Source organism: Pseudomonas sp. C2.3V, assembly GCF_058536325.1.
Map to the genome: position 1 here is coordinate 4,039,686 of NZ_JBZUBN010000001.1, position 115,343 is coordinate 4,155,028.

The window sequence follows — 115,343 nt, forward strand, 5'->3', positions numbered from 1 at the left end:
GCCGACTTTGATCGCATCCGCAGCTACGATACCCGCCAGCTGCTGCGTTACTTTGATATTCCACTGTGGAAAATCCCACGTGTCGCGCACCACTTTCAACGCCTGATGGCGCACGGCGGCCATACCATACACCCTTTCGAGGGCGTACCCGCCATGCTGGAGACCCTGCATCAGGCCGGAATACAGTTGGCGCTGGTCACGTCCAATTCACTTGAAAATGTCGAGTGCATTCTTGGCCAGTCGGCTCGCTATCTGGACCATGTCGAGTGTAACGCGCCCCTGCTCGGTAAAAGCTCACGCCTTAAACAGGTAGTCGCCCATTGTAATGTCTCGCCCGATGCCACGATCTGCATTGGCGATGAATTGCGGGATATTCAGGCGGCACGCAAGACAGGTATTGCCTGCGGTGCGGTCAGCTGGGGGTATGCCAGCCCAGAGGCATTACGCAGAGCCGGGCCCGACTATCTTTTCGAACGCCTCGACGCTATCACTTACACCCTTGTTTCTCACCCTACAACGGAGCTTGCATGAAGCGCTTGCCCCTCTGCGTTTTCGGCCTTATCTGGACACTGGGCCATGCCCATGCTGCTGATCTCAACGTGACCTTTACCGATATCGAGGAGGCCAAAGGTGAATTGCTGGTAGCCGTATTCGCTTCGGCCGACGCGTGGGATAACGACAAACCGTTGGAGGCATCCGCCCATATCCCAGTTACAGGGACCACGGTGCAGCATACCTTCAAGAACCTGAAGCCCGGCACCTATGCGGTATCGGTCATTCGAGATGCCAACGGCAATCAGAAGCTCGATACGAACTTTATCGGGATGCCAACTGAGCAGTATGGCTACAGCCAGAACCCTCCACTGAAGATGCGTAAGGCCACGTTTGAGGAAACACGCTTCGAGCTCAACGACTCTATTCAGGCCATTACCATCAAGCTTCGCTGACTAACAAAACTGCTCAAAAAACGATCAATCCTCTGGAGGCCTTGTATGTCGTGGCCTCCAGGCAATCATGAACACTGTATCCACAAGCGAAACCACAGTAATAGTGAGTAGAAAAATCGATCTTGAATTGATTGATCAATAAATGAGCAACTGTCTGGACCCTGCATGGCATAAGGCTTGGCGGCATTAACGAACATGCTGTCCACAGCCAGACGCACAGTAATTGTGGGAAAGCGGCTGGCATGGCTTGAACGAGCAAGTCCTTTGGATGGCTCTGCCTGAATAAAAGGCTAAACCGTCTCATAACTGGCCTGTAATGGCTTAATAATGGCCTTTGTGGATGACAGAGTTTTTTCATCCAAGTCATTGACAGATGAGTTAACCAACCCTCAGCAACAGCTTATCCACAGCTCTTCCCACGGTTCATTCACCTTTTCAGGGCATTTTTAGCTTTATATCGGGTGGATAACTCAATGAAGCGCATGCTCTTCATACAGTGCTGAAATAGAGGGCTCATTAGCTTTGTCAACACTGATCAACAATACAGTAGTTGCCTCTATCCCTTTAAAATCAAGGCTTACAGCCTCTTCCAAACATATTACTCACAAACTTATCCACAAGTTGTTGTGATTACAGGAAAAGCCGCACCTGTTGTTTTGATCAAAAAGTGATCACCTTAGCTAAAGCCGCATGGTTACTAGGGTCGAATAATTATCCAACAGATTATCCACAGGCTCGTGCACACAATTTGTGGGCTTGAAGGGATAAAAAGACAGGCACCCAAAAGCCTCCAGCAAGCCGGAAGCCGACATGAGATATGAAAGTCGTCCTACCGAACGACGCCTTCCTCACGCAGGACCTTGAAAATGGCTTCTGCGCCCGCCTGCGGGGTGACATCTCTCAGGATCTGACCGCCATCTCCTGTTGCCTTGGCCGTGGCGGCGCGAAAACGATCGGCAGCCGTCTTGGCCTTGATGACTTTCAGCCGCTTCGGCCGTGGACGAGCCGGCTGCAAGACAGCCTCTTGCCACAGGAGGTCATCGACGATATCCACGTCTTCAACCTTGATCTCTCCACGCCTTGCGGGCCCAAAGGCGCTTTGACGGGCGGCTGGCGCTGCGTTGTCCACACTGGCGACAAAAGGCAGGCGTACCCTTAGCCGTCGCCTTTGTCCGCGCGGCAGGGCTTGCAGTACCTGGGCATGTCCGGCGTCTACCGATTCAACGTCTGCCAGCCCAACTACCAGGGGCCAACCCAGCGATTCGGCCAGAAGATAGGGCAGCATGCCCGACCCTTCCCCGGTCTCGGCTTGAGTGCCGGTCAATACAACCTGGACCTGAGCCTCCCGAAGGTATTCCACCAGCACCGGTAGAGCATCGGCGCCCTTGGGCTGCTCCAGGACATGCAGGGCAGGCAATCCCATACCCAGGTAGGCGCGCAGCGACTCCTCGTAGGGATTACCGGCATGCAGTACCGTGAGTCGATCACCCGCCAGATGCAGTCCCAGCTCGACCGCTCGGGCATCCTGCTCTGCGCGGCGGGCGCGGGCCGACATGGGATGCGACCCCACCGATACCAGCGTAATCACATTCAATTGGCCGTCGGACATACCGTTTACCTCCATCAAGACTCACGTTGCGTTGCTGAAGCGGTAGTCCTGCGGACGACCGCTTCAGGCCGCTTCCTTCTGCTCACCGCGGCGGTAGGCCTCGACCAGATCGATCAAGGCTTCCAGCACGGCGTTCGAATCTGCAATGACCGACAGGTCTGCCCGCTTGATCATGTCGCACCCCGGATTGAGGTTGATGGCAATGACCTTGTCGCAGGCACCTATGCCCTGTAAGTGCTGTACCGCGCCGGAAATCCCGACGGCCAGGTAGACCCGTGCCGTTACCCAGGTCCCCGTAGCGCCTACCTGCCGGTGACGTGGCATATGCCCGTCGTCTACCGCCACCCGCGAAGCCCCTTCTGTTGCCCCAAGCGCCCGGGCTGCCCGATGAAAGAGATCCCAGTCCTGAACGCCATTGCCACCGGACAGGATGAATTCCGCTTCGGCCATGGGAACAAGCGCCGGATCGACGGCCACGGCCCCCATGTCCTCGATACGCACAAGCGCTCGCAACTGATTGCCGTCAGCCAGCGTGACCGTACGAGCCTCATGTCGTGTTTCACTGACCGGCTCCGCACACTCGGCGCAGGCCAACACTACCCTGGGGACAGGACGCGTCAGATCTTCGCTGCCTGCGCCGGCACGGCCGGTACATAGGCCATCCTTTATCTGCCAGACACATGTGGCAGGCCGCTCATGTAGCGTAGCAGCGAAACGACGACCCAACTCGCCACCACCGGTACGGCTGTCCGGCAACAACCAGTGACGTGGCAAGAACTGGCTCTCTACTGCACGCAGCGCCAGCACGCGCTGTTCAGGCGAGTATCCCGTGTATTCATGACCGCTCAATTGCAATAGCCGGTCAACGCCTGCCTTATCGAAGCCAGACCCCTTGTGCTCGCCAAAGACAATGGCCAACACTGCCCCTGTTGAGCCTGCCAGCTGTCGCGCCAGGCCGAGCAGATCGCGGTCGTGGCTGGAAAGCCGTCCCCCTACCAGATCGGGCACTACGGCAATGATGAAGGCGGGCTCTTCGACCCGATGCAACGGCAGTAGCACCTCCTGGGCCTCACCCAGCCGACGAACCCCGTTGCCCTGCTGAGCGCCACTGCGATCGATACGGCGCAAGCCGCTAGGCCCCTTGAAGCCCAGAGCTGCGTGGGGATTCTTGCGAATGATGCCGTTGGGGCCCATCCAGCGAGGCTGCTCATCGCACGTACTCGCCTGCATCAAGGCGTGCAGGGGATGAAGCCGGTTACGGGCGATCCATTCGGCATGCGGATCACGGCGGAGGATGTCAGTCATGCCCTGCTCCTTTGAAAAAGGTCCGTGCCTGAGTGGGTATCGCGGCGCTCAGGGCCAATCGGGTAATACGGGATGCGCTCATCAGGAGATCTCCACCGCTTCACGCCGGGGCGTGATTGGTTGCTTTACCGGCACGGCGGGTGCCTCGATTACAACTTCGGCGACCAGCTCGGCAATGTCCTTTACCTCCGGACGGGGCGCGACTACCCCCTCCAGCATGGCGGTACATTGAGGGCATCCCACAGCGACAACCTCCGCTCCAGTCGTCTTGATATCGGCCATGCGCATGTCGGGAATCCGCTGCGTACCGGGAATATCGGTAATCGGCGCGCCTCCTCCACCGCCACAGCAGCGAGCCCGGAAGCCGGAGCGCTCCATTTCCTTGACCTCAATCCCGATGGCCTTGAGTACCTTGCGAGGCGCCTCGTACTCTCCGTTGTATCGACCCAGATAGCAGGGGTCGTGGTAGGTCACGCTGCCCCCCTTGTGCTGCCCAAGATGAAGCGCCTGGGCATCCAGCAGCTCTGCCAGAAAGGTGCTGTGATGCAGGACCGTATAAGCCCCGCCCAGCGCGCCGTATTCGTTTCTCAGCACGTGAAAGCTATGCGGGTCGCATGTCACGATCCGGTTGAAGCGGTACCGCGACAGCGTGGCGATATTGCGCCTGGCCAATTGCTGAAAGGTCGCCTCGTCCCCCAGGCGTCGCGCCACGTCACCGCTGTCGCGCTCCTCCAGCCCCAGCACAGCGAAATCAACCTTGGCAGCCTTGAGAATCTTGACGAAAGCCCTGAGGGTCCGCTGGTTGCGCATGTCGAACGCACCATCACCCACCCAGAACAGCACATCGACGCGCTGCTGGTTGGCGATCAGCGGCAGATCAAGGTCCGCAGCCCAGTTCATCCGGTTGACCGGGTTGAAGCCGTTGGGGTTATCCGTGGCAATCAGATTATCGAGCACCTCAGCGCCCTTGTTGGGGGTCGCCCCTTTCTCCAGGGTCAGATGGCGACGCATGTCGACGATGGCATCGACGTGCTCGATCATCATCGGGCACTCTTCCACACAGGCCCGACAGGTGGTGCAGGACCATAGCGTCTCGGCATCGACCAGCGCCTTGCCTTCAAATGAAACAATGGGCGAATGGGCATTGCCACCATGCTCACCAATTGGCTTCCCGGGATAAGGCGAGCCGAAATAACGCGCGTCGGTGCCACCCGCCATGCCGATAACCATGTCCTGGATCAGCTTTTTCGGGTTGAGCGGCTGGCCGGCCGCATAGGCGGGGCACATGGCCTCGCAGCGCCCGCACTGCACACAGGCGTCAAAGCCCAGCAGCTGATTCCACGTAAAGTCCTTGGGTTTCTCCACACCCAGCGGTGCAGCAGGGTCATTCAGGTCCAGGGCCTTCAAGCCACTGGATCGCGCCGCGCTGGCATTGAACGGCGTACGAAAGCGCTCGGGACGGCGGTGAAAAGCCAGATGCAAGGCACCGGCAAAGGCGTGCTTCATTGGGCCACCCCAGGTCATGCCGAAGAATAGTTCCGACACGCCCCAAGCCACGCCTACGGCCAGCACGGCCGCCAGTATCCAGCCGCCAAAATTTTCCGAGAGTACGCCCGCTACGGGCAGCGTAGCAATGAAAAAGCTCGCGGAAAACATCAGTAGGCTTTTGGGCAAGCGCATCCATGGCCCTTTGGACAGGCGTGCCGGTGGGTTGCGGCGACGCTTGGCCACGAACAAGGCACCCGTGAACATGCAAGCGGTGGCCGCCAATAGCGCCCAACCCAGAACACGGTTATGCAGGCCAAATCCATGAACCAGTACAGCCAGCACGGCGGCCAGAACGAAGCCGCCTGCGGTGGCTACATGGGTTCGCGACATATAGCGATCCCGCTCGACCACATGGTGCAAGTCCACCAGATAACGCCGCGGCATGGCCAGCAGACCCCGAATCAGATCGACATGGGCGGGCCGGCCCTGCCGCCAGAGCCGTACGCGTCGAAAAGCACCGATCGCAGCCAGTGCCAGGGCCGTAAAGAGCAGAACGGGAATAAGGATATCTAACATACCGGAGCCTCGTAGGGTGGGTGAGCCAGAGGCATTACCCATCCTCAACATGTCAGGCGGTACCTAAACCGCGGGTAGCCCTCGTGGTGGGTCAGACTGCTCTGCAGCTAACCCACCCTGCGGTTCGCAAAGGCGCGTACTTAAAAGTCCTTGCACAGCCGCAATGCGTCGTAGATTGCGGCGTGGGTGTTGCGCTGCGCCACGCAGTCCCCGATGCGATACAGGAGATAACCGCTACCCTGCTCATTCAAGGCGGGTTGTGGCTCGATAGCGAACAAGGCCTCGATATCGATCTGGCCCTTGTTACGCGAACCGTCCTTCAGCGCGTAGTACAAGGTCTCGTCCGGTCGCACGCCGTTCTCGATGACGATCTGATCGACCACCCGCTCCTCCTTAGCGCCGGTGTATTCGTTTTCCAGTACGGCAATCTTCTTGTCGCCCTCGGGATATACCTTTTCCAGCATGAGATCGCCGGTCATGATCACCTCCTTCGGGTAGAGGCTGCGGTAGTAGGTCGGGAACGTGGTCCCGCCAATGGCTACGCCCGGTTTGATGTCATCGGTGACGATTTCCACCTGTGCGCCTTTATCGGCCAGATAATCAGCCGCCGACATCCCGGAAAATTCGCAAATGGTGTCGTAGACCAACACGTTCTTACCTGGCTCGACCTTGCCGGAAAGAATGTCCCAGCTGCTGACGACCAGGCCTTCGGCCGCGCCCCAATGCTCGTTCTGTTCCATGAATGGATGACCGCCATTGGCCAGCACGACGATGTCCGGACGTAGATCCATGATCGTGTCAGGATCAGCCGCCGTCCCCAGCCGCAGGTCAATATTCAGGCGGGCCAGCTCCAGTTGATACCACCGCGTGATACCCGCGATCTGGTCGCGCTGAGGTGCACGAGCCGCGAGAGTAATCTGCCCACCCAGCTGCTCCTGCTTTTCGAACAGGGTCACGTCATGCCCCCGCTCAGCCGAGACGCGGGCCGCTTCCATTCCCGCCGGGCCGCCGCCGACAACGACTACCTTGCGCTTGGGCCCGGTGGATTTCTCGATGATGTGCGGAACCCCCATATATTCACGGCTGGTTGCGGCGTTCTGAATGCACAGCACGTCCAACCCCTGGTATTGACGGTCGATGCAGTAGTTGGCGCCAACACACTGGCGAATCTGGTCCACCTGCCCCATCTTGATCTTGGCGATCAGATGCGGATCGGCGATGTGGGCACGGGTCATACCGACCATGTCCACGTAACCGCCCTCAAGGATGCGTGTCGCCTGGTTCGGATCCTTGATGTTCTGCGCATGCAGCACGGGCACGCTGACCACATCCTTGATACCGGCCGCCAGATGCAGGAACGGCTCCGGCGGGTAGGTCATGTTGGGAATCACGTTGGCCAAGGTATTGTGGGTGTCGCAGCCAGAGCCGATCACGCCAAAGAAATCCACCATGCCGGTGTCGTTGTAATACTTGGCGATCTGTTTCATATCGTCATGGGTCAGGCCGTCCGGGTGGAATTCATCACCACAGATCCGCATGCCGACACAGAAATCATCGCCGACCTCGGCCCGTACAGCCTTGAGCACTTCCAGGCCAAAGCGCATACGGTTCTCGAAGCTGCCGCCCCATTCATCGGTACGCTTGTTCACACGGGGCGACCAGAACTGATCGATCATGTGCTGGTGCACAGCAGACAGCTCTACACCATCCAAGCCACCCGCCTTCGCCCGGCGCGCGGCCTGGGCAAAATTATCAATTATCCGCCAGATTTCCTCCGGCTCGATGGTCTTACAGGTAGCGCGATGCACGGGCTCGCGGATACCGGACGGCGACATCAGGGTTGGCCAGTGACCACCGTCCCAACGGGAACGGCGACCCATGTGGGTAATCTGGATCATGATCTTGGCGCCGTGCTTGTGCATGGCATCGGCCAGGTTCTGAAAATGCGGAATGATGCGGTCGGTAGCAAGGTTTACCGAACTCCACCAGTGCTGTGGACTATCGATCGCCACGACTGAGGAACCGCCGCAAATGGCAAGGCCAATGCCGCCCTTGGCTTTTTCTTCGTAATATTTGACGTACCGTTCGGTCGTCATGCCGCCATCAGTGGCATACACCTCGGCGTGCGCCGTGCTGAGTACGCGGTTGCGAATCGTCAGCTTGCCGATCTGGATTGGTTGGAACATTGCTTCAAAGGCCATCACGGCACCTCATCTCAGCGAATTACGCACGGTCGGTCTTGTTATCGTTCATTGCGCCGTTACAGCGGCTTCACCACGAACAGGCCGTCGTCATGGCCTTCTTCCGCCCCGCTGTACACCTGCTCGGCCACGGTACGGACCGCGCTGCCTCTGGCGGCGAGGATCTGGTCCATGGCCCCGGCAAACCAGCCGGTAAACATGTAATCCACCTTGCGGTTGACCTTGCCGTACACGTAAACGAAGGCGGAGTGCCGCAGCCGAACCTGGGCCGTACCGGCATCCACGTCGATCTGCTCGATATCGAAGAGTCCCCAGCCGCGCTGGGAGAGGCGCTTCATGTAGTGCTCATACACCTCGACGCCAACCAGCCCATGGCACTCGGCCTCTTTCTCGCACCAGTGCCAGGCGGACTTGTAGCCAGCCTTGTAAAGAATCTCGGCATACTTCTCTGCACCGAGCACCTCTTCGATCCCCATATGGTTATTGACGAAGAAATGACGCGGTACATACAGCATGGGCAGTGCATCGGTGGTCCAGACGCCGGTTTCGTCGTCGACCTGGATTGGCATTTCGGGAGCATGTGTGGCCATGGTGAAACTCCAAACGAATGTGCTTGTGTAGGGTGGGCTACGCCGCGGTACGGTTGATCCACCCTACCGGTGATCGTCGAAGATCAGTGCAGGCTGAATCAGGTCATGGCGGGATCCAGCCGCGGATCTTCAAGAAATGAAATGACTTATTCGCCCCACACCTCGCTGAGTACCCTTACCCAGTTCTCGCCCATGACCTTGCGCACAGTGCGCTCGGACATGCCTCGCTTGAGCAGCGTCTCGGTCAGGTTGGGAAATTCGCCTACGGTGCGGATGCCCAAGGGGTTCACGATCTTGCCGAAGTTGGTTAATCGACGGGCATAACCCTTGTCATGGGTGAGGTATTCGAAGAAGTCCTGGCCGTGGCCTTGGGTAAAGTCGGTACCAATGCCGATGGCGTCTTCGCCAACGATATTCATCACGTACTCAATGGCTTCGGCATAATCATCGATAGTGGATTCGATGCCCTTGGCCAGGAACGGCGCAAACATCGTAACGCCCACGAAACCACCATGATCGGCAATGAACTTAAGCTCTTCGTCGGACTTGTTGCGTGGATGCTCCTTCAGGCCGGACGGTAGGCAGTGGGAATAACAGACCGGTTTTTGGGATTCGAGGATGACTTCTTCAGAGGTCTTGCTGCCGACATGGGACAGGTCGCACATGATGCCGACGCGGTTCATTTCGGCAACGACCTCTCGGCCAAAACCGGACAGACCGCCGTCGCGCTCATAGCAACCTGTGCCTACCAGGTTCTGGGTGTTGTAGCACATCTGCACGATGCCTACGCCCAGCTGCTTGAAGATCTCTACGTAGCCGAGCTGATCCTCAAAGGCATGGGCATTCTGAAAGCCGAAGATGATGCCGGTCTTGCCTTGAGACTTGGCCTTACGGATGTCAGCGGTGGTGTAGACCGGCATGACCAGGTCACTGTTTTCGCGCATCAGCTTCTTTTGCGCCGCGATGTTGTCCACGGTCGCCTTGAAGCCTTCCCAGACCGACACGGTGCAGTTGGCTGCCGTCAGCCCTCCCTTGCGCATGTCCTCAAAGAGCTCACGGTTCCATTTGGCGATGATCAGCCCGTCGATAACGATGCTGTCGGCGTGCAGTTCAGTGGCATTCATCAGGGCAGCTCCCAGGTTTCGCGACGCCGGATCATGTGCCGACGCTTTGAAAGGAGCATATCCCTCAGGTTTTCTGCGCTATCGCGTAAAAACGACAGGGGGATTACCAGAAGCGTCAATGCGCGTTCAACAGGCAGTAACGGCTGACCGCGCCCTGTCTCCAGCGCCAGCCAAAAGCCGGGCAGACGCCTGGAGCAGAACGTTCTAATGCAGACGAAGGACGGAAAAGCGAAAAAATGTCGAAAAAAAACCCCGCAATGCCTTAGCAAGCACGCGGGGTTAAAATGCCCTGTTGGGCCTCAGTGTGTTTCGTCCAGACCAAGCGTAAGGGCGCTTTTCCCGGAAATTCGAGGAGCTAAGCGGCTCAACTCGACAAGAAGCGCTACTTTAGCAGCACCTTCCCAAAATCACCCTGTGACATATTGCCCCTCCCTGACGCCATTAGACTTTCGTTTTATTACAGATAAATAACCATCAGGCGCTCTGCTTACTGGAAAGCGACCTGCATGTATCCAGTACCGTCTTGTGCACTTGCCTTGCCGTTGACCGCTGCCAAGAATCGGTACGGGACTTAACGGAGGATTCGTCATGATGCATGCAGACCTAATCGACCAGGACGACTTCAGGGACCGCCTGATTGCACTGGGTATCGCCGTACCGTCGGGTACTACTCCCGAGCAAGCCTGCCAGCAGGCGCTATGCGGGCTGAACCCTGAACGAGTCACAGCCCTGCGGCGTCTGGTCGAAGAACTCCTGTCAGGTCATGCGACACTATTACCGTCCGTTCGCGAAGCTATTGCTCGTCAGCTGCTACCTGCCCTGGCCCAGCATCGCTAGGCCAGAGCAGCACGTCTATCAGCCAAGCCTTACACTGGCAAACGTCGACTCTCCTTGCGCCTGACTGAGCGCGGCCAGGGCCGAGGATGTCGGGAGTAAGGCCAACTCCTGCGGAACCGGCACCAGCATCACAGGCTGCCCCATCGATACGCCCTGCCGCTCATCACGCGGGGGAATCCCAAAATACTCCCGGTAACACTTCGAGAAGTGCGGCGTGGAAACGAATCCGCATACCGATGCCACTTCGATGATGGACATGGTGGTCTGTTTGAGCAGCTGTCTGGCTCGAATCAGGCGCAGCTTCAGGTAATAGCGCGACGGCGAACAGTGCAGGTATTTCTGAAATAAGCGCTCCAGTTGGCGACGCGACACATTCACGTAGACGGCCAGCTCGTCGAGGTCAATGGGCTCCTCCAGGTTGGCCTCCATCAGCGCGACGATTTCCTGCAGCTTGGGTTGATTGGTGCCCAGCATATGTTTGAGCGGCACACGCTGATGATCCTGCTCGTTGCGGATACGTTCATAGATGAACATTTCAGAAATCGCGGCGCACAATTCGCGACCGTGCTCACGGCCGATCAGGTGCAGCATCATGTCCATGGGAGCCGTACCCCCCGATGACGTGAAGCGGTTACGGTCGATGGAGAATAGCCGCGTCGTCAGCGATACACGCGGGAAGGCTTCCTGCATGGAGGCCAGCATCTCCCAATGCACGCTGCACTCGTAACCATCGAGCAGTCCGGCCTTGGCCAGCGCCCAACTGCCCGTGCAGACAGCGCCCAGCTTGCGGCCCTGCCGTACCTGCGCCTGCAGCCAGCTCACATGTTCACGCATGACGCTTCGCTGAATGCCCACACCGCCACACACGATGACCATGTCCATGGCCGGTGCAGCCGCGACAGCACTGTCCGGAGTAATTTGCAGGCCGTCACTGGCCTGGACCGGACGGCCATCCAGGCTGAGCGTAGACCAGCGGAACAGCTCACGACCCGACAGCTGATTGGCCATCCGCAGTGGCTCTATCGCCGACGCCAGTGAGATTAGGGTGAAGTTGTCCAGCAGCAGGAACCCGATGGATTGCGGAACACGGTGTTGTGGCTGACTTTGATTTAATGACATTGGAACGCCCTCTTCACGCTAAGCCCGGTATGGCCTCATCGAGGCTCTTTTTATCGTCGTGAGTCGTGTCCAGCTGCTGACGGAATCACCCGTTGTCACGGGATGTAACACCGCCAGGCCGTATGACCTTGGATAGAGGCTTCGCAAATGTCATGCCTACCTTGAACAGCCATTCAATTAAAAAGAAAGAAGATGCTTGGCAAAGCGGTTCCGAGGCTGGTAGTGCCAAAGGCCATCAGTGACCGATGGGTCATGGCAGGCTGTGTCCGTGTGCAAATCCGTAGCAACTCGCAGAGCTGGCTTGTGTGGAAAAAGATTTCTACAGTAACAAAGGGCGGATCGAATTTTCGCTTTCTGCCAAGCAGTCCCCTGCACAAAGATGCGCCAAAAGGTGGCAAAGCTTTCCCGGCGTGTGCAAATTCAGTTCAGGCTCACTAATTACCCACGGATCGCATTGCGGTGCGCTCATCACTTAACGTGAAATCCCCCTCAAAAAGCATATCTATTCCTTTTAGGCCTCCCCGATAATCAATAAAAAGAACTATTAACTGTCCTATCGCCTACAGCCCCTATAGGCCATGGTCTGCATGTCTTTAGCCTGTACACGTAGAGGCAAAAACAGCGTTTGGGACATAACAGGCGCAGCAACAGGTTGCAACATTGTCGGCTGCCTGGATGTTGGGTAACCTGAATGACTGAGCATGGCGACCGGCCATCTCGCAAGACGCTATCTCTATTTCGAGCACGGCTTGCCGGCTCGATGAAACTGGATGAACCAGACAGCTTGGCTGCCATGGCTATTAAAACGATAAAACTACTCGGCACCGAACCGGGCACCTTCTCGCTTTACCTTTGCGCCAATTCCAGGGCAGAGGTCGCCGTCGCTTTCCCGTTAGAAACCGGAAATGTCCAGGCATGCTCCCTTGGTCACAGGGAAGCGCTCGCGCTTTGATGCGTGAAACCTGGGTTTATCAGGCAGGCCGCTCAGGTGCCCTGCCTCTTACCGGTAGACCCTCTCCCTCAATGAATGGATTCTCTCTCATTTGTGAGGTCACCCAGAAGGCAAAAGTCCCTACCTCTGGACCGCTTTCCGCCGTCTCAGGCACGGCTCTTTCCGGCCGCCCTGTTTCACCCGTTGTTTTAACGAACACTCCGATCATGAAATTGCCGCGGTCAGGGCCTGCCATACGGCACAACTGTGCTGGCTACGACGCCTCGACCTCTGGTTACGACGCCGCCTGCACTGGATGCGACGTGACTGGTAGGCGGTTGATGAACGATCGGTTACAGATAACCCATCACGCAGCGGAGTACATCGGCCTGACCCTTGCCGAACCACGCCCGTCTGCCACGATTTGTTGCCCTATGCCTTGTGCATGCGCGGCAGCATCAGGAAGGAGACATTCACCATGAAAGGTTGCAATGCGTTACTACTGGCCTTGAGCTTAGGCGCCCCGCTTCTGACCCAGGCGGCCGAGCCCGAATCCTGCGCCACCGTTCGCTTTGCCGATGTCGGCTGGACCGACATTACCGTCACTACCGCCGTAACGTCCGAAATCCTGCAGTCGCTGGGCTACAAGACCAAGACCAACATGATCTCCGTTCCTGTGACATACAAGTCGATGCAAAACAAGGATATCGATGTCTTTCTGGGTAACTGGATGCCGAGCATGGCGGCCGATATCAAGCCCTACAGCGACAACGGCAGTGTCGAAACCCTGCGCGCCAACCTCGAAGGGGCCAAATACACCCTGGCAGTCCCGGAATACGTGTACGACGCCGGCGTGAAGACCTTTGCCGATATCGTCAAGAATGCCGACAAATTCGGCGGCAAGATCTATGGCATCGAGCCGGGTAATGACGGCAATCGCCTGATTCAGAGCATGATCGACAAAAATGCGTTCGACCTGGGCAAGTTCAAGATGGTCGAGTCCAGCGAAGCGGGCATGCTCTCCCAGGTTCAGCGCGCCGAGCGTCGTAAGCAGTGGGTCGTCTTCCTGGGCTGGGAACCGCACCCCATGAATACCCGATTCAAGATGAAGTATCTGGAAGGCGGTGACGACTACTTCGGCCCCAACCTGGGCGGCGCCACGATTTACACCAATGTGCGTAAAGGCTACGTCCAGGAATGCCCGAATGTCGGCAAGCTGCTGACCAATCTGAACTTCTCGCTAGGCATGGAGAACCAGCTCATGGATGACGTACTCAATGGAGGTAAGACGCCGGAGGCCGCCGCAAAAGCGTGGCTGAAGGCAAATGCCCAGGTAGTGGACACCTGGCTGGCCGGGGTGACGACTCGAGACGGCAAGCCCGCCTCCGAAGTCATGGCCAAGCTCACGCAGTAACCACCCCAACGACCTGGACAGCCCGGCCGCTAAAGGCGGGCTATCCAGGTCGCTGGATTGTTGATACTCAACTCCAGGGATTTTATCTATGTTCCTTACCGACCATAAGCTCCCGCTGGGGCAAGCCATTTCCGATTTTGTCGACTGGCTGATCATGAACTTCTCGGGATTCTTTGACCTGATTTCCGATGCCCTTTCTACCGTCATCTCAAGCACCACGGGAGCCCTGCTCTGGTTCAACCCCCTGGCCCTGACCGCGATCCTTGTGGCGTTGGTCTACCTCATTCAACGCAGCCTTGCCCTCACGCTGTTTGCCGCCGCCTCGCTACTTCTGATCATTAACCTGGGATACTGGCAGGAGACCATTGAAACCCTGTCTCAAGTCATCTTCGCCACCCTTGTCTGTATCGCCATTGGCGTGCCGCTGGGTATCGTAGCGGCCCATAAACCCTGGTTCTTCGCCACATTGCGTCCGTTGCTGGACCTGATGCAGACCGTGCCGACGTTCGTATACCTGATCCCCACGCTGACCCTGTTCGGCTTGGGCGTCGTACCCGGCCTGATCTCTACCGTAATCTTTGCGATCGCCGCCCCGATCCGCCTGACGTGCCTGGGCATTCAGGACGTTCCGGAAGAACTCATGGATGCCGGTAAAGCCTTTGGCTGCTCCCGCTGGCAGCTCCTGACACGGATTGAGCTGCCCCATGCCATGCCCAGCATTGCCGCGGGTATCACGCAATGCATCATGCTGTCGCTCTCGATGGTGGTAATTGCCGCACTCGTAGGTGCCGACGGCCTCGGCAAGCCTGTGGTGAACGCTCTGAATACGGCGGATATCGCCCTAGGCTTTGAAGCGGGCCTGGCCATCGTACTGCTGGCCATTCTGCTCGACCGTGTCTGCAAGCAGCCCAATGCCAGAGGAGAACACTGATGAGCGCAATCCGTTTCGAGAATGTCGACGTCATCTTCGGCAAACAGACCAAACAGGCCGTCGAGCTGCTGGACAAAGGCCTTGGCCGATCCGAAATCTTCGAGCAGACCGGCCAGGTACTGGGCGTGGAAAATGCCTGCCTGGAAATCCAGAAAGGTGAAATCTGTGTCCTCATGGGGCTGTCCGGCTCAGGCAAGTCCAGCCTGCTGCGCTGCATCAACGGCCTTAACACAGTCAGCCGCGGTCGCCTGCTCATCGAGCACAATGGCAGCGAAGTGGACATCGCCAATTGCTCGCCCTCAACCCTGAAAGAAATGCGCACCTCCCGCATCGCCATGGTGTTCCAGAAATTTGCCCTTATGCCCTGGCTGACTGTTGCGGAGAATGTTGGGTTCGGCCTGGAAATGCAGGGCCGCTCCACGGCCGAGCGCAAGAAAATCATCGATGAAAAGCTGGAGCTGGTAGGTCTTACCCAGTGGCGCAACAGCAAGCCCTCTGCCCTTTCAGGCGGCATGCAGCAGCGCGTCGGTCTGGCCCGTGCCCTCGCCATGGACGCCGACATTCTCTTGATGGACGAACCTTTCTCCGCGCTCGATCCGCTAATACGCCAACAACTGCAGGACGAGCTGCTCGCCCTGCAGAGCAAGGTCAACAAGACCATCGTATTCGTCAGCCACGACCTAGATGAAGCGCTCAAGCTCGGCACCAATATCGCGATCATGAAAGACGGACGCATCATCCAGCATGGCAAGCCCGAAGACATCGTGCTCAATCCGGCAGACGACTACGTAAGAACCTTCGTAGCCCATACCAACCCGCTCAATGTGCTATGCGGTTACAGCCTCATGAAGCCAATCGAACAGTGCCGCCGCGAAGGCAATGAACTCTGCCTGGACAGCACCCGTGACTACTGGGCCAGCCTGAGCGATGCACGCAACGTCAAATCACTGCGGCGCAGCGGCGACAGTGTCAGCGTACAGCGCTGGGCGCCTGGCGAGCCGGTCGAAGCGCTCAAGCGTCAGCCTACCCTGGTCGACGCCAGTATCCGTATGCGCGATGCGCTGGAGATCCGTTACCACACCGGCAACAAGCTGATCCTTCAACAAAATGGCTGCGTGGTAGGTATTCTTGGAGATACCGAGCTGTATCATGCCCTCTTGGGTAAAAACCTGGAAAAAGGTCATGAGGAGTCCGAGGTGACTCCTCTACCCACCACCTTTTCCCAAGCAGGCTGACCCTTGATTTGCCGCTCGCCAGGGCGGCTTCAATCCTTCTGACATAAGCTTTTCGACTACTTTGGGCCTTGTACCTATAAGGCCCAAAGTCAGTCTACGCACGCCTTAAGGTTTTTATTGATTGATCGTTCAATTAAAAAACAGTAGACTGAAAATAACTCAGGTGATGCGTGAATGCGAGGAGATAACCGCAATGCCAAAAGTCGGCATGCAACCTATCCGTCGTTCCCAGCTGATTGCTGCCACGCTGGAAGCGGTTGACGAAGTCGGGATGAGCGAGGCGAGCATTGCCCTCATTGCCAAGAAGGCCGGTGTATCCAACGGGATCATCAGTCACTACTTCCAGGACAAGAACGGCCTGCTCGAAGCGACCATGCGCCATCTGATGTCAGCGTTGCGCACTGCGGTTCGCGAGCGTCGCGCCACGCTGACCGATAACAGCCCGCGCGCCCACCTGCGCGCCATTATCGAAGGCAACTTCGACGACAGTCAGGTTAACGGTCCGGCCATGAAGACCTGGCTGGCCTTCTGGGCCAGCAGCATGCATCAGCCGGCCCTGCACCGCCTGCAACGCATCAATGATGCACGGTTGTATTCGAACCTGTGCTGTGAATTCCACAAGGCGCTGCCTGCACAGGAAGCCCGCCGTGCCGCACGCGGCCTGGCCGCAATCATCGACGGCCTGTGGCTGCGCGGTGCCCTGGCAGGCGGTGAATTCGACATCGACGAAGCGCTGCGCATTGCCTTCGATTATCTAGACCAGCAGCTGGCCCGAGCGGCCGACTGAAAAGGGAGAGAATCATCATGACCCAGTTCGACACTCAAAAGCTCTACATCGGCGGCGGTTACGTCGATGCCACCAGCGGCAAAAACTTCCAGGCAATCAATCCGACCAATGGCGAGGTCATCGCCCACGTGCAGCAGGCCAGCCGGAAGGACGTTGATCGGGCCGTGGCCAGTGCTGCCGAGGGCCAAAAGGTCTGGGCCGCCATGACGGCCATGCAACGTTCCCGCATTCTGCGCAAGGCCGTGGATATCCTCCGTGAGCGTAACGATGAGCTCGCCGCCCTGGAGACCCTGGATACCGGCAAGCCGCTGACCGAAACCCAGGCCGTGGACATCGTGACCGGTGCCGACGTGCTTGAGTACTACGCTGGCCTGATCCCTGCACTGGAAGGCGAACAGATCCCGCTGCGCGATACCTCGTTTGTCTATACCCGCCGCGAGCCGCTGGGCGTGGTCGCAGGCATTGGCGCCTGGAACTATCCAATCCAGATTGCCCTGTGGAAATCCGCCCCAGCCCTGGCCGCCGGTAATGCCATGATTTTCAAGCCCAGCGAAGTCACTCCCCTGACGGCGCTCAAGCTGGCCGAGATCTATACCGAGGCAGGTGTGCCCGATGGCGTGTTCAATGTGCTAAACGGTGCTGGCGCCGAAGTAGGCGTAGCCCTGACCGAGCACCCGGGCATCGAGAAGATTTCCTTTACCGGCGGCGTGCCCACCGGTAAGAAGGTCATGGCCAGCGCTGCCGGCTCGACGCTCAAGGAAGTCACCATGGAGCTAGGCGGCAAGTCGCCGCTGATCATTTTCGATGACGCCGACCTCGACCGTGCGGCCGATATTGCCATGATGGCCAACTTTTTCAGTACCGGTCAGGTATGCACCAACGGCACCCGCGTCTTTGTGCCCAGCGCGCTCAAAGAACGTTTCGAGACCAAGATCCTGGAGCGTGTACAACGCGTTCGTCTGGGTGACCCGCAAGACCCAAAAACCAACTTCGGCCCGCTAGTCAGCACGGCACATATGGAAAACGTCCTGCGTTATATCGAGCATGGCCGCAGCGAAGGTGCGCGTTTGCTGTGTGGTGGTGAGCGTGTTACCACCGGCGAGTTCGCCAAAGGCTGCTACGTGGCCCCTACGGTCTTTACTGATTGCCGTGACGACATGACCATCGCCCGCGAAGAGATCTTTGGTCCGGTCATGAGCATTCTGGCGTACGACACCGAGGAGGAAGTAATCCGCCGCGCCAACGACACCGAATACGGTCTGGCGGCGGGTCTTGTGACCAAGGACCTCGCCCGTGCTCACCGTGTTATTCATCGCCTGGAAGCCGGTATCTGCTGGATCAATACCTGGGGCGAATCCCCGGCCGAGATGCCTGTCGGCGGTTACAAGCATTCCGGCGTAGGCCGCGAGAATGGCCTAGTCACCCTCGGCAACTACACCCGCATCAAGTCCGTACAAGTTGAGCTGGGCGACTACGCCTCGATCTTCTGAATCGCATCACCGTTACCCGTAGGGTGGGTCAGCCGACGCGCATGACCCACCGCTTTCGCGCGAGCCGCTGCGTCACGCAGCCAATCTCGACGCCCTTTACGGAGGAGTGCCACCATGGCTAAAGAATTCGATTACATCATCATCGGTGCCGGTTCTGCCGGTAACGTTCTGGCGACCCGTCTCACTGAAGACAAAGACGTCACCGTCCTGCTGCTGGAAGCCGGTGGCCCCGACTATCGCCTCGATTTTCGCACCCAAATGCCTGCCGCCCTGGCCTACCCGCTTCAGGGCACCCAGTACAACTGGGCTTACCAGACTGACCCCGAACCACACATGAACAACCGCCGGATGGAATGCGGCCGCGGCAAGGGCCTGGGTGGCTCTTCGCTGATCAACGGCATGTGCTACATCCGCGGTAACGCTATGGACTTCGATGGCTGGGCCAAGCTTGATGGTCTGGAGGACTGGGCATACCTCGATTGCCTGCCCTACTTCCGCAAAGCCGAGACACGTGACGTCGGCCCGAACGATTATCACGGCGGTGACGGTCCGGTATCCGTGACCACCTCCAAGCCCGGCGTGAATCCACTGTTTGAAGCCATGATCGAGGCAGGCGTACAGGCGGGTTACCCCCGTACGGAAGACCTCAATGGTTATCAACAGGAAGGCTTCGGTCCAATGGACCGTACCGTGACGCCCAATGGGCGACGTGCCAGCACCGCCCGTGGTTATCTGGATCAGGCAAAGGGTCGCCCCAACCTGACCATCATCACCCATGCCACCACGGACCGCATCCTATTCAGTGGCAAGCGCGCCATCGGTGTCGCTTTCCTGGAAGGCAACAGCAGCGATATCACCACCGTTCATGCCACCCGTGAAGTGCTTCTGTGTGCAGGCGCCATCGCTTCGCCACAAATTCTCCAGCGCTCCGGCGTAGGTGCAAGTGACCTGCTACGCCAGTTCGATATTCCCGTCGTGCACGATCTGCCCGGGGTTGGCCAAAACCTGCAGGACCACTTGGAGATGTACCTGCAGTACGAGTGCAAGCAGCCGGTCTCCCTGTATCCGGCGCTGAAATGGTACAACCAGCCCCAGATTGGTCTGGAATGGATGCTCAAGGGCACCGGCATCGGCGCCAGTAACCACTTCGAGGCAGGTGGCTTTATCCGCTCCAGCGATGAATTCGAGTGGCCGAATATCCAGTACCACTTCCTGCCGATCGCTATCAATTACAACGGCAGCAATGCCATCGAAGCCCACGGCTTCCAGGCTCATGTGGGCTCCATGCGCTCGCCGAGCCGGGGTCGCGTTCACCTGAAATCACGCGATCCGCGCCAGCATCCCAGCATCCTTTTCAACTATATGAGCACCGAGCAGGACTGGCAGGAATTCCGTGACAGCATTCGTCTCACCCGCGAGATCATGCACCAGCCAGCGCTCGATCCCTATCGCGGTCGCGAGCTGAATCCAGGCGCAGACTGCGTAACGGACGCCCAGCTGGATGAGTTCGTGCGCCAGCATGCCGAAACGGCCTACCACCCCTCCTGTACCAACAAGATGGGTACCGACGACATGGCTGTCGTCGACGGACAAGGCCGCGTACATGGCCTTGAAGGCCTGCGTGTGGTGGACGCATCGATCATGCCGCTGATCATTACTGGCAACCTCAACGCCACCACCATCATGATTGGCGAAAAGATTGCCGACCACATCCGCGGCCGTCAGCCCCTGGCCCGTAGCACCGCCTCCTATTACATGGCAAACGGCGCTCCGGTACGCCAAACACCGGCTCGAAGTGAAAAAAAAGAAAATAGAGCAAATTCACCGGTTTACAACTGATTTAGAATCGTTATAATGCGCCCATTGATGCCGGTATAGCTCAGCTGGTAGAGCAACTGACTTGTAATCAGTAGGTCCCGAGTTCGATTCTTGGTGCCGGCACCATCAAATTCAAAGGCTCGCAGAAATGCGGGCCTTTTTCTTTTGCGCTCAAAAAATTCTTACGCCAGAACGCTTGGTTTACCTCTTTGCAAACAGAGGCGAAACATTCTGTTGCATCTTAACAATGCTATACATCCATCTGTTGAAACCTCGACTCACTCCGGGACTCAGGACTATTGAGACAAGAGAAGAAGAGAGGTAAACGATGGCTAAGGCATTGATGAAGCTCCTGAAAGCACCTACCGACAGAGACGTATTCGACTGGTTAGGTGATATGGAAGGACGCTTCGAATAACAGCTCCTAGTCAGCGAGATGTTATTCAGCCCGCTGGGAGCAGGTCGCACGCAGGAATGGCCGCACCTCTCCCAATCAACCTCGCCTCCCCCTACTTCAGTCTCTTGATCAGCTTCACCGCCCGGCTCGCTTATACTGGCACCGCTTCGCTATCAAGCAGGCTCCAGAGCCGAACCTCGCCCGGTCGCGCGCTGGAAGGACATCTAACTTGAAAGGAAACCATTGTGGCAGCAGGTAGTTTTTTTGCACTTTTCGATGACATCGCCACGGTACTGGACGATGTCTCCGTCATGTCCAAGGTGGCTGCAAAAAAGACAGCCGGCGTATTGGGTGATGACCTTGCACTCAATGCGCAACAAGTAACTGGAATCAAGGCAGAGCGAGAGCTGCCTGTGGTCTGGGCCGTAGGAAAAGGCTCACTGATCAACAAGGCCATTCTGGTCCCCGCTGCGCTGCTCATCAGCGCCTTTGCACCGTGGCTGGTAACACCGCTCCTGATGCTAGGCGGTGCGTACCTCTGCTTCGAGGGTACAGAAAAGCTTGCGCATAAGTTTTTGCCTTCTCATGGTCACGATTCTTCAGAGCACGTAAAAGCTGTCGCTGATCCAAACATTGACCTTGTGGCCTATGAAAAGGAAAAGATCCGCGGAGCGGTTCGAACAGACTTCATTCTGAGCGCGGAAATCATTGCCATCACCCTGGGTATCGTGGCTGAAGCGTCACTCATGCAACAAGTCGTGGTCATGTCACTGATTGCCATAGCCATGACTATTGGCGTCTATGGATTGGTCGCCGGTATCGTAAAGCTGGATGATCTTGGGCTTTATCTATCCAAGCGCGGCGGCTCGGCTGTACAGGCAATCGGGCGAGGCCTTGTGAATGCGGCTCCGATGCTAATGAAGGGGCTATCCGTTGTCGGAACGATTGCCATGTTCATGGTAGGCGGTGGCATTCTGACCCATGGCATCCCGGCTCTTCATCATCTGATTGAAACCCTGGAACACGTGGCTGCAGGCGTACCGGCAATAGGCCCTGCTCTAGGAGTACTGACGCCTACGCTGTTCAATATTGTATTCGGCATCCTGGCCGGCGCAGTGGTCATGATAGTAGTCGGCATCGCCAGCAAGCTGCTTCGTCGTAAACCCTCCACCAGCCATTAAGCTCCGTCCTATCAAAAGGCAGGACAACGGTAAGCTCAGGTGACATAGCCACTTGAGCCTACCGTTAGCCTTCGCCATGAACTGCAAAGGCTGCGTTCATTTGTCGATGGCCGCCTAGCTTTATTGAAAGACTCAGCCCACGCCATTCCTCTTGATCTCGACTACGGCGGCTGCAAAGCCATGAAAAATGCCTGGATCCAGACTCAGCTACTGCCACAGCACAACGATATATAAACAACACTCGAAGCGTACGCCACCTCCATCATCACTCGCGCCCACAACGCATTAAGACCAGCCATAGTCATGACTCGGCGCCACACAGGCGTGGTGTCAGGAGCTGACAAGAGATACGGAGAGGAGGCCTTGGCAGGAATTGAAAAGACGGCTGGAAGGGGACAGCTGAAGTAATTTTCAATCCTATCCATACCTTATTTATGTCGCTTGCACAACGTTACTGTCCCCATCTCAAGAGGCTACTAGAGCTTATACTCAACCCTTGCGCAGCCTATCCAGAATCTTCTGAGTTTCCCGCTCTGCCTTGGCTTCGCTCGAAAGCTCTTTGGCCAGTATGCTCAATACCAGCATCAAATTGCCTCGCCCCTCCTCGCTCAACACGTCCCACTCCTCAATCAGGGTCTCGAAAAGCAAGGCGCCTGTCATCGAGGGGCTGAAATCAGGTAGATCACCTGAATCAATGGCTCGGGTAACAATAGCGATCAGCTCTTTTTCGTTCATCAACTGCTCTCATGATGTCTGAGTGAATCCGCTAGAGTCTAATAGACAGTTATCTAGACTCTAAAAAAGGCCGGCATAAGCAGGCCTTGATGTTGACACTAAGCTTACTCAGAAGCACTGGCCTCCACGGCGGAAGTCAACGCAAGCTTTTTGGCCGAGGCAATATCTGCCTTGCCGGAGCCTAGCTTGGGCAAGGTATCCACATGAATCCAGGTAGACGGCACCATGAGCGGATTATGACCTGCTTCAAGCATGCGCTTTTCCAGCGCACCAGTGTCCAGAGGCTGCTCGTGAAGAATCACAATACGTTCGCCTTTCTTGGCATCCGGCACATTGACAGCCATGACTTCGATTTCGGAGTTGTCGATCAGCTTGATGAGAGCCTGTTCAACAGAGCCCAGGCTGACCATCTCGCCCCCGATTTTCGCAAACCGTGAATACCGGTCCACGATGGTCAGGAAGCCATCCTCATCCAGTCTTCCCTTATCGCCCGTCACGTACCAACGTACACCATCAAGTTCATGAATGGCGCTGGCTGTCTTGGCAGGATTGTTCAGGTAGCCCTGCATGACCTGAGGGCCGCCGATAAGAATCATGCCTTCTTGGCCTGTAGGTAATTCTTCAAAGCTTTCTGGATCAACGATCTTGAGACTGGTACCAGGCAATGGCATCCCTACCGTGCCCTGTTTACCGCCGCACTGTACCTGCATATAAGCTACATCAATGGCGTCCGGCAGGTTGACCGAGGCGACAGGCGCCGTTTCAGTGGCACCGTAGCCCTCATAAATCTCCTTGTTGAATTTGAGTTTGAAGGACTCGCGGACATCATCACTGAGCTTTTCGGCCCCTGCGACGATGATGCGCAAGCTGTCCAGCATAAGCGGGTGCACCTTGCGGTTACGGGTAAAGAGCCGCAGGAAGGTGGATGTGCCGCACATGATAGTGGCACGATACGTCGTGACTGCCTTGGCAATGCCCATGACATCGGTCGGGTCCGCATGGCAGACCATTGGCAGTCCTTCGATCAATGGCAGGAACTGTGTAACCGTCAAACCAAACGCATGGAACAGCGGCAGCGAGGCCATGACAACGTCGTCATTCTCAGTATTGAGCACATCGGATGTCTGCTTCAGGTTCGCCATGATATTACGGTGACTGAGCATGACCCCCTTAGGCGCACCCTCACTGCCACTGGAGAACAGAATGGCCGCGGTTGCCTCAGGATTGTGCGCTCGACTGAGTAGCGGCCGCAGCATCCAGGCAGGCAACAGGCGGATCGCCAGCCAGGTTGCCGCAAGCTCGGTCTTGCTGAACTCCTGTCGCATATCTTCCAGATAGACAACACGGCGCCCTTCCAGTACAGCCTTGACCGGCAGCCCTCGCTGCTCGAGCTTTTCGACGAAACGTTTGGAGCTATAGACCGTTTGTATGCCGGCCTGCTCCAGTGCTGAGCGGAGGGCCTCCTGACTTGCCGTATAGTTGAGATTGACCAGCGTCTTGCCGGCCAGCAGGGTTGCCATATTAGCCAGCACACCACCGGCACTGGTCGGTAGCAACAGCCCCACGTTCTGCTCTGGGCTGAGTTTGGTGATACGACGCGCCATGGCACTGCTGGCGGCAAGCGCCTGAGCCGCCTTCATTGGCTTGCCGAGGCTGTCGGCAATCGCCAACTGCCCGCTGCGACGCTTAACGGTTTCGATCCAGGCATCGGCCAGGGTTGGCAGGTCTTCCATATAGATCTGCCAGGAGCGAATGGTCTGGTCGAATATCCGGCGCTTGAGAACATCGGCAGGCGTGTCTTTGGGCAAGGTCTTGCCAAAGGCGACGACTACAGAACGGTGCAACGGTGAGTCGCGCAGTTCCTTCAGCTTGCTGGATGAGCGCGAGAACTGACTACCCCACAACCCACGCAAATAGAACGGTACGATCAGTACATCTGCATTGGCCTTTTCACATGCGCGCTCATAGCCCTTCCGAAACTCACCCAGCTGACCGTTGCGGCTGATGGCTCCCTCGGGGAACAGGCAGACCACCTCGCCAGCATTGAGTAATTCTGCTACCTGATCCAACGCCTGGGCAGCACCGGCACCCGGCTGAATCGGAATACAGCCTAAAGACTTGAAGAACCACCGCATGAACCACAGGTTGTAGATGTCCTTGAGCATCACGAAGCGAACAGGCCGTGGGCAGGCAATCTGCACAATCGCCCAATCGACCCAACTGATGTGGTTACCCAGCAACAAGACGCCGCCCTGTGCGGGCAGATTTTGCAGGCCATGCACTTCCACCTTGTAATGACGGGTCATAAAAAAGCTGAGCAGAAAGCGGACCAGACTCTGCGGCAGCTTGCCTACGGTGTAAGCGCCACCTATCAACGCAACCAGAGCAATCAGGCCCAGCAGATAGCGACTATCGACGCCTACCAGTGCAAAAACTGCCGTCAGGATCAGAAAGCCCAGCATGGATAGATTCTGTATCCAGTTACTGGCGGCAAGTACTGTTCCCAATTCCTTTTCAGGTGCGTGGAATTGAATCAGCGCGTTGAGCGGTACGATGAACAGGCCGCCCATCACACCGATGAAAACAAAGTTGAGCGCATGAGAGAGCGGTGAATCCAACAACAGCAAACCGCCCAGCCCCACGGCGATACCCAACGCCCCCAGCGGAACAAGGCCAGTCTCGATGCGATTGCGCGACAGGCTGCTTGCCAACGCCGAACCCAGCGCAATGCCGATACCGCTGCAGGCCAGGATGCCCTGGACGACCAGAGTATTACTGACGCCCAGACTGTCCTTGGCGTAGGACGGAAAGGCTGCCAGCATGACCTGCCCAACTGACCAGAATGTTGCCAGCCCAACAATGGCTAGGCGAATAACCGATTGCGCCTTGACCGTTTGCAGGTTTGCTACAGCCGCACGACCATGGATGTAATCCTGCCAGTTAAAGGGTCGGCTGGAGGCGGGTACTTCCTTATCAGGCAAGCAGTACAACAGCGCCAGCTCAATCACGCTATTGATTACCAGCAGCCATCCGAGTGGGGCGATATCGCGCAGCATCTCGTCAGCGGTTTTCGACTCAGCAGAAAGGCTGCCTTCAAAAAGCGCGGTAAAGACAAACGTACCAGCCAATATCGCTACGATCGAAACAGCCTGAACCAGGCCATTGGCCTCAGCGAGCCGCGCCTTTCCAAACAAGGTCTTGATATAGCCGTACTTGGCTGGTGAGTAAAAAGTGGCCTGTACAGCAAGCAGCAGCGTCATGGCAAACGCTAGCCAGAACCAGCCGGCATAGTACGACCAGGTAATCAGTCCGGTAATCCCGACAGCCGCCCAGGCTGATAGCCGCATGACGGATAGCTTGCGAAAGGTATCCGCCACATAACCGGAAGGGCTGAATAAGAGAATGAAAGGCAGAAGCATCAGCCCATTGACCAAGGCAGTCAGCACAATCTGAGTAGAGCCGTCATAGATTTTAAAGACGGTATTTTGAATGATGATCTTATGGCCCAGATCGACGAATGCGTTCAGAAAGATCGCGATCAGATAAGGCCAGGCGCCCGATAGTCGGTGCAGTTTGTCCATAACAAGTCTCTGGAGCGGGATGGAAGTGCAGGCAGACTGCCGGGGCCCTTCAAAATCCACAACTAAAATGCAAAACGTAGCGTTAAGAAATGTCTTAGGTATTAATTTTCGATACTTTTGGCCGCTATTACCTTTTCCTTCGAGATTTTGAGATGGCCCAAGTTTCTTCCCTGATCGAAACCCTGAAAAAACAACTGAAAGCACACGGTAAGACGTATGCCGATGTAGCAGCGGCACTAGACCTAAGCGAAGCCTCGGTCAAGCGTCTGTTCGCGGAGGAGAGCTTTACCCTGCAGCGCTTGTCACTCGTATGCAATGTGATCGACATGGACATTACCGAACTTGTACAGGCCATGTCCGTGCAGCAGCGACAAACCGATGAACTGAGCGAGGCTCAGGAACAGGAGATTGCCAGCGACGGCTTGCTTCTGCTTGTAGCCGTATGCGTGATCAACGGCTACAGCTTTACCAACATTACTGAGCAATATCAGCTGACAGCCGCTGAATGCACCCGATTACTGGTACGGTTGGATCGTTTGAAGCTTATCGAATTGCTACCCAACAATCGCATCAAGTTGTTGATCAGCCGAAATTTCCGCTGGCGTTCAGGTGGTCCGATCCAGCAACTTTTTCAGGAGCAAGTCGCCAAGGACTTCTTTCATTCGCGCTTCGAAGGTGAGTCGGAGCAACTTCTGGTCTTCAACGGCCTGCTATCACGCGCGGGAAATGCACAGTGGCAACAAAAGCTTCAGCGCTTGGGGCGAGAATTTAACAACCTATGTGAGGAAGAAGCAGGACTGCCCATAACGCAGCGTTTTGGCACTACGACCGTCCTGGCAGTACGGCAATGGCGCTATGGGCTGTTCGAACGTTACAGCAAGCGCTCCGCCGAAAAGAAAAAATCAGGCAAATGAGAAGCTCCGGTAGTTTCTACCCTATTTCCCAAATTTGATGCATAAGTTTGGCTATTTTATGGTCAAGTTCAAATATCCAAAGCATAGAGATACCCCACCCTCGGCTATAACTTGACGCCCCTCCGCTACTTTCTAGACTTCGGGATGGCGCTCTGAAATCGTCTGTATTGTTTAGTGCCATCTGTACCAGGGTCACTGTTTCTAGGATCGACCCGCCACTTCGTCAGAGAAATTCTGATTTACAGCAGTGTGCGTAGCCATCGGAGCGCCCGCTCCAGACGCGTCTTCCGCCTGACGTTCATGGCCTGCTGATATTGCCGTCCTGACATACGCATGGAATGCCTGCCACCTGCCGGGCTGTCTCCGCTTGTTCATCTGCGCCCGGCTTTTGAAGACCTTTCAGCTATGCCAAAGGGGGTAAAGATGAAGAGTTTGGATTATTCGTTAGAAACGGCCACGTATTCGGAGCAAAAACCTTTCTATTTAGGAATAGTGGCCGTCTGTATCTTATTGGCCATCTCTCTTTTTTTCAGGCTACATGATTTTGAGAAGGTAACAGGCTCCCAGAACCTGGAAGCGAGTTACCACGTCCTGATTACTCTGAATGCGTTAAACGAGTCCGATGTCACGCACCATTGGTATCTACCCACCATTTCGCTAGGCGAAGAAAAGGACAAGCACATCGCCTGGGGCGCGACCATTCCTACACGAACAGGTGATTACGTCTATACCAGTTTTACGCCCTATGGCTTTCTGGCACCCTACTTTGCACTGAAGGTATCGGGCCAGAATATATCGTTGGAAAGCTTGGCCTTTTTCAATTTTGTCCTAGGCTCGGTCATCACGCTGCTGCTGTTTACCTTCTTGTTCAAGGTTCTTCGCTTCAATGGTCTGAACGCGTGGTCAGCAGTCTCCGGCGCACTCATGGGCTGCGTAATTGGTATTTTCAGCCGTGAGGCTTTGCTTTCCCATGGCGTTATCTACTGGGTACAAAGCTTCTATCAGCTGATCCTGCTGTCTTCGCTGTTTGTCTTGTTCAAGTACTGTTCAGTGACCGATATACAGAGTCGTCAGCGCTACGCCTGGGCGCTTTGTGCGCTGGCCTTCTTCGGCGCATTAACCGAATGGACAGGATACTTCTTCAATTTCGGGCTGTTCTGCATTCTTTGGGTAAACACCCTGAGAATCGAGGGCTCACGGTGGCTATCCAAGAAAATCTGTATAGCCACCATCCTGGCAGGCGTTATCACTATCCTGCATTACAGCCTTGCTGCCGGTTTGCTGCCCACACTCAAGGCCTTTGCCAGACGCTTCCTGGCCCGTAGCGCGGGTACGGGCAGCTTGTCCGATCTGCTGCATGCCTATGTGCTCTCCTATGGCTATTTCATCGCAGCCATGCTGATAACAGCGGCGGGACTCATCTGGCTGAAGAAAAGCCAGAATACGTCAAACAGAGCATTATCGATTACGCTGGTAGTTCTCATCGCAGCCAGCGTACCGCTACTGGAAAACCTGATCATGCTTCAGCATGCCACGCAGTTTTCATTTGACCGTTTGAAGTTCATCTTCCCGGCAGCACTGTTGATTGGGTTGTCCTTGCTTTACTTCAGGACCAAAGGCAGAACCGTATTGGCAGGGCTGATCACCCTGGCAGCAATACAAGGCTGCATGACGTATAAGAAGGACATTACCACTTACGCGGCCTGGCCCCAGATTGATGAGCAAAACAAGCAGCTGGCATCGCTGGTCGAGCAGGAGCTGAATGTTAAATGTGCAGTGCTATCTACTGACATGAGCGTTCGCGGCTATGCAAACCTGCTCTTTCATCGGGGTATTTATGAGTTGCGACCGCAGCCAGCAGACTTTGGCAATGACCCGAGCAATTGTGGTGGGGTTTATCTGGAAGGCAGAGATTTTCAGGTCGACTTGCCTGAGTACACCAAGGCAACCATTACCGAGAAGGATAATCGCGTTGTGACTTTTGTGAAGGATCAAGGGCAGTGGCGGCGATTGGAACGGTTACAGCGACAGAAAGGATAAAGCCAGGCAGTTCTTAACCTGAATTATCCATGAGCGGCGCGGCTATTCCGCGGCAGGCGCGCCGTACGATATAACTGAAGTCATAATCAATCATTCTCCCTATCTTCTATATTTGCTGATCGTTCGGCTGGCAGCGAAGTCCTGTATCGACACCATAGGCCAGCGCATAATAGGAGCCATTATTTCACCGTGAGTGTGAGCAATATTTATGCTTCCCAACCGCCCTCGTTGGCGTACCCTGGCTGTATTGGCCCTTCTTCTTGCGCCCTTGCTTTGGCCCTTGCATTACGCGGCTCACAGATACTACAGCCAGCAATTGGCTGAGCAGAACCGACAAACGCTGGATCTCTACGTAGAGAACCTATTGGGTACGCTTCGGCGCTATGAAGTCTTACCGGATCTGCTGGGCGATATGCCCGCGCTTCGCGCCTCGCTGCATGATCCGGTCGATGCAGATACGCAAAGATCAGCCAATCATTTGCTGGAGCGGATTCGGCAGCGTACCGGGGCAGATGTGATTTATCTGATGCGAGCCGACGGATACTGCCAAGCCACATCGAACTGGAATGAGCCGGACAGCTTTGTTGGGCGTGATTTTTCTTTCCGTCCGTATTATCAGGAAGCAATGCAGAACAAATCCGGTCGTTTCTTTGGACTTGGAACCACATCCGGTAAACGAGGCTACTATTTCGCAGCGCCCGTACATGATGGTGGAAACGTCATCGGAGTCGTGGTCGTCAAAGTAGACCTAGATGGTCCTGAAAAGCTCTGGGGACGAACGCCTGAACAACTCCTGGTCACCGACAGCTTTGGTGTAGTGATCCTGACCTCCCGCAATGAGTGGCGCTTTCGAGCCAGCCGCCCGTTGAACGATGAACAACGTGACGTTATCGCACGCAATCTGCCTTACCCCAGGGGCTCACTCGAACCTTTGGAAATTAGTGATAACCAGTGGCTGATCCAGCAGCGCTTTCTAGATGAAATTGGCTGGACAGCACGAATCCTGGCTCCCCGTGATTTGCTTGAACGTCAGGTACGTAGCGTTCTATACATCGGAGGGGCGACACTATTAGCCCTGCTGCTTCTGTTGGCCGTCATGACCTTAAGGCGTCGGCACTATCTCGAGCGAATCGCATTGGATGCCCGCGCTAAGCGCGATCTGGAGTTGAGCGTACAGGAGCGTACTCAGGACTTGCAGACGCTAAACCAACGCCTGCAACAGGAGGTACATGATCGCGAGCAGGCCCAGCGTGAACTTATGCGAGCACAGGACGAGGTCGTACAAGCGGGAAAGCTGTCTGCTCTGGGCACCATGTCAGCCAGCATCAGCCATGAGCTGAACCAGCCGCTGGCGGCCATTCGCAGCTATGCCGAAAACGCGGCGGTCTTGTTGAATCATGGTCGAGTGGATGATGCCCGTGGCAATCTAAAGCTGATTGGTGAATTGACGACGCGCATGGCCAATATCATCTCCCACCTCAAGGCATATGCTCGTGGTGCACGAAGAGCACCAGAAAGCGTTGCGCTACAAGCGGCGCTGGAAGACTCGTTAGCATTACTAGCAGCCCGTCGGCGGGCCATGAACGTCGAGCTGATTAGGGATTTGCCTGACGCTCCATTATGGGTGCAAGCGGGTGAAACACGGCTGCGCCAGATTATCAACAACCTGCTCACTAATGCTCTGGATGCGTTGATAGAAAAAGGGCCGCCTCGCCGACTTTGGTTGATTGCCAGTCAGGATGAGAAAGGCGTGACACTGGTTATCCGCGACAATGGCCCAGGCTTTTCTGCTGAAGCACTAGCTAGAGCACATGAGCCGTTTTTCACAACAAAGGCGACTACCCAAGGGCTTGGGCTGGGTCTTGCGATCTGCGATACATTACTTCGCGCATTAGGCGGACGTCTGCACCTGTCCAATCATATGGAAGGCGGTGCCGAGGTTCGCCTGTTCTTATTACACGGCAAGCCTGGCGTAGCATCAGTACCGCAAGAGGAAATGCGTGGCTGATCGCTCGGATCGCTCGGCTTATGCAAAACTTATGACGGCAACAATATTTCATTCGTGCTTAATGATGATCAGGTTTTAAATTACTCATGATGTCTCCTCTGCCTTTCGATACCAATAGCCAAGTGCTTTTGATCGACGACGACCCTCACCTTCGTCAGGCTTTAAGTCAGACACTAGACCTGGCAGGGCTTAACGTTGTAGCGCTTGCAGATGCGCGTACGCTGGACATGCAACTTGTACGTGAATGGCCAGGCGTTGTAGTCAGCGATATCCGCATGCCTGGTATCGACGGTATTGAGCTCCTAGGGCAATTGCATAACCAGGACGCTGATCTGCCTGTCGTATTGATTACGGGGCACGGCGATGTTCCATTGGCTGTTCAGGCCATGCGGGCAGGCGCCTATGATTTTCTAGAGAAGCCTTTTGCGAACGATGCCCTGCTTGATAGCGTGCGTCGTGCACTGGAAGTTCGTCGCCTTGTTCTTGAGAACCGCAGCCTTAGGCTGGCACTGGCTGAACGCAAGGAATTGCAGACCCGGCTGATTGGCCAAGCACCTAGCATGAGCCGCTTACGTGACCAAATCGGCGCGCTGGCATCTACTCATGCTGATGTACTCATTCTAGGAGAGACAGGAGCAGGCAAAGAGGTTGTTGCCCGGGCATTGCATGATCTTTCTACACGAAAAGGCGGGCCCTTTGTCGCTATTAATGCTGGTGCACTGGCCGAGTCGGTGGTCGAGAGCGAGCTTTTCGGCCATGAGCAAGGCGCATTTACAGGCGCCCAAAAACGACGCATCGGGAAGTTCGAGTACGCTAACGGCGGAACTGTCTTTCTAGATGAAATTGAAAGCATGAGCCTGGATGTTCAGGTCAAGCTATTGCGGTTGCTTCAAGAACGTGTTGTAGAAAGAGTTGGTTCCAATCAGCAGATACCGTTAGATATTCGAGTAATCGCTGCAACCAAAGAAGACCTGAGACAAGCGGCAGACCAAGGCCGCTTTCGAGCCGACCTTTATTATCGCTTAAACGTTGCCAGTCTGAAGATCCCGCCCCTCCGTGAGCGAAGCGAAGATATCCTGACACTCTTCCGTCACTTCACCGACGCAGCCGCAGCGCGGCATCATTTACCCTTACGGGAGCTGGATGGCTCACAGCGTGCTGCTCTTATGGGGCACCGCTGGCCTGGAAACGTCCGGGAACTACAAAATGCAGCAGAACGGTTTGCATTGGGACTAGAGCTCGCTTTGGACAACCATGATGCTCATAGCTCTGCAGCTCCGTCCGCTCATGTTATGGAAATGTCAGGCTTGACCGGCAACCTGAGCGAGCAGGTGGAGTCATTCGAACGGGCGCTACTTGTGCAGGAGTTAAACCAATCACATGGCTCATTGCGCAGCATGGCGGAAGCGCTGGGGCTGCCACGCAAAACGCTTTCAGACAAGTTGAAAAAGCATGGCCTACATTTCAACGGTGGAGCAAGCGAAGATATTGAGCAGGGTTCTTAGCCTATAGGCTTCAGGACTTTTTAAGTATCTAAGGGCAGGCATTGGTACAACCTGCCTCTTTTAAGGTCGGGAATAGCCCATCGTTTTTATTTCCTGCCGCAAAAGCAAAACCCCCGGGCCGTTAGGCCTGGGGGTTTTGGGTATAGGTGCTTGACGATGACCTACTCTCACATGGGGAAACCCCACACTACCATCGGCGATGCATCGTTTCACTTCTGAGTTCGGAAAGGGATCAGGTGGTTCCAACGCTCTATGGTCGTCAAGCAATTCGGGTGGGGAACCGGTGTCTAGTCGTTTCCCCGAATGGGTATGTGATCGGTATTTTGCGGTTCAACCAAGCTTTCGGCTGGTCTTTACCAAACAACAGATTGTTTGGGTGTTATATGGTCAAGCCTCACGGGCAATTAGTATCGGTTAGCTCAACGCCTCACAGCGCTTACACACCCGACCTATCAACGTTGTAGTCTTCAACGGCCCTTCAGGAAGCTCAAGGCTCCAGTGAGATCTCATCTTGAGGCAAGTTTCCCGCTTAGATGCTTTCAGCGGTTATCTTTTCCGAACATAGCTACCCGGCAATGCCACTGGCGTGACAACCGGAACACCAGAGGTTCGTCCACTCCGGTCCTCTCGTACTAGGAGCAGCCCCTCTCAAATCTCAAACGTCCACGGCAGATAGGGACCGAACTGTCTCACGACGTTCTAAACCCAGCTCGCGTACCACTTTAAATGGCGAACAGCCATACCCTTGGGACCGGCTTCAGCCCCAGGATGTGATGAGCCGACATCGAGGTGCCAAACACCGCCGTCGATATGAACTCTTGGGCGGTATCAGCCTGTTATCCCCGGAGTACCTTTTATCCGTTGAGCGATGGCCCTTCCATACAGAACCACCGGATCACTAAGACCTACTTTCGTACCTGCTCGACGTGTCTGTCTCGCAGTCAAGCGCGCTTTTGCCTTTATACTCTGCGACCGATTTCCGACCGGTCTGAGCGCACCTTCGTACTCCTCCGTTACTCTTTAGGAGGAGACCGCCCCAGTCAAACTGCCCACCATACACTGTCCTCGATCCGGATAACGGACCAGAGTTAGAACCTCAAGCATGCCAGGGTGGTATTTCAAGGATGGCTCCACGAGAACTGGCGTCCTCGCTTCAAAGCCTCCCACCTATCCTACACAAGCAGGCTCAAAGTCCAGTGCAAAGCTACAGTAAAGGTTCACGGGGTCTTTCCGTCTAGCCGCGGATACACTGCATCTTCACAGCGATTTCAATTTCACTGAGTCTCGGGTGGAGACAGCGCCGCCATCGTTACGCCATTCGTGCAGGTCGGAACTTACCCGACAAGGAATTTCGCTACCTTAGGACCGTTATAGTTACGGCCGCCGTTTACCGGGGCTTCGATCAAGAGCTTCGCTTGCGCTAACCCCATCAATTAACCTTCCGGCACCGGGCAGGCGTCACACCCTATACGTCCACTTTCGTGTTTGCAGAGTGCTGTGTTTTTAATAAACAGTCGCAGCGGCCTGGTATCTTCGACCGGCATGAGCTTACGGAGCAAGTCCTTCACCCTCACCGGCGCACCTTCTCCCGAAGTTACGGTGCCATTTTGCCTAGTTCCTTCACCCGAGTTCTCTCAAGCGCCTTGGTATTCTCTACCCGACCACCTGTGTCGGTTTGGGGTACGATTTCTAATTACCTGAAGCTTAGAGGCTTTTCCTGGAAGCATGGCATCAACCACTTCCTCTTCATAAGAAGAGTCGTCATCAGCTCTCGGCCTTAACTGTCCGGATTTACCTAAACAGTCAGCCTACCGCCTTAAACTTGGACAACCAACGCCAAGCTGGCCTAGCCTTCTCCGTCCCCCCATCGCAGTAATTAGAAGTACAGGAATATTAACCTGTTTCCCATCGACTACGCCTTTCAGCCTCGCCTTAGGGGTCGACTCACCCTGCGTCGATTAACGTTGCGCAGGAACCCTTGGTCTTTCGGCGTGCGAGTTTTTCACTCGCATTGTCGTTACTCATGTCAGCATTCGCACTTCTGATACCTCCAGCAAGCTTCTCAACTCACCTTCACAGGCTTACAGAACGCTCCTCTACCGCTCATCTTGCGATGAACCCGTAGCTTCGGTGTGTAGTTTGAGCCCCGTTACATCTTCCGCGCAGGCCGACTCGACTAGTGAGCTATTACGCTTTCTTTAAAGGGTGGCTGCTTCTAAGCCAACCTCCTAGCTGTCTAAGCCTTCCCACATCGTTTACCACTTAACTACAACTTTGGGACCTTAGCTGACGGTCTGGGTTGTTTCCCTTTTCACGACGGACGTTAGCACCCGCCGTGTGTCTCCCATGCTTGCACTTCTGGGTATTCGGAGTTTGCATCGGTTTGGTAAGTCGGGATGACCCCCTAGCCGAAACAGTGCTCTACCCCCCAGAGTGATACATGAGGCGCTACCTAAATAGCTTTCGAGGAGAACCAGCTATCTCCGAGCTTGATTAGCCTTTCACTCCGATCCACAAGTCATCCCCTGCCTTTTCAACGGAAGTGGGTTCGGTCCTCCAGTCAGTGTTACCTAACCTTCAACCTGCTCATGGATAGATCGCCCGGTTTCGGGTCTATACCCAGCGACTAAAACGCCCTATTAAGACTCGCTTTCGCTACGCCTTCCCTATACGGTTAAGCTTGCCACTGAATATAAGTCGCTGACCCATTATACAAAAGGTACGCAGTCACCCAACAAAGTGGGCTCCCACTGCTTGTACGCATACGGTTTCAGGTTCTATTTCACTCCCCTCTCCGGGGTTCTTTTCGCCTTTCCCTCACGGTACTGGTTCACTATCGGTCAGTCAGTAGTATTTAGCCTTGGAGGATGGTCCCCCCATATTCAGACAACGTTTCACGTGCGCCGTCCTACTCGATTTCACTCAAAAGATCCTTTCACCTACGGGGCTATCACCCACTATGGCCGCACTTTCCAGAGCGTTCGGTTAAAATCAATTGAGCTTAAGGGCTAGTCCCCGTTCGCTCGCCACTACTTAGGGAATCTCGGTTGATTTCTTTTCCTCAGGGTACTTAGATGTTTCAGTTCCCCTGGTTCGCCTCTCACACCTATGGATTCAGTGTGAGATACCTGACTTATGTCAGGTGGGTTCCCCCATTCAGAGATCTCCGGATCACAGTCTATTTGCCGACTCCCCGAAGCTTATCGCAGGCTATCACGTCTTTCATCGCCTCTGACTGCCAAGGCATCCACCGTATGCGCTTATTCACTTGACCATATAACCCCAAAGAATCTGAAGTTATGTTTGGTTTGGAACACGACATTCGCCGAAAACTTGCGCTTGAACTCGCAAATTTACCTTGACCACATAGTCTGCAGTGAAACAGCCTATGTGTTCGTACTTCTATCACATACCCAAATTTTTAAAGAACAGTCTGAAAACAAAGTTCAGAAGTCAATGCTCCAACCCAACCCTTAGGGGGGGGGTAAGCACTCAGTTCTGAGCTTTAACGCGGTGTTAGATGGTGGAGCCAAGGAGGATCGAACTCCTGACCTCCTGCGTGCAAAGCAGGCGCTCTCCCAGCTGAGCTATGGCCCCATCGATTGGTGGGTCTGGGCAGATTCGAACTGCCGACCTCACCCTTATCAGGGGTGCGCTCTAACCAACTGAGCTACAGACCCAATCGTCTAACGCTTGAGTCTTGACTCATCTCGCGTCTTTATTTCAGTGAATCAAGCAATTCGTGTGGGAGCTTATGCCAAAGCTGGGATCTATCGATTAAGGAGGTGATCCAGCCGCAGGTTCCCCTACGGCTACCTTGTTACGACTTCACCCCAGTCATGAATCACACCGTGGTAACCGTCCTCCCGAAGGTTAGACTAGCTACTTCTGGTGCAACCCACTCCCATGGTGTGACGGGCGGTGTGTACAAGGCCCGGGAACGTATTCACCGTGACGTTCTGATTCACGATTACTAGCGATTCCGACTTCACGCAGTCGAGTTGCAGACTGCGATCCGGACTACGATCGGTTTTATGGGATTAGCTCCACCTCGCGGCTTGGCAACCCTTTGTACCGACCATTGTAGCACGTGTGTAGCCCAGGCCGTAAGGGCCATGATGACTTGACGTCATCCCCACCTTCCTCCGGTTTGTCACCGGCAGTCTCCTTAGAGTGCCCACCATGATGTGCTGGTAACTAAGGACAAGGGTTGCGCTCGTTACGGGACTTAACCCAACATCTCACGACACGAGCTGACGACAGCCATGCAGCACCTGTGTCAGAGTTCCCGAAGGCACCAATCCATCTCTGGAAAGTTCTCTGCATGTCAAGGCCTGGTAAGGTTCTTCGCGTTGCTTCGAATTAAACCACATGCTCCACCGCTTGTGCGGGCCCCCGTCAATTCATTTGAGTTTTAACCTTGCGGCCGTACTCCCCAGGCGGTCAACTTATTGCGTTAGCTGCGCCACTAAAGTCTCAAGGACCCCAACGGCTAGTTGACATCGTTTACGGCGTGGACTACCAGGGTATCTAATCCTGTTTGCTCCCCACGCTTTCGCACCTCAGTGTCAGTATCAGTCCAGGTGGTCGCCTTCGCCACTGGTGTTCCTTCCTATATCTACGCATTTCACCGCTACACAGGAAATTCCACCACCCTCTACCGTACTCTAGCCAGGCAGTTTTGGATGCAGTTCCCAGGTTGAGCCCGGGGATTTCACATTCAACTTACCAAGCCACCTACGCGCGCTTTACGCCCAGTAATTCCGATTAACGCTTGCACCCTCTGTATTACCGCGGCTGCTGGCACAGAGTTAGCCGGTGCTTATTCTGCTGGTAACGTCAAAGCTGCAACGTATTAGGTTACAACCCTTCCTCCCAGCTTAAAGTGCTTTACGACCCGAGGGCCTTCTTCACACACGCGGCATGGCTGGATCAGGCTTTCGCCCATTGTCCAATATTCCCCACTGCTGCCTCCCGTAGGAGTCTGGACCGTGTCTCAGTTCCAGTGTGACTGATCATCCTCTCAGACCAGTTACGGATCGTCGCCTTGGTGAGCCGTTACCCCACCAACTAGCTAATCCGACCTAGGCTCATCTGATAGCGTGAGGTCCGAAGATCCCCCACTTTCTCCCGTAGGACGTATGCGGTATTAGCGTTCCTTTCGAAACGTTGTCCCCCACTACCAGGCAGATTCCTAGGCATTACTCACCCGTCCGCCGCTGAATCAGAGAGCAAGCTCTCTTCATCCGCTCGACTTGCATGTGTTAGGCCTGCCGCCAGCGTTCAATCTGAGCCATGATCAAACTCTTCAGTTCAAACATATTTGGGTTTTGAGAAAACCCTAAACTTGGCTCAGCAATCGCAAATAAACTCTCGAATTCACGAGTGTTACTTGTCTTGCTGATAATCTTGTCGATCCATCAGTCTTACAGCACAAGCACCCACACGAATTGCTTGATTCAACTTGTTAAAGAGCGGTTGGTTAAGACCTTGTCTCAACCGAGGCGCGCATTCTACGCTAACCTCTTGTCCTGTCAAGCATTTTGTTCAACCGGTCTAACCCGCTGAACCGCTTGCCGGACCTGCCGGATCAGGAAACCTGTTCTGGCAGCGGGAGGCGTATTCTACACAAGCCCAGGGGCTTGTCAACTACCGCTTCCCTCTTTCCGCTTCTGCCAGACCGGAGGTCTGACCCTGACTAAACAGCTAAGCCATTGATCTACAAGGCTTTTTGCCGTTCCGTTGCAGCGGAAGTGGGGCGCATTATAGGCCCCTCCGCTCACAGGTCAAGCTTTATTTGAATAGGCTTCGATAAAATCCTATATATAGCTTCTAGACTGCCTCAAGGTGTTACTACACGCGTTTCTTATGGATGTACCGAGCTTCTCTTTCAGGACGTCTGATTCATACCACTTTAATAGTAGCCCTATTGTCTATCACCAGATCCTTTGGAAAAGCAGCACGCCAACAAGCGAGGAATACATGAGGTTCTACCTATTTGCTTTTGGACTTACCGCTCTTGTTGCCTTTCAACCGGCATTTGCAATGGATGAGGAGGATTACTCGGCTACCTTTAATACGTGCCTTGATGAGTCCAAAGGCACTACCAGAGACATGCTGAGCTGTATATCTGCCGAAACAAAGCTTCAGGATACTCGGCTAAATGAAGCCTATCAGAACACGATGGCTACCTTTAGCGATCTACAGAAAGCCAAGCTCAAAGAGACTCAACGGTTGTGGATCAAATATCGAGACGCCAACTGTAGCCTTTATGCCAATGCAACAGGCGGTACGATTGATGCGCTGAATACGGCATCCTGCCTATTGGATATGACCAAAGCTCGTGCTGATGAGCTGAGCCGTTTTACAGAGCAGGACCCCTCTCTTTAAGTTGGCCGCACGTGGTCTCTTGTGTTTGCTTTTATAAAGAGTAAGCACGCTCCACTTTTACGATCTGCACACTGTACCCTTCATACCACTTGGTGCGACCCTGCCTGCGCGCCTGCTGGTGCTCAGGCTGATCTTTCCATGCCTTTATGGCCTTTTCATCGGTCCAATAAGAAATGGTGATTCCAGTACCGTTCTCGCCTCTTACGGAGAGGACGCCCAGGAACCCTGGCTGTCTTTTGGCCAATTCGAGCATGTGCTCGGCTGTTTCCTCATAGCCATCTTTTTGAGCACTTTGCTTGGAAACAAAGATGACTGCGTAGCATGGCGGAGAGGGAGGGCTCATTATTTGTTCCTCCCTGACGAAACGGCATGAGTGGCAGAGGCTTTTATAAAGGCTTTAACAAGGGGAGGCAGAAGTCCCTTCAAGGCCTGACGCTCGGATTGAAAGAGTGTTGCAATAAAGAAGGGATGATCATGCAGTTCGACCGCCCTCACCTCTCCAGCAGCATTGTGTCCGACAGCTTTAAGCTTGCCGGACAAGATCTCTAGCCCGACCGCTGTATTAAGACCATATGCACAGCGGTATTCCTCGTAGCTTTCTATAGCACCATACGCTTCGGCTATACGTGAGCTGGAAGTGAATCCTACCTGTTCGCCTCTTTCTATTAGCGCACAGGCTAGCGGAGAGACTATCGGGTTATCGCGTTCCGGTGCTGTTTCAGCATGCGCTGCGTTGGCCCGGTTCAGCTCATTGCGTGCATATTCGATCAATGCATACTGAAATCCTGCGCAGCTGCCTAAAAACGGGAGGGCGTGATTTCTGGCGTATCGAATAGCAGATAGCGCACCCTCTTCATTGTCATACGGGCTTCCAGGCGTGCACCAAACGCCATTAGCTTCTTCGAAAGTCGTTTCTTCTATATTAGCTGTAGCGATCCACTCGAATACCAGGGGAATATTCAGAGCGACTTGAGCCAAGTGCAACGCCTGGATGATGGCTTGGTGCGCCTTGATCTCAGGGTTGTAGTCACCTACCAGCGCAACCCGAACGCTTTGCCTACCTGATATAAGGTTTTTCACCGGTGCGCTCATAGACTTCTCCTCTATAGTTTTGCTTCTTGGGCAGGCACTATAAAAAGAGACCCTGTTGACCACTATTGGCGCCTCGGCAGACTGTCCTTGCACATATGCACAATCGACTCGACTATTCTGATCTTGCGCTGATTCTTGCCTTGGTAAGGGGGGGCTCGCTTTCACGTGCTGCCGAGCGGCTTCGCGTAGACGTGTCTACCGTATTTCGCTCTATCAGGCGTCTTGAGGCGTCATTAGGGCTTGAGTTATTTGAGAAGAAACGGACCGGCTACTTACCTACGCCTACCGCCTTGCTGTTGGCGGATCAAGCCGAACGGGCTGAGCATGCCCTGGACAATGCGCGGGCCAGTCTTTTGGAAGCCGACTCCATTGCGGGCACTGTGCAACTGACCTGTACCGAATCCGTACTGGCAAATCTTGTGGCCCCGGCGCTTGGAGATGTCTTACCAGACTATCCGCAGCTGATGCTGGAAATATCGACATCCGACGGTTTCGCTGACTTGAGCCGGCGGGATGCCGACATCGCTATACGGCTGACGAAAACACCGCCGGAACACCTTGTAGGTCGCTGCCTGGGAAAAGTGCCGTATGCCTTGTATGGACATACGTCTTATCTAAGTCAGATTCAGGATAAGCCGTGGGATGTGCTGACCTGGATATCACTCGATGACTCTTTCAGCGATCACCCCACCGTCACGTGGCGCACGCTTAACTATCCAACCCTCATCCCAAGGTATCGCTGCCAGAGCATACATGCCGTTACGCAGCTGGTGCGCTCAGGATTAGGCGTTGCCATCTTGCCGCGCTTTGTATTGCAAACAGCTCCCGAACTTTGCCCGTTAAGCGCTCCCTTGATCAATTGCGAAAGTGAGCTCTGGATTCTCATACGGGCAGGTGGTCGTGTATTGCAGCCAGTGCATACCCTTTACAGGGCCTTAAGCGAGACCATCTCTCTGAATCAGAACGGCAAGCGACCGACTCACTTATGAAGGCCCAGCATCCTTTAACCGGATCACTGTAGCCAAGGTTCCGCGACATAAATGTGAGGCGAAACGCTGCGCAAAAGAGGCCTTTAAATGCCATTGGTCGCCGAGGCACACCAAGAGTCAGTCTATATGCTCGCCGCATCAGATTTTATAGTTTGATTAATGTAGGCTGTGCGCCTCTTGGTTAATGGTGCGCTGTAACCCTGCTCGACACCAAGCCAACATACTTTGCTCATTTATGGAAAGCTTGCCGCTATGGCTCAATCAAATTCCTGCTTATCCGCACAGCAAGAAATTGACTCTCTGCTGGATCATTTACAGGCCGCTAATGATTTGATCGAGCACGCACTCGCCATGATTGCTCAGGTTCATCGTGGCGAAAAAAGCCCTGAAGAACTCAAGCCACTGCGCGATGCATTCAGCTCTGTGATCAGTCTGCAAACGCCTGAACGCTTCGCCATTCGGCATTAAAGAGTTGCGGTCAATCTGCTTTATTGAAAGGCGCCTCTGGCGCCTTTCTCTTGCCTGACCATTAAGGTTGCGCCATCAGCCAGGGCAGCACCTCCTGACAGGGTTGCTCAACCTTCAATGTGCATATCGTATCGGCGCGCGTCTTGCCGATATTGATCAGAATAAGAGGCCTGCCAAGCTCTACGATCAACTTGCATAGCCGAAAGCTCGAATAGGCCATCAGGGACGTACCTATTGCAACCAGCGCATCGGCATGCCGAACACCCTCCCATGCTGCCTCCGCCTCATGTGCAGGCACGCCTTCACCAAAGAATACGACATCCGGCTTGAGCCATTCACTGCCGCAACAGGGGCAACCCGCCAGGCGAAAGCCTTCAAGATAGGACGCTGCGAGATGGGCATCGCCATCAGGTGCCAGGACAGCATCGATACCCTGTACATTCGGATTAAGCGCTCTCAGCTCGTTCTGGACGTCCTCGCGCCACATGCGGTTGCCGCAATCCATGCACACGACTCGGTGCAGGTTGCCATGCAGCTCCGTAACATGGTGACTGCCAGCCTTCCCGTGCAGCGCATCTACATTCTGCGTAACGATGCCCGAAATTCGCCGCCCCGCCTCCAATTCAGCCAGTGCCTTGTGCGTGGCATTGGGCATGGCATCACGCACGGCGGGCCAACCTACCATGCTACGGGCCCAATATCGTTTTCGAGCCTCAGGGGAGTTCATGAACTCCTGAAACATCATGGGTGCCCTGCCCCGGCGCACGCCATTGACGTCGCGGTAATCTGGGATACCCGATGCGGTGCTGATACCCGCGCCTGTCAGTATCAGCGGTTGATAGCGATAGATAAGCGCTTTCAGATCAGACAGCTCGGTTTCAAAATCAGGCATGACGGCATCTATATCGTCTAGTAGTGGATTAGCTTAGGCGATAACTCTGAACGCCAGCCTTGATAGACAGGAGCCGGCCAGCTTCAGTGCGCCTTTAACAAGAATGCCGTTGTCTCGCTGTAAAAGATGACCATTGGTCGCCCTTTGGTTCAAAAAACGTCGATCTCGTATCGTTCAGCTCTTGTTCAGCACGGATTCAGAAAGTATTCAGCCACCCTGGCGTAGTCTGAAACTGTCAGAAGATGCTCCAGTGAGGAGGCCCGATCATGATGTATCCCCAGCTGGCTGTTGCGTTCCCCGCTCCGATCGACGCAGCCAGTTCACATGCATCGGTAACCTCCTCATGTTCTTCGGCGATGTTCCTTGCAGCTCCATTGTGCACAGGCCAGTTCATCCCTGGTGGTGCATAGCCACTTTCCCCAGTGGCAGTTTCTCGATCCCCATGAAGTGCTCCTGACCTCTCCCCATCGGAGAGGTTTTTTTTGTCTGATACAAATGACGCATATCCAGAAACCTTTCCTTTATCCTCCTTTATCGAGTACTTGCCCTGATAGAGGGGCACATCACTCACCGTATTGGTCAGAAGTCGAGGATAATGCCCTATCGATTCGAGTTGACCTTTGTTTGCCGAACATTCAGGAACACCCATGAAAATTCTCGTCGTCGAAGACGAAAACCTGCTCCGTCACCACCTCAAGGTGCGCCTTAGCGAAGCTGGGCATGTGGTCAATGCCGTAGGCAATGCCGAGGAAGCCCTTTATAACGCACGCGAATTCCACCATGACCTGGCGATTGTGGACCTGGGTCTGCCCGGCATGAGCGGTCTTGATCTGATCCGTCAGCTTCGCACTCAGGGCATGGCCCTGCCGATTCTGATCCTTACTGCTCGCGGTAGCTGGCAGGACAAGGTGGAAGGCTTGGGCGCTGGTGCCGACGACTATGTCGTCAAGCCGTTTCAGTTCGAAGAGCTGGAAGCGCGCCTGAATGTATTGCTGCGCCGCTCGGCCGGCTTCATCCAACCCAGCATCAAGGCCGGTAATCTGCGCCTGGACCTTGGTCGCCAGCAGGCCTTCAATGAAGAGCAGCCTTTGCAGCTGACGGCTTATGAATATCGCCTGCTTGAATACCTCATGCGCAACCATCAGCAGGTCATCACGAAAGAGCGCCTCATGGAGCAGCTCTACGACGATGACGGCGAGCATGACAGCAATGTCATCGAGGTACTGGTTGGCCGTCTGCGACGCAAGCTGGAAGCGTCATGCGGTATGCAGCCCATCGAGACCGTCCGCGGACGTGGATATCTGTTTACCGAGCGCTGCCAATGATTCGATCGTTCCGCCTGCGCCTACTATTGAGTGCGGCGCTTCTGGTCATCATTTGCCTGGGCTTGATGATCCCAGCCATTGGCAAGGCGTTTGACGGGACGGTAGAAAACTTTGTGGCAGCGCGCCTTGAGGCTAACGCCAACACGTTGATTGGTGCGGCCCGGGCTATCGATGGGCGTCTGGCGATGCCGGAGATGATTGCAGAGGAGGTCTTTGACCGTCCGCAGTCACCCATTCTGGGGTATGTATACGATCAGAATGGTCGCTTACTCTGGCGCTCCCGCTCTGCGGTACGTGAACGACCCAATTACCGACCAACATTTGATGGAACTGGCGTCAAGCTGGTCAAAACCACAGATGATGAGGGCCGCGGCTTTTTCGTCTTTGACCGAGAGGTCTTGCTGGGCAACCCGCCCGTAGCAGGCTTCAGTATCGTCACCATGCAGCCGGCCGAGGAATACGATCGCCTGCGCAGCGGCTTTATGCATCAGGTTACGCTCTGGTTAAGCGGCGTCTTGTTTGCCCTGCTGATTCTTCTGGCGGTAGGACTGCACTGGAGCCTGCGTCCGCTGCATCGCTTGAGCCGCCAGCTGGATGCCATCGAGACTGACCAGCGTGATCTGCTCGACGAGAAGAATGTACCTAGCGAGATTAGCCGCCTGATCCGCTCCCTCAATCGCCTTCTCGATTTCGAGCGACTGCAACGGGAGCGCTATCGCGATACGCTGGGTGATCTGGCCCATAGCCTAAAGACCCCGCTGGCCGTTCTGCAGGGCGTGACAGAAGACCTGCGCCGAAAACCCAGCCTGGAGCATGAGGTGTCTGCGCTTCAGGTTCAGATTGAGCGCATGAATCAACAGGTTGTTTTCCAGCTGCAACGTGCCACACGGCGCGGTGCGGTATTGAGCCGGCCACTGGAACTGCAGCCGCTCGTGGAGTCCTTGTTCAGTACGTTGGACAAGGTGTACGCCGAGAAGAAAGTCCAGGCGTCACTGCATTTCCCGCCGGGTATGAAAGTTCAGGCGGAGGAAGCCGCCATGCTGGAAGTCTTTGGCAACCTGCTGGAGAACGGTTATCGCCTGTGCCTGACTCAAGTACAGGTCAGCGCTGAGTTCATCGACGACAGCTGGATCATCGATATCGAGGATGATGGCCCCGGTATTCCAGCCGAGCGACGCGAGACCGTCCTGCGGCGAGGCGTACGCATCGACAGCCGTCACCCTGGTCAAGGCATCGGACTGGCCGTCGTGCAGGATATCCTTGAAGGCTACCGCAGCGCCCTGACGATTGACGATTCTTCGTTAGGTGGTGCTCGTTTTCGCTTCCGTCTGCCGAGTGTCTCCCCTGAACGTCCCCGATTAGGGCACAATGAAGTCCGGACGTGACTTGCAAGTCAATGTTTGCGTCTGCCCTGTTACCCCCGCCATTTGCTCTATAGGACCCCGGCATGGAACGCGATTGCCGCCACCTGGAATCACTGCTGTACCGCGATATCCCGATCACTCAGGCCCTTGGCCTACAGGTGAAGAGTTGGGAAGCGCATTCCCTGCGTCTGCATGCGCCGCTCGATGCTAACGTCAATCATGCCCACACGATGTTTGGTGGAAGCCTCTATTGCATCGCCGTACTGGCGGGCTGGGGCTGGCTTTACCTGCGCCTGCGCGAAGCAGGCCTGGAAGAAGAAGGCCATATCGTGATTCAGGAAGGTCAGATTGCCTATCCGCTGCCTGTAACCACAGACGCCATTGCGCTGTGCGATGCGCCGGACGAGCGTGACTGGCAGCGTTTCGAGACCATGTTCCGCCGTCGCGGTCGTGGCCGCTTGACGTTGCACTCACGTATTCTGGCCGCCAACGGTGAAGACGGAGTGCGCTTCACCGGGCAGTACGTGCTGCACAAGTAATATCAGGCCTGGCGGGATGCCAGCTCAACGAGCGTGTCCCGCCAATGTGCCTCGGCCGGCAAGGCCAGGAAGTAGGGATTGAGAAAATCCTCCCTCGCCTCGTATGTCAGTGGCTCACCGTTCAGGTTGAGTACGACGCCACCCGCCCCTTCCAGGACGCCCTGAGCCGCTGCCGTGTCCCATTGAGAAGTTGGCGCTAGTCGGGGATAGCAGTCCGCCGCACCTTCAGCCAGCAGGCAGAACTTCAGCGAGCTGCCGACATTGGCCAGCTTGATCTCGCCCATATGCTCACCCAGCCCAGCCAGAAGTCGCTCCTGAGTAGGGCTGCTGTGTCGGCGGCTGGCAACGACGGTGAAGCCCTGTACAGGTGTAGGCCGGACATTGATCTCTTCGCCGTCCTCTCCCCGTATACGCCAGGCGCCCATTTCTGTTCCGCCACAGTAATACAGGTCACGGGTGGGCACACCGACCACACCAAACACAACGCGTCCCTCTTCCACCAAGGCGATGTTGACGGTGAACTCCTCGCTGCCGGAGATGAACTCCTTAGTGCCATCCAGCGGATCGACGACCCACCAGCAGCGCCAGCGGGCACGCTCCTCCAGCGAGATATCACACGCTTCTTCCGAGAGTACCGGAATGTCCGGGGTCAGCGCGGCCAAGCCTTCGCTGATGATGCGGTGCGCAGCTAGATCAGCGGCGGTAACCGGCGAGGCGTCGGCCTTTTCCGTCACGGCCACGTCATTGCGCCAGAAAGGAAGGATTGCGGCACCGGCCTGGCGGACCAGGTCGACAACGTTGAGCACCAGCGGTGCGGTAATGGAGACGGGCACCATCATAAAAACCTCCACAGGCAGATGAGGCCGCCTCAATAACGACCGCACAGTAAATGTCAGGCGACGAACTCGCCACGCTGGATCAACAGATCCCGCACTAAATAGAGCGCAGCCAGTGCGCGTCCTTCGGTAAACCGGGGATTATCCATCAGACTGAATAGCTCGCGTAGGCTGATCTTGTCTACCTCGATCGGTTCGGGCTCATCGCCCTGCAAACGCTCGGGATAAAGATCGCGCGCCAACACGACATGAATTTTCTGATTCATGTAGCCGGGCGACAGAGAGAGCTGCGTCAGATATTCGAGCTGGCGGGCACCGTAACCGGCTTCTTCCTTGAGCTCACGGTTGGCGCCCTCCAGTACGGTCTCGTCCATCTCGACAAGCCCCTTGGGCAGGGACAGCTGATAATCTTCGGTGCCGCCACAGTATTCTTCAATCAACAGGGCATGCTCGTTGTCCAGCATGGCCACGACCATGACCGCGCCCGGGCCGGTCCCCTTGTTGGCCAGTCGTTCATAGGTTCGCTCTTCACCATTGGAAAAACGCAGCTCGACTTCTTCAACCGTGAAAAGACGACTCTTGGCAACGATCTGCCGGGCAAGCACAGCGGGTTTCTGGCGCATAAACGGCTCCTGAGCGAATCGGGTCGGCTATCATAACGCGCCTTGTTTAATAATCCGTGGCCGGGACGATCTGTCTTGGCGTAATCACGAAGAGATGGCTCACCGCGGTTACGGTGGAGTCCAAAAGAGGAAGCCATGCCTACCCTTGCCTGGAATCAGATCGACACCGTCTTGCTGGATATGGACGGCACGCTGCTCGATTTACACTTCGACAATCATTTCTGGCTGGAATATCTCCCGCAGTGCTATGCCAAGCATCATGGCCAGTCCTTTGAGTGGGCCATGGCCGAACTGGAGCCACTGTTCGAGGAGAATGCCGGCAAACTGACCTGGTATTGCCTGGACTACTGGAGCGCTCAACTGGGGCTTTCGATCGCCGCGCTAAAGCGGGATATTGCCCATCTCATTGCCTTGCGCCCCGATGCCGATACGTTTCTGTCTGCCATTCAGGCAGCAGGCAAGCGGGTCGCCCTGATCACTAATGCCCATCGGGACTCGCTCTCCCTGAAGCTTGAACGTATCGAGCTTGCGCCTTATTTTGACCGGATGATCAGTTCCCATGACTATGGTTTCCCCAAGGAAGACCAGCAGTTCTGGTTTGCACTGCAGCAGGACTTCGGCTTTGACCCGGCCCGTACACTGTTCATCGACGACAGCCTACCCGTTCTACGCAGCGCCCAGCGGTATGGCATCGCTCACCTTCTGGCGGTACGTAATCCCGATAGTCGCCAGGGCCCGCGGGACACCGCTGAATTCGAGGCGGTAGACGATTATCGAGAGCTGCTACCACCCCAGGAGACGGTGGCTACGTCACACTCCTGAGCGTGACCTGCGCACAGACGCCTCATGCCTGGGTTGACCCTGCCGGCGAAGCGGCGCAACGTTTCAGCGCGACCCAGTGTGAAGTGATGATGCACTGGGCCGGCGTTTAGTCCCCTGGTTAACCTTTTCAGGACTGCCTCTATGAACGCTTTTCGACGCACCCTGCCGCTTCGCGGCGCTGTCTGGTTGTCTGCCCTTACGCTTGTGTTCTGTGCTTCGGCCGATGCTGCCCAGAACACGAGTGGCTTTACGCCTTTGCTTGATAAGATCAACGCTCGCACCTCAACGGCCGATCAGGTTGCGCTGAGCAAATGGGACAGCGGCAAGCCGGTCCTCGACACCCAACGAGAGGCGGATGTCCTGGCCCGGGTTCGTAATGAAGCCGCCGCTCACGGTTTGCAGCCCGATGATGCGCAGCGCTTCTTTTCCGATCAGATCGAGGCTAACAAGTGGGTCCAGTATGGACTGCTGGATCGCTGGCATGCCATCGATAAGGCACCCAACAAGACGCGCCCGGACCTTGCCGTGGTTCGTAAGCAGCTCGATCAGCTGCAGAGCGAGCTGCTCGATGCACTCCAGGCTGCCGAGCCGCTACGCAAGGCGCCGGACTGCCCACATGTCGCAGCCCGTGCGGTGAGCACCTATGCCACGGCACATGCACTTGATTCTCTGCATCGGCTGGCGTTAGTCCGCGGTATGGCCAATGTCTGCCAGGGGTCGCAGCAGCAGGTGGCTGCCACTGATTAACGTACGGCCTGACGTGCCTGCCATGGGGAACCCGGCAGGCACCCTTCGTCATTCAATTCTGTTCCTTACTCTATCTACAGCGCTATGCTGATAGATTCTGCCTTCATGCTGCCGGAAGCCTGTCCGCCTGATCATGGACATCAAACAGCTTAAATTCCTGATTGCCCTGGATGAAACGCGCCACTTCGGCCAAGCGGCCGAACGGTGCTACGTCACTCAGCCAACCCTTTCCATGCGCCTGCGTAGCCTTGAAGAAGAGCTGGGACTTGAGCTGGTACGTCGGGGTCAGCGCTTCGAAGGCTTTACCGAGGCGGGCCAGCGTATTCTGGCCTGGGCCCGGACCCTTATGGCGGCACATGAGGGGCTCTATGCGGAAGCCGCCGCCTATAAAGGGCAGCTGGTTGGCACCCTGCGCCTGGGGATCGTCCCCCTGGCCAGCTATGACCCTATGCCTCTGCTGCATCACCTGCGCCAGTTGCACAGCAATCTGCGCTTTCAGTTATCAGTGTTGAGTACCGAGCATATTCTCGAACAGCTGGCGAGCAACCAGCTCGACCTGGGAATCTCCTATCTCAGCCATCTCAACGATCAGATGTTTGAAAGCCAGTCACTGACCGAAACCCGAATGGGCTTGTTGTTCGACCAGCGTCATTTTCAGTTCGACGAGCAGGAGCTGAGCTGGGAACGGGTAGCCGATTTGCCCCTGGGTCTGCTCACGGGAGGAATGCACTTTCGCCAATCGGTCGATCACGGTTTTCGCAGTCGTGGCCTCACGCCCCGGCCTGTACTGGAAAGCGATGCCGTGCATCTACTCCTGCAAGCAGTCAATGCGGGACTATGTTGCGCCGTGATGCCACTCAAAGGTGGGTTCGACGCGCTGACCGAGCACTCTTGCCTGCTTCCGATTCAGGGTGGGCGAGCCCTGGCACCGCTTGGGCTGATCATCCGGCGTACCGCGCCGCGCCTGCCAGTGGCCGAAGCCTGTTTTGCTGAAGCGCGCCTGCTGTACTCAGGTAAATGAAAACGGTCGCTTGATAAGCCCCATCTATCGCCATATCGGTACCAGCGATTAGACGTCGCACCTTAATAGGCTTAGGCTTTGATCTGTGTCAAACAGCCGCAGGCCAATTGCTGCTATGTCCCGCTCGAATCCGCATGCTGATACACCCTCGGAACAGCCCGCCAGTCAAGCGCTGCACGGGTATACCTATGCCGAGCTGAAGAACCCGGAAGTCACTGGCCAGACGCCATTGGCTGAAGAGTGTGCCGTTGCCATTTCCTACAATGGCATTAGCCACACCGTCATGATGGCTACACCTGCCGACATCGAGGATTTCGTTGCGGGCCTGAGTTTAAGCGCTGGAATCATTCATTCCATCGACGACATCTATGGCATGCAGGTACGCCGCGTCGGTGAAGCCCTGAATGTTGAGGTCGAAATTTCCAGCCGGACGTTCTGGGCCTTGAAAAGCCAGCGTCGCCAGATGGCCGGAACCAGCGGATGCGGCCTGTGTGGCGTCGAGGCGCTTGAGCAGGCACTGCCGCAACTGGATCGGCTGCGTAAGGTGCAGCTGCCACCTGCCGAGCATCTGACCAATCTGCGCCAGTGTATCAACGAGGCCCAGCAGTTGGGTCAGCGTAGTGGCGCCGTCCATGCGGCGCTGTTTGCCAATGCCGAAGGTGAACTGGCCCTTTGCCGTGAAGATATCGGCCGCCATAACGCGCTGGACAAGCTGATCGGCGCCTTGATGCGCCAGAAGATCAATACCCGTGCCGGCTTTGTCGTGGTGACCAGCCGCTGCAGCCTGGAGCTGATCCATAAAGCGGTTCGCGCCAACCTGGCAACGCTTGTCACTCTGTCCGCGCCCACTGGCCTCGCCGTGGAATGGGCCCGTCGGCATCGTCTCAACCTTATTCATTTACCTCATCAGTCTCCGCCTCGCGTGTACAGCCCGGCGCCGCTCATTCCAGAACATCGGGAGTAGTCATGAGCAAGCAAAAATCTTCTTACAAACCCTATCAAGGTCCTGCCGCGGGCTGGGGTGCGCTGAAAAGTGTCATGCACTTCTGGCTCGACAGCGGCAAGGCCGTCAAGAATATCCGGACCCTGCTCAAGACTAATCAGGACCACGGCTTCGACTGCCCTGGCTGCGCCTGGGGTGAAGCACCGGAAAACGGCCTGGTGAAGTTCTGCGAGAACGGCGCCAAGGCGGTGAACTGGGAAGCGACCAGCCGCCGTGTAGATGCTGCGTTCTTTGCCAAGCACAGCGTCAACAGCCTGAGCACGCAAAGCGATTACTGGCTCGAATACCAGGGCCGCTTGACCGAGCCGATGCGCTACAACCCGGCGACTGATCACTATGTGCCGATCAGCTGGGATGATGCCTTCCAGACCATCGCCAAACACCTGAAGGCGCTGGAAAACCCTAACCAGGCCGAGTTTTACACTTCCGGTCGCGCCAGCAACGAGGCTGCCTTCCTGTATCAGCTGTTCGTGCGGGCCTATGGCACCAACAATTTCCCGGACTGCTCCAACATGTGCCACGAGGCCAGTGGTGTAGGCCTGGGCCGCAGCATAGGCGTTGGCAAGGGTACAGTGACCTATGAGGACATGGAGCACGCCGATGCGATCTTCGTGGTGGGCCAGAACCCTGGCACCAACCATCCACGGATGATTGAGGTGTTGCGCAACGCTGTGAAGCGCGGTGCTCAGGTAGTCAGTTTCAATCCGCTCAAGGAGCGTGGTCTGGAGCGATTCCAGCATCCCCAGAGCCCGGTCGAGATGCTGACCAACAACTCGCGCCCAACCAATACGGCCTATTTCCGCCCAGCCCTGGGTGGCGACATGGCGGCCATACGTGGGATAGCCAAATTCCTGTTGCAATGGGAGCGTGAGGCGCAGCTGAACGGCACGTCACCGGTGTTCGACCATGACTTCATCCAGAACCATACCTTGGGTGTCGATAGTTACCTGGCCGTGTTGGATGCTACGTCCTGGGAACAGATTGTAGAGCAGTCAGGCTTGGCCCTGGTGGAGATCGAGCAGGCTGCGCGCATGTATGCCAGAGCTGAGCGAGTGATCATCTGCTGGGCCATGGGTGTGACCCAGCATCGCCACTCCGTGCCCACCGTTCAGGAAATCGCCAACCTGCAACTGCTGTGCGGCAATGTGGGCAAGCCGGGCGCTGGCCTGTGCCCGGTTCGCGGTCACAGCAATGTGCAGGGCGACCGTACCATGGGGATCGATGAGAAGGCTCCGGCCTGGCTTAGCGATGCCCTGGAAAAGCGCTTCGACTTCAAAGCGCCCCGTAATCGCGGCCATAACACGGTGGAGGCCATCGCTGCCATGTTGGCGGGCGATGCCAAGGTCTTTATCGGACTGGGCGGCAACTTTGCCCAGGCGACACCGGATACACCGCGGACTCATCAGGCACTGCGCAATTGCGACCTGACTGTACACATCGCGACCAAGCTCAACCGTAGCCATCTGGTGACAGGCAAGCAAGCGCTGATCCTGCCATGCCTTGGCCGTACCGAGCTGGATCTGCAAGCCAGCGGTAAGCAGGCCATTACGGTAGAAGACAGCTTCAGCATGGTCCATGCCTCGGCAGGGGTGCTCAAGCCACTGTCTCGCCAGATGCGCTCCGAGCCGGCCATTGTTGCAGGGATTGCCAAGGCAACACTGGGCAACCACCCTGTGGATTGGGAGTGGTTGATTGAAGACTACGACCGCATCCGCGATCTGATCGCCGATGTGATCCCGGGCTTCAAGAACTTCAACGTGCGCCTGGACAATCCTGGCGGCTTCTACCTGGGCAACAAGGCACGTGATCGCGTCTGGAATACGGCAACCGGCAAGGCTAACTTTGCGCCCAGCCAGCTGCCAGAGAATCTGATCCCGGAAGCGGCTCGCCAGAATGGCCAGAAGCCTGACCTGATCCTGCAGACCATGCGTTCGCACGATCAATACAACACAACGGTGTACAGCCTGGATGACCGTTACCGGGGTGTAAAAGGTCAGCGTGACGTGGTCTTTGTCAACGAAGCGGACATCCGCCGCCTGGGTTATGAGCCAGGCCAGAAGGTGGACATGGTCTCGCTGTGGGACGATGGGATCGAGCGTCGTGTCAGTGGCTTTACGCTGCTGCCGTTCGATATTCCTGAAGGTCAGGCGGCTGCCTACTATCCTGAGACCAATCCGCTGGTGCCGTTGGAAAGCTACGGTAAGGACAGCTTTACGCCTACCTCCAAATTCGTAGCCATTCGCGTGGAGCCAGCGCAAAGCAACACCATCGCTTCGGTCGCCTGATACCGAGCGAACAGCCTGCCGTCTATACAGGCGGCAGGCTGCTTTTTATGGCCGGGCTCTATACTAAAGGGCCCAAGGCCATCCTCTCTTTCCCATGCATCGCCTCCCTGACTGGATAGCTGAAGACCCGCTGCGCTGCCAAGTGCTGACCTGTGTTGCCCAGTTGCACTTGCCGGATGCCTGGGTAGCCGCCGGATTCGTGCGCAATCTGGTCTGGGATCACCTGCACGGTTACACGGTTCCTACCCCGCTGACGGACATCGACGTCATCTATTTTGACCCTGTCTGCCGTGACCCTGAGAGAGATACTGAGCTTGAGAATCGGCTCAGGGCCTGTGCGGCCCTGCCCTGGTCCGTCAAGAATCAGGCCCGCATGCATAAGCGCAACGGGGATGCGCCCTATCACTGCAGTCTGGATGCCATAAGCTATTGGGTAGAAGTGGAAACGGCCTTAGCGGCCCGCCTCCTGCCCGGTGGGCAGATCAAAATCGTCAGCCCGTTTGTTCAGCATGGTCTCTTCAAGCTGCACGTAACACCGAACCCCAAACGTTACAAACCGGAAGCTTTCAGGCAACGACAGCACGAGAAAGGCTGGGCGCGCCGGTGGCCGAAACTTCGGTTTCCACCTGCAGTACATATACCGCCCCAACTGCCGGACTGATTGCTGTACAGGAAAAATTGTTTTTCGAACTCGAACAACCCATGAGACTCCATTGCCTACCGATTACACTCATGGAAGACCGGTCATCATGGATATCAGGCTCAGGGACCCAGGAACCTTATGAACGCTACATCGCTCCCCCTCGATCATCCTTTCGCTCACCACAATGGGTTTAACCGGGTCTTTGCGCCAGACAGGCTTACCCTGGGCTTTATTCTGCCGGTGGCGAGCTACCCGAACGAGCCAGGGCCATCGCTTGAGCATCATGCTGAACTGACCCAACTGGCCGATCAGCTGGGCTTTGCTGCGCTCTGGGCCAGGGACGTACCGTTTTATGATCCAGGCTTTGGCGACATGGGGCAGGTCTTCGAAGCGTTTACCTACCTGGGCTTTCTGGCCGGCACAACCAAGCGTATTACCCTGGCGACCGGCAGTGCCGTAATTACCCTGCGCCACCCGCTGCATTTGGCGAAGATGGCGGCCTCGGTCGATCAGCTCTCCAGCGGGCGGCTCGTGCTGGGTATCGCCTCGGGAGATCGACCTGTCGAGTATCCCGCCTTTGGCCTGGAAGATGAGTACGAGCAGCGCGGCGACCGTTTCCGCGAAGCGTTCGAGATGTTCCGCCTGGCCAGCGAAACGCCTTTCCCCAACGGCGATTTCGACCGCTTTGGCGATCTGCAGGGGCTGGCTGATCTGGTCCCCAAACCATTCAACGGCCGCATCCCTGCCTTCGTTACAGGTCGTAGCCGTCAGGCAATGGACTGGATTGCCGCCAATGCCGACGGCTGGTTCTACTATTTCATTGGCGTCGAGCATGTCTCGGCCATTACCACGTTGTGGCGCGAAACTATCAAGCGCGTCACGGGCGAAGAGACGTTCAAGCCTTTTGCCCAAGGCATGTTCTTCGATCTGGCTGAAGATCCGGACCAGGCCCCCATGCCTATTCATGCCGGACTCAGGATTGGTCGTCGCTACCTGGTGGATTATCTTGAGCATATGCAACGCCGAGGGGTGAACCACGCCGCGTTGAATCTGAAGTCGTCCCGCCGCCCGGCCAAGGAAGTGGTTCAGGAACTGGCTGAATATGTCTTGCCGCACTTCCCTTCCCATGAACCTCTTGAGCCGTGAGGACTCAAGAGAACTCAGACTTAACAAGGGAGAGTGCTCCATGCCCCGTACCGTACGCTTTCATGAAACCGGTGGCCCAGATATACTCAAGACTGAAGACGTAGACGTCCGCCCACCTCAGCCAGGTGAAGTACAGATTCGCACCAAGGCGCTGGGCCTGAACCGTGCTGAAGCTATGTATCGCGCTGGTCAATACACGCATCAGCCAGTTTTCCCCGCCATTCTTGGCTACGAGGCCGCGGGTATTGTCGAGGCGGTTGGCGAGGGTGTTACTGTGTTTGCCGTAGGCGATACCGTCAGCGTCATACCGGCATTCTCGTTCGAACAGTATGGCTTGTACGGAGAGTTGGTAAATGCGCCTGCCCATGCCGTCGTCAAGCACCCCGACACGCTTTCATTCGAAGAGGCTGCCGCTACCTGGATGATGTTTACCACGGCCTATGGCGCGCTGGTCGATATTGCCGGACTGAAGGCGGGCGATACCGTGCTGGTTCGTGCGGCCTCCAGCAGTGTTGGTCTCGCTGCGATCCAGATCGCCAATTTTGTCGGCGCAACGCCGATTGCCCTCACCCGGACGAGTAACAAGCGACAGGCCTTGCTCAAGGCAGGCGCGAAACATGTCATCGCAACGGAAGAACAGGATCTGACGGATGAAGTGCTAAAGCTCACCGATGGCAAGGGCGCGCGCATCGCCTTTGATCCAGTGGGTGGGCCGGACGTGCCCAAGATTCTGAAAGCGCTCTCGTTCCTGGGCATTTTCTTCCAGTACGGTGCCTTGAGCACTGAAAACCTGTCATTGCCAGTGATGGATGTGCTGGGCAAGGACCTGACCATCCGCGGCTATCAGCTGTTCGAAATCACTCAGGATGCTGATCGATTGGCCAAGGCCAAACACTTCATTCTGGACGGCCTGACCCAGGGCAAGCTGAAGCCACAGATTGCTAAGACATTCCCGCTGGACCAGATCGTTGAGGCGCACCGGTACATGGAGTCCAATCAGCAGGTTGGCAAGATCGTCGTAACGGTTTAACCCAGCGGTGAGCCGTCCCGATCATTCGCGCCGGGACGGCTTTCCAGCTCCGGTTTCAGATGCATGACCTTTTCCCACTGGCCCGTCATGTCATCGAAGCGCTCGTCCATAGTCCTGAAACCATGCCGCTCGTAAAAGGCTACCGCACGACTGTTCATGCTATAGACAGACAGTTCGAGGCGCGACTCAAGGGACTTGGCGTGCTCCAGCAGCGCGCTGCCAATGCCTTCGCCCTGGTGGTCCGGGTCGACAAATAAGGCTGCCAGCACATTCTGTTGCAGCGAGAAGAACCCGAGAACCGTATCGTCCCGTACATATACCCAGTTCTCGGCGCTGGGCAGGTACTTTTCCTTCATATCCTGCCGCTGGCTACGCCAGAAGTCGGGCGCGACACCATCATGGGCCAGGATGGAGGCGGCCAGCCAGATCGAAACCATGTGCTCATATTCATCGTCTTTTGCTTTTCGAAGCATGTGTATCCCTACCTTCAGCCAGGCTGAAACAGTACCTTCATGAATGATCTTGATAGTGACCATGAAGCATAGACGCTAGAAATGTTTAGTCTACTGAATGATCATGAGACATATTCATTTAGCTAGTCGCAAGGTAAGTCTATGTCCAGCCACTTCCCTCGTTTTCGTGCCGACTCTGTAGGCAGCCTGTTACGCAGCCCGATTCTGAAGGAGGCCCGTCGCCGCTATCAGACCGGAGAAATGGAGCGAGACGTACTGCGTGCGGTTGAGAATGATGAGATCCGCAAGATTGTTGCCAAACAGGAAGCAATTGGCCTTCCCGCCGTAACGGACGGAGAATTCCGCCGCGCCTGGTGGCATTTCGACTTTCTTGAGCAACTTGGCGGCGTAGAAGGCTACGAGGCAGACCAGGGTATTCAGTTCCAAGGTCAACAAACCAAATCCCGAGGAATCAAGGTCACGGGTAAATTAGACTTCACCCAACATCCGATGCTAGAGGACTTCAAGTTTCTGGCCAGCGCTACTACTCGCAGTGTGGCCAAGATGACTATTCCAAGCCCTAGCGTGCTGCACTTCCGGGGCGGACGGAAGAACATCAGTGAAAGCGTCTATCCGGATATGGAAGAGTTTTTTGCTGACCTTGCCAGCACCTACAAGAAAGCCGTGAATGCTTTTTACGAGGCGGGATGCCGTTATCTCCAACTCGATGACACCGTCTGGGCTTACCTCTGCTCAGAAAAGGAAAAGGCCGCCGCCCGCGAGCGCGGTGATGATCCGGAACGTCTGGCCGAGATCTATTCAAGCGTGCTCAATCAGGCGCTGGCTGGTCGCCCGGATGACTTGCGCATCGGCCTGCATGTCTGCCGGGGCAACTTCCGCTCGACCTGGATCAGCGAAGGTGGCTACGAGCCGGTGGCGGAAGTGCTGTTTGGCAACACGGATATCGATGCTTTCTTCCTGGAATACGATACCGAGCGTGCCGGTGGTTTCGAACCCCTGCGCTACCTGCCCAAGGGCAAGCGTCAGGCTGTATTGGGACTGGTCACGACAAAAAGCGGCGAACTGGAAAGTCCGGATGCTCTCAAACGCCGTATCGAGGAAGCCTCGCGGTATGCCAACCTGGACCAGCTCTGCCTGAGTCCGCAGTGCGGATTTGCCTCGACAGAGGAAGGCAACCTGCTCTCGGAAGAGGAACAGTGGGCCAAGCTGCAACGCGTAGTAGACGTAGCCCGTGAGGTCTGGGGAGAGGCCTGATCAGTGCATGACTGGCTGACTGAAAGGGGCGCTTTAGAGCGTAAACCCGCCCTTTTCCGCTACATTTCGATCAAGATAAAAAGGTGCAGACTACCGTTCCGTAATAAAGTTTCTGTAATAAATTCATACATTTGCCTTTTGTGGAAGTTATCGCACCCTTAAGCAGATTCCACTTGCCAAGCGAAGCGGTAATCACGAGGATCGGCGCCATCATCCTCACAGTGAGTTTTGATTATGAAGTACTCCTCGATCCTTCTGTTGTCCCTGAGCCTGGTAGGTACTAGCGCGATGGCGGGCGACGATATGCAGGCCGGTATCGGTGGTGCGCTAGGCGGGGTGTTAGGCTCGGTTGTAGGAAATGCCGTAGGCGGAAGCACAGGCTCCACGATCGGTGCAGGTCTGGGTGGTGCTGCGGGCGGTGCGGTAGGCGCCAAGCGTGGCGATAAAACAGAAGCAGCCATTGGCGGCGGTCTTGGCGCCGCGGGTGGCAACGTATTGGGCAAGGCCGTAGGCGGCAGCACAGGCGCTATGGTAGGTGCCGCCCTGGGCGGCGGCGGCGGTGCAGCCCTCGGCAGCAGCATGGGCGATTCGGGCGACCGTCACCACAGTGGCCGTCGCTACGATGACCGCCGTTATGCCCATGACAACGGCTGGCACCGTGGTCACCACAAGAAACACTGGAAGCGCCACGGTCGTTGGGACGATTGATCCCTACCCTAGCGCTAAAAGAAAGGGCCACGTCTGTGGCCCTTTTTCATTTGCCGCCACTATTTCTCTTTGCTCAGGTCCACCAGCGGTGTTTCACGTACATCGGTCTGGCGGCCTTGCTGGATCGTATCGACACGCTTGAGTGCCTCGTTTACCGCACCCGCATCACTGAGCAGGCTGTAGGTGATCTCAAAGTCACGAGTCTCTTTTGGCCCGATCCTGGGTACTAGCTTCAAGTCACGCTGGAAGCGTCGGTTATAGGAAAAACTGGTGCCTGGCTCCAGACCGGTCACATAACCCTGCCCCTGGGTGTCCGTGTTTTTCCACAGGGAAAAGGCAGGTAACTGGTTAACGTTGAAGGCGAGGCTGACGCCCTGCTTGCCGGCTTTATCATGTAATACCGCCAAGCTGTTGCCCTGGGCATCTCCATAAGGAAACAGGTTGTACACCATCTCGTCGAAGCCTTTGGTAGGGCCCCGGTAGGTTTGCCAATCTTTCAGGTCACGCTTGGCGTACTCGTTGAATGGCGAGACCTCACGCACTGGCGCGGCGAACTTGGCACCCTCCTCCAGCAGTGGCGTACCGAAATTGCTATGGTAGAGGGCTTGGTATTCCTTCTCGTAGTCGCCCTGGTTGGTCAGACGATCATGAAGGGTGAACTGGGTAGCGCCCGGTTGCGTGGTCAGCTGAGTATCGACCAGAAAATCCACCTTCTTAAATGCCTGCTCGCGCAGCTCGCCTTTCAGGTGAATGGCATATGGCGGCTTTTCATCGATGGTCAGCACGACCTTGGACGCTGGAATATTGGCCGCACGACCATGCAGGGTTAGCAGCTCTCCATTATCCATGCCCGGATGGCCAACCCACTCGTAGCCACAACGGGTTACCATCTCGTTGAAACCTTCCAGCCAGCCCAGCCCACCGCGGCCATTGAGCTCGATAAAGGCTGGGTTGACGACCTCATGCACAGGCGAGTCCCACCCCAGGCGTACCGTACCGGCGGTGGCATAAAGCACGTTCATGCCGCGGTTCGGCACAACGGTCATTTTCATCGCGCCGGTATCGATTTCGATCAGGCTTACCCCTTCCTGACGACCACCATGCAACGTCTTGAGAGTGACTGAAAAAGGCTTGTCCGTTTTGACGCCAAGCTGCTCGCTGGTGATGCTCCAGTTTTCAGCAGGCTTGTTCGAGTCGATCAGCGTGTAATCCCAGGCAAACACTGGAGAGGCAGCTGCCAGCAATCCGAAGCTGGCAAGCAGAGCAGATGCGTTCATGTCCGATTTCCTTTTTGTTTGTTGTTATACCTCGCTGCCCTTTGGCTGAAACGATTTAGCAGCGTGAAAAAAGTGTAGAACAACCCTGCACGTTTGCATGTGCCGGATTTCGGATTTACGAGGTTGGAGACAGGAAACGAGAGGTAGGTCAAGGTGCCTGCCCGGCACCCTGACTTGAGGGCTCTTACTCTTCGAGGCGCTCGACCTTGCCGACGACGAGCCCGTAACTCAGCGCGCCGACCAATGCCGTGATGCCGATATAGGTGATAGCCGGGGCAAAGTTGTTGCCATCCACCAGTAGGCCAACCACGATCGGCACACTGATGGATGCCAGGTTGCCGATGAAGTTGAACATGCCTCCCGTTAACCCCAGCAGGCGTGCAGGTGCCAGGGCCGACACCATTGACCAAGTGATCGAGGCCAGACCGTTACCAAAGAAGGCGATTGCCATACAGGCAATGATCAGCGCCGGCGTATCAACAAAGTTCGCGCCGATGATGCAGGTGGAAATCAAGAGGCCGCTGATGATGGGCAGCTTGCGTGCCATGCCCAGCGAAACACCACGGCGCACCAGCCAGTCGGATAGCAGACCCGAGCAAATAACGCCCAGAAACGCCGCCAGGAACGGCACCGAAGCCAGAAAGCCCGCCTTGATAAAATCCATGCCCCGGTATTTAACGAGGTAGGTCGGGAACCAGGTCAGGAAGAACCACAGCGTAGAGTTCAGGCAGAACTGACCAATGTAGATGCCCCACAGCTTGCGCTTGTTGAGCACGGCCCACAGATCCGCCCAGCGAAACGCAGCGCGGGACTGATTCTTTTTCTCCAGATCTACAAGGCCGCCGCCCTGCTCGATCAGCGCCACTTCGGCATCATTGGCACCTTTGAAGTCTTTTGGCTCACGGTAGCTCAGATACCAGATCGCCGCCCAGACGATACCGATCCCGCCTGTTACCACAAAGACCATGTGCCAGCCGAACGTCTGTTGCAGGTAGATGAGTACTGGGGTCAGGAACGCCAGCCCGACGAACTGTCCGGACGTATAAAACCCGATGGCGGTGGCGCGCTCCCCTTCCGGGAACCACGTCGTTACCACCCGGTTGTTGATGGGATACGCCGGCGCTTCCAGCGCACCGACTGCAAGACGCAGGATTACCAGGCCGATAAAACTGCCGACAAAGCCTAGGCCGATGGTTGCCAGGGACCAGAGCGCAATGGCAATCGGGTACAGCACTCGCGGAGACACCTTGTCCACCAGCCAGCCGCCCGGGATCTGCATGGCAGCATAGGTCCAGCCGAACGCCGACAAGATCAGCCCCATGTGCACGGGATCGATGTTCAAGTCCTGAGCCAGGTGGGGGGCGGCGATGGAAAGATTACTGCGGTCCAGGTAGTTGATCACTACCGTGACGAACAGCAAGACCATGATGAAGTAGCGCGAGCGTGACGCAGGCTGGGCTTGCACCTGGGCCTGGGTCTGGCTGTACGCCGTGCGGGTTGAAGAATGTTGCATCACCGTTACACCTGTCTTGGACTTGTTATACACAACGGGGATGACTCACCGGCGATAGCCGCCGGTGGTCTCCTGCAAACGTTACTGCCCGATATCGCGCAGTGGTTTGCCGCTCATGAGGTTACGTTCGATCTGCTCAAGCGTTGCACCCTTGGTTTCCGGAACCAGCCAGAACACCAACAGGATGAAGAAGGCGTTCAGTGCGCCATACAGCCAGAAGGTTGCAGCGTTGCCGATGACGTTGAGCAATGTCAGGAAGGTAGCGCCGACGATCATGTTGGCGATCCAGTTGGTGAACGTGGAGCAGCCGATACCGAAATCGCGGCCCTTGAGTGGCTGCACTTCGGAGCACAGTGTCCAGATCAGCGGACCGGCCGACATGGCAAAACCCACGATAAAGATCAGCAGCATGGCAACGGTGAAGATCTGCTGGCCGTGACTCAGCGTGCCCATGTTCATCATGGTGCCCACAATGCCCATACCGACCGCCATGACGATGAAACCGGTATAGAGAATCGGCTTGCGGCCCCAACGGTCCACTAGGAAGATAGCAATGAAAGTTGCCAGTACGTTGGTCAGGCCCACCGCAGCGGTAAACCACATCTGCGCATGCGTGTCGTAACCCATGCCTTCGAAAATACGCGGCGCGTAGTACATCACTACGTTCATGCCGGTGAACTGCTGGACGATCTGCAGGAGTACGCCCAAACCAACGGAGCGGCGGAAGTTGGCGTTTTCCTTGAACAGCTGCCAGCCACGCTGCGGGATGCGCAGCTGCTCTTCGATATCACGCACTTCCTGCTGGATCACCTCTTCATTGCCGCGCAGCTTGTGCAGGACGTCCAGTGCCTCTTTCTTGCGGCCCTTCATGATCAGCCAGCGCGGGCTATCGGGCAGTGCCAGAACGCCCAGCAGGAACAGCACACCGGGGATAGCAATGATACCCAGCATCCAGCGCCAGGCACCGCTGTAGCTGAAGGCAGTATCCGACAGGAACGCAGCCAGGATACCGACCGTGATCATCAGCTGATACAACGAGATCATTGAGCCGCGGATCTGCTCAGGCGCCACTTCAGCCAGGTACAGCGGAGCAGTAAAGGAGGCGATGCCGATAGCCAAGCCCAGAATGAAGCGGCCGGCGATCAGTGAGTTCGGCGACCAGGCGAAACCGCACAGTACCGATCCCAACACGAACAGAATGGCACCCAGGATCAGCGAACGCTTGCGACCCAGGGCAGCGGACATCCAGCCGGCACCGAGTGCACCCAGGGCAGCGCCAAGCATCATGCTGCTGACGATCCACTCGATCACGCGGTCGGAAACTTGAAATTCTTGCTGAATGAATTGCGTGGCGCCTGAAATCACGCCAATGTCCAGGCCAAACATCAGCCCGGCCAAAGCCGCCAGAATACAGGTGAACACCGCGGTTCCCTTGGTCTTCTCGGCGGTATGAGTACTACTCGTCATAAACTGGACTCCTGCCTTTTGGGCGTTGTTTTTGTAATGCCGGTCCCTCAGCAAATGCAGGCATGTGAATTTGCTATCAACCTGGCTTTCCAGTGACTCGTCAGGCTCTGCTCAGGTTCGTTACAAGATGTGAAAAATGCCGAGCCAGACGCATTTCTTGCGTCCGGCTCGTCTTCACGACCTGAAGGCCAGGGCTTACCACTCGGCGAAGCTGCCGTCCTTGTGGCGCCAGATCGGATTACGCCAGCGGTGGCCGATGGCGGCACGCTCGATCACGTACTCTTCATTGACTTCGATACCCAGCCCCGGGCCTTGCGGGATCTTCACGTGGCCATCGCCATAGTCGAAGACTTCCGGGTTCTTGATGTAGTCGAGCAGGTCATTGCCCTGGTTATAGTGAATGCCCAGGCTCTGCTCCTGGATAAAGGCGTTGTAGCAGTTGGCGTCCAGTTGCAGGTTGACCGCCAGGGCAATCGGGCCGAGCGGGCAATGCAGCGCGATGGCGACATCGTAGGCCTCGGCCATGTTGGCGATCTTCCGCGTTTCGGTGATGCCACCGGCATGGGACGGGTCAGGCTGAAGGATATCCACATAGCCGTCCTGCAGGATGCGTTTGAAGTCCCAACGGGAGTACAGACGCTCACCCAGCGCAATCGGCGTATTGCTCATCAAAGCGATTTCCTTGAGCGCCTCATAGTTCTCGCTGAGCACCGGCTCCTCGATAAACATTAGACGGTAGGGCTCAAGCTCCTTGATGAGGACCTTGGCCATCGGCTTGTGAACACGACCGTGGAAGTCTACACCGATGCCAAAATGCGGACCGCAGGCGTCACGGATGGCCGCCACGTTGGCAATGACCTGATCAACCTTGTCGAAGGTATCGACGAACTGCATCTCTTCCGAGGCATTCATCTTGATAGCAGTAAAGCCCTTTTCCTTGCGCTCCAGGGCATGGGCCGCTGTCTCGGCTGGACGGTCGCCGCCGATCCAGGAGTAGACGCGGATGCTTTCGCGAACCTGGCCGCCCAGCAGATCATGCACTGGTACACCCAAGGCCTTGCCTTTGATGTCCCAGAGGGCCTGATCGATGCCAGCCAGGGCGCTCATATGGATACCGCCGCCCCGGTAGAAACCACCGCGATAGAGTACGGTCCAGTGATCCTCGATATTGCGCGGGTCCTTGCCGATCAGGTAGTCGGCCAGCTCTTCCACAGCCGCCGCCACACTATGGGCGCGGCCTTCAAGGACTGGCTCGCCCCAGCCGGTGATGCCTTCATCGGTTTCAATCTTCAGAAAGCACCAGCGCGGAGGAACGATATAGGTAGTCAGTTTGGTGATTTTCATTGTTATGCCTCGATGCGTTCAGGGCCGGCGGACCGACCCAGGTCAAATCCGATGGTTACTGGCCAGTCAGCGCTTTCCAGCCATTGGCAAACGCGTGCGCGCTGCGGCTGACGTCGTCAGGAGTCATGCCCGGCTTGTAAATGGCCGACCCCAGGCCAAAGCCATTGGCGCCCGCCTTGACGTATACGTCCATGTTGTCGGGCGTAATCCCACCGACCGGTAGCAGGGCCGTTTCCTTCGGGAAAACCGCACGCCATGCCTTGACCACTGCCGGACCTAGCTGCTCAGCCGGGAACAGCTTGAGCGAGTCGGCTCCCGCCTCCAGTGCAGCAAAGCCTTCGGATGGCGTTGCCACGCCCGGTGCACTGATCAGCCCGGCTGCCTTGGTCGCACGGATCACCGCCAGGTTGGAGTTAGGCGACACGATCAGCTTACCGCCAGCAAAGGCTACGTCCGCCACCTGGCGCTCGGTCAGTACGGTTCCGGCACCAATCAGGCAGTCGCTGCCCAGTTCGGCCGAGAGCAGACGGATGCTTTCCAGAGGCTCAGGCGAATTCAATGGAATCTCGATCAGACGAAAGCCGGCCTCGTACAGGGCCTTGCCGACCGGCACGATCTCCGCAGGCGTAATGCCGCGCAGGATGGCAATCAAGGGCAGTTGTTTCATGCAGGCGTCAAACATGGCGGGTATCCTCCCAAGAAGGGGTTGCGGCAGTTACCAGACCGGCTGCACAGGCGATGCGCCACAAGCCGGTACGGGTTGCCTGCTCAAGCAGACGTACATCGGTAATTTCGAAAAAGGCCAGGGCGTCCTGATAACGGCGACACAGCGCCGGATCGCCAATCAATACCAGCGGTGGGCAGACGGCGCCCTTCAGGCTGGCCACAACACTGCGCAGCTCTTCACCGATCAGCAGGCCCGAGAGGTAGTCCAGGCTGTGGCGCGCGGGCAGATCACCGGCCAGGAATAGGCTGCGGGTGGTGAACAGACGGCCAATAACGCCTTCCGCCCCGCTCTCACGGGCATTGGTGAGGCCACGCATAAAGGCGTCGTTGGACGGCTCGCTGCCCTCTTCCCGCGCAGGACGACCCAGAATCGAATGTTCACGCAGGACGGCAAACAGCTCGCCGGTCATATAGGTGGAAAAGTGATCGAGCCGGCTACTGCGGATCGTTGCCCACTTGCTGTGCGTGCCGGGCAGCACCAGCAAGGCATGATCGGCCAATGCAGGCTCCAGTTCGAGCGCTCCGAAGATCTGAGTCTCCTCGCCTCTCAATACGTTTGGCAGTGCGCCGCGCTGCATCACGCCAGGGATCAGGCTCAGCTCACCGCAACCGCTGTCGAACGTCAGCAGGCCTTTTGCCAAGCTATCCACATCGGCTGGGCAGTCCACATAAGGAACCTCACGCCAGCCCTGCCGGCTGCCGATCATGCCGGCGGCAATGGCGGGTACGGATGGCCATTGTGCGCGCCAATCACCGACCAGCTCACGAAAGGCCTTGGCGAAATCACCTTCAGGCGTATGCAGAATGCCCCAGGGCTGCGAGCGGGTATCCACTATCTGGCCGTTATCTCCCAGCAGATACGCGCGTAGTGATGAGGTGCCCCAATCGAGGCCGATCAGACGTGGCGTTGCCGTTTCATTCATGACTGACTCCACCCGAGGTTGTCCATCCAAGGTCAAAGGAAATGGCCCGTGCGCAAGCGATGACATCCGGGCAAAGATCCCGCAGGCGTGCTTCAGGCATATAGGGAATCGCGCTGGCGACACTCAAGGCCGCCACGATGGCGCCGCTGGCATCGCGAATAGGCGCGGCCACGCAGCGAATACCCAGCTCGTTTTCTTCCAGATCAAAAGTGTAGCCATCCGCGGCATAGGCCTGCTGCTGGGCCAGATAGTCCGGCCAGGGCGTAAAGTCCTCGCGCAGGCCCGGTTGCCCGGCGCGCCGTCTGAGGCCTTCCTCGTAGAGCAGGTGCCATTCGGATTCGGGCAGATCAAGCATGAGGGCCTTGCCTACCCCGGTCAGGGCCAACGGCATGCGCAGCCCGACGCGCGACCGCATTTCAAGGCCGCGGGCTCCGGGAAGCTTGTCCAGGTAGAGCACATCGCCGCCCTCCCGCACGCCCAGATGAACGGTGTCCTGGGTCAACGCCGCGAGCCGCTGCAGGTGGGGCCGCGCCAGCTTGGTCAGCGGCAGCTGGTCACGGGCCTTGAAGCCCAGTTCGATAAGCTTGGCTCCCAGTTGATACTGACCGGCAACGCTACGCAGATAGCCAGCCTGCACCAGTGCATTGACCAACCGATGGGTGGTGCTGCGCGTACAGCCGATCACCTCGCCGATGGCAGCCAGCGTACGGGCGCCCTGAGCGATGGCATCGATAACGGCCAGGCCTCGAAACAGTGCCTGAGCGCCAGCAGGCGCGTTGTTGTTTTGATCAGACATGGCGCTCACTCTATTCCTTTAAAACTGCAATCTCAATATGTGAATACTAATCCCATATTATGGGATAAAGAAGTGTTCGACGACTTGTCACATGACTGCAACAATTTGGTTATCTAATGCGCGAGCATCGTGCAGAACAGTGAGGAGAACCATGGCGGGCAAGTCGATTCTTATCGTCGATGACGAGGCGCCCATTCGCGAGATGATCGCGGTTGCGCTCGAAATGGCGGGTTATGAATGCCTGGAAGCAGATAATGCGCAGCAGGCTCATGCCCTAATCGTCGACCGCAAGCCCGATCTGGTCCTGCTCGACTGGATGCTGCCGGGTACGTCCGGCCTTGAGCTGGCGCGCCGCCTGAAGCGTGACGAGCTGACGGATGCGATCCCGATCATCATGCTCACCGCCAAGGACGACGAGGACAATAAGGTCCAGGGTCTGGAAGTAGGAGCCGATGACTACATCACCAAGCCCTTCTCGCCTCGCGAGCTGGTCGCCCGGTTGAAAGCGGTACTGCGCCGTACAGGCACATACGACAGCGAAACGCCGATTGAAGTGAATGGCCTGATTCTCGATCCCATCAGCCACCGCGTGACCATTGATGGCTCACCGGCTGAAATGGGACCGACCGAATACCGTCTGCTGCAGTTCTTCATGACGCACCAGGAACGTGCCTACACCCGTGGTCAGCTGCTGGATCAAGTATGGGGCGGCAACGTCTATGTCGAGGAACGTACGGTAGACGTGCACATTCGCCGTCTGCGTAAGGCCTTGGGTGAAACCTACGAAAATCTTGTGCAGACCGTACGCGGAACGGGCTATCGTTTCTCGACCAAACTTTAAAAACGGGATGTGCTGCCTTGAACATGGATTGGCGTTCACTGCTGGCCCGCCATATCTGTCTGCTCCTGGTTATTTGCCTTCCCCTGGGCTGGCTGACAGACGCTTATGGCGCCATGCTGGCTGCCGGCCTGTTCATCTATCTGATATGGATGTCCTACCACATCGTCCGTCTTCAGAAGTGGCTGGCCACGGCCGAAGAAGGGGTGGAACCCCCGGAGGCCAATGGCTTCTGGGGCGAGATCTTTGACAGTCTCTATTATGCCCAGCGCCGCGAACGTGAAAAGCGCCACGCCCTGGAAGCCGTGATCGAACGTGCCCAGGCCTCTACTGCGGCGCTGCGGGATGCCATTATCCTCATCGACCGCAACGGCAACCTGGAATGGTGGAACCGTGCCGCCGAACAGCTCCTGGGGCTGCGTCAGCCGCAGGATTATGGTCAGCCCATCGCCAACCTGGTCCGCCATCCCAAATTTTATGAATACTTCAACAAGGGTGACTATCAGGAGCCGCTGGAACTGGCCTCGCCCGTGAATGCTAATCAGCACCTTCACATCCTGATTACGCGCTTCGGTGAAGGTGATCGTCTCCTGCTCGTCCGGGACGTGAGCCGCCTCCATCAACTGGAACAGATGCGTAAGGATTTCGTTGCGAACGTCTCCCACGAGCTGCGTACGCCTCTGACCGTGATCGCCGGCTATCTGGAGACCTTGGTCGATAACGCCGCCGAAGATACCAATCCGCGCTGGCTGCGGGCCCTTGGCCAGATGCAGCAACAGGCCAGCCGCATGCAGCACCTGATTGATGACCTGCTGCTATTGGCCAAACTGGAAGCGACCGACTACCCTGCCGAAAACAAACCCGTCGCCGTAACGCCACTTCTGCAAATCATCCAGCAGGATGCACGTGCGCTCTCAGGCCAGCGCGGCCACAAGATCACCCTGGATGCCGACGCGAGTCTGGCCCTGAAAGGCAGCGAAGCCGAGCTGCGCAGTGCCTTTTCGAATCTCGTTTTCAACGCTGTGAAGTACACGCCGGACGGTGGTCAGATCAGGATTCGCTGGTGGCAGGACGCCCATGGGGCCCAGATGTCGGTTTCCGATAGCGGGCCGGGCATCGAAGCGCGTCACCTACCCCGCCTGACAGAGCGCTTTTATCGGGTGGATGCCAGCAGAGCCTCCAGCACCGGCGGTACGGGCCTGGGGCTGGCCATCGTGAAACATGTCCTGATTCGCCATCATGGACACCTTGAAATCGAGAGCACTCCCGGCAAGGGCAGTGTTTTCACCTGTGTTTTCGAACCCTCCCAGACGGCCTCCATGACGGCCTCTGCAATAGCCGTACACCAACACTGATGAGCGAGACTTGAAAGTCGCTCGTCAGACCCCCATGCTAGGGCCAACTTTTATCACTTTGAACCCCTAATGGACCCTTCCCCTAGTTTCGATACCTCAGTACTTTTCGCTGACTTCGGTCTTGTTCTTTTTGCGCTGCTGCTGGTGCTGCTCAACGGCTTTTTCGTAGCCGCCGAGTTCGCCATGGTCAAGCTGCGCGCCACACGTGTAGAAGGTCTGGCTGAAAGCCATGGCTGGCGCGGCCGTATCCTGCGTACCGTGCATAGCCAGCTCGATGCCTATCTGTCCGCCTGCCAGTTGGGTATTACCCTGGCCTCCCTGGGTCTGGGCTGGGTGGGCGAGCCTGCCTTTGCCGAGCTGCTGGAGCCTCTGCTCCGCATGGCTGGAGTAGATACGCCCGAGCTTGTACATGGCATCGCGTTCTTTACAGCCTTCTTTATCATCTCCTATCTACACATCGTGGTCGGCGAGCTGGCGCCCAAGTCCTGGGCTATCCGCAAGCCGGATCTGCTATCGCTATGGACAGCCGTCCCGCTATACCTGTTCTACTGGCTGATGTATCCCGCCATCTGGCTGCTCAATGCCAGCGCAAACGCCATTCTGCGTATCGCCGGTCAGGGCTCGTCCAATGGCGATCACGAGCACCATTACAGCCGTGATGAGCTCAAGCTGATTCTGCACTCCAGCCGCGCGCTGGATCCTACTGACCAAGGCATGCGTGTGCTGGCGTCGGCGGTCGAGCTGGAAGAGCTGGAAGTGGTGGACTGGGCGAACTCACGTGAGGACCTCATCTACCTGGACCACACGGCCTCGCTGGAAGAGATCCTGACCATCATCCGTCGTCACAAGTACAGCCGCTACCCGGTTTACAACGAGGAAGAGAACGTATTCATCGGTGTCTTGCATATCAAGGACCTGTTGCTGGCAATCGCCGGACTGGATTCCCAGGCCGAGTCGTTCGAGTTGGACGAGTTGATCCACCCGCTTGAGCGTGTCTCCAAGCACATGCCGCTCAGCCGCCTGCTCGAGCAATTCCGCCAGGGCGGCGCGCATTTCGTGCTGGTCGAAGAGGCTGACCACAAGGTCGTAGGCTTCCTTACCATGGAAGACGTCCTGGAAGTGCTGGTCGGCGATATTCAGGACGAGCACCGCAAAGCCGAGCGTGGCGTGTTGGCCTATCAGCCCGGCAAGCTGCTCGTACGTGGCGATACCCCGCTGTTCAAGATCGAGCGCCTGTTGCACATCGACCTGGATCATGTCGAAGCGGACACCATGGCCGGCCTCGTCTATGACAGCTTGAAGCGCGTACCTGAAGAGGACGAGGTTCTGGAAGCCGAAGGCCTGCGCATCATCATCAAGAAGATGAAAGGTCCGAAGATCATTCTGGCCAAAGTCATCAAGCTGGGCGGCGAAGAAGATGCCCCACGTCATCATTGATCGATGCCCATAAAAAAAGGCCGGCATTGATGCCGGCCTTTTTCTTTTCATGCACGCTTAGACTTCGCCAAAGTAGGCGCGGTTGCGGCCTTCCTGTTTAGCATGGCTCAACGCCTTGAGCGCCGTGTTGATCAGACTCTTGTCACTGTCGTCCAGGGTCGGCACGATACTGGCGATGCCGGCGCTGACGCTGAAGCTGACGGTTGCGCTGCCGTACTCCAGGCGCAGCATGCTTGTTTCGGCGCAGATCCGATTGGCCAGCGCCACTGCATCAGCCTCGCCAGTGGCCGGCAGGACAAGCACGAACGTGTCATCCCGGAAGCGGGCGGCCATGTCGCCTGCGCGCTTGGTGTAGTTCTTCAAGAGACCGGCCAGCGCCCGCAGGCATTCATCGCCGAGCGGGCTGCCAAAGGCATCGTTGATTTCCTTGAAATGGTCAATGTCGATCACGACCAGCGACACAACCACCTGATTGCGCTTGGCACGGTTGACCTCTTCGGTGAAGTGGCGATCGAAGCATGGACGGCTCAAGGCTCCGGTCAGGGTATCGATCGTACTCAGACGAATGACCTCGTCATTGGCTGCCCGTAATGCCTCATTGGCCCGCTCGAGCACATCCACCTGCGCCTCGATATGCTGTTGCAGCTCCTCGTTACGCTTGTGCTGCCGCTCCAGTGTCTGCTGCTGAGCCTGCAAAGCCTGCTTATGCCGCTGCACCTGCTGATTGCTGGCCAAAAGGGCTTCCTTCTGTATATTCAACCGCTCGGCGCCCTCATGGTCATGGCGGATATCCAGCGCAACGGACAGCAGCATGAACTCGAAGGCAAAGCCGATGATTTGCGCATCCAGAATAAACGGTGATAGCGTGATCCAGTCCAGGATGGCCATGAGCATCAATATCGTGCTCACCGCCAGTACGGACCAGGCAATGGCCAGGTACTTGGCCGACGGATTGCCCTTTCGCCACAACGACAGGGTCATAGCGATCCCCAGCAGGCAGCTCACAAGACCTGCCGGCTCGATCATCAGGAAGCGGACCAGCATCGGCTCGATAGCAATCAATGCTGCCGCCAAGGCCCAATAACCGATCAACCCCAGGACGACCAGCCGCCATCCCCGGTAGCGATCCACATTGAGGAAGCGCCGGGCAAACACGATGGCCGTAAGAAAGCTCAGGCAGCCAAAGCCTACATAAGTTCGGATGGAAAACGCAGGCCACTCCGGCCATAGATAGCGCTGGCCGATGCCGGTCAGGCTGAGTTCATAGCCCAGGATGCTGACCAGGTAGAGGCAATACCATAAGTGATTGGGGTCGCGCTGCCGCCAGTACCGGCTGCCGTTATAAACCAGCAGGGCCAGCATGAAGCCAAAGAAGAGCGTCAGCAGGGCGAGCGAAGTCTTCTCCTGCGCCTGGTAATGCTCCGGTGTCATCAGCCACATCGGAACCAGCATCGGCTCATAGGAGCGCAGGCGCAGGTAGACGAACGCCTTGTCACCTGCCGAAAGGGTTAGAGGAAAGACAAACGCCCGCTCCTTGAGGGAGCGTATGCTCATGGGCAAGCTATCCCCAGCGGTTTCGACCGGCCCCCATGACTCGCTGGACTGGGAGCGAACCCGCACATCGACCTGATTGAGAATGGGTGGCTGAATCACCAGGTAGCGCTGCTGAGCTCGATCGGTGGGGTTATGCACTTCGAAGCGTAGCCAGGCACCGATCTGTTGCCGACCCAGATTGACCGTCTCATCCCCTAGTGACTGCCAGCGATCCTCAAGCCCTGCCGCCGCTGCCTGCTCGAAGGTCAGGGTAGCGGAAGCCTGCAGGTAGCTCACCGAGTGCAGCGAGACCTTCTCCTGCGCGTCGTTCAGGATCACCGCCTGGGGCAATGGATCGAACAAGGTCTCAGCCTGCAGCGACGCGCTGAAGAACACGATCCAGAACAGCATTACCCCATACAGACGCATCAGTCATTCCTCGACCAGACCTGAGAATGCTCGGTTCATACGTTAAGAAAGCAAGGCTTTCTATGCAGCATTCCATCACTGCAAACAACCGAAAGCTTGCAATTACTGGGCGTTCCCAACAACCCGCCGCTCTCTAATGAGACAAGTATGGCGAGTCAGAACGACGCTAGAAAGAAATTTGAGAGGTAAACCGCAAAACAATCAAGCGTTACGGCCCACCCACAGCAAAATTAGGCAGGCTGTCGACCGGCTGGGCAAACCGGAATGGAATCGACTCCAACGCCAGTCCTGTGTTGCGCTGTACCACAAAATGCAGGTGCGGACCGGTGCTGTGACCCGTGTTGCCGGACAGCGCCAGCGGCGTACCGGTCACTACACGCTGCCCCTCCCGCACCTTGACTGAGCCCTGCATCAGGTGCAGGTACACACTCATGGTGCCGTCATCGTGCAGGACACGCACGAAATTGCCCGAAGGGTTGGCGCTACGGCCCTGCTGCTGATCGTTTTCAACCTTGACCACAGTACCTGGACGCGACGCAATGATAGGCGTGCCCTCTGGCATCGCGATATCGATGGCGTAACGTCCTCTGGGCGTGTTGTGGCTAAATGCACCGTTTGCCCCCTGACTGATCCGGAACGGCCCTCCCACCCAAGGCAGCGGATAGGCATAATCCCGCGCACCCTGTCCTGGGTCGCCCATCGCATAGTTGAAGGTCGGCCTGTAATGAATCGCCACTCCCTGCACCTCTTTCTTCAAGCGCATCAGGGTGGTGGTGCTGTTGGGGGGTAGAACGCGGCGGACCGAAGCCGACTCGTTGATACCAGCCACGTTCTTGAGCTGATCCAGACGAAGCTCGACCTGAACCGGCACCAGCAGGTCGTTACGGGCCTCGAAAACAGTCTCGTTGCCCAATTTTTTTGTATTCAGTCGAACCTGACGCTCGATACGCTCGTTGGTATCGTCCTCGAAGACAAGTATCTTGGCACCCTTGGTAACCTTGTCCGTATAGGTCACCACACCGTTGGCATCCGTGTATTTGTAGATGGGAGAAGCCCACGTCGCTGCCGCCAGCGTGAACGAGCCACATAGCAAAAAGAGACGTTTCAACATGCAGGTGCAGAACCAGGCGCTTTTCAGGGGGCGCAAGCCTATCAGTGGAACACGCTCCCGACGAGGCTTCACTCGTCGGGATGTGATGATCGGCACCGGCATGATGGAAACTTACGCGCCGGGAACGTAATGCTTTTGCGCCGTACCGCGGGCGATCAGGCGGGACAGGTAATCCAGCTTGGCCGGATCATGGTCTACAAAGCGGAAGAATAATTGTAGCCACTCGCTGGAGGGCTTGGGTTCCAGCGCTGCAACGGAATGCAGGTAACCGTTGAGGCGGGCAATTTCCTGCACCTCCTCACCTTGCTCCAGATCCAGCACAGCGTTATCCAGCACCTGAGGGAGGACATCGCCCCGCTTGACGATCAGAACGGCTTCCTTGAGGCTCAGGGCCTTGATTACGCAAGCCATGCTGGTATTGGCCAAGCGCAGTTGCCCTTGCCCAAAATTGACTTTTCCACCCCCGGAAGAAGCACGCGTTGCAGCCTGCCCGGGCTGGCTACCGGTTAATGCGCTCAGCGAGTCGTTGGCAAAAGCCGAGGCTGCACGCTGAGGACCGCGAGCCACGAGTGCTTCCAGCTTGCCGACACGGCTCAGGGCCTTCTTGACCTTGGTGATCAGTTGTTCGTTGGTGAACGGCTTGCCAACAAAGTCGGAAACACCCGCCTGAATGGCCTGCATGACGTTGTCCTTGTCGCCACGGCTAGTCACCATAATGAAAGGTGTTTTCTGATGAGCCGGTTCGCTTCTGCACCACGTCAGCAGCTCAAGACCGGACATCTCCGGCATCTCCCAATCGCACAGGATCAGATCGAAAGACTGCTTGCTCAACATTGCCTGAGCCTTGCGTCCGTCCGCTGCATCCTCCATTTCGATACCCGGAAGTTGGCTACGTAGCCCTTTTTTGATCAAGTCGCGGATAAATGGTGCGTCATCCACGATCAGTACAGATACCTTACCCATCGATTACTCCATGAAGCCCCGAGCGCAGCTTCATGGATCGCTGAACGCCACGTCGGGAAAGCAAGCTTACTCGCAGCCCAAAAGCGTAGCTGAGAACATGGCCGCCTTCCTGTCGGGGGCCATGGCATCAGTCACGCGGTTTGTTGACTTCCTCTGCCATCCGGGTCAGCCCCAGGTGGCGTACATCCGTTCCACGGACCAGGTAGATCACCAGCTCCGCAATGTTGCGGGCGTGATCGCCAATGCGCTCCAGCGAACGCAGCGCCCAAATGACGCTGAGTACGCGGGAAATTGCCCGCGGGTCTTCCATCATGTAGGTCGCCAGCTCGCGGATCGCCGTCTTGTATTCACGGTCGACGATCTTGTCGTGCTGGGCGACGGAGAGGGCCAGCTCAGCATCGAAGCGCGCGAACGCATCCAGTGCCTCCTGAACCATCTTGCGTACCTGTTCGCCAATATGGCGCACTTCCACATAGCCACGCGGGGCTTCACCGTCTTCACAGAGCTCGATGGCACGACGTGCAATTTTCGAGGACTCATCGCCGATCCGCTCAAGGTCGATCACCGACTTGGAAATGCTGATGATCAGACGCAGGTCCGACGCTGCCGGCTGCCGACGCGCCAGGATGCGCAGGCATTCTTCGTCGATGTTGCGCTCCATCATGTCGATCTGATCATCGATTTCCCGCACCTGCTGCGCCAGACCGGAGTCGGCGTTGATCAGGGCACTTACGGCATCACTGACCTGCTTCTCGACCAACCCACCCATCGCCAGCAGATGGCTACGGACCTCTTCGAGTTCGGTGTTGAACTGCTGCGATATGTGGTGGTTGAGGCTTTCTTTGCTGATCATGGCGTTGTCGTCCTGTAAAGAATGGAGCCAACCCCCTCGGGCGGCGCTCCCTGGAACAGACCGCATCAACTACGTGGCACTGCTTACCTATAAAGCTGTGATTGCCACTGTATCGTCAGACTGCCCGGTTTATTTAGATTCCTTTCTGAAAAGATGCTGAGCGGTAACACCACCTGAAGCCATGCGCAGCGCCCGATTGGGTTATCGGCAAAAACGCGCTTGAGTATAGGGGTAGTGATTGACTTCCTGGTCAGCAACACCTTTCAGTGGGAAACCCGATAGTTAAATAGACATAAGGTAGGCTATAGAGTGTGAAGGTTTCATTACCCGTAACGCCCTGTAATGTAATCTTCGGTCTGTTTCTTGGTCGGGTTGGTGAACACGGTGTCGGTATCGCCATACTCAATCAGCTTGCCCATGTACATGAAAGCCGTGTAATCGGATACACGAGCGGCCTGTTGCATGTTGTGCGTCACGATGACAATGGTGTATCGCGTCTTCAGCTCATAGATCAGCTCCTCGATCTTGAGCGAGGAAATCGGATCCAGGGCGGAGCTGGGTTCGTCGAGTAGCAGCACTTCCGGCTGCACAGCGATGGTTCGGGCAATCACCAGACGCTGCTGCTGACCGCCGGAGAGGCCCAGTGCCGACTCATGCAGGCGATCCTTGACCTCCTCCCAGAGTGCGGCCCCCTTGAGCGCCCACTCAACGGCCTCGTCAAGCATGCGCTTTTTCTTGATGCCCTGAATGCGCAGGCCATAAACCACATTTTCATAGATGCTTTTGGGAAACGGGTTGGGCTTCTGGAATACCATGCCGACCCGGCGCCGCAGCTCGGCCACGTCGGTCCCCTTGGCAAAGATATTCTGTCCGTCCAGTCGAATCTCGCCATTGATCCGGCAGCCATCGACCAGATCGTTCATCCGGTTGAAACAACGCAGCAGCGTGGACTTGCCGCAGCCCGAAGGCCCGATAAAAGATGTGACACGTTGTTTGGGAATGTTCAGGTTGATGTCGAACAGCGCCTGCTTCTGTCCATAGAACAGGTTCAGGCCGGGTACTTCCAGGGCCACGGGCTCGGCCGCCGGGTCAAGCCCTTGCCGCTCACGCCTGCCAACATTGAGCCCGAACCTCGGCCGTTGCATTTCACGCATGGATGACTCCATTGGGCCTCTCGGCCGCGTTGGGGCGCCACGTTATACGGGACGCCCGGATTCGTTTAGTTGTCCATCGCCCGATACTTCTCCCGCAGGCGATTACGGATCGCCACCGCCGAGAGATTGAGCGCAGCAATCACCAGGACCAACAGTAACGCCGTGGCATAAACCAGCGGCCGGGCAGCTTCGACGTTCGGGCTCTGAAAGCCGACATCGAAGATATGAAAGCCCAGGTGCATGATCTTTTGATCCAGGTGCAGATAGGGGTAATTCAGATTCACGGGCAGTGTCGGCGCAAGCTTTACCACGCCCACCAGCATCAGCGGCGCCACTTCGCCCGCTGCGCGCGCAATCGCCAGGATGAGCCCTGTCATCATGGCCGGGCTGGCCATCGGCAGCACGACGCGCCACAGGGTTTCAGCCTGAGTCGCACCCAGCGCCAACGACCCCTCGCGTACGCTTCTTGGAATTCGGGCCAGTCCTTCTTCGGTCGCTACGATCACCACCGGTACAGCCAGAATAGCCAGGGTCAGGGAGGCCCACAGCAGGCCGGGTGTCCCAAAGGTCGGAGCCGGCAGCGACGCGCGAAAGAACAGTTGATCAATCGAACCGCCCAGCACGTAGACGAAAAAACCCAACCCAAATACGCCATAGACGATGGCCGGAACACCGGCGAGGTTGTTGACGGCGATACGGATCAGGCGCGTCATCAGCCCCTGTTTGGCGTATTCACGTAGATACACAGCGGCAATCACACCAAAGGGTGTCACGATCACAGCCATGATCAGGGTCATCATCACCGTTCCGAAAATAGCCGGAAACACACCGCCTTCGGTATTGGCCTCACGTGGATCGGAAGACAAAAACTCCCATAATTTGGCGAAATAGAAGCCCAGCTTCTGAAAGCTGCTCATGGCGTTGGGCTGGTAGGCGTGGACGACGTTACCCAGACGAATCTCGGTTTCCTGCCCGGAGGCATCCCGCACCGTGAGGCTGTCGCGTTCGAATTCCTGGCGCAATGCGTTCAGCTGTGTCTCGAGGTCATGGTAGCGGGCATCCAGCTCGCTGCGCTCGGCAGCCAGATCCGCCTGGGCAGCTGCGTCAAGCCGGTCGTCCAGCTCAAGGCTACGCATCTGTAGCCGGAGACGCTCGATATCGTGGTTGACACCACCAATCTCGACCTTCTCGATACGGCTGATCCGACTGGCCAACGAATCGATGCGCTTGAGACGTTCACGCATCGCCGGCAGAGCCGCATCCCCTTCCGCAACGACCTTGCCCGCCTCCTTGACGTTGACCAGATAGCCGTAGAAGTTGCCCCATTCGCGGCGCTCCAGCGCAATAGCATCCTTAGGGGATTTCTGTTCCTGAAGCCAATCTCCTACGACCCAGACGAAATCACTGCCGTACAGCTCCCGGTTGCCCAGTTTGACGAGTTGCCGGGTCATGAGGGTTGATCCTTCCGCCTCGACAGGCAGTCCGGCGCTCTTGAGTCGCTCCCGAGGTACCTCTTCGGTCTGGACAACCTCACCCATGATCATGCGGGGCGTCTCGCCGGGTACGGCATAACGCGCCTCGATCACATCAGAAGGCCAGAAATGGGCCAGACCGCGCACGGCGATGATGGCGATCAAACCAATGGTCATGATCACAGCAATGGCCACGGCGCCCCCGCTCAACCAGATGCCCGGCGCACCGCTTTTGAACCACTGCTTCAGGGAGTCCTGCTTCACGGAGTTCTTCACTTATCAGTTCCAGCCCCTTCCAGGGTGCTACAGCCGCCACGGCAGCGCTTACAACGAGGCATATTTCTTACGCAGTCGATGACGGATCATTTCTGCCAGCGTATTCATCACGAAGGTGAAGGAAAGCAGCACCAGTGCCGCCAGGAACAGCACGCGGTAATGCGTGCCGCCAACCTCCGACTCCGGCATTTCCACCGCCACGTTGGCCGCCAGGGTCCGCATACCTTCGAAGATATTGGCATCCATGATGGGGGTGTTACCGGTAGCCATCAGTACGATCATGGTCTCGCCCACGGCACGCCCCAGACCGATCATCAAGGCTGAGAAAATGCCTGGGCTGGCCGTCAGGATCACGACCCGGGTCAGGGTCTGCCACGGCGTTGCGCCCAGCGCCAGCGAACCGTAGGTCAAGCTGCGCGGCACGCTGAAAATGGCGTCTTCGGCAATGGAAAAGATATTCGGGATGATGGCAAACCCCATCGCCAGGCCTACGATCAAGGCGTTGCGCTGGTCATAGGTAATGTGGTGCTCATGCAGCCACAAACGCATATCACCATTGAACCACCAGGTTTCCAGATGAGGGCTCATGCTCAGCGCAAACCAGCCTGTAAGCAGCACCACAGGAATAAGCAGCAGGCTTTCCCAGCCGTCGGGCAGGCGGAAGCGAATGGATTCAGGCAGCCGCGACCACACAAGCCCTGCCAGGACAATACCGATCGGTACCAGCAGGATCAGGCTGAAAATGCCTGGCAGATGACCCTCTACATAAGGAGCCAGGAACAGACCGGCGAAAAAGCCCAGAATCACTGTAGGCAGCGCTTCCATCAGTTCAATGACCGGCTTGACCTTGCGGCGCATGCGCGGCGCCATGAAATACGCGGTGTAGACCGCGGCAGCAATAGCCAGCGGGGCCGCCAGCAGCATGGCATAGAACGCGGCCTTGAGCGTACCAAAGGTCAGTGGTGCCAAGCTCAGCTTGGGCTCGAAGTCATTGCTTGCCGAGGTGGATTGCCAGACATAGGACGGCTTTTCGTAGTTTTCGTACCAGACCTTGCCCCACAGGGCTGACCAGGAGATCTCCGGGTGTGGATTGTCCAGCACGAAATTCATGAGCTGGCTGTCACGCTCAAGCAGGACATGGTTGGCCCGCGGCGAGAGCGCCAGCCGGCCGTTGCCGTCAGCGATCTTCTCGGCCAGCACCGTACGCCCGGCGGTGCTGTGGAAAACGCCCAGGTTGCCCTTTTCATCCAGTGCGATGAATCCCTTGCGCCGCTGCTCGGCCACGATCTGCGTGATCGGCGCGTCCCTGAGATGGAAAGTGCGAATATGCTGAAGCTGGGGTTCGCCGTCCTTGCCACGTGCCATGAACCATTGGCTGATACCTCCCTTGGCGTCGCCTACGAGCAGCGAAATTCCACCAAGCAACTGCGCCGTCACGGTAACCTGGTTATGCGCATCATCGATCAGTCTGTAATGACCATTAAGGGTGCGGTCGCGCAGATCAAAAACATCTGCTGCCGAGCGCCCATTAATCACATACAGCCATTGACCCCGAGGGTCCAGATGCAACGCCTGCACCGTTTGTGAGAGGCGAGGCAAGTCGATTCGCTGCTGCTCAAGGGTGGTTTCGCCCGTCAGCATGTCTTCCGTACGGGTCAGCTTGAACACCAATAGTTCGGATGCATTGGACGCGGCCAGGGTCAACTCGCCTTCGCCTGCCGTCAGGCTCAGATGCTCCAGGGCGCGCCCCTCAGGATCGACCACGACCGGTGCCGGCCCGTAGGGATAATCGACCTGAGGCACGATGACCCGCTTGTTTTCAGGATAAGTCGACTTATAGATGTGCCGGACCAGCAGTGCCCGCCCATTGGAGAGCCCTAGTGCCAGCACCGGCTTGACCAGGTCCTGGACAACCGAAACCACCTGAGTACCCGAGGGAATCGGCAAAGCCTGCCGACTCAGCTCCGTACCATCCTTGACCCTGAAAAAGACCAGATCGCCCGCCGGGGTGACCTGCATGCCGACTTCGTTCTGTTCCTCCACGCTAAGTACAAGTGGCGCTCCGGCCTGTTGTAGCCAGGCAGGTGTCTGTACGGCCTCGGCTGTCAGCGTAGCCCCTTTGAAGAGCGGCAGGACCACATAGGCCAGGTAGAAGAAGATCAGAGTGATCGCCGCCAGCACGGCCAACCCACCGACCAGCACGTACCACCGCGTGAAACGATCCATGCTGGCTCGCCAGCGGCGCTTGCGACGCATCGCAGGCGTATCGAAATCGATGCGTGCAGGGGATCGGGTTTGGTTCATGAATAGGAAGCCTGGTCCTTCGTCGCGCAGAGCCTAAAGACGAGATATGACAATCAGATGACAGTAATAAGACATGCCAATGCCCACCCGTGCAGAACACGGGCGGGCAACTGTAAAAGAAGCCGGGCTCAGAAGCCCAGATCTTTCCTGGCTTTTTCGGCAACCTTGGCCGGAATCGGAATATAACCGTCCTTCACGACTGCCTCTTGCCCTGTCTTAGACAGCACCATCTTCAGGAACTCGCTCTCCATCGGACTTAGGGGCTTGTTGGGTGCCTTGTTCACATAGATATAAAGGAAGCGGGACAGTGGATAACTACCGTTCAGGGCATTCTGCTCAGTGTCTTCCACATACTTATCCGATCCTCTTTTAGCCAACGGTACGGTCCGCACGCTGGATGTCTTGTACCCGATACCGGAATAACCGACGCCGTTGAGCGACTGGCTAATGGATTGCACGACCGAAGCGGAGCCCGGCTGCTCATTCACGTTTGGCTTGAAGTCGCCCTTGCACAGCGCTTCTTCCTTGAAATATCCGTACGTGCCGGATACCGAATTTCGGCCAAACAACTGAATAGGCCGGTTGGCCCACTCGCCCGTCATGCCCAGGTCACCCCAGGTTCTGATGTCCTGTTTGCCACCGCAGAGCAGTGTGGATGAAAAGATGGCATCCACCTGTTCGATAGTCAGCCCCTTGATGGGGTTGTCTTTGTGGACAAACAGCGCCAGCGCATCTACTGCCACCGGGACCGCAGTCGGTCGGTAGCCATATTTCTGCTCGAACGCCTGAACCTCAGAATCCTTCATCCTGCGACTCATTGGTCCCAGGTTGGAAGTACCCTCGGTCAGGGCTGGAGGGGCCGTCGAGGAACCGGCCGCCTGCACTTGAATGTTTACACTGGGATAATTGCGCTTGTAGGTCTCGGCCCACAGAGTCATGAGGTTCGCGAGAGTATCCGAACCGACACTGGACAGGTTACCCGATACCCCACTGGCCTTCTGGTAATCCGGAAGCGCCGGGTCGATGGCCGCTACAGCAGTCGTTGCGCTGAGTCCCACAGCGGCAAACGTCATGGCGGCCATCAGCCTTTTGAATCTCATACCACATTCCTTGCAAGAATGATTGGGTGGCGCCCATTAGCGATAAGTGGGCATTGAGCCACTATATGACCAAAATATGAACATATTGTGACGCACCCAAGCCCATAGGCCGCCGCGCCCATCCTATTAGGTGCACAGTGCACCATCGTAGCGCCTGCCTGCTGTGCTCAGGCGCCTGTACAGCACAGATTCTTCCCTCAGTTTCTAGCCGATCGGGCCACTTTCAGCGTGTTGACACCCTCCGGCGCGAACCTTGCTTGCCTAGCTATCGACCTCTGGCCGTCCAAGGAGATACCCCATGGCTCATGCGCTTCCTTCGCACGCCGCCTCCGTTACGCCATCGGCAGTCGCCGCCCCACTCCCCCGCGCCAAACTGATCGCTGCTGCCAGCCTGGGTAACGGGCTAGAGATGTTCGATTTTACCGTCTTCAGTTTTTTCGCCAGTCTCATCGGCCAGTTGTACTTTCCCTCGGATACACCCTACGGCTCGCTGCTCATGGCCGTTGCTGTCTTTGGCGTTGGCTTTGTGATGCGCCCCCTGGGCAGCATGGTCCTGGGTGCCTATGCCGACCGTGCCGGACGCAAGGCGGCCATGCTGCTGACCATTCTGCTCATGGGATTGGGCAGCCTGTTTATCGCCTTGACGCCTACCCATGCCCAGATCGGGATTTTCGCACCCCTGCTTCTAGTGGTGGGGCGTCTGTTACAAGGCTTCTCAGCCGGTGGCGAGATTGGGGCAGCCACCGCGTTACTATTGGAATCAGCCAGCCGGGGTCGGCGCGGCTTTTATGTCAGCTGGCAGGTCATCAGCCAGGGCGGCAGCTCCCTATTGGGCGCTATGCTGGCTGCGATCCTGCACGGCTCGCTCAGCGAAGAGGCGCTGCATAGCTGGGGTTGGCGCGTACCCTTTCTGATCGGTCTACTGATTATTCCGGTTGGCCTCTACATCCGAGCCCACGTTGATGAAACCTACCAGCCACAAAGCGCTGACAAGCCAGAAGCCGCCCCGGTCATGGCTTTTCTGCGCAGTCATACCCGGGGCTTCCTGTTGGGTCTTTTGATCATCATGTCGGCCACGCTGATGACCTACATCATCCTGTTCTACATGCCGACGTACACCACCCGGGTCTCGCACCTTTCAGCCACAACGGCCTACTGGATGGGTACCGCCAGCAGTGCTGTCCTGATGATATCCGCCCTGTTCGCAGGGCTGGCGGCCGACCACTTCGGCCACCACAAACGTTTGGCCGCTGTTGCCCTGGTGGTTGCCATTCTGGCTATCTACCCTGCCTTTGCCTGGTTGGACTCACCCGATACACAGGGGCTGGCTCTGCTGTGCCGCCTGATCGTCGTTGCCGCTCTTGGCATGAACATGACGGCCGGTCTACTGCTTATCCGCGAGTCCCTGCCCCGCCCGGTCCGAGCGACCGGTCTTGCCATGACCTATGCCATCGGCGTCACCCTGTTCGGTGGCACGGCACAGTTCATCGTGACTTGGCTGCTGCAAGTCACACAAGCTCCACTGGCACCTGCCTGGTACCTGATCAGCATGCTATGCATCGGTTTGGCTGGCCTACTGGCCTTCCAGGAGCGCCACCTCGACTGATCTCGCCACGCGCAAACAAGAGGAATCCAAATGCCTATCGATACACTTCTTCGTGACGACGCCGCCTTGAGAATCGAAGACTTTCTGCCCGACATGGTCAATCTCCGGCGGGATATCCACCAGCATCCTGAGCTGGGCTACGAGGAGCATCGCACCAGCGACCTGGTAGCCGCCTCGCTAAGCGCCTGGGGGTATGAAGTTCATCGGGGGCTGGGCGGCACGGGCGTGGTCGGCACGCTCAAAGTCGGCTCGGGCAGTAAGCGACTTGGCATCCGCGCAGACATGGACGCCCTGCCCATTGTAGAGGCCACCGGTCTGCCCTATGCCAGTGCCAATGCCGGCCGGATGCACGCCTGCGGGCATGACGGTCACACCACAACCCTGCTGACAGCGGCCCGCTATCTGGCTGAGACACGTGCTTTTGACGGCACCCTTCATTTGATTTTTCAACCGGCCGAGGAAGGACTTGGCGGCGCATTGCGGATGATCGAAGACGGCTTATTCGACCTCTTTCCCTGCGATGCCGTGTTTGGCTTCCATAACATGCCGGGTGTACCGGCCGGCCACTTCTGCTTTGTAGAAGGACCGGCCATGGCCTCCGCCGATACTGCCGACCTGCGTATTGTCGGCCAGGGTGGTCATGGCGCCGTACCGCACAAGGCCGTCGACCCTGTTGTCGCCAGTGCATCGACAATCATGGCGTTGCAAAGCATCGTGTCGCGCAATATCGATCCGCTGGAAACAGCAGTCATCAGCATAGGAAGTATTCGTGGCGGCCATGCCAATAACGTCATTCCCGATGCGGTAGACATGAAGCTGACGATTCGCGCCTTCAGCAACAGCGTGCGTGATCAGCTGGAGCAGCGTATCCGCGCGGTTACCCAGGCCCAGGCGGAAAGCTTTGGCGCGACTGCTCAGCTGGATTACCGTCGCGGCTATCCGGTACTGGTCAACCATACCCAGGAAACTGCGTTTGCACGATCAGTGGCAGAAGAGTGTTTTGGCAGCCAGTCCATTGTGCCGAATTTTGCGCCTATCAGCGCCAGCGAGGATTTCGCCTATATGCTTGAGCGGTGTCCGGGGTGTTATCTGTTCATTGGCAATGGCAACAGCGCCAGCCTGCACAACCCCGCCTACGACTTCAATGACGCCCTGCTGCCCATTGGGGCACGCTACTGGGCCAAGCTTGCCGAACGCTACCTCGTCTGAGGCAGCGTTCGAGTACGCGAAGGATCAGGCCGCAACCGGTACGACACGGCGCTCCTGGCTAAGCAGCCAGGCGCCCACCAGCATGCCCAGAATGGCCAGGCCGACCACGTAATAGGCCGGCCCCAAAGGGTGCTGCTTGAGCATCAGCGTCACGATCATCGGCGTCAGGCCGCCAAAGATGGCATAGGCCAGGTTATAGGAGAACGACAGGCCCGAGAAACGTACCTCGGCCGGGAACGCCAGTACCATGACACGCGGTACGCTCCCGATCACTCCAACCGACAAGCCTGCCAGCGCATACAGCGGGAACAGCCATTCCGGATGCGTCTTTAGGCTGGCGTACATCGTCCAGGATATGATTCCCAGGAGCGCACCGCCGATCAAAAAGATCCGTCCGCTGCCAAAGCGGTCAGACAGCGAGCCCGATATGATGCAACCCACGGTCAGGAACACGATTGCCAAGCTATTGGCTCTGAGCGCTACCGCAGCAGAGAAGCCATATTGAGTCTGCAACAGCGTGGGCGTCATGAGAATAACGACCACGATACCGGCGGTCAGCATCCAGGTCAGCAGCATGGATACGACAACGGCTCCCCGGTGATCACGCAGGACCGCCTTGAGCGGCACTTCACTGGCCAGCGACTTGCGTAGCTGAAGCTCGGCGAAGACCGGGGTCTCATGCAGCCAACGGCGTAAATACACCGAAAATAATCCGAATACGCCACCGATCAGGAAAGGAAAACGCCACGCATAATCGTGCACTTCAACGGGCGTAAATACGGTATTGATCAGCGTCGCCATCAGCGAGCCGAGCAGGATGCCAAAGGTCAACCCGGCCGTCAGCGTACCGCAGGCATAGCCTACGTGGCGGTTCGGGACATGTTCGGCCACGAACACCCACGCACCCGGCACCTCACCGCCAATGGCAGCCCCCTGGATGATGCGCAACAGCAATAGTAGCAGCGGTGCAGCAATGCCGATCTGGGCGTATGTTGGCATCAGGCCCATGCCCAGCGTGGGCAGCGCCATCATGAAGATGCTGAGCGTAAACATCTTCTTGCGTCCCAAGAGATCGCCAAAGTGGGCCATGATTACGCCCCCCAGTGGACGTGCCAGATAGCCCGCGGCAAAGATGCCGAAGGTCTGGATCTGGCGCAGCCACTCGGGCATCTCGGCAGGAAAGAACAACTTGCTTACTACGGCGGCGAAAAACACGAAGATCACGAAGTCGTAAAATTCGAGCGCGCCACCCAAGGCGGACAGGGAAAGGGTCTTATAGTCACTGCGCCCTAACGGGCGTGATTCGGGCAAGGCGGAATGGGATTGCGGTCTCATGGCTCAAGTCTCGTTAGAATTATATGCACACGTTCGCGCTAGACCGTGGAACCTGGACAAGCAGGGTTTTCCCGCACACAGGTTCGAGCTACACCGGTGAACGTCTCCCCTAGTTAAGCAGGGAGGCCGTAAATCCGCACGAGGCGGAGACGAGACATTAATACAAGAGCGAGAACCAGGGAAATGAAAAGCCGTGTGAGCACTGGGCCGTGATACGTTCGCTCCGTCATCTTGTGGACAACATTGCGAACCTGGCCCGAACCGGTTGAACGCAAACCATCACCTGTGTAGCCATGACACGGCCCGGTCGGGTCTGTCATGTGCAAACCTGCACGATATCAAATTCAAATACCGACGCCCAAGCCGTTCGGCGAATTTATTTAAACTGTCAACACCCTGTCGTACCTGACTGGCACAGTCTATATACTGCCCAGGATCAGACGACATTCGACACGCCCGGTCAGGTTGGCCATATTCTTGCTTTAAAAGGTCTCCCAGCCATCAAAATTGAAAAGGGCTCCAGGGGCGCCCCGCGCATGATTGAAGAACTCGAACAAGAAGATCCAATACCTCAAGGCGATCTGGCTATGCAGATCACCGCACTCCCACGCGAAACGAACGGGTTTGGCGATATCTATGGCGGCTGGCTCGTCGCCCAGATGGACCTGGCCGGCACGTCCATGGCCAGTCGAATCGCTCAGGGTCGCGTCGCCACGGTTGCCATCGACCGCATGGCATTTCTCGTCCCGGTTCCGGTGGGTGCACAGCTTTCCTTCTATACCCAGGCGCTGGAAGTCGGCCGCAGTTCGATTCGCATGATGGTTGAAGTCTGGAGCGATGACCCTCTCTCCAACGAATGGAGCAAGGTGACCGAAGCCGCTTTCGTTTTTGTCGCCATCGACGGCAGCGGCCGTACCCGCTCCGTTCCTCGCCGCTAGATTCTGCGAAAAATGCGGTCAGCCATGGGTGGTTCATGTACAGCGCCCTACGCAAAGCACGTCACGCTTGGTAGCAGATTGCCCCACTCTAGACGCAACGGTTGCTACAGGTAACCGTTCGTCTCGGTAACAAATACCGCTGGGTCATCAATTCTTCTAAATGTTCAAACGGTCACATTTGCCGCCTTGTTCTAGAGGGCTTCGCTCTTTAGGATGCGCACCATTACTCATGTGCGCAATTTGCTGCACATCGAGCTGTGCAATGAATTGCACAGAATTTCGTGGGGACGATTGGCCTGGATGGCCGCTCACTATCGCTCCCCCTAAAGCAATGGATGCTTCAGCAAGGTCACGGAATGACGTTCTCCAGTTCACTCGCTACGCATTATCTGGCCCTGGCCGAACAGCCCATCGAAGCGGGCAACTTCGGCGGCGAGGACGCGCGATATTCCAGCGAGTATGAACAGCTCGAAGCCGAGCTAGCCAAAGCCTCTTCCCTTCATCAAAGCGGCCAGATCGATTGGCAGATGATTTGTGACGGCAGCGAAGCACTGCTGCGTACCCAATCCAAAGACCTGCGTGTAGCCGCCTGGCTGGTCTGGGCCTTGTATCAGCGCGAGCGCTTCACGGGCTTGCAGGCAGGTATCGCCTTGCTTCATGCCCTGTGCACCCAGCATTGGGATGCGCTACATCCACGCAAGGTACGTACGCGCGGTGCGGCCCTGGGCTGGCTGCTGACGCGTCTGGAGCCTGTACTGTCGGACTGCGCGCCAACCTCCGAACAGCTCCCGCTGTTCCAGCAACTGATAGAGCACCTGAAGGCACTGGATGCCTGCCTGTCCACACATCTAGGCGAAGAGGCTCCCTTGTTACTGCCGCTGTGCCGGCGGGTAGACGATCAGGTAAAGCGTGCCGGTCAGACGGCGACCCCAACGACAGCATCCAACGCCCCTTCGGTTGCACCCACGCTGGCTTCGTCTTCATCCAACGTGCCAACCGGGCCGATCGAAAACGACAGGGATGCCCATAAGGCCCTTCGCGCCCAGCAGGACAGCGCTCGTCACCTGTGCACCTGGTGGACCCGGCAAAAGGCGACGGACATTCGTCCGCTACGTCTGAATCGTGCCCTGCTGTGGCTGGGCATCGACAGCGTACCCGAGCACAACGCCGAACAGATCACGGCGCTTCGTGGACTTCCCACCGACAAGATCGCCTCCTATAAGGAGCGTTTCGAGCAAGGTCAGTATGCTGAATTGCTGGTGGATCTGGAGGCCAGCCTGGCACGTGCACCCTTCTGGTTCGATGGGCAACGCCTGGCCTGGGAATGCCTACAGGCACTAGGCGCTGAAGCCTCCCTGAGGGAAGTCGAAATGCCCTTCGCCCTCTTTCTGGCCCGCGTACCTGGCATCGTGGAGCTGCGCTTCCATGACGGTCAGCCCTTTGCCGATGCCGAAACACGCGCCTGGATCAGCGCCCATGTCATCCCACATACCCAGGCTCCCAGCGCGCCACGCGAGGCGGCTTCGAATAGTGGCAATAATCGTCCCGCCTGGGACGAAGCACTGGCTGCACTGCTGCCTACCCTGCGAAAGGGTGGCCTCAAGAAGGCGGTTCAGACACTCAAGCAGGGCATGACCACCGCACAAGGCGGCCGTGAGCGATTTTTCTGGCAACTCACCCTCGCCCGCCTCTGCTTCCAGGCCAAGAAATACGACCTGGCCAAGACCCAATTGCAAACACTCGACGAGACCCTGCAACGCAGCGGTCTGGCCGACTGGGAACCCGAACTCGCCCTGGAGGTTTTGCAGCTGCTCTATCAGTGCTGCGAACTGCTGCCTCAGAACCCTGGAGTACGAGACTACAAGGACGAGCTTTACCGCAGGTTGTGCCACATCGATCTCGAAGTGGTACTTGATTGAGGCCGCACGGCCTTTACACAGAAAGGAGAAATGCCATGGCCAAAGAAGGCTCGGTAGCCCCCAAGGAACGCATCAACGTCACCTTCAAACCCGCCACTGGCAATGTTCAGGAAGAACAGGAACTGCCTCTGAAGCTAATGGTTCTGGGCGACTTTACCCAGCGCGCAGACGATCGCAAGGTCGAGGATCGCAAGCCGATCAGCATCGACAAGAACAACTTCGATGAAGTCCTGGGCAAACAGGAACTGACGCTGAACCTGAGCGTACCGAACCGCCTGCAGGATGATGCGCAAGGTGAAGAGCTGGGCGTCAGCCTGAACATCAATACGATGAAGGACTTCAACCCTGCCAACATCGTGGATCAGGTGCCGGAGCTGAAGAAACTGATGGAACTGCGTGATGCCCTCGTCGCGCTGAAAGGCCCGCTGGGTAACGCCCCTGCTTTCCGCAAGGCCATCGAAAGCGTACTGGCGGACGATGACTCCCGCGAACGCGTACTGGGCGAACTCGGTTTGGCCGCCAAAGCCGACCAGGACGCTTGAACCAAGGACAAGGAAGAGTTCAGATGAGTACCAATACCGCTCTCGAAGCGACTCAAGTAACAGGCGAAGCCGGCATTCTTGACCGCATCATCGCCGAGACCAAGCTCACGCCAGATGACGAAGCCTATGGCATCGCCAAGCGTGGCGTATCTGCCTTCATCGAAGAGCTGCTCAAGCCGCAGAACGAAAAAGAGCCGGTCAAGAAGGCCCTGGTCGACCGCATGATCGCCGAGATCGATGCCAAGCTCAGCCGCCAGATGGACGAAATCCTTCACCACGCCGAGTTCCAATCGCTGGAGTCCTCCTGGCGTGGTCTGCAGATGCTGGTCGACCGCACCGATTTCCGTGAGAACAACAAGGTCGAGATCCTGAACGTATCCAAGCAGGACCTGCTGGAAGACTTCGAGGACTCGCCGGAAATCGTTCAGTCCGGCCTGTACAAGCACATCTATACAGCCGAATACGGCCAGTTCGGTGGCGAGCCGGTTGGCGCGATCATTGCCAACTATTTCTTCGACCCGAGCTCTCCGGACGTGAAGACCATGCAGCATGTGGCCAGCGTTGCGGCCATGGCACATGCGCCCTTCGTTGCGGCAGCCGGTCCCAAGTTCTTTGGCCTGGAAGCCTTCACGGGCCTGCCCGATCTGAAGGATATGAAAGATCACTTCGAAGGTCCTCAGTTCACCAAGTGGCAGAGCTTCCGCGAGCAGGAAGACTCCCGTTATGTAGGCCTGACCCTGCCCCGCTTCCTGCTGCGTACGCCCTATGACCCGGAAGAAAACCCGGTCAAGAGCTTTGTCTACAAGGAAAACGTCTCCAGCAGCCACGAGCATTACCTGTGGGGCAACACCGCGTATGCCTTCGCGACTCGCTTGACCAGCAGCTTCGCCAAATTCCGCTGGTGTCCGAACATCATCGGCCCCCAGAGCGGTGGCGCGGTAGAAGACCTGCCCCTGCATCACTTCGAAAGCATGGGTGAAATCGAGACCAAGATTCCGACCGAAGTGCTGGTTTCCGATCGCCGCGAGTACGAGCTGGCCGAGGAAGGCTTCATCGCGCTGACCATGCGCAAGGGTAGCGATAACGCGGCATTCTTCTCTGCCAACTCCGTACAGAAGCCGAAGTTCTTTGGTAACAGCGAAGAAGGCAAGAACGCCGAGATGAACTACAAGCTGGGCACCCAACTGCCCTACCTGTTCATCGTCAGCCGTCTGGCGCACTACCTGAAAGTCCTGCAGCGCGAGCAGCTGGGCAGCACCAAGGAACGTACCGACCTTGAGCTTGAGCTGAACAAGTGGATCCGTCAGTACGTGGCCGACCAGGAAAACCCCAGTGCTGAGGTTCGCGGTCGCCGACCTCTGCGCGCAGCCAGCATCAAGGTCACCGAGGTGGATGGCGAGCCGGGCTGGTACCGTGTCGGCCTGAGTGTGCGTCCGCACTTCAAGTACATGGGCGCGGATTTCACGCTGTCCCTGGTTGGCAAGCTGGACAAAGAGTGAGCAGGAGCCAGGTGATGAGCTACGGCAGTCTGTTCGAGCGTCTTTCCGGGGAAGCGGATCAACGTGCCCGCCTGACCCGGGAGCAAGCCGTTACGGCCTCGGTCGCCTCTCATCTGGCCAAAATGCTCAGCACCCGTGCGGGCAGCGTGCAGACGCAGCCCGACTACGGGTTGCCCGATCTGAACGACATGCGCCTGTCCCTGCATGATTCGCTGAATCAGGCGCGTGTCGCTATCGAACGTTTTATCGACGCCTACGAGCCCCGTTTATCCAGCGTTCGAGTGTTATCCCTGCCCCGTAGTCATGATCCGCTGACCCTGAGCTTTATTCTCGAAGGCTGGCTGGACGTGGACGGGATCAAGAAGCAGGTCAGTTTTACCGCACGCCTGGATGGCAGCGGACAAGTGAAGGTCAGCTAAGGAAAGCACATGTCGTTCAACCACTATTACCAGAGCGAGCTGTCCGCGCTACGGCAGCTGGGCAAGCGTTTCTCCGAGCGCAGCCCGGCCTTGGCACCGTTCCTGGGTCAGAGCGGCCGGGATCCGGATGTCGAGCGCCTGATGGAAGGTTTTGCCTTTTTGACCGGACGCCTGCGCCAGAAGCTCGACGACGAGTTGCCAGAGCTGACCCACTCCCTGATGCATCTGCTGTGGCCAAACTACATGCGTCCGCTACCGGCGTTCAGCATGCTTCAGTTCGACCCGCTCAAGCGTCCCGGCGGAGCCATTACCGTTGCACGCAACACGCCAGTGGAAGCGCGTCCGGTACAGGACGTAAGCTGCCGCTTCCGGACCTGTTTTGCTACGGACGTGCTACCGCTGGACCTGTCCGCACTGGAGTATTCCGCTAAAGGCGAAGGTGCCCTGCTCAACCTGCGCCTGACCCTGAGTGCCGAAGGCCACCTGGGCGATATCGGCCTCAAACGCCTACGCCTGCATCTGGCCGGTGAGCGTTACATCAGCCAGACCTTGTACCTGGCACTGCTGCGTCATCTGGAAGGTGTCCAGCTGATACCGCTGGATGCCGACAACAAGCCGGTCAAGTCTCCCGACGATACGCCGATCCAGTTCAAGCTGGGGGCTGACCGCCTGCGTGCAGTAGGCGTCGACGAGGAAGAAGCGCTGATTCCTTACCCGCACAATACTTTTCGGGGTTACCGCTTCCTGCAGGAGTACTTTGCCTTTCAGGACAAGTTCCTGTTTGTCGAGCTTGATGGGCTGAGCATCGTCAATGCGCTGCCTCAAGAGATCATCAAGAAGACGCGCGGCCTGGAGCTACGCTTCGATCTGCGCAAGGTGGGCAGCCAGCGTCTTCGCCCCACCCGTGACAACGTACGCCTCTATTGCACGCCGATCGTAAACCTGTTCAACCATGACGCCCTCCCCATCCGCCTGGATGGCAAGCAGGACGAGTACCTGTTGCTGCCGGCCGAATACGATACCGAGCACTGCGGCGTCTATTCCGTTGAGCGCGTGACCGGCTGGCGACCCGGCGGCATGGGCTATGAAGACTATGTGCCGTTCGAATCTTTCGAGCACGATGCAAGCTTCGATGTGCCCAAGGCGCGCCCGCATTACAGCGTGCGCCAGCGCACCTCGATCCTGCATGACGGCGTCGACACGTATCTATCGTTTGGCATCCAAGAGTCAGGCAGTCGCTTTGGTGATGCCGTAGCCCAGGAGCGTCACGAGACGCTGTCTATCGAGCTTGTCTGCACCAACCAGAACTTGCCGTTGCAGCTCAAGCTGGGCGACATCTGCCTGCCTAGCGAAGACACGCCGGAGTTCTTGAGCTTTCGCAATATCACTACCGCGACGCCATGCTATGCGCCGCCCCTATCGCGTGATTTCCTGTGGAAGCTCATTTCCAATATGTCGCTGAATTACCTGTCGCTCTCCGATGTAGAGGCGCTCAAGGTGATTCTCGAAACTTACGACCTGCCGCGCTACTACGACCAGCATGCGGAAAAGATCAGCCGTCGCCAGTTAGGTGCCCTAAAAAGCATCAGCCACAAGCCGGTTGACCGACTCCACCGTGGACTACCCGTTCGCGGTATCAGCACCGAGCTGACCATGGACCCGGAAGGCTTTCTGGGCGAAGGCGATCTGTTTGTCTTCGCCTCGGTCCTCAATGAATTTTTCGCGTTGTACGCCAGCCTCAATTCCTACCATGAGCTGCGCGTGAAAAGCACACAAGGAGAGGTGTACCAATGGACGCCGCGCATGGGGCAACAGCCCTTGCTTTGAGCTCGCTGAGCTGCGGTATCCGTGAGTACACCCTCTTCCAGGGCATACAGCGGGTACTGGAAAAGCTTAGACAGAACAATCCCGGCCTGGATGACGAAGCGCTCTACGACCGCCTCGAATTTCAGGCCAACCCGAGCCTGGGTTTTCCGGGTAGCGATATCGATCGTATCGAGTTCTTCGAAGAAGACGGTGAGATGCGCGCGCGGATGCGCCTGAACCTGGTCAGCCTGGCGGGTGCCGGCTCGCCCTTGCCTGCATTTTATAGCGAACAGGCATTGGGGGATGGCCCCTCCGGTAATCCGACCCGCGAGTTTCTGGATCTTTTCAATCATCGCTTCCAGCGCCTGTTGCTGCCGATCTGGCGTAAATATCGATACAACGCCAGCTTCCAGCGTGGCGCTGTGGATAACTTTTCCGCACAGCTGTTCGCCCTGATCGGCCTGCGTGGCGAGACGATTCGCCAGTCGCAGGAACTCAACTGGAAGCGCCTGCTGCCCTATCTGGGCCTGCTGAGCCTGCGCGCCCACTCGGCGGCACTGATCGAAGCGGTGCTGCGCTACTACTTCAAGCATGCCGCCATGCATATCGAGCAGTGCATCGAGCGTCAGGTGCAGATCTCTACCGATCAACAGAACCGCCTGGGCCTGGGCAACAGCACCCTAGGTGAGAACCTGGTGCTGGGGCAGCAGGTGCGTGATCGCAGCGGCAAGTTTCGTATTCATATCCGCGAGCTGGACTGGAACCGCTTCCACGAATTTCTTCCCATTGGCGCAGGTTATGCGCCGCTATGCGCCTTGGTGCGCTTTACGTTGCGCGATCCGCTGGACTACGACCTGCGTCTGGAATTGCGCACCGATGCCATCCGCGAGCTGCGGCTTGGCGCCGATAACCCTTGCCGCCTGGGTTGGACCAGCTGGCTTGGCCATGAACATGCGGACGGCGTCGTAACGCTGGCCGGCAAGACTCATTAAGGACTGATGACATGATCAACGTTGACCTGCAACAGTTGGTACAGGCACTGGATGCCGACACCCGCCGCGACCTGGAACAGGCCGCCCAACGCTGCCTGACCCGTGGGGGCAGCAAGATCCTGGTCGAAGACCTGATGCTAAATCTGTTGGAGCGTACCGACAGCTTGCTGGCTCGCGCCCTGCAGGATGCAGGCATCGAATCGGGTGAGCTGGCGCGCACTCTGCAACCTCGCGGAGAAGCCAGCGAGTCCCGTAATCCGGTCTTTTCAGCGGAGCTGGTGCAGTGGCTTCAGGATGCCCTGCTAGTGGCCAGCCTGGAGCTGGGTCAGAGCCACATCGACCCCGCCGCGCTTATCCTGGCTCTGCTGCGCAATCCGATGCGTTATGCGGGTACGCAGTACCAGCCCTTAATCGCCAAGCTTGATGCCGAGCGTCTACGCGACTATGCCCAGTCCCAGAAACCGCAGGCTGCCTCGGCACAAGCGGCTTCCGGTGAGTCCTTCCTGGCACGCTTTACCCATAACTTCACGCAGCAGGCCCGTGATGGGAAGCTCGATCCAGTCCTGTGCCGCGATGAATCCATTCGCCAGATGATCGATATCCTGGCCCGTCGCCGCAAGAACAACCCCATCGTGGTGGGCGAAGCGGGCGTGGGCAAGACTGCTATCGTCGAAGGTTTGGCGCTGCGTATCGCCGCCAGTGAAGTGCCGGAAGCCCTCAAAGGCGTCGAGCTGCTATCCCTGGACCTGGGCCTGCTACAGGCTGGCGCCAGCGTCAAAGGTGAATTCGAGCGCCGTCTGCAAGGCGTGATTGATGAAGTCAAAGCGTCGCCCAAACCGATCATTCTCTTCATTGACGAAGCCCACACACTGATTGGTGCCGGCGGCCAGGCAGGTGGCTCTGATGCGGCTAACTTGTTGAAGCCTGCGCTGGCGCGTGGCGAACTGCGCACCGTGGCCGCCACGACCTGGAGCGAGTACAAGAAGTATTTCGAAAAGGACCCGGCCCTGGCGCGCCGTTTCCAGCCGGTCAAGCTGCTGGAGCCGACCGTTACAGAAGCCGTTACCATCCTGCGCGGCCTGGCTTCCGTTTATGAGAAAAGTCATGGCATCTACCTGCGTGACGATGCCGTCGTAGCTGCTGCGGAGCTGTCCGCACGCTATCTGGCCGGACGTCAGCTACCCGACAAAGCGGTCGATGTGCTCGACACTGCCTGCGCCCGAGTCCGTATCAGCTTGGCCGCTGCGCCAGAAGCCGTCGAGCGCCTACGCAGCGAAATCGCCCAGGGCGAGCGCCAGTTTGCTGCGCTGAGCCGTGATCAGGAGTCCGGCCTTGCCATTGACGGAGAAGCATTGAACCGTCTGCAAGACCGTCTGGCGGAAGCCCAGGACGAATTGGCGCAACTGGAGACGCGCTGGAGCACCCAGCGTGATCTGGCCACTCGCCTTTTGACGCTTCGCCAGCAATGCGCTGAAGCACGCATGAAGCAAGGCAGCATAGCTGCCGAAAGCGATACAGCCGAAGAAGTTGACCTGCCCGCGCTGGAGCAGGAGCTGGCAGCCGTTCAAGCTGAGCTTTCAGCCGCCCAGGCGGAAGAGCGCTTGGTCAGCTTTGAAGTCTGCCCGCGCCTGGTAGCCGAGGTGATCAGTCATTGGACAGGCGTACCCCTGTCCCAGCTGGCTCGCGAGCACAATACGAAGGTTGCCCGCTTCGCCGATGATCTGGGCGCACGCGTTCGCGGCCAGAGTCAGGCCATTGAGGTGCTCAATCGGGCCATGCGCGCAGCCGCTGCGGGTTTGAACAATCCCGATGCACCTGTCGGCGTATTTCTGCTGGTAGGGCCCAGCGGCGTAGGCAAGACCGAAACGGCATTGGGTCTCGCGGACCTGCTGTATGGTGGCGAGCGCTTCTTGACCGTGATCAACATGTCCGAATTCCAGGAAAAGCACACGGTTTCTCGTCTGATCGGCGCACCGCCCGGCTATGTAGGCTATGGCGAAGGCGGCATGCTGACCGAGGCTGTACGTCAGAAGCCTTATTCTGTCGTCTTGCTGGATGAAGTCGAAAAAGCCGATCCGGACGTCCTGAACCTGTTCTATCAGATCTTCGACAAAGGCGTTGCCAATGACGGCGAAGGCCGTGAGATCGATTTCCGCAATGTCCTCTTCCTGCTGACCTCCAACCTGGCCAGCGACCGTATCGCCAGCCTGTGCGAAGAGGGCCAGCGTCCACCCGTCGATGAGCTGGAACAGGCCATTCGCCCTGCACTGACCCGCCACTTCAAGCCGGCCTTGCTGGCCCGTATGCGCGTTGTCCCCTACTACCCCGTAGGTGGCGACGTGCTGCGTGAGCTGGTAGGCGTGAAGCTGGAGCGCCTTGGCCAGCGTCTGGCCCGTCGTCAATTGACGGTGAGCCACAGTGAAGCGCTGGTCAATCATCTGACCGAACGCTGCACCCAAAGCGACAGTGGCGCCCGCCTGATCGATCACCTGCTTGATCAGCACCTGCTACCCCGCATTGCCGACCGTTTGCTGGAAGCCATGGCGGCAGGGGAAACATTGACCCGCGTACACGCCACGCTGGATGGCGATGGTGCGGTCATGTGTGAGTTTGCCTGAGGTGGTCGCAATGCTTCCCGAAGCCATTCAGCCCTTGCGCCCGACCGAAGTGTTGCTTCAGCGCTTCGCGCGTCTGGCACAGGAGGCCAGTCGCGACAGCTTACTGGGAGAGCTGATCGAAGCGGCTGCCCAGCTCTCTCAGGCTGATCTCTGTCAGCTGTATCTTCTGGACGCCACGCATACGTCGCTGAACCTGTCAGCAGCCTGGCTGGATGAGCAGCGTCAGTCCTGCCACGACGATAGCCTGCCCGCCGATTACGACGGCCAGCTGTTGCAGTACTGCCTGTTCCAGAATCGCCCGCTGGCTCTGACCGAGCTTCACCCCAGCCTGCATGCCGTCGATTTTCTACCAGCAGGTTATACCTGGAAAAGCCTGCTGTGCCTGCCGCTGGCCGATGCACAAGGCAGCGTACAAGGTGTCATGGTGTGCGCGACACACCGTACCCGCGACCTGGAGACCCTGAGTGGCCTGCTCTCGCCGCTGGGCACCTTTGCCATCGCTCAGCTTAACCTGTTGCAGCGCCTGCAGACATCCGAGCCGGAAACCGCTCCGGTAGTCGAGTCGGTCAAGCCGTGCGCCAGTGGATACGGCATGATCGGTGACAGTGTCGCGATGCGTGGCGTATACCAGCTGATCGGTAAGGTGCTGCATAACCCGGTCACGGTATTACTGACCGGCGAAACCGGCACAGGCAAGGAACTGGTTGCCCGCGCGATTCATGACTGTGGTGCTCGCCGTACTCAGGCGTTCGTAGTTCAGAATTGTGCGGCACTGCCGGAAAATCTGCTCGAAAGCGAGCTGTTCGGCTACCGCAAAGGGGCCTTTACCGGTGCCGACCGGGATCGCCAGGGCCTGTTTGACGCTGCCAATGGCGGCACCCTGTTCCTGGACGAGATCGGCGATATGCCGTTGACGCTCCAGGCCAAGCTTCTGCGCGTCTTACAGGAAGGCGAAGTACGCCCGCTCGGCTCTACCGAGACACACAAGGTCGATGTTCGCATCATTGCCGCGACCCATCGCGATCTTTACAACCAGGTGCTACAGGGCAATTTCCGCGAGGATCTGTATTACCGTCTTACGCACTTCCCCATCGAGCTGCCAGCACTGCGTGAGCGTGGCGATGATATTCCCCGGCTAGCCCGCCATTTTGCCGAGAACGCCTGCTCCTTTTTGCAGCGCGAGCCCTGCCGCTGGACAGAAGCCGCCCTGGATCGTCTGGCAGGCTATGCCTTTCCAGGCAATGTTCGGGAACTCAAAGGCCTCGTCGAGCGCGCGGTTCTGCTGTGCGATGGCAACGAGCTGCGGCCCGAGCATTTTCCGCTGCGCCAGGAGACGACCCCGGAAGTCGGCCTGACCCTGCGCGAGCGGATGGACCAGCTGGAGCGCGGACTCGTCATTGACTGCCTGCGCAAGAACAACGGCAACCAGACCCACGCCGCCCGTGAGCTCGGCCTGCCACGCCGCACGCTGCTGTACCGCATGGAGCGGCTGAATATCAGCCCGACTGACCTATGAGCCGGTCCATGCCCGTTTTGCCCATTTCACACCCCTACAACGCATCACTTGAGGTAGCCAACATGCCCATTCGACTCTGGATCGCCGCTCTACTGACCCTGACGCTGGGCGTGGCTGGCTGCTCCAGCAACCCCAAGAGCACCGATAAGGACTATCGCCCGCTTGGCGACCCGAAAGCACTCAACCGCGGCAATTGACGCAAGGAGTACATCACCATGGAACTGGTTTTTGATCTGGTCAGCGCCCAGCAATTCGTACCCGGCATGTTGTCGACGCGAACCTTCAAACAGGTCGGCGGCATCATTGGCCGCGCCGAGGACAGCGACTGGGTGATCCCGGATCGTAATCGCGTCCTGTCCGGCCACCATGCACTGGTCAGCTACCGTGACGACGCGTTCTATCTCACGGATACCAGCAGCAACGGCATCACGCTCAAGGATAACGGCGCCCGCTTGGTCAAAGGCCAGCCCCATCGTATCGAACACGGCAACACGTTCTGCCTGGGCGATTTCGAAATCCGTGCCCGCCTCCTGCAAGACCCTTCGCGCTTCGATCTGGACCTGGGCCGCCCCATGCCGGCAAACAGCGCCAATGGTCTGATCCCGGATGATGCCTTTCTCGAACTGGACCCGCTTACGGCTCTCGACCGTCAGGATCAGGGCTATACGGAGCCCGACGAGTTATCCAGCCTGGTAAGTCCGCGTGTCGATGAATCCCGTGCCGACTATGCCCGTGTCGATATGGAAAGCCTGACCGTACCCAAGCTGATTCCCATACCTGAGCCGGAAGTAGTACCACAGCCGGAACCGGTACGGGCGGCGCCACCCAAGCGGCAATCACAGGAGTTCTGGGACCGCTACGGTCAGGCGCTTGGCCTGGATCTGTCCAGCCTGGACGACGAAGCACGCGAAGCCTTGGCCCTCAATGCGGCGCGTCTGCTGCGTCAGAGCATGAATGGGCTGCAACAAACCCTGCGCACCCGCAGCGAGGTGAAGAACGAGCTGCGCCTGTCCCTCACGACCGTTCAGAGTGCCGGTAATAACCCGCTCAAGCACGGCGCTGACAGCACCGAAACGCTGGGACATATGCTCAAGGGCGACAAGCCCGGCCAGCTACCGGCAGATCAGGCCATCACCCGTGCCTACCGGGATCTTCAGGCTCATCAGGTTGCCCTGCTTGCTGCCAGTCGGGCGGTAGTCAAGGCGACGCTGGATCAACTGGACCCTGAGCAGCTGACCCTGCGGTTCGAGCGCGAGGGCCGCAAACCTCTATTCGCTACCGCCGGCAGCCGCTGGCGTGCATATCGTCGTCATCACCACAGCCTGCGTCAGGATGGAGACTGGAGCGAGCGCCTGTTCGCCCGCGATTTCGCTACTGCCTATGAAGAGCAGGTCCGTCTGATCGCAACGCTCAACACCGATTTTCAAGGATGAAACCCATGATCCGCTTCGCTCCCCTGGCCTTGCTGGCCACCATGACCCTGACAGGCTGCTCGTCCCTGAGCTCCGACATGTCCAAGCTTGACCTGAGCCTGTCCGGTAGCGACACCCTGAACCCGGACCTCAATGGTCGTCCTTCGCCGATCGTGATCCGTCTGATCGAACTCAAGCATCCGGTTGCCTTCCAGAACGCGGACTTCTTCTCGCTGTATGAGCGCCCGCGCGAAGCGCTGTCGCCGGATCTGGTCGCCTCCGAAGAGATCGAGCTGCGCCCGGGCGAGAAACGTGACCTAAAATTATCCGTCCAGAACGATAGCCGCTATGTTGGTGTACTGGCGGCGTACCGTGATCTACCGGAAACCCAATGGCGCTACGTGATTGAAGTTCCGGCCAAGCAGATCACCCGTGCGGATCTATCCCTGGATGCCGAAGGCATTCACTCCGCCGCGCCTGAAAAAAAGGCCAAGGACTGATCCCATGACTGCACATAAAGTGATCTGGCAGGAAGGTATGCTGCTGCGTCCACAGCACTTCCAGCAAAGCGATCGGTATCACGATGATCAATTGAAGGCACGTACACGCCAACTGGGCAGCTATGCCTGGGGTTTCTTCAATCTGGTCATTGATCGCCAGTTTCTGAGCATGGGCAAACTCGTGATCAGTCAGGCTTCCGGCGTTCTGCCGGACGGCACGCTGTTTGAGCTGACCAGTGAGGGCGAGCCCCTGGCACTGGACATTCCCGCCAATACCAGCAGCACCTCTGTGTATCTGGCCCTGCCGCTGGTCACGGGCAACCATGTCGAGACACGCCGTCCCGAGCAGAAGGATGTGTTGGCTCGCTACCGCGCCTATGAGGCGGAAGTGGCTGACTCGAACGCTGGCGAGAGCATTATCAGTCAGGTCAGCTGCGGTCGCCCGGACTTCAAGCTGCTGCTTGGCGAGCGATCCAATGATGAAGCCTTCGTCAGACTCAAGGTCTGCGAAGTACTGGACACGACGCCGGATGGCGTCATCAGCCTGGATGGCGACTTCACCCCAACCTATCTTCATGTTCATGCTTCGGACTACCTGTTGTCCTGCCTGAAAGAAGTCATCAGCATGCTGGCCCACCGGGGCGATATCCTGGCCGAGCGTATCCGCGCCACCGGCAAGGTAGGCACCGCGGAAGTAGGCGACTTCATGATGCTCCAGCTGATCAACCGCTACGAGCCGACCCTGCGCCACTACCTCACACTTGAGCAGCTGCATCCTGAACCAATCTTCCGCGAATTACTTGGTCTTCTAGGTGAACTGGCCACCTTCTCGAACGAAACCAAGCGCCCGCGTCTGGATAACCGCTATCAGCACAGCGATCAGGCACAGAGCTTTCGCAAGCTGATGGATTCGCTGCGCCATGTCCTGTCGATGGTGCTGGAGCAACATGCGGTCGAACTGATCCTGCAACAACGTCAGTACGGAATTCAGGTATCGCCACTGCACGACCACAGTCTCATCACCTCCGCCTCCTTCGTGCTGGCGGCCAGTGCGCAGTGCGACTCGGAAGAGCTACGCCAGCGCCTGCCGGCTCATCTGAAGATCGGCCCGGTCGAGCGTATCCGCCAGCTGGTCAACCTGCACCTGCCCGGCATCCGGATCAAGCCCATGCCCGTTGCGCCGCGGCAGATTCCGTTCCATTCCGGCAAAACCTACTTCGCCCTCGAACTCAGCGCCGACGAACAGGCGCAACTGGAGCAGTCGGGCGGCTTCGCCATTCACGTGTCCGGTGATTTCCCCGGGCTCGAACTCAAATTCTGGGCAGTCAGGAGCTGACGATGATCAAGGATCACGATTACGGTCAGGATGATAAAACCGTTGTGCTGAGCCGCCAGGGTACGGCGAGCTCGGCCCACAATCCGTTAACCGATTTTGCCGACTCGCCTCGCGTTGAGCAGCTGGAAGAACGGATGATTTATGCGGCCCGCCTGCGTCCGGCGGAAAGCTTCAACTTGAGTGTGAACCCGCTAATTGCTGCCGCCTCCGGCCTGCTGTCCGAAGTAGTTCAGTTAAAGCACAGCTATCACGCCGAAGACCTGTACGCCCTGAAAGAGCGCCTTACGACTGCCATCAAACTGTTCGAGCATCGAGCCTTTGGCGAAGGCGCTGAAAGCGGCCAGGTCATGGCAGCGCGTTATGTGCTGTGCACCGTCATCGACGAAGCCGTAGTCACAACACCGTGGGGCAATGAAAGCGAATGGTCTCAAATGAGCCTTCTGAGCACCTTTCACAACGAGACCTTTGGTGGCGAGAAGTTTTTCCAGTTGCTGGAGCGTCTGACGCGCAACCCCGTCAAACATCTCCAGATGCTTGAACTCATGTACCTGTGTCTTGCATTGGGTTTTGAGGGCAAGTATCGGGTCCTGCCCCGCGGCATGCTGGAACTTGAAGCGATCCGCGACAGCGTTTACCGGCAGATTCGTCAGCTGCGTGGCGATATTCCCCGTGAGCTGTCGCCCCACTGGCAAGGTTTGCAGGATGGTCGCCGCAGCCTTGTACGCATTGTTCCGTGGTGGTTGGTCGCCCTGTTCACCCTGATGTGCCTGGGTGTGTTATACGGTGGCTTCGCCTGGGTATTGGGCGAGCAACGCGAAAGCGTGCTGCAGCCATACGAGCAGCTGACTACGGCCAAGATGGCCGAGCCAAATACGTGACGACAGGGATGTTTGCGCAATGAAACAGTTCTTCCGCAATCTGGCGGTTATTTTCCGTAAGACCTGGGTCTGGAGTCTGACCCTGGTTTTGGTTCTGGCTCTATTGGTCTGGTTTGTCGGGCCATTGCTGGCCGTTGCCGATCATAAATTCTGGGCACCGGCTACCACGCGGCTTGTCACACTCAGCGCCTTGTTCCTCTGCTGGGGCCTCTTCATTGTATTCGTCAGCTGGCGTAGTGGCGTGCGTAAAAAGCGCGCCCTCGAGACCGAAGACGGCCAGGAGCGCCTGCGTCGCCACGAGCAGATCACCGAGGAACAGCAGGAGCTGCGCAGTCGTTTCAAGGATGCACTTCAAACGCTGAAAAGCTCCAGCCTGTACCGCGCCCGCAGCGAACGCTGGAAACAGGAGTTGCCGTGGTATCTGGTGATCGGCCCTCAAGGCAGTGGCAAGACCTCCCTTCTGGATTTCTCCGGTCTTGAGTTTCCGCTTAACCGTGACGCCAACCGCCTGACCAAGGATGTCGGCGGCACCCGCCACTGCGACTGGTACTTCGCCGATCACGGTGTCCTGGTCGATACCGCAGGCCGCTACCTCAGCCAGCCGGATGCCGCTGTAGATGCCAGCACCTGGCAAATGCTGCTGACGCTGTTGCGTCGCCGCCGTCGCGCACGCCCGCTCAATGGCGTACTGGTTACCGTACCGGTCGATCAGTTGCTCAATGGCACCGAAATCGAACTGGAAATTCTGGCTCGCCAGATTCGTGCTCGCCTGCACGACATCCATCAGCAGCTGAAGGTCGACGTTCCGGTATACCTTGTCCTGAGCAAAGCAGACCAGGTGCTGGGCTTTGAAGAGTTTTTCGACCAGCTGTCCCGCGAGGAAAGCGAGCAGGTCTTTGGTACCAGCTTCCGCAAGGAACAAAATGCTACAGACGCGGCTGTGGTTCGCCAGGAGTTCGAAGAACTGCTGCGCCGTCTGAATACGCAGGTCATTCAGCGTATCCATCAAGAGCGCGATACCCTGCGCCGTGGTCGTATCCTCGATTTTCCTCACCAACTGGCACTGATCGGTGAGCGTCTGTGCCTGTTCGTCGAACTGGCGTTTTCCGGCAACCGTTACCAGCGTGCCAGCCAGCTACGTGGCTTCTACCTCACCAGCGCGCCACAGCTGGTCAACAGCCTCGACCCCAGCACAATGAACATCGGCCGTAACCTGGGCCTGCCCAGCAATGCCCTGCCGACCTATCGCACCGGCCACTCTCGCTTTATCCACCAGCTGCTCAGTCGCGTCATCTTCCCGGAAGCCGACCTGGCAGGTCTGGATCAGCGTGAAACGTCGCGTATCAGTTGGGGCCAGCGCGGCCTCTATGCAGGCGCTGCCGCCTGCCTGGGTCTGTTCGGTGTACTGTGGGCCACAGGATTCAGTGCAAACCATGACCGTCTCGAACAGTTGCGTACCCTGGGTCAGCAGCTGACTGATCAGCACAAGACGCTGGCACCCTCCGATGATGCCATGGCAGCGCTGAAATCCCTGGATAGCGCCTATGCCGCAGCCAATGTCTTTCCAGCTGCCAGCGATGTAGCACTGCATGAACGCAGCGGTCTGTATCAGGGCAATAAGGCTCGTCCAACCCTGCAACAGGCCTATCATCAGGAACTGGTAGATCAGTTGCTGCCCCGTGTGGCGCGCCAGCTGGAAGAGCAGATCCATGCCAACCTCAACGACCGCGAACGCCTGCTAGGCAGTCTGCGCGCCTACCTGATGCTGAACCTGGAAGAACGGCGCGACAATGGATTCCTGAAGGATTGGGTAGCAGCTGACTGGTCGACCCGCTACAGCGGCGACACCGTGGTCCAGAATGGGCTCAACTCCCACTTTGCCCGCCTCCTGGAGCAATCCTTTACCCGCTATCCGCTAAACGATGCACTCGTTGCCCAGGCCCGTCAGATCCTGCGTAGCGAGTCACTGGCCAACGTGGTGTACCGCATGTTGCGTGATCAGGCGAGCAGCCTGCCGGCATACCGCTTCAGCCAACACCTGGGTCCGCAGGGTGCCGTGTACGGCGGTGCAGACTATGCTATTCCCGGCTTCTACACGCAGAAAGGTTACGAGCAGACATTTACGACCCAAGGCATCAACCTGGTCCGCAATATCATTGAAGACAACTGGGTACTGGGCGAAAGCGACGGTCTCTCCGGTATGGACCTTAAGCGCCTGATGGTTGAGCTGGAACAGCTGTACTTCAACGACTACGCCAACTATTGGAGCGAAGCAGTCACTCAGCTGGTACTGGCTCCGATTGGCGATGCGAATCAGGGTGCCATGCAGCTCTCGGCGCTGACAGCCTCCAACTCACCGCTGTTGCAAGTACTCAATGAGATTCGCGACAACACCCGCTTCCAGTCTGGCGGCAACGATGCAGCGGCTGCCCTTGCGGAGGCTGCACCAAAAGGTAATGCGAAGCTGGCCAAAGCCGCTGCACTGGCCAGCGCGGCTGCCGATAAGGCGGGCGACGCGCTAGCCAAGAACCTGCCGGATACGGCCAAGAAAGCGCTGCAAAAACGCTTCGAGCCACTGCATCGCCTGCTGGACGATAACGGCGGCCCAGCGGCCGATATGGTTCCGGTCATGGCTGCACTGAACGACCTTCAATTGCAAATGGCAGGGCTTGCCCATGCCAGCGCCCCCGAGCAGGCCGCCTTTGAAATGGCGCGTGATCGCATGGCAGGTCAACGTGATGCCATCAACAGCCTGCGCAACGCGGCCAATCGCTTGCCGCAGCCGGTAAACAACTGGCTGAGCCTGCTGGCGGACGACAGCTGGATGATGGTGCTTAACGATGCCTATGACTACCTGAACCAGCGCTACCAGAGCGAGATGTATTCGTTCTACAACAATGCTTTGAACAAGCGGTATCCCTTCAAAGCTGACAGCGAGAGCGACGTAGCCATTGCGGACTTCCGTGAGTTCTTCAAGATGCAGGGCGTTGCGGACAAATTCTTTGACAGCTACCTGAAGCCTTTCGTCAGTGGTGATTCCGGCAACTACCGTCTGCGTAGCATCGACGGGCACAGCCTGCCGCTGTCCCGCGAGTTCCTCGCTCAGATGGGTCGGGTCCAGACGATTCGCCGCAGTTTCTTTGCCGAGAATCCGGCGGAGCCGCAGGTCATGTTCAAGCTTGAGCCCTACTCACTGGATTCCAGTCTGACCCGTGCCAACCTGCGCATCGGTAACAACCAGATGGAATACCGTCATGGCCCGATCGTGCAGACAGCGTTCCGTTGGCCCGCCGAGAATGACGAGAGCCGCGTCAGCCTCGTGCTGGAGGAGCTCAATGGTCGCCGTGTGGGTGTCGAGCAGAACAGCGGTCCCTGGTCCCTGTTCCGTATGCTAGATGCCATGAAGATTGAGCAGAACGGCAGCCGGGACGCCCTCATGGTCAAGGCAGATCTGGAAGGTCTGCATGCCAGCTATCTGCTGCTCAGCCAGCGCTCGCCGAATCCGTTCGACGTAGGCAACCTGCGCGGCTTCAAACTGCCGGCGTCACTCTAAATGAGTGACGTTGCCACTCGTTGGCGCAGCGCAGCCCGTACCGATGCCGGCAAGGTACGAGCGCGTAACGAAGATGCCTTTCTGGACAGCCCTGAGCAAGGTCTCTGGGCTGTTGCAGATGGCATGGGCGGTCATAGTCAAGGTGATCTGGCCAGCCGCCTCATTATCGAAAGCCTGGCAGAGCTCCCCGTAGGCGCAGGCTTCGATGAACGCCTACAACAGATCCGCCAGTGCCTTCATTGGCTCAACCGGCGACTGAACCAGGAGCTCACGGTCATGGCCGACCAGACGGACACCATTATTGGAAGCACGGTAGTCGTCTTGCTGTGCGACGAAGAGCGTGCGGCCTGCGTCTGGGCGGGTGATAGCCGGTGTTATCTCTGGCGTAGCGGTAGGCTCTATCAACTTACCAAGGATCATTCGGTACGACAGCGGATGATCGATGAAGAAAGACTGACGCCAGAACAGGCTGCTCGCCATCCTGCAGCCCACGCCCTTACCCAGGCGATAGGCGCCAATGAAACGCTGGCGCTCGACATTCTTGAATTCAGCTTGATGCCGGGCGACAGTATGCTTCTCTGCAGTGATGGCCTGTACAAAGGAATCAGTCAGAACGCGATCGGTGCGGCGCTGTCCCTGCCGTCTGCCCAGGTTGCCCTGGAGCGGCTTTTCGATACTGCCTTGCTAGGCCCCGCACGCGACAACCTGACCGCCATCGTCATCCGTCGACAGGAGTAAGGATGTACCTCATGGACGAACTCAACGCGGCAGCTGCCGAAGACGAGCTGACCTATTTCGCCTTCGCCAACAAAACCCCTTCCGCATCGGAAACCCTGCCCAGGGCTCACGGCGTAAAGCCGTTACCCGATGTGCTCAGCGGACGCTACAAACTGGAGCGCCTATTAGGTGTAGGCGGTATGGGCGCGGTTTACCGCGCACGCGACCTGATGCGCGAACAGTACGGCGACCCCGAACCCTTTGTAGCCATCAAAACGTTGAGCGAGGACTTTGCGGAATATCCCGATGCCAGTGCATTGCTCTACAGCGAGTTCGCCCTGACAACCCGCCTCCGTCACCCCCATATTGTTCGCCTGCATGGCTTTGATATCGATCGGGAAAGCGAGCGTGCCTACATAACGCTGGAAATGCTCCGGGGTCTGACCTTGGATAAGCTGCTGTGTGATCACCCACAAGGCCTGGGCTGGGAGGCGCTGCGAGACATTGCCATTCCGCTATTGGAGGCATTGGCCTTTGCCCATAGTCAGGGAGTTCTGCATGGTGATATCAAGCCAAGCAATGTCATCCTGGCCGAAGACGGCCTTCGCCTATTCGACTTCGGTCTTGGTCAGCCGGTAGAGGGCGTACTGCCCGGCCTGCCCCGCCTCTCGCGAAGCCACTTTACCGCCTGGACACCACGTTACGCCTCCCTTGAACTGTTGGATGGAGCACCGTTGACGCCCTCGGCTGATGTATATGCCGTTTCCTGTGTCCTGTATGAATTGGCCACTGGTCAGCATCCCTATCGGCGCCTCAGTGCGAAACAGGCACGTGCCATGCAGATAGAACTCACACCTCCTGCTCAGCTGCCAAAGTCGTGCTGGCAAGCGTTGCGAACCGGGCTGCAGTTCGCAGAGCCCGATCGCCAGATCAATGCTAATGGTCTGCTGGAAGGTTTTCGCCATGTCAAACAGGCCTCTACCTTGGGTCGCTGGCTGGGTCTTCGCCAGTCCGCCTAGACCGTTCGTAGCCACAACGCTGACTTACGTCGGCTGCTGCTCAAGAAACGTGAAGCAATCACTGTTTCGTTGAGCGGCGGACTTGAGTAAAAGCCGACTAGATCACATGATTCGCTCCCTATCAGACGCAAGGAGGCGCCTGTGTTTTTCGCAGCCAACGAAACGCATTTTTCTTTGGTTCTGGATGGCGTTGATACCGACTTCCAAGTCCTGAGCTTTACGGGGCAGGAGTCGATCAGCCAGCCCTTTCGCTTTGACCTTGAGCTGGTCAGCGAACGGCCCGACCTTGACCTTGAAGCCCTGCTGCATCAGCGCGCCTTTCTGGCCTTCTCGCCCAGCGGTAACGGCGTGCATGGTCAGCTCTACCAGATCGGCCAGGGCGATGCCGGCAAGCGCCTCACCCGCTATCACGTCGTGCTGGTGCCGCGTCTGACTTACCTTGCGCACCGTACCAACCAGCGCATCTTCCAGAAGCTCACCGTCCCGCAGATCATCGCCCAGGTGCTCGAAGACCACGGCATCCTGGCGGACGCCTACCGTTTCCAGCTGGGGCCTACGGTCTATCCGCCTCGCGAGTATTGCGTCCAGTACGATGAGACCGACCTGCACTTCATTCAGCGGCTCTGCGAAGAGGAAGGCCTGCACTATCACTTCGAGCATACCCAGGATAACCACGTCCTGGTGTTTGGTGATGACCAGACCGGCTTTCCCAAGCTCACACCACCGACTGCTTATGTACAGGGCTCGGGGCTTGTAGCAGACGAGCCGGTAGTCAAGCGCTTTGGCGTACGCCTGGAAACCCGTACCGCCCGTGTCTCGCGCCGCGACTATGACTTCGAGCAGCCACGACTGCGCATGGAGGCCGCCTACAAGAGCGAGGCCAAGCCCGACCTGGAAGACTATGACTACCCAGGCCGCTTTACCGATCGCACCCGCGGCAAGCACCTCGCCCAGCGCGCCCTTGAGCGTCACCGCAGCGACTATCAGCTGGCCGAAGGTGAAAGCGATCAACCCCAGCTGGTGACCGGCCACTTTCTGGAACTGTCCGAGCATCCCCGCCGTGACTGGAACCAGCTCTGGCTACTCACAGCTATCTGGCATGAGGGCAAGCAGCCCCAGGTGCTGGAAGAGTCGGTTACCAGCGATGTGGACAAGCACGACGGCTTTACCCAGGGCTACCGCAACCGCTTCACAGCAACGCCCTGGGACGTGCCCTTCCGCCCTGCGCTTGAGCACCCCAAGCCCAAGATCCTGGGCAGCCAGACCGCGGTGGTCACTGGACCCAAGGGCGAAGAGATTCATTGCGATGAGTACGGTCGGGTCAAGGTACAGTTTCACTGGGACCGCGAAGGCCAGGCCAACGAGCAGACCAGCTGCTGGCTACGCGTCTCGTCCAGCTGGGCGGGTGATCGCTACGGCGGTATCGCCATTCCTCGCATCGGCATGGAAGTACTGGTCACCTTCCTGGAAGGCGACCCGGACCAGCCCCTGGTCACGGGCTGCCTGTTCCACATGGAACATCAGGTGCCCTATGACCTGCCCGCCAACAAGACCCGCAGCGTTTTCAAGACCCTGAGCACACCGGGCGGTGGTGGCTATAACGAGCTGCGTATCGAGGATAAGAAAGGTCAGGAACAGATCTACATTCATGCCCAGCGGGACTGGGACGAGAATGTCGAGCATGACCAAAAGATCCGCGTCGGGCATGAGCGGCACGACATCGTCGAGGCGAACAGCTATACGGAATACAAGGCGGAGGAGCACCGCACCACGGATGCGGACCGCAAGGTTGAGGTCAAGACTAACGACCACCTCACCATCGGGCAGAATCAGCATATCCACTTGGGAACAGCCCAGCTCACCCAAGCCGGCCGGGAAATCCACCTGAAAGCCGGTCAAAAAATGGTCATCGAAGCAGGGATCGAACTTACCCTAAAGGCAGGCGGTAGCTTCATCAAACTAGACCCCAGCGGCGTTACGATCATTGGCCCCATGGCCAAAATCAACGCGGGTGGCTCAGCCAGCAATGGCTCAGGTATTGCGATTGAGCTTCCCCGCTTACCAGGCGAGGCGGATATGGATAAGGCAGGAAATTCACTAATTCAGACATCTATAAATAAATCGAAGCCTAGTAAATTCACTAAGTATTACCCGCTTTCTATTTGAAATAGCAAACAAGGATTAGGTGTATTAATCATGCTTATAAGCCCTCCTTTCATTCCTAATCTAGCAGCCGGAGAAAGTGATGAAGCATTTATCGATCGTGCTATGCAAGGAGGAAATCCCGGAAATGGAGGGTTTCCTCTTAGCTTTGATTTAAATTGGCATGGTGGTATTCATTTAAACGCACCTAGAGAGGGATTAAGCATCTTGCCTGTTAGAGCTATTGCTGATGCTACTCTCGCTTATTTCCGTATGCCTACAGATGAAAAAATAGCGCCTAATAATCATGGGCTGCGCTATCAAGACAAATGGACAGATAACGGCTGTATTGTACTCAAGCACGAGACAGAGATTGGTGAAGGACTAGAGGCTACTGTAAATTTTTATTCAATCTATATGCACCTTTCAAAGGTTACTCTTATAAACCCTGTAATAGGACAAAAGATTTATCGAAAGGAAGAATTAGGGTATGCAGGGCAAATTTATGGAAAGGATAATCTTATCCACTTCGAGATAATAGCTGATCAAAGTCAAATTAATAAACTTATAGGACGTAGTGAGCGTTTACTCAACCACCAAGCTAAAGACGGGCGCAAAGATAGCTGCTGGGGAGATACATATTTTTTTCTACCAACAGAAATATTTGCTTATCAGGACATACCAAATAATTTTCAACATTCTCAGGATGATACCCCTATAGTTTATCGCTGCCCATCAATACCATCTGAACTTCCTGCTATCCAAGAAGATAGCTCTATTAGAAATAATAGAAGAGTAGAGTCGCCACCTCTCGTTCAAGGCTATGATTGGGCTTTAGCTCACCAGTTGCAAGAAGGCATTTTTATAAGAATGCGCTATGAGCATGGGCAATGCACTTTGACTTCATTCCTATTATCAGGCGAAGAGATTGGAAGCCGTCAAGAAGAGCAAGATTATGAATATAAGCTATATAAGATTGCGTCTCAGACATACCCAAGATGTCCTAGCGCAGGATTTGAACTTCTTAGATTCGGTAGGGTTTTAGGAGAAGATGAACTACAGCCGGCCGATGCAGCACATTGGAGGCAAATAGCACTACCCAGTCGCCTGGGGGAAGCTCCAAAACTCGGATGGGTAAATCTTAATGCACCCACTGTTACTAAATTTAGTGATGCAGACTTTCCTAATTGGCAAGGGTGGCAATTAATTGACGATGACAACGATTCAAATAGTCATTGTCAGTCTATATTTATTCGTAATCTATTACGACTGAACGATACCAGCCTAGTTTCCGAACAAGCGGATGCAGTAAGCATTGCTTTATCACCTTTATACCAAGAGCTTCCCGATGATGAAAAGTTAAAGTTATCGGATCGCTATGCAAATGAGCAGCTGAAAAATGAAGCCGCTCTTCGTGACACCAGCATGCAAAAAAACATTAACCGTCTTATTTGCAAATTTCCTACCGAGTGGAAAAAAGATGATTTTGATATACGCTATGGGTGGTTAAAAAAGGTTTCTCCACATGGTCCATTTACCGACGATGACTATAACTTGTTAGCCCAGCACCATCAGGAGCTAGCTTTTTGGGAGGAGGCAGGATTAAACAACATTGACTCTAAACATTGGCACTTCCCCCCTAAAGAATTCATAAAAATTTTCAGAAGATGCGGCTGGCTGAGTGCAAACGAGCTAGCTCAATGTATACCCAGAAAAGTCATAGAACAAACAACAAGCCACAATAGCATAAGAATTTTCCCTAAATCTACTATTACATGGAATACCGCTATAACTAGAGCAAGACGCTTTGCGACACCATTGAGCAAATCTTTAAGAAAATATTTAATAGACTCAAACAAAGAAAGGCTTAGTTATTTTTTAGCCAATGCCATACAAGAAACAGTATATCTATCTAGGACATCGGAAAGTAATGGTCCTCGCTTAAGATACGCACCTTGGTACGGGCGAGGAGTATTACAACTAACTTGGGAAGCTAACTATAAAATTTATACCAGATTTCGTAATGGGTCAGAAGCACCAATCATTTGTGACACTGTGGAGACTGACCTAAATCACGCATGTGAAAGTGCTGGATTTTACTGGATAAGCACTGCAAAAGAAATTAATAGTTCTATTTGCCTTAACAGATATGCTGATCGCCGGCCCGTATTAGAGCTATCTGAGCTAAGCAATGTTTGCACTAACTACAATTACAGGCAGAAGGAGTGTTCTACATCCTTAAGCTCTAGCGATTACTATATCTGTCAGGCTTTAGAGCGTGTTGCTCGTGGAGTTAACACAGGGAATCCTGAAAGCACAGGGACTGTGAATGGGCTTATTCCAAGAAGAGTAGTATTTTCAAACTGTTTACTTGTGTTGACTGAGCACAAATTCCCACAAGCAGTAGACGATACTTTTTTTCCAAACAATATAGAAAGGCAAATTCAATGAAATATTTATACGCTATAATTATTTTACTTATAGCACAGTACTCACACGCATTAGAATGCAAGCTCGGAAACACCCAATTAAAAGTAGGAAAATGCAAAAATCAAGTCTGTATATTTGAAGGAAAAAACATACACACCCTAGACATACCCAGCAATAGTATAGATCAAATAAAGTGCAGGGACGTTAACTTTGATGGTAAATTAGATATTCTAGTTGAGCAACCGCCTTCAGGAAGGACACAAGAGACAAAAGTATACTTATTCAATAAAGAAAAAAACGAATATATTTTTAACGAAAGCATAAGTAAATTACCATGCCTATCTATAAATAAAAAAGAAAAAACTGTCTCAGGAAGCTGTTTTACATCAAGCGCATGCGATAGATGGAGTGAAAAATACAGTGTAGAAAATTATTACTTAAAGCTTATTGAAATAGAAGGCACTTATTGCGACCCCGCTTCAGGGCAGACCTATAAATACATAGAGAAATACGACAAAAAAGGGTATCAAATATATAAAAATGTAGAGGAAATAAATGAATAGGTGTTTTGTTCCCGAGAGAACTGGTTTATGGTACGACGCTCTGTTGGAGAAAGATATACAGCTCAAATCTTTACAAACGCGCCACGATCACGCACCCTAGTTGAAAAGAAATATAGCGACTGTAAGATTCGATTGTAACGTTGAACAGGCGCTACAATCGCAACTCAAAAACGGTCTGAAAATGGCGCAGTCATTATACTATCGAGAATACGCTTATAGGTTCCCGCTCGACCTCTATAGCTCTCTTGCAGAAAGCTATCCGCATTCGCCTTTAAGCAAAAGACACTTCCGTCCCACTGCCACCTGTGCAAAACCAGATTACTAGTCAGCGCCCATGAGTAATCGTCCAAATCGTAATAAACTGTCATCTCTGGTCTCATTCGGAAAAGACATGGCAGCCTACAAACCGATACTTCAGAAAAGTATTGAATAAAACCAAGTGAGCAAAGCGAAGCCAATAATAAATGGCAACGCTTGATTAATATTCCAAAGGAGCAAACGTCACCCTCCATAGATTTAGACCAGAGCTGCTAGGTGTTTTTAATTAAGTTTAACTACACCTATGTTTTAGACGAGCATTTAGTTGCCGTAAAAGATAATAATAATGAGTCGATTCTGACACCAAAAAAATCTGAGTATACTTGAAACTATAATAAGCACATGTAATAAATCAATTAAAGGTCTGAATACCAGCAGATGCAAGCCTTTCCTTTATAAGCAGAAAATTATTATTGTAAGAATAACTAGAATTAGTTTCTAACTAACCCCAAGGCACTATAAAAATCAGAGAAAACTTTTACACCGATAAATTTATACCACCCAAGTTTTTTTACTTTTTACTTTTTACTTTTTACTTTTTCATCTATAACTTATTCCCATCGATCAAAATATTTACAAAGCTTACACGTGACCAAAAAATTTCACACCTCATTGGGTTAATGACAACATCAGTGTTGGTATATTAACAATAATAAATGTAGATGATCTTTTGAAAGAGCATGGAAAGACTCACGAAGTGGATGACCTTAATGTCGATAAAAATAAGGATTATATTTTTGAATCTTACTTTAGCCGCGATAGAACTTATAACATACTTATACAATGCCATGGCTTTCTGGCTAACACTGGTGGCGACTATTTCTCCAGATTCAAACTAGATGAAAATCAAAAACCCCTCAAAAAGGAGAATATAAACGTATAGTATTCTTAGCCTACAAGAGGACTGGGGATGGAAGCATAATATATAATGGAAAAACCCTTAAAACTGAACCTCAAATATGGGAGTATGACAAAGAACAAAAGAAATACAGGCAAGCTAAAAATTAAAACAAATTAAATGTTATTAATTTAAATCAACAGCCTAAGTCTTTCATTTAGCAAATCCGGAAACTTATCAAACCATGCCTGATTCAAAGGCGAGGGATGTGGAAGTGGGTATAGCGTAAACACGTGCCCTTTCCCCTCCTCTGCCGTCAGCGTGACCTCGGTATGGTTTGTAAAACGATCTTCGCTTTTCCAGAAGGCTTCCAGGCGTTGTTTCTCTTCTTTGGGTTGATCGATGGCAAACCAGAGGAAGGCCTCGCGACCGAAAGTGATGATGGTGCGGCCATGCCACTGTTCGATTAATAACTGTCGCATGAGTGGGTGAAAGCGTTTCTTGATCTTTTCGGACCAGGCTTTATTGCCGATGGGCTTATACGGCACGGTGTTAGCCCAGAAAAACTCCTGGCTCAGGGAGCGGCCCGCGTCAAAGTCTGGCATGGGCTTGCCATGCAAGTGCTCATAAATGACCTTGCGAGCGATCTGTCCGCCTGCACCGATAAAGGGTTCGCCGTATTTGACCTCATCACGCCCCGGATCCCGACCAAAGAAACCAACAGGTGCATCCTTACGCCCTAAGCCAATAATGGGATCCAGTGGATCCTTTTGGTACTTCTCATAGACCTCTGTATCGATGCCTTCAATGGTGCTAGCGATCTCACGAAAGGCTTGTTGCATCTTTGGGTCGAGGGGCATAGGACATCCTTCGTAATCGGCTTCTTGTTTATGTGACCGATCAGAAAGGCAAAGAATTCATGGATTCAGGTAGCGCTCCGCCCCATACCCATTTTCTCAATCGCATCGATAGCGGCTCCATGCCGACCAATTGCCGTTCCGCTACGGTGCAATGGGGTAAACTCCCCCGCCTCACATCTATAGGGATAGCCATACATGTTGATCAAGGCGCTGCGAATTGGCCTGGGCCAAACCATTGTTGGGCTGGATCTGCTGACACGCCCGCGTAAGCTCAAGCGAAGCGCCGAGGCGCAGAAGCAGGTAGAAGAGCAAACAGCCGGACTTGCGCTGTATCAGTTTCAGGCATGTCCATTCTGCGTAAAGACGCGCCGAGCCATGCACAAGCTGAACCTGCCCATTGCTCTACGTGACGTCAAGAAGGATCCGGAGCACCGCGAAGCCTTGTTGGCAGGTGGCGGACGTATCAAGGTGCCTTGCCTCCGGATCGAGGAAGAAGGCCGTACCGCCTGGATGTATGAGTCCAACGATATCATTGCGTATCTGAACAAACGTTTCGCGCCCGCGAGCCGCTAAATGAAAAAGCCCGATCATGTCGGGCTTTTTTATAGCTTTATCGCTTGCACTGATTACAGATCGGCTTCTTCTACTTTACGGACTTTAGTAGCGTCGATGACATATGAGGCTTCGGCCAGATCGTTATCTACCTTTTCGATCTTCATCGCCCCTATAACCCAATAAGGCTCGTAGATATCCGGTAAGGGAACGCCCTTTGGAAAGCGCACCAGTACGATCTGGTTAGGCGGTGGCGGTGGAACATGGATGCAGGCACCTGGATAGGGCACCAGGAAAAATTCAGTGAAATTGCCTTTGCTGTTGCTTTCCAGCGGAACCGGATAACCGCCCAGGCGAATTGTCTTCCCATTCATGGCAGCCACTGTGCGCGTGGAGTGCATGACGGCCGGCAGGTTGCTGTCTTTTTGCTTGAGTCCGCCCTTGCTCTCAAAACCGCCTGGTAATTCGGGCGTGTCATGGGTGATCTCGGGCATGTCTTCCAGTGCCTTGCGATCCGATTCTGGCATGAGGGCCAGCCAATC

92 protein-coding genes, 3 tRNA genes and 3 rRNA genes (2 of these 98 cut by a window edge) are annotated in these 115,343 nt (G+C 56.5%); 58 read left to right on the top strand and 40 right to left on the bottom strand.

Going from position 1 to position 115,343, the window contains the following annotated elements:
- Together AC4LF3_RS19085 and AC4LF3_RS19090 are read left to right on the top strand one after the other, a co-directional pair.
- A protein-coding gene (locus tag AC4LF3_RS19085; RefSeq protein ID WP_010796201.1) for an HAD-IA family hydrolase crosses the window boundary here: on the top strand, nucleotides 1–531 show its 3' portion. The gene continues 117 nt to the left of window position 1, outside the view; 531 of the gene's 648 nt are visible here — the last part of the coding sequence; its start codon lies beyond the left edge, outside the window; the stop codon is at nucleotides 529–531.
- On the top strand, nucleotides 528–947 hold the full coding sequence (locus tag AC4LF3_RS19090; RefSeq protein ID WP_010796202.1) for a DUF2141 domain-containing protein: 420 nt from the start codon (nucleotides 528–530) through the stop codon (nucleotides 945–947). Before AC4LF3_RS19085 ends, AC4LF3_RS19090 begins: the two co-directional genes overlap by 4 nt.
- Before the next feature lie 829 nt (nucleotides 948–1,776).
- Here the strand turns inward: AC4LF3_RS19090 and etfB are convergent.
- The 6 genes from etfB to AC4LF3_RS19120 form a co-directional block, all read right to left on the bottom strand.
- Nucleotides 1,777–2,556 (bottom strand): electron transfer flavoprotein subunit beta, encoded by a 780-nt coding sequence (gene etfB, locus AC4LF3_RS19095; protein ID WP_010796203.1) that lies wholly within the window; start codon nucleotides 2,554–2,556, stop codon nucleotides 1,777–1,779.
- Between the two features lie 63 nt (nucleotides 2,557–2,619).
- Nucleotides 2,620–3,861: an electron transfer flavoprotein subunit alpha gene (etfA, locus tag AC4LF3_RS19100; protein WP_491836172.1), complete on the bottom strand. Its 1,242-nt coding sequence runs from the start codon at nucleotides 3,859–3,861 to the stop codon at nucleotides 2,620–2,622.
- 81 nt (nucleotides 3,862–3,942) lie between these two features.
- Entirely contained in the window at nucleotides 3,943–5,925 is a 1,983-nt protein-coding gene (gene dgcB / locus AC4LF3_RS19105) for a dimethylglycine demethylation protein DgcB (RefSeq protein ID WP_491836173.1), read from the bottom strand.
- 140 nt (nucleotides 5,926–6,065) lie between these two features.
- A complete protein-coding gene (dgcA, locus tag AC4LF3_RS19110) occupies nucleotides 6,066–8,126 on the bottom strand; it encodes a dimethylglycine demethylation protein DgcA (RefSeq protein ID WP_239383457.1) in 2,061 nt (686 codons plus the stop codon).
- A 59-nt stretch (nucleotides 8,127–8,185) separates the two neighbouring features.
- Complete coding sequence (locus AC4LF3_RS19115) at nucleotides 8,186–8,716, bottom strand: DUF5943 domain-containing protein (RefSeq protein ID WP_074827213.1); 531 nt, start codon at nucleotides 8,714–8,716, stop codon at nucleotides 8,186–8,188.
- Nucleotides 8,717–8,862: 146 nt separating this feature from the next.
- On the bottom strand, nucleotides 8,863–9,840 hold the full coding sequence (locus tag AC4LF3_RS19120; protein ID WP_010796208.1) for a dipeptidase: 978 nt from the start codon (nucleotides 9,838–9,840) through the stop codon (nucleotides 8,863–8,865).
- Nucleotides 9,841–10,428: 588 nt separating this feature from the next.
- On the opposite strand from AC4LF3_RS19120, the gene AC4LF3_RS19125 reads away from it, so the two are divergent.
- Nucleotides 10,429–10,677: a hypothetical protein gene (locus tag AC4LF3_RS19125; protein WP_010796209.1), complete on the top strand. Its 249-nt coding sequence runs from the start codon at nucleotides 10,429–10,431 to the stop codon at nucleotides 10,675–10,677.
- A gap of 18 nt (nucleotides 10,678–10,695) precedes the next feature.
- Here AC4LF3_RS19125 and gbdR read toward each other — a convergent pair whose 3' ends face one another.
- On the bottom strand, nucleotides 10,696–11,796 hold the full coding sequence (gene gbdR / locus AC4LF3_RS19130) for a choline metabolism transcriptional regulator GbdR (RefSeq protein WP_491836174.1): 1,101 nt from the start codon (nucleotides 11,794–11,796) through the stop codon (nucleotides 10,696–10,698).
- Between the two features lie 691 nt (nucleotides 11,797–12,487).
- Between gbdR and AC4LF3_RS19135 the strand changes: the two genes are divergently transcribed.
- The 6 genes from AC4LF3_RS19135 (at nucleotide 12,488) to betB (ending at nucleotide 18,584) form a co-directional block, all read left to right on the top strand.
- Nucleotides 12,488–12,748: a hypothetical protein gene (locus tag AC4LF3_RS19135; protein ID WP_074827218.1), complete on the top strand. Its 261-nt coding sequence runs from the start codon at nucleotides 12,488–12,490 to the stop codon at nucleotides 12,746–12,748.
- A gap of 457 nt (nucleotides 12,749–13,205) precedes the next feature.
- Nucleotides 13,206–14,141, top strand: coding sequence for a choline ABC transporter substrate-binding protein (locus tag AC4LF3_RS19140; RefSeq protein WP_150348443.1), 936 nt, complete (start codon nucleotides 13,206–13,208; stop codon nucleotides 14,139–14,141).
- Nucleotides 14,142–14,229: 88 nt separating this feature from the next.
- The gene (gene choW / locus AC4LF3_RS19145) at nucleotides 14,230–15,072 is read left to right on the top strand and encodes a choline ABC transporter permease subunit (protein ID WP_074827222.1); all 843 of its coding nucleotides are present in this window, start codon (nucleotides 14,230–14,232) and stop codon (nucleotides 15,070–15,072) included.
- A complete protein-coding gene (choV, locus tag AC4LF3_RS19150; protein WP_288658660.1) occupies nucleotides 15,072–16,307 on the top strand; it encodes a choline ABC transporter ATP-binding protein in 1,236 nt (411 codons plus the stop codon). Before choW ends, choV begins: the two co-directional genes overlap by 1 nt.
- 193 nt (nucleotides 16,308–16,500) lie before the next feature.
- Nucleotides 16,501–17,094: a transcriptional regulator BetI gene (gene betI, locus AC4LF3_RS19155; RefSeq protein WP_010796214.1), complete on the top strand. Its 594-nt coding sequence runs from the start codon at nucleotides 16,501–16,503 to the stop codon at nucleotides 17,092–17,094.
- Between the two features lie 17 nt (nucleotides 17,095–17,111).
- The gene (gene betB / locus AC4LF3_RS19160; RefSeq protein WP_491836175.1) at nucleotides 17,112–18,584 is read left to right on the top strand and encodes a betaine-aldehyde dehydrogenase; all 1,473 of its coding nucleotides are present in this window, start codon (nucleotides 17,112–17,114) and stop codon (nucleotides 18,582–18,584) included.
- On the opposite strand, the gene AC4LF3_RS19165 is transcribed toward betB, so the two are convergent.
- The gene (locus AC4LF3_RS19165) at nucleotides 18,566–18,700 is read right to left on the bottom strand and encodes a hypothetical protein (RefSeq protein ID WP_256205514.1); all 135 of its coding nucleotides are present in this window, start codon (nucleotides 18,698–18,700) and stop codon (nucleotides 18,566–18,568) included. The two genes, betB and AC4LF3_RS19165, sit on opposite strands and share 19 nt — an antisense overlap.
- Between AC4LF3_RS19165 and betA the strand changes: the two genes are divergently transcribed.
- The 3 genes from betA (at nucleotide 18,699) to AC4LF3_RS19180 (ending at nucleotide 21,980) form a co-directional block, all read left to right on the top strand.
- A complete protein-coding gene (gene betA / locus AC4LF3_RS19170) occupies nucleotides 18,699–20,423 on the top strand; it encodes a choline dehydrogenase (protein WP_491836176.1) in 1,725 nt (574 codons plus the stop codon). The genes AC4LF3_RS19165 and betA overlap by 2 nt on opposite strands.
- Nucleotides 20,424–20,452: 29 nt before the next feature.
- Nucleotides 20,453–20,528: transfer RNA gene (locus AC4LF3_RS19175), tRNA-Thr, on the top strand.
- Between the two features lie 516 nt (nucleotides 20,529–21,044).
- Complete coding sequence (locus AC4LF3_RS19180) at nucleotides 21,045–21,980, top strand: DUF808 domain-containing protein (RefSeq protein ID WP_491836177.1); 936 nt, start codon at nucleotides 21,045–21,047, stop codon at nucleotides 21,978–21,980.
- Nucleotides 21,981–22,469: 489 nt separating this feature from the next.
- On the opposite strand, the gene AC4LF3_RS19185 is transcribed toward AC4LF3_RS19180, so the two are convergent.
- Nucleotides 22,470–22,715 (bottom strand): hypothetical protein, encoded by a 246-nt coding sequence (locus AC4LF3_RS19185; RefSeq protein ID WP_010796219.1) that lies wholly within the window; start codon nucleotides 22,713–22,715, stop codon nucleotides 22,470–22,472.
- A 104-nt stretch (nucleotides 22,716–22,819) separates the two neighbouring features.
- On the bottom strand, nucleotides 22,820–26,296 hold the full coding sequence (locus tag AC4LF3_RS19190; RefSeq protein WP_491836178.1) for an acyl-[ACP]--phospholipid O-acyltransferase: 3,477 nt from the start codon (nucleotides 26,294–26,296) through the stop codon (nucleotides 22,820–22,822).
- A 152-nt stretch (nucleotides 26,297–26,448) separates the two neighbouring features.
- Here AC4LF3_RS19190 and AC4LF3_RS19195 point away from each other — a divergent pair, with 152 nt between their 5' ends.
- From AC4LF3_RS19195 to AC4LF3_RS19210, 4 genes are all read left to right on the top strand, one after another.
- Complete coding sequence (locus AC4LF3_RS19195) at nucleotides 26,449–27,210, top strand: helix-turn-helix domain-containing protein (protein WP_150348439.1); 762 nt, start codon at nucleotides 26,449–26,451, stop codon at nucleotides 27,208–27,210.
- 423 nt (nucleotides 27,211–27,633) lie between these two features.
- Nucleotides 27,634–29,250 (top strand): hypothetical protein, encoded by a 1,617-nt coding sequence (locus AC4LF3_RS19200; RefSeq protein WP_491836179.1) that lies wholly within the window; start codon nucleotides 27,634–27,636, stop codon nucleotides 29,248–29,250.
- Nucleotides 29,251–29,458: 208 nt separating this feature from the next.
- Entirely contained in the window at nucleotides 29,459–31,258 is a 1,800-nt protein-coding gene (locus tag AC4LF3_RS19205) for a sensor histidine kinase (RefSeq protein WP_491836180.1), read from the top strand.
- 89 nt (nucleotides 31,259–31,347) lie between these two features.
- Nucleotides 31,348–32,763: a sigma-54-dependent transcriptional regulator gene (locus AC4LF3_RS19210; RefSeq protein ID WP_312271216.1), complete on the top strand. Its 1,416-nt coding sequence runs from the start codon at nucleotides 31,348–31,350 to the stop codon at nucleotides 32,761–32,763.
- Between the two features lie 148 nt (nucleotides 32,764–32,911).
- On the opposite strand, the gene rrf is transcribed toward AC4LF3_RS19210, so the two are convergent.
- The 5 genes from rrf to AC4LF3_RS19235 form a co-directional block, all read right to left on the bottom strand.
- Nucleotides 32,912–33,027: ribosomal RNA gene (gene rrf, locus AC4LF3_RS19215) — 5S ribosomal RNA — on the bottom strand.
- A 119-nt stretch (nucleotides 33,028–33,146) separates the two neighbouring features.
- Nucleotides 33,147–36,037 (bottom strand): 23S ribosomal RNA (locus tag AC4LF3_RS19220).
- A 247-nt stretch (nucleotides 36,038–36,284) separates the two neighbouring features.
- A tRNA-Ala gene (locus AC4LF3_RS19225) sits at nucleotides 36,285–36,360 on the bottom strand.
- Nucleotides 36,361–36,366: 6 nt separating this feature from the next.
- Nucleotides 36,367–36,443: transfer RNA gene (locus AC4LF3_RS19230), tRNA-Ile, on the bottom strand.
- 98 nt (nucleotides 36,444–36,541) lie between these two features.
- Nucleotides 36,542–38,078, bottom strand: a 16S ribosomal RNA gene (locus AC4LF3_RS19235).
- The 16S, 23S and 5S rRNA genes sit together here with 2 tRNA genes alongside, the layout of an rRNA operon.
- Nucleotides 38,079–38,745: 667 nt before the next feature.
- Between AC4LF3_RS19235 and AC4LF3_RS19240 the strand changes: the two genes are divergently transcribed.
- A complete protein-coding gene (locus AC4LF3_RS19240) occupies nucleotides 38,746–39,153 on the top strand; it encodes a lysozyme inhibitor LprI family protein (protein WP_312271751.1) in 408 nt (135 codons plus the stop codon).
- A gap of 31 nt (nucleotides 39,154–39,184) precedes the next feature.
- Here the strand turns inward: AC4LF3_RS19240 and AC4LF3_RS19245 are convergent, their stop codons facing one another.
- Both AC4LF3_RS19245 and AC4LF3_RS19250 read right to left on the bottom strand, forming a co-directional pair.
- Nucleotides 39,185–39,496: an antibiotic biosynthesis monooxygenase family protein gene (locus AC4LF3_RS19245; RefSeq protein WP_491836181.1), complete on the bottom strand. Its 312-nt coding sequence runs from the start codon at nucleotides 39,494–39,496 to the stop codon at nucleotides 39,185–39,187.
- The gene (locus AC4LF3_RS19250) at nucleotides 39,496–40,245 is read right to left on the bottom strand and encodes a CTP synthase C-terminal region-related (seleno)protein (RefSeq protein ID WP_312271750.1); all 750 of its coding nucleotides are present in this window, start codon (nucleotides 40,243–40,245) and stop codon (nucleotides 39,496–39,498) included. The genes AC4LF3_RS19245 and AC4LF3_RS19250 overlap by 1 nt, the downstream gene beginning before the upstream one ends.
- Nucleotides 40,246–40,340: 95 nt before the next feature.
- Here AC4LF3_RS19250 and AC4LF3_RS19255 point away from each other — a divergent pair, with 95 nt between their 5' ends.
- Together AC4LF3_RS19255 and AC4LF3_RS19260 are read left to right on the top strand one after the other, a co-directional pair.
- Nucleotides 40,341–41,234, top strand: coding sequence for a LysR family transcriptional regulator (locus AC4LF3_RS19255; protein WP_491836182.1), 894 nt, complete (start codon nucleotides 40,341–40,343; stop codon nucleotides 41,232–41,234).
- 252 nt (nucleotides 41,235–41,486) lie between these two features.
- Nucleotides 41,487–41,702, top strand: coding sequence for a hypothetical protein (locus tag AC4LF3_RS19260; protein ID WP_010796229.1), 216 nt, complete (start codon nucleotides 41,487–41,489; stop codon nucleotides 41,700–41,702).
- A gap of 61 nt (nucleotides 41,703–41,763) precedes the next feature.
- Here AC4LF3_RS19260 and AC4LF3_RS19265 read toward each other — a convergent pair whose 3' ends face one another.
- Nucleotides 41,764–42,594 (bottom strand): NAD-dependent protein deacetylase, encoded by an 831-nt coding sequence (locus AC4LF3_RS19265; protein ID WP_122041291.1) that lies wholly within the window; start codon nucleotides 42,592–42,594, stop codon nucleotides 41,764–41,766.
- A 235-nt stretch (nucleotides 42,595–42,829) separates the two neighbouring features.
- Nucleotides 42,830–43,243, bottom strand: a complete 414-nt coding sequence (locus AC4LF3_RS19270) for a hypothetical protein (protein ID WP_037029850.1) — start codon at nucleotides 43,241–43,243, stop codon at nucleotides 42,830–42,832.
- On the opposite strand from AC4LF3_RS19270, the gene AC4LF3_RS19275 reads away from it, so the two are divergent.
- From AC4LF3_RS19275 to AC4LF3_RS19285, 3 genes are all read left to right on the top strand, one after another.
- Entirely contained in the window at nucleotides 43,242–43,919 is a 678-nt protein-coding gene (locus AC4LF3_RS19275; RefSeq protein WP_010796231.1) for a response regulator transcription factor, read from the top strand. The two genes, AC4LF3_RS19270 and AC4LF3_RS19275, sit on opposite strands and share 2 nt — an antisense overlap.
- Complete coding sequence (locus tag AC4LF3_RS19280; RefSeq protein ID WP_219651232.1) at nucleotides 43,916–45,304, top strand: ATP-binding protein; 1,389 nt, start codon at nucleotides 43,916–43,918, stop codon at nucleotides 45,302–45,304. Before AC4LF3_RS19275 ends, AC4LF3_RS19280 begins: the two co-directional genes overlap by 4 nt.
- Nucleotides 45,305–45,366: 62 nt before the next feature.
- The gene (locus tag AC4LF3_RS19285; protein ID WP_010796233.1) at nucleotides 45,367–45,822 is read left to right on the top strand and encodes a YiiD C-terminal domain-containing protein; all 456 of its coding nucleotides are present in this window, start codon (nucleotides 45,367–45,369) and stop codon (nucleotides 45,820–45,822) included.
- Between the two features lie 2 nt (nucleotides 45,823–45,824).
- Here the strand turns inward: AC4LF3_RS19285 and cysQ are convergent, their stop codons facing one another.
- Both cysQ and nudE read right to left on the bottom strand, forming a co-directional pair.
- Nucleotides 45,825–46,661: a 3'(2'),5'-bisphosphate nucleotidase CysQ gene (gene cysQ / locus AC4LF3_RS19290; protein ID WP_010796234.1), complete on the bottom strand. Its 837-nt coding sequence runs from the start codon at nucleotides 46,659–46,661 to the stop codon at nucleotides 45,825–45,827.
- A gap of 53 nt (nucleotides 46,662–46,714) precedes the next feature.
- Nucleotides 46,715–47,281 carry an ADP compounds hydrolase NudE gene (nudE, locus tag AC4LF3_RS19295; RefSeq protein ID WP_010796235.1) on the bottom strand — a complete coding sequence of 189 codons (567 nt, stop codon included), beginning with the start codon at nucleotides 47,279–47,281 and terminating at the stop codon, nucleotides 46,715–46,717.
- 135 nt (nucleotides 47,282–47,416) lie between these two features.
- Between nudE and yrfG the strand changes: the two genes are divergently transcribed.
- From yrfG to AC4LF3_RS19335, 8 genes are all read left to right on the top strand, one after another.
- The gene (yrfG, locus tag AC4LF3_RS19300; protein ID WP_074820791.1) at nucleotides 47,417–48,103 is read left to right on the top strand and encodes a GMP/IMP nucleotidase; all 687 of its coding nucleotides are present in this window, start codon (nucleotides 47,417–47,419) and stop codon (nucleotides 48,101–48,103) included.
- A 141-nt stretch (nucleotides 48,104–48,244) separates the two neighbouring features.
- Nucleotides 48,245–48,850 carry a chorismate mutase gene (locus tag AC4LF3_RS19305; protein WP_074820793.1) on the top strand — a complete coding sequence of 202 codons (606 nt, stop codon included), beginning with the start codon at nucleotides 48,245–48,247 and terminating at the stop codon, nucleotides 48,848–48,850.
- A gap of 133 nt (nucleotides 48,851–48,983) precedes the next feature.
- Nucleotides 48,984–49,871, top strand: coding sequence for a LysR family transcriptional regulator (locus AC4LF3_RS19310; protein WP_074820796.1), 888 nt, complete (start codon nucleotides 48,984–48,986; stop codon nucleotides 49,869–49,871).
- Nucleotides 49,872–49,986: 115 nt separating this feature from the next.
- Nucleotides 49,987–50,835: a formate dehydrogenase accessory sulfurtransferase FdhD gene (gene fdhD / locus AC4LF3_RS19315; protein WP_491836183.1), complete on the top strand. Its 849-nt coding sequence runs from the start codon at nucleotides 49,987–49,989 to the stop codon at nucleotides 50,833–50,835.
- 2 nt (nucleotides 50,836–50,837) lie between these two features.
- Nucleotides 50,838–53,159 (top strand): FdhF/YdeP family oxidoreductase, encoded by a 2,322-nt coding sequence (locus AC4LF3_RS19320; RefSeq protein WP_491836184.1) that lies wholly within the window; start codon nucleotides 50,838–50,840, stop codon nucleotides 53,157–53,159.
- Between the two features lie 94 nt (nucleotides 53,160–53,253).
- A complete protein-coding gene (locus AC4LF3_RS19325; protein ID WP_491836185.1) occupies nucleotides 53,254–53,820 on the top strand; it encodes a nucleotidyltransferase family protein in 567 nt (188 codons plus the stop codon).
- A gap of 120 nt (nucleotides 53,821–53,940) precedes the next feature.
- Nucleotides 53,941–54,948, top strand: a complete 1,008-nt coding sequence (locus tag AC4LF3_RS19330; protein ID WP_491836186.1) for an LLM class oxidoreductase — start codon at nucleotides 53,941–53,943, stop codon at nucleotides 54,946–54,948.
- 40 nt (nucleotides 54,949–54,988) lie between these two features.
- Nucleotides 54,989–55,978, top strand: coding sequence for a zinc-dependent alcohol dehydrogenase family protein (locus AC4LF3_RS19335; protein ID WP_491836187.1), 990 nt, complete (start codon nucleotides 54,989–54,991; stop codon nucleotides 55,976–55,978).
- Here AC4LF3_RS19335 and AC4LF3_RS19340 read toward each other — a convergent pair.
- Nucleotides 55,975–56,451, bottom strand: coding sequence for a GNAT family N-acetyltransferase (locus AC4LF3_RS19340; protein ID WP_434135210.1), 477 nt, complete (start codon nucleotides 56,449–56,451; stop codon nucleotides 55,975–55,977). The genes AC4LF3_RS19335 and AC4LF3_RS19340 overlap by 4 nt on opposite strands.
- 141 nt (nucleotides 56,452–56,592) lie before the next feature.
- On the opposite strand from AC4LF3_RS19340, the gene AC4LF3_RS19345 reads away from it, so the two are divergent.
- Both AC4LF3_RS19345 and AC4LF3_RS19350 read left to right on the top strand, forming a co-directional pair.
- Nucleotides 56,593–57,705, top strand: coding sequence for a cobalamin-independent methionine synthase II family protein (locus AC4LF3_RS19345; RefSeq protein ID WP_010796245.1), 1,113 nt, complete (start codon nucleotides 56,593–56,595; stop codon nucleotides 57,703–57,705).
- 234 nt (nucleotides 57,706–57,939) lie between these two features.
- Complete coding sequence (locus AC4LF3_RS19350) at nucleotides 57,940–58,413, top strand: YMGG-like glycine zipper-containing protein (protein WP_010796246.1); 474 nt, start codon at nucleotides 57,940–57,942, stop codon at nucleotides 58,411–58,413.
- Nucleotides 58,414–58,472: 59 nt separating this feature from the next.
- Here AC4LF3_RS19350 and AC4LF3_RS19355 read toward each other — a convergent pair whose 3' ends face one another.
- The 7 genes from AC4LF3_RS19355 to AC4LF3_RS19385 all read right to left on the bottom strand — a co-directional run bounded on the left by AC4LF3_RS19355 (nucleotide 58,473) and on the right by AC4LF3_RS19385 (nucleotide 66,459).
- A complete protein-coding gene (locus AC4LF3_RS19355; RefSeq protein WP_491836188.1) occupies nucleotides 58,473–59,690 on the bottom strand; it encodes an aldose 1-epimerase family protein in 1,218 nt (405 codons plus the stop codon).
- 184 nt (nucleotides 59,691–59,874) lie between these two features.
- Nucleotides 59,875–61,203 (bottom strand): MFS transporter, encoded by a 1,329-nt coding sequence (locus AC4LF3_RS19360; protein ID WP_491836189.1) that lies wholly within the window; start codon nucleotides 61,201–61,203, stop codon nucleotides 59,875–59,877.
- 81 nt (nucleotides 61,204–61,284) lie between these two features.
- Entirely contained in the window at nucleotides 61,285–62,670 is a 1,386-nt protein-coding gene (locus AC4LF3_RS19365) for a sugar porter family MFS transporter (RefSeq protein ID WP_122041277.1), read from the bottom strand.
- 195 nt (nucleotides 62,671–62,865) lie between these two features.
- The gene (gene dgoD, locus AC4LF3_RS19370) at nucleotides 62,866–64,014 is read right to left on the bottom strand and encodes a galactonate dehydratase (RefSeq protein WP_010796250.1); all 1,149 of its coding nucleotides are present in this window, start codon (nucleotides 64,012–64,014) and stop codon (nucleotides 62,866–62,868) included.
- 55 nt (nucleotides 64,015–64,069) lie between these two features.
- Nucleotides 64,070–64,696: a 2-dehydro-3-deoxy-6-phosphogalactonate aldolase gene (locus tag AC4LF3_RS19375; RefSeq protein WP_434135213.1), complete on the bottom strand. Its 627-nt coding sequence runs from the start codon at nucleotides 64,694–64,696 to the stop codon at nucleotides 64,070–64,072.
- Nucleotides 64,689–65,663: a 2-dehydro-3-deoxygalactonokinase gene (locus tag AC4LF3_RS19380; protein ID WP_491836190.1), complete on the bottom strand. Its 975-nt coding sequence runs from the start codon at nucleotides 65,661–65,663 to the stop codon at nucleotides 64,689–64,691. The genes AC4LF3_RS19375 and AC4LF3_RS19380 overlap by 8 nt, the downstream gene beginning before the upstream one ends.
- Nucleotides 65,656–66,459 (bottom strand): IclR family transcriptional regulator, encoded by an 804-nt coding sequence (locus AC4LF3_RS19385; protein ID WP_491836191.1) that lies wholly within the window; start codon nucleotides 66,457–66,459, stop codon nucleotides 65,656–65,658. The genes AC4LF3_RS19380 and AC4LF3_RS19385 overlap by 8 nt, the downstream gene beginning before the upstream one ends.
- Before the next feature lie 151 nt (nucleotides 66,460–66,610).
- Between AC4LF3_RS19385 and phoB the strand changes: the two genes are divergently transcribed.
- The 3 genes from phoB to AC4LF3_RS19400 all read left to right on the top strand — a co-directional run bounded on the left by phoB (nucleotide 66,611) and on the right by AC4LF3_RS19400 (nucleotide 70,089).
- Complete coding sequence (gene phoB / locus AC4LF3_RS19390) at nucleotides 66,611–67,300, top strand: phosphate regulon transcriptional regulator PhoB (protein ID WP_010796254.1); 690 nt, start codon at nucleotides 66,611–66,613, stop codon at nucleotides 67,298–67,300.
- 17 nt (nucleotides 67,301–67,317) lie between these two features.
- Nucleotides 67,318–68,652, top strand: coding sequence for a phosphate regulon sensor histidine kinase PhoR (phoR, locus tag AC4LF3_RS19395; RefSeq protein ID WP_409438647.1), 1,335 nt, complete (start codon nucleotides 67,318–67,320; stop codon nucleotides 68,650–68,652).
- Between the two features lie 69 nt (nucleotides 68,653–68,721).
- The gene (locus AC4LF3_RS19400) at nucleotides 68,722–70,089 is read left to right on the top strand and encodes a hemolysin family protein (protein WP_122041271.1); all 1,368 of its coding nucleotides are present in this window, start codon (nucleotides 68,722–68,724) and stop codon (nucleotides 70,087–70,089) included.
- Between the two features lie 57 nt (nucleotides 70,090–70,146).
- Here the strand turns inward: AC4LF3_RS19400 and AC4LF3_RS19405 are convergent, their stop codons facing one another.
- The 8 genes from AC4LF3_RS19405 to AC4LF3_RS19440 form a co-directional block, all read right to left on the bottom strand.
- The gene (locus tag AC4LF3_RS19405) at nucleotides 70,147–72,051 is read right to left on the bottom strand and encodes a sensor domain-containing diguanylate cyclase (protein WP_491836192.1); all 1,905 of its coding nucleotides are present in this window, start codon (nucleotides 72,049–72,051) and stop codon (nucleotides 70,147–70,149) included.
- 208 nt (nucleotides 72,052–72,259) lie between these two features.
- Nucleotides 72,260–73,162: a peptidoglycan DD-metalloendopeptidase family protein gene (locus tag AC4LF3_RS19410; RefSeq protein ID WP_491836193.1), complete on the bottom strand. Its 903-nt coding sequence runs from the start codon at nucleotides 73,160–73,162 to the stop codon at nucleotides 72,260–72,262.
- 111 nt (nucleotides 73,163–73,273) lie between these two features.
- A complete protein-coding gene (locus tag AC4LF3_RS19415) occupies nucleotides 73,274–74,125 on the bottom strand; it encodes a response regulator (protein WP_150348419.1) in 852 nt (283 codons plus the stop codon).
- 127 nt (nucleotides 74,126–74,252) lie between these two features.
- On the bottom strand, nucleotides 74,253–74,978 hold the full coding sequence (phoU, locus tag AC4LF3_RS19420; protein WP_010796260.1) for a phosphate signaling complex protein PhoU: 726 nt from the start codon (nucleotides 74,976–74,978) through the stop codon (nucleotides 74,253–74,255).
- A 323-nt stretch (nucleotides 74,979–75,301) separates the two neighbouring features.
- Nucleotides 75,302–76,123: a phosphate ABC transporter ATP-binding protein PstB gene (pstB, locus tag AC4LF3_RS19425; protein WP_037030598.1), complete on the bottom strand. Its 822-nt coding sequence runs from the start codon at nucleotides 76,121–76,123 to the stop codon at nucleotides 75,302–75,304.
- A gap of 74 nt (nucleotides 76,124–76,197) precedes the next feature.
- Entirely contained in the window at nucleotides 76,198–77,868 is a 1,671-nt protein-coding gene (gene pstA, locus AC4LF3_RS19430; RefSeq protein ID WP_256680808.1) for a phosphate ABC transporter permease PstA, read from the bottom strand.
- A gap of 60 nt (nucleotides 77,869–77,928) precedes the next feature.
- Entirely contained in the window at nucleotides 77,929–80,184 is a 2,256-nt protein-coding gene (locus AC4LF3_RS19435; protein WP_491836194.1) for an ABC transporter permease subunit, read from the bottom strand.
- A 128-nt stretch (nucleotides 80,185–80,312) separates the two neighbouring features.
- Nucleotides 80,313–81,284, bottom strand: coding sequence for a phosphate ABC transporter substrate-binding protein PstS (locus tag AC4LF3_RS19440; RefSeq protein ID WP_074820842.1), 972 nt, complete (start codon nucleotides 81,282–81,284; stop codon nucleotides 80,313–80,315).
- A gap of 298 nt (nucleotides 81,285–81,582) precedes the next feature.
- Here AC4LF3_RS19440 and AC4LF3_RS19445 point away from each other — a divergent pair, with 298 nt between their 5' ends.
- Complete coding sequence (locus tag AC4LF3_RS19445) at nucleotides 81,583–82,890, top strand: MFS transporter (RefSeq protein WP_491836195.1); 1,308 nt, start codon at nucleotides 81,583–81,585, stop codon at nucleotides 82,888–82,890.
- 30 nt (nucleotides 82,891–82,920) lie between these two features.
- Nucleotides 82,921–84,099, top strand: coding sequence for a M20 aminoacylase family protein (locus AC4LF3_RS19450; protein ID WP_491836196.1), 1,179 nt, complete (start codon nucleotides 82,921–82,923; stop codon nucleotides 84,097–84,099).
- 24 nt (nucleotides 84,100–84,123) lie between these two features.
- Here the strand turns inward: AC4LF3_RS19450 and AC4LF3_RS19455 are convergent, their stop codons facing one another.
- The gene (locus AC4LF3_RS19455; protein ID WP_010796267.1) at nucleotides 84,124–85,434 is read right to left on the bottom strand and encodes an MFS transporter; all 1,311 of its coding nucleotides are present in this window, start codon (nucleotides 85,432–85,434) and stop codon (nucleotides 84,124–84,126) included.
- A 539-nt stretch (nucleotides 85,435–85,973) separates the two neighbouring features.
- Between AC4LF3_RS19455 and AC4LF3_RS19460 the strand changes: the two genes are divergently transcribed.
- The 20 genes from AC4LF3_RS19460 (at nucleotide 85,974) to AC4LF3_RS19555 (ending at nucleotide 112,233) form a co-directional block, all read left to right on the top strand.
- A complete protein-coding gene (locus AC4LF3_RS19460) occupies nucleotides 85,974–86,372 on the top strand; it encodes an acyl-CoA thioesterase (RefSeq protein WP_037030601.1) in 399 nt (132 codons plus the stop codon).
- Nucleotides 86,373–86,728: 356 nt separating this feature from the next.
- Nucleotides 86,729–88,291, top strand: a complete 1,563-nt coding sequence (gene tssA, locus AC4LF3_RS19465; protein WP_491836197.1) for a type VI secretion system protein TssA — start codon at nucleotides 86,729–86,731, stop codon at nucleotides 88,289–88,291.
- A gap of 35 nt (nucleotides 88,292–88,326) precedes the next feature.
- On the top strand, nucleotides 88,327–88,833 hold the full coding sequence (gene tssB / locus AC4LF3_RS19470) for a type VI secretion system contractile sheath small subunit (RefSeq protein ID WP_122041262.1): 507 nt from the start codon (nucleotides 88,327–88,329) through the stop codon (nucleotides 88,831–88,833).
- Nucleotides 88,834–88,856: 23 nt separating this feature from the next.
- Entirely contained in the window at nucleotides 88,857–90,332 is a 1,476-nt protein-coding gene (tssC, locus tag AC4LF3_RS19475) for a type VI secretion system contractile sheath large subunit (RefSeq protein ID WP_010796272.1), read from the top strand.
- 11 nt (nucleotides 90,333–90,343) lie between these two features.
- Nucleotides 90,344–90,751: a type VI secretion system baseplate subunit TssE gene (tssE, locus tag AC4LF3_RS19480; protein ID WP_122041261.1), complete on the top strand. Its 408-nt coding sequence runs from the start codon at nucleotides 90,344–90,346 to the stop codon at nucleotides 90,749–90,751.
- A gap of 9 nt (nucleotides 90,752–90,760) precedes the next feature.
- Nucleotides 90,761–92,578, top strand: a complete 1,818-nt coding sequence (gene tssF, locus AC4LF3_RS19485) for a type VI secretion system baseplate subunit TssF (RefSeq protein WP_312271729.1) — start codon at nucleotides 90,761–90,763, stop codon at nucleotides 92,576–92,578.
- Nucleotides 92,542–93,549 carry a type VI secretion system baseplate subunit TssG gene (tssG, locus tag AC4LF3_RS19490; RefSeq protein ID WP_434135221.1) on the top strand — a complete coding sequence of 336 codons (1,008 nt, stop codon included), beginning with the start codon at nucleotides 92,542–92,544 and terminating at the stop codon, nucleotides 93,547–93,549. The genes tssF and tssG overlap by 37 nt, the downstream gene beginning before the upstream one ends.
- Nucleotides 93,550–93,560: 11 nt before the next feature.
- Nucleotides 93,561–96,167 carry a type VI secretion system ATPase TssH gene (gene tssH, locus AC4LF3_RS19495; protein WP_312271728.1) on the top strand — a complete coding sequence of 869 codons (2,607 nt, stop codon included), beginning with the start codon at nucleotides 93,561–93,563 and terminating at the stop codon, nucleotides 96,165–96,167.
- 10 nt (nucleotides 96,168–96,177) lie between these two features.
- The gene (locus tag AC4LF3_RS19500) at nucleotides 96,178–97,683 is read left to right on the top strand and encodes a sigma-54-dependent Fis family transcriptional regulator (protein WP_010796277.1); all 1,506 of its coding nucleotides are present in this window, start codon (nucleotides 96,178–96,180) and stop codon (nucleotides 97,681–97,683) included.
- 8 nt (nucleotides 97,684–97,691) lie between these two features.
- On the top strand, nucleotides 97,692–97,880 hold the full coding sequence (locus AC4LF3_RS19505; RefSeq protein ID WP_404628663.1) for a type VI secretion protein: 189 nt from the start codon (nucleotides 97,692–97,694) through the stop codon (nucleotides 97,878–97,880).
- 18 nt (nucleotides 97,881–97,898) lie between these two features.
- Nucleotides 97,899–99,116 (top strand): type VI secretion system-associated FHA domain protein TagH, encoded by a 1,218-nt coding sequence (gene tagH / locus AC4LF3_RS19510; RefSeq protein ID WP_010796279.1) that lies wholly within the window; start codon nucleotides 97,899–97,901, stop codon nucleotides 99,114–99,116.
- A gap of 5 nt (nucleotides 99,117–99,121) precedes the next feature.
- A complete protein-coding gene (gene tssJ, locus AC4LF3_RS19515; protein ID WP_312271724.1) occupies nucleotides 99,122–99,595 on the top strand; it encodes a type VI secretion system lipoprotein TssJ in 474 nt (157 codons plus the stop codon).
- A 4-nt stretch (nucleotides 99,596–99,599) separates the two neighbouring features.
- A complete protein-coding gene (tssK, locus tag AC4LF3_RS19520; RefSeq protein WP_150348408.1) occupies nucleotides 99,600–100,931 on the top strand; it encodes a type VI secretion system baseplate subunit TssK in 1,332 nt (443 codons plus the stop codon).
- A gap of 2 nt (nucleotides 100,932–100,933) precedes the next feature.
- Nucleotides 100,934–101,809: a type IVB secretion system protein IcmH/DotU gene (gene icmH / locus AC4LF3_RS19525; RefSeq protein WP_010796282.1), complete on the top strand. Its 876-nt coding sequence runs from the start codon at nucleotides 100,934–100,936 to the stop codon at nucleotides 101,807–101,809.
- Between the two features lie 19 nt (nucleotides 101,810–101,828).
- A complete protein-coding gene (gene tssM, locus AC4LF3_RS19530) occupies nucleotides 101,829–105,362 on the top strand; it encodes a type VI secretion system membrane subunit TssM (protein WP_491836198.1) in 3,534 nt (1,177 codons plus the stop codon).
- Entirely contained in the window at nucleotides 105,363–106,100 is a 738-nt protein-coding gene (locus tag AC4LF3_RS19535; RefSeq protein WP_150348406.1) for a PP2C family protein-serine/threonine phosphatase, read from the top strand.
- An 11-nt stretch (nucleotides 106,101–106,111) separates the two neighbouring features.
- Nucleotides 106,112–107,098 carry a serine/threonine-protein kinase gene (locus AC4LF3_RS19540; RefSeq protein ID WP_491836199.1) on the top strand — a complete coding sequence of 329 codons (987 nt, stop codon included), beginning with the start codon at nucleotides 106,112–106,114 and terminating at the stop codon, nucleotides 107,096–107,098.
- 141 nt (nucleotides 107,099–107,239) lie between these two features.
- Complete coding sequence (locus AC4LF3_RS19545) at nucleotides 107,240–109,264, top strand: type VI secretion system Vgr family protein (RefSeq protein ID WP_491836200.1); 2,025 nt, start codon at nucleotides 107,240–107,242, stop codon at nucleotides 109,262–109,264.
- Nucleotides 109,265–109,294: 30 nt separating this feature from the next.
- Nucleotides 109,295–111,691 carry a hypothetical protein gene (locus AC4LF3_RS19550; protein ID WP_491836201.1) on the top strand — a complete coding sequence of 799 codons (2,397 nt, stop codon included), beginning with the start codon at nucleotides 109,295–109,297 and terminating at the stop codon, nucleotides 111,689–111,691.
- Entirely contained in the window at nucleotides 111,688–112,233 is a 546-nt protein-coding gene (locus AC4LF3_RS19555) for an XAC2610-related protein (protein ID WP_491836202.1), read from the top strand. The genes AC4LF3_RS19550 and AC4LF3_RS19555 overlap by 4 nt, the downstream gene beginning before the upstream one ends.
- 1,347 nt (nucleotides 112,234–113,580) lie before the next feature.
- Here AC4LF3_RS19555 and AC4LF3_RS19560 read toward each other — a convergent pair.
- Nucleotides 113,581–114,249 carry a uracil-DNA glycosylase family protein gene (locus AC4LF3_RS19560; protein WP_491836203.1) on the bottom strand — a complete coding sequence of 223 codons (669 nt, stop codon included), beginning with the start codon at nucleotides 114,247–114,249 and terminating at the stop codon, nucleotides 113,581–113,583.
- 195 nt (nucleotides 114,250–114,444) lie between these two features.
- On the opposite strand from AC4LF3_RS19560, the gene AC4LF3_RS19565 reads away from it, so the two are divergent.
- On the top strand, nucleotides 114,445–114,822 hold the full coding sequence (locus AC4LF3_RS19565) for a glutaredoxin family protein (RefSeq protein ID WP_010796292.1): 378 nt from the start codon (nucleotides 114,445–114,447) through the stop codon (nucleotides 114,820–114,822).
- Nucleotides 114,823–114,875: 53 nt separating this feature from the next.
- Here the strand turns inward: AC4LF3_RS19565 and AC4LF3_RS19570 are convergent, their stop codons facing one another.
- Nucleotides 114,876–115,343: the 3' portion of a DUF3299 domain-containing protein gene (locus AC4LF3_RS19570; protein WP_491836339.1), read on the bottom strand. It continues 84 nt past the right edge of the window; only the last 468 of its 552 coding nucleotides appear in the window; the start codon falls outside the window, past its right edge; the stop codon is at nucleotides 114,876–114,878.

Bases quoted from the DNA above. Each gene is read 5' to 3' on its own strand.
- AC4LF3_RS19090 (WP_010796202.1), top strand. From the start codon at position 528: ATGAAGCGCTTGCCCCTCTGCGTTTTCGGCCTTATCTGGACACTGGGC.
- etfB (WP_010796203.1), bottom strand. From the start codon at position 2,556: ATGTCCGACGGCCAATTGAATGTGATTACGCTGGTATCGGTGGGGTCG.
- etfA (WP_491836172.1), bottom strand. From the start codon at position 3,861: ATGACTGACATCCTCCGCCGTGATCCGCATGCCGAATGGATCGCCCGT.
- dgcB (WP_491836173.1), bottom strand. From the start codon at position 5,925: ATGTTAGATATCCTTATTCCCGTTCTGCTCTTTACGGCCCTGGCACTG.
- dgcA (WP_239383457.1), bottom strand. From the start codon at position 8,126: ATGGCCTTTGAAGCAATGTTCCAACCAATCCAGATCGGCAAGCTGACG.
- AC4LF3_RS19115 (WP_074827213.1), bottom strand. From the start codon at position 8,716: ATGGCCACACATGCTCCCGAAATGCCAATCCAGGTCGACGACGAAACC.
- AC4LF3_RS19120 (WP_010796208.1), bottom strand. From the start codon at position 9,840: ATGAATGCCACTGAACTGCACGCCGACAGCATCGTTATCGACGGGCTG.
- AC4LF3_RS19125 (WP_010796209.1), top strand. From the start codon at position 10,429: ATGATGCATGCAGACCTAATCGACCAGGACGACTTCAGGGACCGCCTG.
- gbdR (WP_491836174.1), bottom strand. From the start codon at position 11,796: ATGTCATTAAATCAAAGTCAGCCACAACACCGTGTTCCGCAATCCATC.
- AC4LF3_RS19135 (WP_074827218.1), top strand. From the start codon at position 12,488: ATGACTGAGCATGGCGACCGGCCATCTCGCAAGACGCTATCTCTATTT.
- AC4LF3_RS19140 (WP_150348443.1), top strand. From the start codon at position 13,206: ATGAAAGGTTGCAATGCGTTACTACTGGCCTTGAGCTTAGGCGCCCCG.
- choW (WP_074827222.1), top strand. From the start codon at position 14,230: ATGTTCCTTACCGACCATAAGCTCCCGCTGGGGCAAGCCATTTCCGAT.
- choV (WP_288658660.1), top strand. From the start codon at position 15,072: ATGAGCGCAATCCGTTTCGAGAATGTCGACGTCATCTTCGGCAAACAG.
- betI (WP_010796214.1), top strand. From the start codon at position 16,501: ATGCCAAAAGTCGGCATGCAACCTATCCGTCGTTCCCAGCTGATTGCT.
- betB (WP_491836175.1), top strand. From the start codon at position 17,112: ATGACCCAGTTCGACACTCAAAAGCTCTACATCGGCGGCGGTTACGTC.
- betA (WP_491836176.1), top strand. From the start codon at position 18,699: ATGGCTAAAGAATTCGATTACATCATCATCGGTGCCGGTTCTGCCGGT.
- AC4LF3_RS19165 (WP_256205514.1), bottom strand. From the start codon at position 18,700: ATGGTGGCACTCCTCCGTAAAGGGCGTCGAGATTGGCTGCGTGACGCA.
- AC4LF3_RS19185 (WP_010796219.1), bottom strand. From the start codon at position 22,715: ATGAACGAAAAAGAGCTGATCGCTATTGTTACCCGAGCCATTGATTCA.
- AC4LF3_RS19190 (WP_491836178.1), bottom strand. From the start codon at position 26,296: ATGGACAAACTGCACCGACTATCGGGCGCCTGGCCTTATCTGATCGCG.
- AC4LF3_RS19195 (WP_150348439.1), top strand. From the start codon at position 26,449: ATGGCCCAAGTTTCTTCCCTGATCGAAACCCTGAAAAAACAACTGAAA.
- AC4LF3_RS19200 (WP_491836179.1), top strand. From the start codon at position 27,634: ATGAAGAGTTTGGATTATTCGTTAGAAACGGCCACGTATTCGGAGCAA.
- AC4LF3_RS19205 (WP_491836180.1), top strand. From the start codon at position 29,459: ATGCTTCCCAACCGCCCTCGTTGGCGTACCCTGGCTGTATTGGCCCTT.
- AC4LF3_RS19210 (WP_312271216.1), top strand. From the start codon at position 31,348: ATGTCTCCTCTGCCTTTCGATACCAATAGCCAAGTGCTTTTGATCGAC.
- AC4LF3_RS19240 (WP_312271751.1), top strand. From the start codon at position 38,746: ATGAGGTTCTACCTATTTGCTTTTGGACTTACCGCTCTTGTTGCCTTT.
- AC4LF3_RS19245 (WP_491836181.1), bottom strand. From the start codon at position 39,496: ATGAGCCCTCCCTCTCCGCCATGCTACGCAGTCATCTTTGTTTCCAAG.
- AC4LF3_RS19250 (WP_312271750.1), bottom strand. From the start codon at position 40,245: ATGAGCGCACCGGTGAAAAACCTTATATCAGGTAGGCAAAGCGTTCGG.
- AC4LF3_RS19255 (WP_491836182.1), top strand. From the start codon at position 40,341: ATGCACAATCGACTCGACTATTCTGATCTTGCGCTGATTCTTGCCTTG.
- AC4LF3_RS19260 (WP_010796229.1), top strand. From the start codon at position 41,487: ATGGCTCAATCAAATTCCTGCTTATCCGCACAGCAAGAAATTGACTCT.
- AC4LF3_RS19265 (WP_122041291.1), bottom strand. From the start codon at position 42,594: ATGCCTGATTTTGAAACCGAGCTGTCTGATCTGAAAGCGCTTATCTAT.
- AC4LF3_RS19275 (WP_010796231.1), top strand. From the start codon at position 43,242: ATGAAAATTCTCGTCGTCGAAGACGAAAACCTGCTCCGTCACCACCTC.
- AC4LF3_RS19270 (WP_037029850.1), bottom strand. From the start codon at position 43,243: ATGGGTGTTCCTGAATGTTCGGCAAACAAAGGTCAACTCGAATCGATA.
- AC4LF3_RS19280 (WP_219651232.1), top strand. From the start codon at position 43,916: ATGATTCGATCGTTCCGCCTGCGCCTACTATTGAGTGCGGCGCTTCTG.
- AC4LF3_RS19285 (WP_010796233.1), top strand. From the start codon at position 45,367: ATGGAACGCGATTGCCGCCACCTGGAATCACTGCTGTACCGCGATATC.
- cysQ (WP_010796234.1), bottom strand. From the start codon at position 46,661: ATGATGGTGCCCGTCTCCATTACCGCACCGCTGGTGCTCAACGTTGTC.
- nudE (WP_010796235.1), bottom strand. From the start codon at position 47,281: ATGCGCCAGAAACCCGCTGTGCTTGCCCGGCAGATCGTTGCCAAGAGT.
- yrfG (WP_074820791.1), top strand. From the start codon at position 47,417: ATGCCTACCCTTGCCTGGAATCAGATCGACACCGTCTTGCTGGATATG.
- AC4LF3_RS19305 (WP_074820793.1), top strand. From the start codon at position 48,245: ATGAACGCTTTTCGACGCACCCTGCCGCTTCGCGGCGCTGTCTGGTTG.
- AC4LF3_RS19310 (WP_074820796.1), top strand. From the start codon at position 48,984: ATGGACATCAAACAGCTTAAATTCCTGATTGCCCTGGATGAAACGCGC.
- fdhD (WP_491836183.1), top strand. From the start codon at position 49,987: ATGTCCCGCTCGAATCCGCATGCTGATACACCCTCGGAACAGCCCGCC.
- AC4LF3_RS19320 (WP_491836184.1), top strand. From the start codon at position 50,838: ATGAGCAAGCAAAAATCTTCTTACAAACCCTATCAAGGTCCTGCCGCG.
- AC4LF3_RS19325 (WP_491836185.1), top strand. From the start codon at position 53,254: ATGCATCGCCTCCCTGACTGGATAGCTGAAGACCCGCTGCGCTGCCAA.
- AC4LF3_RS19330 (WP_491836186.1), top strand. From the start codon at position 53,941: ATGAACGCTACATCGCTCCCCCTCGATCATCCTTTCGCTCACCACAAT.
- AC4LF3_RS19335 (WP_491836187.1), top strand. From the start codon at position 54,989: ATGCCCCGTACCGTACGCTTTCATGAAACCGGTGGCCCAGATATACTC.
- AC4LF3_RS19340 (WP_434135210.1), bottom strand. From the start codon at position 56,451: ATGCTTCGAAAAGCAAAAGACGATGAATATGAGCACATGGTTTCGATC.
- AC4LF3_RS19345 (WP_010796245.1), top strand. From the start codon at position 56,593: ATGTCCAGCCACTTCCCTCGTTTTCGTGCCGACTCTGTAGGCAGCCTG.
- AC4LF3_RS19350 (WP_010796246.1), top strand. From the start codon at position 57,940: ATGAAGTACTCCTCGATCCTTCTGTTGTCCCTGAGCCTGGTAGGTACT.
- AC4LF3_RS19355 (WP_491836188.1), bottom strand. From the start codon at position 59,690: ATGAACGCATCTGCTCTGCTTGCCAGCTTCGGATTGCTGGCAGCTGCC.
- AC4LF3_RS19360 (WP_491836189.1), bottom strand. From the start codon at position 61,203: ATGCAACATTCTTCAACCCGCACGGCGTACAGCCAGACCCAGGCCCAG.
- AC4LF3_RS19365 (WP_122041277.1), bottom strand. From the start codon at position 62,670: ATGACGAGTAGTACTCATACCGCCGAGAAGACCAAGGGAACCGCGGTG.
- dgoD (WP_010796250.1), bottom strand. From the start codon at position 64,014: ATGAAAATCACCAAACTGACTACCTATATCGTTCCTCCGCGCTGGTGC.
- AC4LF3_RS19375 (WP_434135213.1), bottom strand. From the start codon at position 64,696: ATGTTTGACGCCTGCATGAAACAACTGCCCTTGATTGCCATCCTGCGC.
- AC4LF3_RS19380 (WP_491836190.1), bottom strand. From the start codon at position 65,663: ATGAATGAAACGGCAACGCCACGTCTGATCGGCCTCGATTGGGGCACC.
- AC4LF3_RS19385 (WP_491836191.1), bottom strand. From the start codon at position 66,459: ATGTCTGATCAAAACAACAACGCGCCTGCTGGCGCTCAGGCACTGTTT.
- phoB (WP_010796254.1), top strand. From the start codon at position 66,611: ATGGCGGGCAAGTCGATTCTTATCGTCGATGACGAGGCGCCCATTCGC.
- AC4LF3_RS19400 (WP_122041271.1), top strand. From the start codon at position 68,722: ATGGACCCTTCCCCTAGTTTCGATACCTCAGTACTTTTCGCTGACTTC.
- AC4LF3_RS19405 (WP_491836192.1), bottom strand. From the start codon at position 72,051: ATGCGTCTGTATGGGGTAATGCTGTTCTGGATCGTGTTCTTCAGCGCG.
- AC4LF3_RS19410 (WP_491836193.1), bottom strand. From the start codon at position 73,162: ATGTTGAAACGTCTCTTTTTGCTATGTGGCTCGTTCACGCTGGCGGCA.
- AC4LF3_RS19415 (WP_150348419.1), bottom strand. From the start codon at position 74,125: ATGGGTAAGGTATCTGTACTGATCGTGGATGACGCACCATTTATCCGC.
- phoU (WP_010796260.1), bottom strand. From the start codon at position 74,978: ATGATCAGCAAAGAAAGCCTCAACCACCACATATCGCAGCAGTTCAAC.
- pstB (WP_037030598.1), bottom strand. From the start codon at position 76,123: ATGCAACGGCCGAGGTTCGGGCTCAATGTTGGCAGGCGTGAGCGGCAA.
- AC4LF3_RS19435 (WP_491836194.1), bottom strand. From the start codon at position 80,184: ATGAACCAAACCCGATCCCCTGCACGCATCGATTTCGATACGCCTGCG.
- AC4LF3_RS19440 (WP_074820842.1), bottom strand. From the start codon at position 81,284: ATGAGATTCAAAAGGCTGATGGCCGCCATGACGTTTGCCGCTGTGGGA.
- AC4LF3_RS19445 (WP_491836195.1), top strand. From the start codon at position 81,583: ATGGCTCATGCGCTTCCTTCGCACGCCGCCTCCGTTACGCCATCGGCA.
- AC4LF3_RS19450 (WP_491836196.1), top strand. From the start codon at position 82,921: ATGCCTATCGATACACTTCTTCGTGACGACGCCGCCTTGAGAATCGAA.
- AC4LF3_RS19455 (WP_010796267.1), bottom strand. From the start codon at position 85,434: ATGAGACCGCAATCCCATTCCGCCTTGCCCGAATCACGCCCGTTAGGG.
- tssA (WP_491836197.1), top strand. From the start codon at position 86,729: ATGACGTTCTCCAGTTCACTCGCTACGCATTATCTGGCCCTGGCCGAA.
- tssB (WP_122041262.1), top strand. From the start codon at position 88,327: ATGGCCAAAGAAGGCTCGGTAGCCCCCAAGGAACGCATCAACGTCACC.
- tssC (WP_010796272.1), top strand. From the start codon at position 88,857: ATGAGTACCAATACCGCTCTCGAAGCGACTCAAGTAACAGGCGAAGCC.
- tssF (WP_312271729.1), top strand. From the start codon at position 90,761: ATGTCGTTCAACCACTATTACCAGAGCGAGCTGTCCGCGCTACGGCAG.
- tssG (WP_434135221.1), top strand. From the start codon at position 92,542: ATGGACGCCGCGCATGGGGCAACAGCCCTTGCTTTGAGCTCGCTGAGC.
- tssH (WP_312271728.1), top strand. From the start codon at position 93,561: ATGATCAACGTTGACCTGCAACAGTTGGTACAGGCACTGGATGCCGAC.
- AC4LF3_RS19500 (WP_010796277.1), top strand. From the start codon at position 96,178: ATGCTTCCCGAAGCCATTCAGCCCTTGCGCCCGACCGAAGTGTTGCTT.
- AC4LF3_RS19505 (WP_404628663.1), top strand. From the start codon at position 97,692: ATGCCCGTTTTGCCCATTTCACACCCCTACAACGCATCACTTGAGGTA.
- tagH (WP_010796279.1), top strand. From the start codon at position 97,899: ATGGAACTGGTTTTTGATCTGGTCAGCGCCCAGCAATTCGTACCCGGC.
- tssJ (WP_312271724.1), top strand. From the start codon at position 99,122: ATGATCCGCTTCGCTCCCCTGGCCTTGCTGGCCACCATGACCCTGACA.
- tssK (WP_150348408.1), top strand. From the start codon at position 99,600: ATGACTGCACATAAAGTGATCTGGCAGGAAGGTATGCTGCTGCGTCCA.
- icmH (WP_010796282.1), top strand. From the start codon at position 100,934: ATGATCAAGGATCACGATTACGGTCAGGATGATAAAACCGTTGTGCTG.
- tssM (WP_491836198.1), top strand. From the start codon at position 101,829: ATGAAACAGTTCTTCCGCAATCTGGCGGTTATTTTCCGTAAGACCTGG.
- AC4LF3_RS19535 (WP_150348406.1), top strand. From the start codon at position 105,363: ATGAGTGACGTTGCCACTCGTTGGCGCAGCGCAGCCCGTACCGATGCC.
- AC4LF3_RS19540 (WP_491836199.1), top strand. From the start codon at position 106,112: ATGGACGAACTCAACGCGGCAGCTGCCGAAGACGAGCTGACCTATTTC.
- AC4LF3_RS19550 (WP_491836201.1), top strand. From the start codon at position 109,295: ATGCTTATAAGCCCTCCTTTCATTCCTAATCTAGCAGCCGGAGAAAGT.
- AC4LF3_RS19555 (WP_491836202.1), top strand. From the start codon at position 111,688: ATGAAATATTTATACGCTATAATTATTTTACTTATAGCACAGTACTCA.
- AC4LF3_RS19560 (WP_491836203.1), bottom strand. From the start codon at position 114,249: ATGCCCCTCGACCCAAAGATGCAACAAGCCTTTCGTGAGATCGCTAGC.
- AC4LF3_RS19565 (WP_010796292.1), top strand. From the start codon at position 114,445: ATGTTGATCAAGGCGCTGCGAATTGGCCTGGGCCAAACCATTGTTGGG.